This window comes from Nocardia sp. NPDC058114 (assembly GCF_042884695.1).
GTDB lineage: Bacteria > Actinomycetota > Actinomycetes > Mycobacteriales > Mycobacteriaceae > Nocardia.
On the sequence record NZ_JBHVTK010000001.1, the window covers coordinates 1,087,046 to 1,202,388 of the forward strand.

At 69.1% G+C, this 115,343-nt stretch carries 104 protein-coding genes (2 of these 104 running past the window's edge); 63 read left to right on the forward strand and 41 right to left on the reverse strand.

The window, feature by feature from the left end; all coding sequences use genetic code 11:
• Positions 1–436, reverse strand: the start of a protein-coding gene (locus ACFVVI_RS04925; protein WP_378988156.1) for a RecB family exonuclease. It extends 464 nt beyond the left edge of the window; 436 of the gene's 900 nt are visible here — the first part of the coding sequence; its start codon is at positions 434–436; its stop codon lies off the left edge, out of view.
• A gap of 123 nt (positions 437–559) precedes the next feature.
• Here ACFVVI_RS04925 and ACFVVI_RS04930 point away from each other — a divergent pair, with 123 nt between their 5' ends.
• The gene (locus tag ACFVVI_RS04930) at positions 560–1,393 is read left to right on the forward strand and encodes a tRNA (adenine-N1)-methyltransferase (protein WP_358121145.1); all 834 of its coding nucleotides are present in this window, start codon (positions 560–562) and stop codon (positions 1,391–1,393) included.
• On the opposite strand, the gene ACFVVI_RS04935 is transcribed toward ACFVVI_RS04930, so the two are convergent.
• Positions 1,394–2,674 (reverse strand): acyltransferase, encoded by a 1,281-nt coding sequence (locus ACFVVI_RS04935; RefSeq protein WP_387443269.1) that lies wholly within the window; start codon positions 2,672–2,674, stop codon positions 1,394–1,396.
• Positions 2,675–2,868: 194 nt separating this feature from the next.
• The gene (locus ACFVVI_RS04940; RefSeq protein ID WP_387443271.1) at positions 2,869–3,399 is read right to left on the reverse strand and encodes a hypothetical protein; all 531 of its coding nucleotides are present in this window, start codon (positions 3,397–3,399) and stop codon (positions 2,869–2,871) included.
• Between the two features lie 187 nt (positions 3,400–3,586).
• Here ACFVVI_RS04940 and arc point away from each other — a divergent pair, with 187 nt between their 5' ends.
• Complete coding sequence (arc, locus tag ACFVVI_RS04945) at positions 3,587–5,347, forward strand: proteasome ATPase (RefSeq protein ID WP_056809924.1); 1,761 nt, start codon at positions 3,587–3,589, stop codon at positions 5,345–5,347.
• 297 nt (positions 5,348–5,644) lie between these two features.
• Here arc and ACFVVI_RS04950 read toward each other — a convergent pair whose 3' ends face one another.
• A complete protein-coding gene (locus tag ACFVVI_RS04950; RefSeq protein ID WP_387443273.1) occupies positions 5,645–6,325 on the reverse strand; it encodes a peptidylprolyl isomerase in 681 nt (226 codons plus the stop codon).
• 136 nt (positions 6,326–6,461) lie between these two features.
• A complete protein-coding gene (locus tag ACFVVI_RS04955; RefSeq protein ID WP_387443275.1) occupies positions 6,462–7,583 on the reverse strand; it encodes a methyltransferase in 1,122 nt (373 codons plus the stop codon).
• A 228-nt stretch (positions 7,584–7,811) separates the two neighbouring features.
• Here ACFVVI_RS04955 and ACFVVI_RS04960 point away from each other — a divergent pair, with 228 nt between their 5' ends.
• Positions 7,812–8,447 carry a TetR/AcrR family transcriptional regulator gene (locus ACFVVI_RS04960; RefSeq protein WP_387443278.1) on the forward strand — a complete coding sequence of 212 codons (636 nt, stop codon included), beginning with the start codon at positions 7,812–7,814 and terminating at the stop codon, positions 8,445–8,447.
• Positions 8,444–9,949, forward strand: coding sequence for an ArnT family glycosyltransferase (locus ACFVVI_RS04965; protein ID WP_387443280.1), 1,506 nt, complete (start codon positions 8,444–8,446; stop codon positions 9,947–9,949). Before ACFVVI_RS04960 ends, ACFVVI_RS04965 begins: the two co-directional genes overlap by 4 nt.
• Positions 9,950–10,073: 124 nt before the next feature.
• On the opposite strand, the gene ACFVVI_RS04970 is transcribed toward ACFVVI_RS04965, so the two are convergent.
• On the reverse strand, positions 10,074–11,468 hold the full coding sequence (locus ACFVVI_RS04970) for a PLP-dependent aminotransferase family protein (RefSeq protein WP_387443282.1): 1,395 nt from the start codon (positions 11,466–11,468) through the stop codon (positions 10,074–10,076).
• A gap of 122 nt (positions 11,469–11,590) precedes the next feature.
• Between ACFVVI_RS04970 and ACFVVI_RS04975 the strand changes: the two genes are divergently transcribed.
• From ACFVVI_RS04975 to ACFVVI_RS05005, 7 genes are read left to right on the forward strand one after another with little or no spacing between them, the layout of a single operon-like run.
• Positions 11,591–12,430: a nitrilase-related carbon-nitrogen hydrolase gene (locus ACFVVI_RS04975; protein WP_378988135.1), complete on the forward strand. Its 840-nt coding sequence runs from the start codon at positions 11,591–11,593 to the stop codon at positions 12,428–12,430.
• On the forward strand, positions 12,430–13,848 hold the full coding sequence (hydA, locus tag ACFVVI_RS04980) for a dihydropyrimidinase (RefSeq protein WP_387443285.1): 1,419 nt from the start codon (positions 12,430–12,432) through the stop codon (positions 13,846–13,848). The genes ACFVVI_RS04975 and hydA overlap by 1 nt, the downstream gene beginning before the upstream one ends.
• A gap of 28 nt (positions 13,849–13,876) precedes the next feature.
• On the forward strand, positions 13,877–14,920 hold the full coding sequence (locus ACFVVI_RS04985; protein WP_387443288.1) for a TIGR03842 family LLM class F420-dependent oxidoreductase: 1,044 nt from the start codon (positions 13,877–13,879) through the stop codon (positions 14,918–14,920).
• 31 nt (positions 14,921–14,951) lie between these two features.
• Positions 14,952–15,893, forward strand: a complete 942-nt coding sequence (locus ACFVVI_RS04990) for an ABC transporter permease (RefSeq protein WP_387443290.1) — start codon at positions 14,952–14,954, stop codon at positions 15,891–15,893.
• Between the two features lie 50 nt (positions 15,894–15,943).
• Positions 15,944–16,777 (forward strand): ABC transporter ATP-binding protein, encoded by an 834-nt coding sequence (locus ACFVVI_RS04995; protein ID WP_387443292.1) that lies wholly within the window; start codon positions 15,944–15,946, stop codon positions 16,775–16,777.
• Positions 16,774–17,538, forward strand: a complete 765-nt coding sequence (locus ACFVVI_RS05000; protein ID WP_378988120.1) for an ABC transporter permease — start codon at positions 16,774–16,776, stop codon at positions 17,536–17,538. The genes ACFVVI_RS04995 and ACFVVI_RS05000 overlap by 4 nt, the downstream gene beginning before the upstream one ends.
• Before the next feature lie 13 nt (positions 17,539–17,551).
• Entirely contained in the window at positions 17,552–18,694 is a 1,143-nt protein-coding gene (locus tag ACFVVI_RS05005; protein WP_378988117.1) for an ABC transporter substrate-binding protein, read from the forward strand.
• Positions 18,695–18,746: 52 nt separating this feature from the next.
• Here the strand turns inward: ACFVVI_RS05005 and ACFVVI_RS05010 are convergent, their stop codons facing one another.
• Positions 18,747–19,250, reverse strand: coding sequence for a nitroreductase/quinone reductase family protein (locus tag ACFVVI_RS05010; protein ID WP_378988114.1), 504 nt, complete (start codon positions 19,248–19,250; stop codon positions 18,747–18,749).
• Between the two features lie 58 nt (positions 19,251–19,308).
• On the opposite strand from ACFVVI_RS05010, the gene ACFVVI_RS05015 reads away from it, so the two are divergent.
• Complete coding sequence (locus tag ACFVVI_RS05015; RefSeq protein WP_387443295.1) at positions 19,309–19,677, forward strand: arsenate reductase family protein; 369 nt, start codon at positions 19,309–19,311, stop codon at positions 19,675–19,677.
• Position 19,678: 1 nt separating this feature from the next.
• Here ACFVVI_RS05015 and ACFVVI_RS05020 read toward each other — a convergent pair whose 3' ends face one another.
• The 5 genes from ACFVVI_RS05020 to ACFVVI_RS05040 form a co-directional block, all read right to left on the reverse strand.
• The gene (locus ACFVVI_RS05020) at positions 19,679–20,230 is read right to left on the reverse strand and encodes an NUDIX domain-containing protein (protein WP_378988108.1); all 552 of its coding nucleotides are present in this window, start codon (positions 20,228–20,230) and stop codon (positions 19,679–19,681) included.
• Positions 20,231–20,321: 91 nt separating this feature from the next.
• Positions 20,322–21,206: a membrane protein insertase YidC gene (gene yidC / locus ACFVVI_RS05025; protein WP_387443299.1), complete on the reverse strand. Its 885-nt coding sequence runs from the start codon at positions 21,204–21,206 to the stop codon at positions 20,322–20,324.
• A 94-nt stretch (positions 21,207–21,300) separates the two neighbouring features.
• On the reverse strand, positions 21,301–21,663 hold the full coding sequence (locus ACFVVI_RS05030; protein ID WP_387443301.1) for a DUF6412 domain-containing protein: 363 nt from the start codon (positions 21,661–21,663) through the stop codon (positions 21,301–21,303).
• Between the two features lie 59 nt (positions 21,664–21,722).
• Entirely contained in the window at positions 21,723–22,736 is a 1,014-nt protein-coding gene (locus ACFVVI_RS05035) for a DUF4873 domain-containing protein (RefSeq protein WP_387443303.1), read from the reverse strand.
• Entirely contained in the window at positions 22,733–23,626 is an 894-nt protein-coding gene (locus ACFVVI_RS05040; protein WP_387443306.1) for a diiron oxygenase, read from the reverse strand. Before ACFVVI_RS05040 ends, ACFVVI_RS05035 begins: the two co-directional genes overlap by 4 nt.
• 110 nt (positions 23,627–23,736) lie before the next feature.
• Here ACFVVI_RS05040 and ACFVVI_RS05045 point away from each other — a divergent pair, with 110 nt between their 5' ends.
• Entirely contained in the window at positions 23,737–24,462 is a 726-nt protein-coding gene (locus tag ACFVVI_RS05045) for a TetR/AcrR family transcriptional regulator (RefSeq protein ID WP_378988093.1), read from the forward strand.
• Position 24,463: 1 nt separating this feature from the next.
• Here the strand turns inward: ACFVVI_RS05045 and ACFVVI_RS05050 are convergent, their stop codons facing one another.
• Entirely contained in the window at positions 24,464–25,645 is a 1,182-nt protein-coding gene (locus tag ACFVVI_RS05050) for a DUF418 domain-containing protein (RefSeq protein ID WP_387443309.1), read from the reverse strand.
• Positions 25,646–25,793: 148 nt separating this feature from the next.
• Here ACFVVI_RS05050 and dop point away from each other — a divergent pair, with 148 nt between their 5' ends.
• From dop to pafA, 5 genes are all read left to right on the forward strand, one after another.
• Complete coding sequence (gene dop / locus ACFVVI_RS05055; protein WP_378988087.1) at positions 25,794–27,293, forward strand: depupylase/deamidase Dop; 1,500 nt, start codon at positions 25,794–25,796, stop codon at positions 27,291–27,293.
• 119 nt (positions 27,294–27,412) lie between these two features.
• Positions 27,413–27,607 carry a ubiquitin-like protein Pup gene (locus ACFVVI_RS05060; RefSeq protein ID WP_019047503.1) on the forward strand — a complete coding sequence of 65 codons (195 nt, stop codon included), beginning with the start codon at positions 27,413–27,415 and terminating at the stop codon, positions 27,605–27,607.
• On the forward strand, positions 27,604–28,449 hold the full coding sequence (prcB, locus tag ACFVVI_RS05065; RefSeq protein ID WP_378988084.1) for a proteasome subunit beta: 846 nt from the start codon (positions 27,604–27,606) through the stop codon (positions 28,447–28,449). The genes ACFVVI_RS05060 and prcB overlap by 4 nt, the downstream gene beginning before the upstream one ends.
• Positions 28,446–29,219, forward strand: a complete 774-nt coding sequence (gene prcA / locus ACFVVI_RS05070; protein ID WP_301901013.1) for a proteasome subunit alpha — start codon at positions 28,446–28,448, stop codon at positions 29,217–29,219. Before prcB ends, prcA begins: the two co-directional genes overlap by 4 nt.
• A gap of 165 nt (positions 29,220–29,384) precedes the next feature.
• Complete coding sequence (pafA, locus tag ACFVVI_RS05075; RefSeq protein ID WP_194824832.1) at positions 29,385–30,743, forward strand: Pup--protein ligase; 1,359 nt, start codon at positions 29,385–29,387, stop codon at positions 30,741–30,743.
• 93 nt (positions 30,744–30,836) lie between these two features.
• On the opposite strand, the gene ACFVVI_RS05080 is transcribed toward pafA, so the two are convergent.
• Positions 30,837–31,472: a TetR/AcrR family transcriptional regulator gene (locus tag ACFVVI_RS05080; RefSeq protein WP_378988079.1), complete on the reverse strand. Its 636-nt coding sequence runs from the start codon at positions 31,470–31,472 to the stop codon at positions 30,837–30,839.
• A gap of 128 nt (positions 31,473–31,600) precedes the next feature.
• Between ACFVVI_RS05080 and ACFVVI_RS05085 the strand changes: the two genes are divergently transcribed.
• From ACFVVI_RS05085 to ACFVVI_RS05110, 6 genes are read left to right on the forward strand one after another with little or no spacing between them, the layout of a single operon-like run.
• Positions 31,601–32,752: an acyl-CoA dehydrogenase family protein gene (locus ACFVVI_RS05085; protein ID WP_387443316.1), complete on the forward strand. Its 1,152-nt coding sequence runs from the start codon at positions 31,601–31,603 to the stop codon at positions 32,750–32,752.
• A gap of 16 nt (positions 32,753–32,768) precedes the next feature.
• Positions 32,769–33,521 carry a 3-oxoacyl-ACP reductase FabG gene (fabG, locus tag ACFVVI_RS05090; protein WP_378988073.1) on the forward strand — a complete coding sequence of 251 codons (753 nt, stop codon included), beginning with the start codon at positions 32,769–32,771 and terminating at the stop codon, positions 33,519–33,521.
• 16 nt (positions 33,522–33,537) lie between these two features.
• Positions 33,538–34,695, forward strand: a complete 1,158-nt coding sequence (locus ACFVVI_RS05095) for an acyl-CoA dehydrogenase family protein (protein ID WP_379314982.1) — start codon at positions 33,538–33,540, stop codon at positions 34,693–34,695.
• Positions 34,692–34,970 carry a hypothetical protein gene (locus ACFVVI_RS05100; protein ID WP_387443319.1) on the forward strand — a complete coding sequence of 93 codons (279 nt, stop codon included), beginning with the start codon at positions 34,692–34,694 and terminating at the stop codon, positions 34,968–34,970. Before ACFVVI_RS05095 ends, ACFVVI_RS05100 begins: the two co-directional genes overlap by 4 nt.
• 9 nt (positions 34,971–34,979) lie before the next feature.
• A complete protein-coding gene (locus tag ACFVVI_RS05105; protein WP_387443321.1) occupies positions 34,980–36,473 on the forward strand; it encodes a long-chain fatty acid--CoA ligase in 1,494 nt (497 codons plus the stop codon).
• Positions 36,470–36,925 (forward strand): MaoC family dehydratase, encoded by a 456-nt coding sequence (locus ACFVVI_RS05110; RefSeq protein WP_387443324.1) that lies wholly within the window; start codon positions 36,470–36,472, stop codon positions 36,923–36,925. The genes ACFVVI_RS05105 and ACFVVI_RS05110 overlap by 4 nt, the downstream gene beginning before the upstream one ends.
• A 49-nt stretch (positions 36,926–36,974) precedes the next feature.
• On the opposite strand, the gene ACFVVI_RS05115 is transcribed toward ACFVVI_RS05110, so the two are convergent.
• Genes ACFVVI_RS05115 through ACFVVI_RS05125 form a run of 3 tightly spaced genes read right to left on the reverse strand, consistent with a single transcriptional unit; the run spans position 36,975 to position 38,505 of the window.
• Entirely contained in the window at positions 36,975–37,358 is a 384-nt protein-coding gene (locus ACFVVI_RS05115; RefSeq protein WP_387443326.1) for a VOC family protein, read from the reverse strand.
• Positions 37,355–38,170 (reverse strand): helix-turn-helix domain-containing protein, encoded by an 816-nt coding sequence (locus tag ACFVVI_RS05120; protein WP_387443328.1) that lies wholly within the window; start codon positions 38,168–38,170, stop codon positions 37,355–37,357. The genes ACFVVI_RS05115 and ACFVVI_RS05120 overlap by 4 nt, the downstream gene beginning before the upstream one ends.
• Before the next feature lie 29 nt (positions 38,171–38,199).
• On the reverse strand, positions 38,200–38,505 hold the full coding sequence (locus tag ACFVVI_RS05125; RefSeq protein ID WP_378627478.1) for an MTH1187 family thiamine-binding protein: 306 nt from the start codon (positions 38,503–38,505) through the stop codon (positions 38,200–38,202).
• A 98-nt stretch (positions 38,506–38,603) separates the two neighbouring features.
• Between ACFVVI_RS05125 and ACFVVI_RS05130 the strand changes: the two genes are divergently transcribed.
• The 7 genes from ACFVVI_RS05130 to ACFVVI_RS05160 all read left to right on the forward strand — a co-directional run bounded on the left by ACFVVI_RS05130 (position 38,604) and on the right by ACFVVI_RS05160 (position 46,579).
• Positions 38,604–39,599 (forward strand): helix-turn-helix transcriptional regulator, encoded by a 996-nt coding sequence (locus tag ACFVVI_RS05130; RefSeq protein ID WP_387443330.1) that lies wholly within the window; start codon positions 38,604–38,606, stop codon positions 39,597–39,599.
• Positions 39,596–40,579 carry a helix-turn-helix transcriptional regulator gene (locus ACFVVI_RS05135; RefSeq protein WP_378988048.1) on the forward strand — a complete coding sequence of 328 codons (984 nt, stop codon included), beginning with the start codon at positions 39,596–39,598 and terminating at the stop codon, positions 40,577–40,579. Before ACFVVI_RS05130 ends, ACFVVI_RS05135 begins: the two co-directional genes overlap by 4 nt.
• Positions 40,576–41,604 (forward strand): 2-dehydropantoate 2-reductase, encoded by a 1,029-nt coding sequence (locus ACFVVI_RS05140; RefSeq protein ID WP_378988045.1) that lies wholly within the window; start codon positions 40,576–40,578, stop codon positions 41,602–41,604. Before ACFVVI_RS05135 ends, ACFVVI_RS05140 begins: the two co-directional genes overlap by 4 nt.
• Before the next feature lie 92 nt (positions 41,605–41,696).
• Complete coding sequence (gene tatA, locus ACFVVI_RS05145; protein WP_378627484.1) at positions 41,697–41,969, forward strand: Sec-independent protein translocase subunit TatA; 273 nt, start codon at positions 41,697–41,699, stop codon at positions 41,967–41,969.
• A gap of 110 nt (positions 41,970–42,079) precedes the next feature.
• Positions 42,080–43,033, forward strand: coding sequence for a twin-arginine translocase subunit TatC (gene tatC, locus ACFVVI_RS05150; RefSeq protein ID WP_378627485.1), 954 nt, complete (start codon positions 42,080–42,082; stop codon positions 43,031–43,033).
• Between the two features lie 3 nt (positions 43,034–43,036).
• Complete coding sequence (locus ACFVVI_RS05155) at positions 43,037–45,736, forward strand: DEAD/DEAH box helicase (protein WP_387443333.1); 2,700 nt, start codon at positions 43,037–43,039, stop codon at positions 45,734–45,736.
• Positions 45,737–45,856: 120 nt separating this feature from the next.
• Entirely contained in the window at positions 45,857–46,579 is a 723-nt protein-coding gene (locus ACFVVI_RS05160; protein WP_387443335.1) for a DUF4333 domain-containing protein, read from the forward strand.
• A 113-nt stretch (positions 46,580–46,692) separates the two neighbouring features.
• Here the strand turns inward: ACFVVI_RS05160 and ACFVVI_RS05165 are convergent, their stop codons facing one another.
• Positions 46,693–47,667 (reverse strand): 5'-3' exonuclease H3TH domain-containing protein, encoded by a 975-nt coding sequence (locus ACFVVI_RS05165; protein ID WP_387443337.1) that lies wholly within the window; start codon positions 47,665–47,667, stop codon positions 46,693–46,695.
• 97 nt (positions 47,668–47,764) lie between these two features.
• Between ACFVVI_RS05165 and ACFVVI_RS05170 the strand changes: the two genes are divergently transcribed.
• Positions 47,765–48,892: a M24 family metallopeptidase gene (locus tag ACFVVI_RS05170; protein WP_378988032.1), complete on the forward strand. Its 1,128-nt coding sequence runs from the start codon at positions 47,765–47,767 to the stop codon at positions 48,890–48,892.
• A 56-nt stretch (positions 48,893–48,948) separates the two neighbouring features.
• Here the strand turns inward: ACFVVI_RS05170 and ACFVVI_RS05175 are convergent, their stop codons facing one another.
• Complete coding sequence (locus ACFVVI_RS05175) at positions 48,949–49,347, reverse strand: TIGR03618 family F420-dependent PPOX class oxidoreductase (RefSeq protein ID WP_387443339.1); 399 nt, start codon at positions 49,345–49,347, stop codon at positions 48,949–48,951.
• 110 nt (positions 49,348–49,457) lie between these two features.
• On the opposite strand from ACFVVI_RS05175, the gene ACFVVI_RS05180 reads away from it, so the two are divergent.
• The 3 genes from ACFVVI_RS05180 to ACFVVI_RS05190 all read left to right on the forward strand — a co-directional run bounded on the left by ACFVVI_RS05180 (position 49,458) and on the right by ACFVVI_RS05190 (position 52,448).
• A complete protein-coding gene (locus ACFVVI_RS05180; protein ID WP_378988026.1) occupies positions 49,458–50,210 on the forward strand; it encodes an SDR family NAD(P)-dependent oxidoreductase in 753 nt (250 codons plus the stop codon).
• Positions 50,207–51,475 carry a precorrin-6y C5,15-methyltransferase (decarboxylating) subunit CbiE gene (gene cbiE, locus ACFVVI_RS05185; RefSeq protein ID WP_387443342.1) on the forward strand — a complete coding sequence of 423 codons (1,269 nt, stop codon included), beginning with the start codon at positions 50,207–50,209 and terminating at the stop codon, positions 51,473–51,475. Before ACFVVI_RS05180 ends, cbiE begins: the two co-directional genes overlap by 4 nt.
• A gap of 220 nt (positions 51,476–51,695) precedes the next feature.
• On the forward strand, positions 51,696–52,448 hold the full coding sequence (locus tag ACFVVI_RS05190) for a cobalt-precorrin-6A reductase (RefSeq protein WP_378988470.1): 753 nt from the start codon (positions 51,696–51,698) through the stop codon (positions 52,446–52,448).
• 24 nt (positions 52,449–52,472) lie between these two features.
• Here ACFVVI_RS05190 and ACFVVI_RS05195 read toward each other — a convergent pair whose 3' ends face one another.
• The 5 genes from ACFVVI_RS05195 to ACFVVI_RS05215 all read right to left on the reverse strand — a co-directional run bounded on the left by ACFVVI_RS05195 (position 52,473) and on the right by ACFVVI_RS05215 (position 56,677).
• Complete coding sequence (locus tag ACFVVI_RS05195) at positions 52,473–53,015, reverse strand: PadR family transcriptional regulator (RefSeq protein WP_378988022.1); 543 nt, start codon at positions 53,013–53,015, stop codon at positions 52,473–52,475.
• A gap of 157 nt (positions 53,016–53,172) precedes the next feature.
• Entirely contained in the window at positions 53,173–53,676 is a 504-nt protein-coding gene (locus tag ACFVVI_RS05200; protein WP_378988019.1) for a ubiquitin-like domain-containing protein, read from the reverse strand.
• 277 nt (positions 53,677–53,953) lie between these two features.
• Entirely contained in the window at positions 53,954–55,555 is a 1,602-nt protein-coding gene (gene cobJ, locus ACFVVI_RS05205; RefSeq protein ID WP_387444461.1) for a precorrin-3B C(17)-methyltransferase, read from the reverse strand.
• Between the two features lie 5 nt (positions 55,556–55,560).
• A complete protein-coding gene (locus ACFVVI_RS05210; RefSeq protein ID WP_387443344.1) occupies positions 55,561–56,196 on the reverse strand; it encodes a precorrin-8X methylmutase in 636 nt (211 codons plus the stop codon).
• Positions 56,197–56,239: 43 nt separating this feature from the next.
• Positions 56,240–56,677 (reverse strand): Lrp/AsnC family transcriptional regulator, encoded by a 438-nt coding sequence (locus ACFVVI_RS05215; RefSeq protein ID WP_378988015.1) that lies wholly within the window; start codon positions 56,675–56,677, stop codon positions 56,240–56,242.
• 129 nt (positions 56,678–56,806) lie between these two features.
• Here ACFVVI_RS05215 and ddaH point away from each other — a divergent pair, with 129 nt between their 5' ends.
• Positions 56,807–57,670 (forward strand): dimethylargininase, encoded by an 864-nt coding sequence (ddaH, locus tag ACFVVI_RS05220; protein ID WP_387443346.1) that lies wholly within the window; start codon positions 56,807–56,809, stop codon positions 57,668–57,670.
• A gap of 35 nt (positions 57,671–57,705) precedes the next feature.
• Complete coding sequence (locus tag ACFVVI_RS05225; protein ID WP_387443347.1) at positions 57,706–58,914, forward strand: low temperature requirement protein A; 1,209 nt, start codon at positions 57,706–57,708, stop codon at positions 58,912–58,914.
• A 97-nt stretch (positions 58,915–59,011) separates the two neighbouring features.
• Here ACFVVI_RS05225 and ACFVVI_RS05230 read toward each other — a convergent pair whose 3' ends face one another.
• Both ACFVVI_RS05230 and cobG read right to left on the reverse strand, forming a co-directional pair.
• Positions 59,012–60,103: an RNA ligase (ATP) gene (locus ACFVVI_RS05230; protein ID WP_387443350.1), complete on the reverse strand. Its 1,092-nt coding sequence runs from the start codon at positions 60,101–60,103 to the stop codon at positions 59,012–59,014.
• A gap of 81 nt (positions 60,104–60,184) precedes the next feature.
• Positions 60,185–61,474 (reverse strand): precorrin-3B synthase, encoded by a 1,290-nt coding sequence (cobG, locus tag ACFVVI_RS05235; protein WP_387443352.1) that lies wholly within the window; start codon positions 61,472–61,474, stop codon positions 60,185–60,187.
• A gap of 204 nt (positions 61,475–61,678) precedes the next feature.
• Between cobG and ACFVVI_RS05240 the strand changes: the two genes are divergently transcribed.
• From ACFVVI_RS05240 to ACFVVI_RS05260, 5 genes are all read left to right on the forward strand, one after another.
• Positions 61,679–62,353 carry a hypothetical protein gene (locus ACFVVI_RS05240; protein ID WP_387443353.1) on the forward strand — a complete coding sequence of 225 codons (675 nt, stop codon included), beginning with the start codon at positions 61,679–61,681 and terminating at the stop codon, positions 62,351–62,353.
• Positions 62,354–62,386: 33 nt separating this feature from the next.
• Complete coding sequence (locus ACFVVI_RS05245) at positions 62,387–63,766, forward strand: MerR family transcriptional regulator (RefSeq protein WP_387443355.1); 1,380 nt, start codon at positions 62,387–62,389, stop codon at positions 63,764–63,766.
• Positions 63,763–64,245 carry a hypothetical protein gene (locus ACFVVI_RS05250; protein WP_387443356.1) on the forward strand — a complete coding sequence of 161 codons (483 nt, stop codon included), beginning with the start codon at positions 63,763–63,765 and terminating at the stop codon, positions 64,243–64,245. Before ACFVVI_RS05245 ends, ACFVVI_RS05250 begins: the two co-directional genes overlap by 4 nt.
• Positions 64,246–64,517: 272 nt before the next feature.
• The gene (cobN, locus tag ACFVVI_RS05255) at positions 64,518–68,180 is read left to right on the forward strand and encodes a cobaltochelatase subunit CobN (protein WP_387443359.1); all 3,663 of its coding nucleotides are present in this window, start codon (positions 64,518–64,520) and stop codon (positions 68,178–68,180) included.
• Between the two features lie 91 nt (positions 68,181–68,271).
• On the forward strand, positions 68,272–69,126 hold the full coding sequence (locus tag ACFVVI_RS05260; protein WP_387443362.1) for an acyl-CoA thioesterase domain-containing protein: 855 nt from the start codon (positions 68,272–68,274) through the stop codon (positions 69,124–69,126).
• 166 nt (positions 69,127–69,292) lie between these two features.
• Here the strand turns inward: ACFVVI_RS05260 and ACFVVI_RS05265 are convergent, their stop codons facing one another.
• Complete coding sequence (locus ACFVVI_RS05265) at positions 69,293–69,868, reverse strand: TetR/AcrR family transcriptional regulator (protein WP_378987991.1); 576 nt, start codon at positions 69,866–69,868, stop codon at positions 69,293–69,295.
• 92 nt (positions 69,869–69,960) lie between these two features.
• Between ACFVVI_RS05265 and ACFVVI_RS05270 the strand changes: the two genes are divergently transcribed.
• On the forward strand, positions 69,961–70,779 hold the full coding sequence (locus ACFVVI_RS05270) for an SGNH/GDSL hydrolase family protein (RefSeq protein ID WP_387443364.1): 819 nt from the start codon (positions 69,961–69,963) through the stop codon (positions 70,777–70,779).
• Position 70,780: 1 nt separating this feature from the next.
• Here ACFVVI_RS05270 and ACFVVI_RS05275 read toward each other — a convergent pair whose 3' ends face one another.
• Complete coding sequence (locus tag ACFVVI_RS05275; protein ID WP_378627515.1) at positions 70,781–71,236, reverse strand: hypothetical protein; 456 nt, start codon at positions 71,234–71,236, stop codon at positions 70,781–70,783.
• 133 nt (positions 71,237–71,369) lie between these two features.
• Here ACFVVI_RS05275 and ACFVVI_RS05280 point away from each other — a divergent pair, with 133 nt between their 5' ends.
• Both ACFVVI_RS05280 and ACFVVI_RS05285 read left to right on the forward strand, forming a co-directional pair.
• The gene (locus ACFVVI_RS05280; RefSeq protein ID WP_387443366.1) at positions 71,370–72,212 is read left to right on the forward strand and encodes an NAD-dependent protein deacetylase; all 843 of its coding nucleotides are present in this window, start codon (positions 71,370–71,372) and stop codon (positions 72,210–72,212) included.
• Between the two features lie 237 nt (positions 72,213–72,449).
• Positions 72,450–74,858: an MFS transporter gene (locus tag ACFVVI_RS05285; protein WP_387443369.1), complete on the forward strand. Its 2,409-nt coding sequence runs from the start codon at positions 72,450–72,452 to the stop codon at positions 74,856–74,858.
• A gap of 42 nt (positions 74,859–74,900) precedes the next feature.
• Here ACFVVI_RS05285 and ACFVVI_RS05290 read toward each other — a convergent pair whose 3' ends face one another.
• Positions 74,901–75,164 carry a helix-turn-helix domain-containing protein gene (locus tag ACFVVI_RS05290; RefSeq protein ID WP_378627518.1) on the reverse strand — a complete coding sequence of 88 codons (264 nt, stop codon included), beginning with the start codon at positions 75,162–75,164 and terminating at the stop codon, positions 74,901–74,903.
• A 119-nt stretch (positions 75,165–75,283) separates the two neighbouring features.
• Here ACFVVI_RS05290 and ACFVVI_RS05295 point away from each other — a divergent pair, with 119 nt between their 5' ends.
• Both ACFVVI_RS05295 and map read left to right on the forward strand, forming a co-directional pair.
• The gene (locus ACFVVI_RS05295) at positions 75,284–76,099 is read left to right on the forward strand and encodes a mycofactocin-coupled SDR family oxidoreductase (RefSeq protein ID WP_379314872.1); all 816 of its coding nucleotides are present in this window, start codon (positions 75,284–75,286) and stop codon (positions 76,097–76,099) included.
• A 60-nt stretch (positions 76,100–76,159) separates the two neighbouring features.
• Positions 76,160–76,927 (forward strand): type I methionyl aminopeptidase, encoded by a 768-nt coding sequence (gene map, locus ACFVVI_RS05300; RefSeq protein ID WP_379314873.1) that lies wholly within the window; start codon positions 76,160–76,162, stop codon positions 76,925–76,927.
• 29 nt (positions 76,928–76,956) lie between these two features.
• Here the strand turns inward: map and ACFVVI_RS05305 are convergent, their stop codons facing one another.
• The gene (locus ACFVVI_RS05305; RefSeq protein ID WP_387443370.1) at positions 76,957–77,721 is read right to left on the reverse strand and encodes a 2-phosphosulfolactate phosphatase; all 765 of its coding nucleotides are present in this window, start codon (positions 77,719–77,721) and stop codon (positions 76,957–76,959) included.
• A 90-nt stretch (positions 77,722–77,811) separates the two neighbouring features.
• Positions 77,812–78,600, reverse strand: coding sequence for an AraC family transcriptional regulator (locus ACFVVI_RS05310; RefSeq protein WP_387443372.1), 789 nt, complete (start codon positions 78,598–78,600; stop codon positions 77,812–77,814).
• A 55-nt stretch (positions 78,601–78,655) separates the two neighbouring features.
• Between ACFVVI_RS05310 and ACFVVI_RS05315 the strand changes: the two genes are divergently transcribed.
• Positions 78,656–79,225 (forward strand): class I SAM-dependent methyltransferase, encoded by a 570-nt coding sequence (locus ACFVVI_RS05315; protein WP_387443374.1) that lies wholly within the window; start codon positions 78,656–78,658, stop codon positions 79,223–79,225.
• Between the two features lie 25 nt (positions 79,226–79,250).
• On the opposite strand, the gene ACFVVI_RS05320 is transcribed toward ACFVVI_RS05315, so the two are convergent.
• Positions 79,251–80,249, reverse strand: a complete 999-nt coding sequence (locus tag ACFVVI_RS05320; protein WP_387443376.1) for an SMP-30/gluconolactonase/LRE family protein — start codon at positions 80,247–80,249, stop codon at positions 79,251–79,253.
• A gap of 38 nt (positions 80,250–80,287) precedes the next feature.
• On the reverse strand, positions 80,288–81,001 hold the full coding sequence (locus ACFVVI_RS05325; RefSeq protein WP_387443378.1) for a glyoxalase: 714 nt from the start codon (positions 80,999–81,001) through the stop codon (positions 80,288–80,290).
• 116 nt (positions 81,002–81,117) lie between these two features.
• Here ACFVVI_RS05325 and ACFVVI_RS05330 point away from each other — a divergent pair, with 116 nt between their 5' ends.
• Entirely contained in the window at positions 81,118–81,498 is a 381-nt protein-coding gene (locus ACFVVI_RS05330; RefSeq protein WP_379317943.1) for a PPOX class F420-dependent oxidoreductase, read from the forward strand.
• 76 nt (positions 81,499–81,574) lie between these two features.
• The gene (locus ACFVVI_RS05335) at positions 81,575–82,864 is read left to right on the forward strand and encodes an acetyl-CoA C-acyltransferase (RefSeq protein ID WP_378987955.1); all 1,290 of its coding nucleotides are present in this window, start codon (positions 81,575–81,577) and stop codon (positions 82,862–82,864) included.
• 2 nt (positions 82,865–82,866) lie between these two features.
• On the opposite strand, the gene ACFVVI_RS05340 is transcribed toward ACFVVI_RS05335, so the two are convergent.
• Positions 82,867–83,601, reverse strand: coding sequence for a TioE family transcriptional regulator (locus tag ACFVVI_RS05340; RefSeq protein WP_387443381.1), 735 nt, complete (start codon positions 83,599–83,601; stop codon positions 82,867–82,869).
• A gap of 81 nt (positions 83,602–83,682) precedes the next feature.
• Here ACFVVI_RS05340 and ACFVVI_RS05345 point away from each other — a divergent pair, with 81 nt between their 5' ends.
• Entirely contained in the window at positions 83,683–84,834 is a 1,152-nt protein-coding gene (locus ACFVVI_RS05345; RefSeq protein WP_387443383.1) for an erythromycin esterase family protein, read from the forward strand.
• Here the strand turns inward: ACFVVI_RS05345 and ACFVVI_RS05350 are convergent.
• The 3 genes from ACFVVI_RS05350 to ACFVVI_RS05360 are packed head-to-tail and all read right to left on the reverse strand — an operon-like array spanning position 84,827 to position 88,635.
• Positions 84,827–85,663: an HAD family hydrolase gene (locus tag ACFVVI_RS05350; RefSeq protein WP_387443385.1), complete on the reverse strand. Its 837-nt coding sequence runs from the start codon at positions 85,661–85,663 to the stop codon at positions 84,827–84,829. The genes ACFVVI_RS05345 and ACFVVI_RS05350 overlap by 8 nt on opposite strands.
• Before the next feature lie 51 nt (positions 85,664–85,714).
• Positions 85,715–87,094, reverse strand: coding sequence for a metallopeptidase TldD-related protein (locus ACFVVI_RS05355; RefSeq protein WP_378988466.1), 1,380 nt, complete (start codon positions 87,092–87,094; stop codon positions 85,715–85,717).
• 8 nt (positions 87,095–87,102) lie between these two features.
• On the reverse strand, positions 87,103–88,635 hold the full coding sequence (locus ACFVVI_RS05360; protein WP_378987943.1) for a TldD/PmbA family protein: 1,533 nt from the start codon (positions 88,633–88,635) through the stop codon (positions 87,103–87,105).
• Between the two features lie 137 nt (positions 88,636–88,772).
• Between ACFVVI_RS05360 and ACFVVI_RS05365 the strand changes: the two genes are divergently transcribed.
• The gene (locus ACFVVI_RS05365; protein WP_387443387.1) at positions 88,773–89,423 is read left to right on the forward strand and encodes a helix-turn-helix domain-containing protein; all 651 of its coding nucleotides are present in this window, start codon (positions 88,773–88,775) and stop codon (positions 89,421–89,423) included.
• A 13-nt stretch (positions 89,424–89,436) separates the two neighbouring features.
• Here the strand turns inward: ACFVVI_RS05365 and ACFVVI_RS05370 are convergent, their stop codons facing one another.
• Positions 89,437–90,204 carry a sulfite exporter TauE/SafE family protein gene (locus ACFVVI_RS05370; RefSeq protein WP_378627548.1) on the reverse strand — a complete coding sequence of 256 codons (768 nt, stop codon included), beginning with the start codon at positions 90,202–90,204 and terminating at the stop codon, positions 89,437–89,439.
• Between the two features lie 55 nt (positions 90,205–90,259).
• On the opposite strand from ACFVVI_RS05370, the gene ACFVVI_RS05375 reads away from it, so the two are divergent.
• From ACFVVI_RS05375 to ACFVVI_RS05415, 9 genes are all read left to right on the forward strand, one after another.
• Positions 90,260–91,435, forward strand: a complete 1,176-nt coding sequence (locus ACFVVI_RS05375; RefSeq protein WP_378987937.1) for a sensor histidine kinase — start codon at positions 90,260–90,262, stop codon at positions 91,433–91,435.
• 73 nt (positions 91,436–91,508) lie between these two features.
• Complete coding sequence (locus ACFVVI_RS05380) at positions 91,509–92,168, forward strand: response regulator (protein ID WP_378627551.1); 660 nt, start codon at positions 91,509–91,511, stop codon at positions 92,166–92,168.
• Between the two features lie 72 nt (positions 92,169–92,240).
• Complete coding sequence (locus ACFVVI_RS05385; protein ID WP_378987934.1) at positions 92,241–92,732, forward strand: FxsA family protein; 492 nt, start codon at positions 92,241–92,243, stop codon at positions 92,730–92,732.
• 59 nt (positions 92,733–92,791) lie between these two features.
• Entirely contained in the window at positions 92,792–92,995 is a 204-nt protein-coding gene (locus tag ACFVVI_RS05390) for a hypothetical protein (protein ID WP_378987931.1), read from the forward strand.
• A 70-nt stretch (positions 92,996–93,065) separates the two neighbouring features.
• Complete coding sequence (locus ACFVVI_RS05395; RefSeq protein WP_387443391.1) at positions 93,066–94,658, forward strand: amidohydrolase; 1,593 nt, start codon at positions 93,066–93,068, stop codon at positions 94,656–94,658.
• Positions 94,659–94,693: 35 nt separating this feature from the next.
• Positions 94,694–96,370, forward strand: a complete 1,677-nt coding sequence (gene lnt, locus ACFVVI_RS05400) for an apolipoprotein N-acyltransferase (RefSeq protein WP_387443393.1) — start codon at positions 94,694–94,696, stop codon at positions 96,368–96,370.
• A 203-nt stretch (positions 96,371–96,573) separates the two neighbouring features.
• Positions 96,574–110,241, forward strand: a complete 13,668-nt coding sequence (locus ACFVVI_RS05405) for an amino acid adenylation domain-containing protein (protein WP_387443394.1) — start codon at positions 96,574–96,576, stop codon at positions 110,239–110,241.
• Positions 110,238–111,227: an ATP-binding cassette domain-containing protein gene (locus tag ACFVVI_RS05410; RefSeq protein ID WP_387443396.1), complete on the forward strand. Its 990-nt coding sequence runs from the start codon at positions 110,238–110,240 to the stop codon at positions 111,225–111,227. The genes ACFVVI_RS05405 and ACFVVI_RS05410 overlap by 4 nt, the downstream gene beginning before the upstream one ends.
• Positions 111,228–111,313: 86 nt before the next feature.
• The gene (locus ACFVVI_RS05415; protein ID WP_358110415.1) at positions 111,314–112,114 is read left to right on the forward strand and encodes an ABC transporter permease; all 801 of its coding nucleotides are present in this window, start codon (positions 111,314–111,316) and stop codon (positions 112,112–112,114) included.
• Between the two features lie 70 nt (positions 112,115–112,184).
• Here ACFVVI_RS05415 and ACFVVI_RS05420 read toward each other — a convergent pair whose 3' ends face one another.
• A complete protein-coding gene (locus ACFVVI_RS05420; RefSeq protein WP_067453486.1) occupies positions 112,185–112,520 on the reverse strand; it encodes an RNA polymerase-binding protein RbpA in 336 nt (111 codons plus the stop codon).
• A gap of 206 nt (positions 112,521–112,726) precedes the next feature.
• On the opposite strand from ACFVVI_RS05420, the gene ACFVVI_RS05425 reads away from it, so the two are divergent.
• Complete coding sequence (locus tag ACFVVI_RS05425; protein WP_378627566.1) at positions 112,727–113,053, forward strand: hypothetical protein; 327 nt, start codon at positions 112,727–112,729, stop codon at positions 113,051–113,053.
• Positions 113,054–113,126: 73 nt separating this feature from the next.
• Here ACFVVI_RS05425 and ACFVVI_RS05430 read toward each other — a convergent pair whose 3' ends face one another.
• Together ACFVVI_RS05430 and ACFVVI_RS05435 are read right to left on the reverse strand one after the other, a co-directional pair.
• Positions 113,127–114,137: a hypothetical protein gene (locus ACFVVI_RS05430; RefSeq protein ID WP_378987916.1), complete on the reverse strand. Its 1,011-nt coding sequence runs from the start codon at positions 114,135–114,137 to the stop codon at positions 113,127–113,129.
• A 104-nt stretch (positions 114,138–114,241) separates the two neighbouring features.
• Positions 114,242–115,093, reverse strand: coding sequence for an SDR family oxidoreductase (locus ACFVVI_RS05435; protein ID WP_379314749.1), 852 nt, complete (start codon positions 115,091–115,093; stop codon positions 114,242–114,244).
• A 114-nt stretch (positions 115,094–115,207) separates the two neighbouring features.
• Here ACFVVI_RS05435 and ACFVVI_RS05440 point away from each other — a divergent pair, with 114 nt between their 5' ends.
• Positions 115,208–115,343, forward strand: the beginning of a protein-coding gene (locus tag ACFVVI_RS05440) for a TetR/AcrR family transcriptional regulator (RefSeq protein WP_379314750.1). 467 nt of this gene lie beyond the right edge of the window; only the first 136 of its 603 coding nucleotides appear in the window; it begins with the start codon at positions 115,208–115,210; the stop codon falls past the right edge of the window.

Here is a 115,343-nt window from a genome sequence, read left to right on the forward strand (position 1 = left end):
CGAGGTCGACCTCGACCCGTTCCTCGAGCGCGTGCGGCTCGAATCGGCGCGGGTCCTCGAGCTCGTAATAGCTCGCGACCAGCGTGCGCACTTCGTCGAACAGCGCCTGCGGACCACCCTCGGCGACGAGCTCGTCCACCCCGTCGCGCTCCGCGCGCACACGCTCCCACGCCCCCGGCACCAACTCGGCCGCCCGTGCCGGCTGACGCTCGGCCGCGGGCAACCCGAACAGATCTTCCAGTACCGCGTGCACCACGGTCCCGCGCACTGCCGCTCGCGACGGCGGTTCCGGCACCCGATCGATCGCCCGCAACCGGTACTTCAGCGGACACTGCTTGAAATCGCTTGCCCGCGAAGGCGACAACGCCGGACGCGACCGATGCACCGGCGCGTCGGCGGTGTCGTCGGTCAGGGGCACGGACAAGGGCGCTGACATGTTTCGCAGGTTAACCGCACACACCGACACGATCGCGCGTCCGCCGCGAAATAGCTGACCCGTCGATCGCGCAAACCGCGGCGCCTGGCAGGCTGACAGGTCCATTCGAAGAACGGGAGATCAATGACGGCCAGACGAACCGGTCCATTCGCTATCGGGGACCGCGTGCAGCTGACCGACGGTAAGGGACGCCTCTTCACCGTGGTGCTCGAGGAGGGTAAGGAATTCCATACCCATCGCGGCGGCATCAAGCACGACGACCTCATCGGCAACGACGAGGGCACCGTGGTGAAGTCGGTCAACGGCACCCCGTATCTGGCCCTTCGCCCGCTGCTCACCGACTACGTGCTGTCGATGCCGCGCGGCGCCGCGGTGATCTACCCCAAGGACGCCGCCCAGATCGTGCACGAGGGCGATGTGTTCCCGGGCGCGCGGGTGCTGGAAGCCGGCGCCGGCTCGGGTGCGCTGACCTGCTCGCTGCTGCGCGCGGTCGGCCCCGAGGGTGAGGTGATCTCCTACGAGATCCGCGACGACCACGCCGAGCACGCCGTCCGCAACGTGGAGACCTTCTTCGGCGAGCGGCCGGCGAACTGGTCGATCACGATCGCCGACGTGGCGCAGTACGAGGGCCCGCAGGTCGATCGCGTCGTGCTCGACATGCTGGCGCCGTGGGACGCGTTGCCCGCGGTGTCGAAGGCGCTGGTTCCCGGTGGGGTGCTGGTGGTGTACGTCGCCACCGTCACCCAGCTGTCCAAGGTGGTCGAGGCGCTGCGTGAGCAGGAATGCTGGACCGAACCTCGCTCGTGGGAGTCGATGGTGCGTGGCTGGCACGTCGTCGGCCTGGCCGTGCGCCCGGAGCATCGCATGCAGGGCCATACCGCGTTCCTGGTGAGCGCGCGGCGGCTGGCCGAGGGCACTGTCACGCCCAAGCCGCAGCGGCGTCCGTCCAAGGGCTGATCACGCGCGGGTGAGCAGGCGGGCGGCGAGCAATGCGGCCGCCGCGCCTGCGAACCAGAGCCCACCGTCTGCGGTGAGGCCCCATCGGGTGGCTTGCAGGATCGCGATCCCGGCGGCGATCACGGTCAGCACGGTGGCGGCCGAGCGGACGCCCCGCACTGCCGCGACCGGACCGTCCCACCAGCGCAGCGGTGTGTTCTCGAGGCCACGCAGGCCGAGGAACAGCGCGCCGGTGAGTGCGGCGGTCGCGGTGAGCTGCACTGCCGTGAGCAGCCAGAATCCGGATTCGGTGGGTGCGGCGCGGTCGGCGCCCGCCAGGTGGCTGAGTACGAGCACGGTGAGCAGGGCGGGCATGTGCCACAGGTACAGCGTCATGGCCCCGGTGTTGCCGATGACGGTCGACCACCAGACGCGCGGGCGGGCGGCGAGACGGCGCAGCCAGGGCGCCACGGCGACGGCGGCGCAGCACAGCATCACCGCGTGCCCGGCCAGCAGCAGCGAGGGCGGCGCCAGATTCGACAGCCGTTGGCCCGGCACGGTGACCATGCTCACCTCGTACGGGCCGACCAGGACCAAGAGCACGTCGACGACCAGAACCGCCGCGGCCAGCACCGCTGCGGTCCGCCGGCGCAGCAGGCCACGCAGATACCCGATCCCGAGCACCGCGGGCACCAGCCAGACGACCATGTTGAGGTAGCCGAGCTCGCTCGGCCCGCCGGTGAGCCGCACCGCGTCGACGATCGCCGTGCCTGTCACGATCACCGCGACCGCGGCGAACATCCGGCCACCGCTGGTGATCAGCGCCGCGAGCGACGGCACGATCGCCAGCACCGCCAGGTACGTGCCGAGAAACCACAGCAGCTGCACGCTCGTCACCGCGAGCGGACGATGCCACCCCGGCGCGAGCACCAGATCGGCCACCACCAGCAGCGCCACCGAGGCGGCCACGAAGTAGCCGAGCGGCCGGACCAGCCGCTGGGTGCGCCGGAAAAGCCAAGCGCCCCATGATGTCCCCGGCCCGATGCCGCGCGCACCCGCGGCCACGCCCGCGAAGAAGAACAGCGGAAGCACCTGCAGAACCCAGGTGAGCGGGCGCAGCATCGGCAGATCGGCGAGCACATTGCCGAAACGCACCTCGGTGCCCGACACCGTCACGGTCAGCATCAGGCAGTGACCGGCGACGACCACCACCAGCGACGAGATCCGCAGCAGATCCAGGAACCGGTCCCGATCGGCCGGGGTGTTCGCGGCCACCACCGCGACACTGGGAACAACGCTCATGCCAGAGACCATCGCAGAATTCGCGCCACGGACACAGCGCGGAACTACCCCGGTCGCTGAGTGGAACTACGCGGGCGTGGACCGCAGGTCGGTGGCAATCGATCCAGCCCGGGTGATCTTGCGGCCTGCGTGCGGTGCACAGCGACGGTACGGCCGGGGCGGTACTCGCGGGCCGTCCGGGCCGTGCCGATCGGTCAGGCGGGCGTGCAGGGAGCCTGGGCGAAGCCGAGCAGCAGGCAGCCGCTGGCGTCGGAGAGCTTCCACGTGCCGCCCTCCTGCTGCCAGGTGACCGGGAACGCGGGCGCCGTGCCGTGCGGAGAGGTGATCGTCACATCGGCGGTGGCGGTGTCACCACTGGTCGCGACGTTGTCGACGGCGAAGGTCAGGGTGTAGCCGGCGAGCATGCCGTTCATCTGATCGATGTTGGACTTGTGCGCGTCGCCGTTGACGATCAGTTTCGCCTTGTCGTCGGTGGATACTCCGGGATCGGCGAACTTGATCAGCGTCGCCTTCAGGGAATCGGCGGTGGGTGCCGCGGCGTTGTCACCCGAAGGTGCCGGAGTTGCCGAAACGCTGGACGGAGCGGCCGCGATACTGGTACTGCTCGTGGTGGCATTCGTCGTGGAATCGTCGGAATCGCCGCAACCGGTCAGTCCGACGGTGACGGCGAGCGCCGCAGCGGCGGCGGCGACGGTGACACGGATCGTGCGGGGAGGAAGGAGCATGGACAGCAACCTTTCGACTCGTTGGGCGAGTGCCCCGTACGGGGTGTTAGGGGAGCCTAACAGGTGCAAATGTGTGGTTGATGTCGTACCGACCGTACAAGATGTGATCACGACGAAACCATGTCGGAAAGCGAGAACGGACCGCGCCCGGTAGCGTTGATAGACCGGGACTGGGAGGAGCAGCATCATGAGCCCCAACGAGAATTCGGATTCGGCGGCCTGGCGAGAGCTCGAGGCGGTACGCGCCGAGTCGGCTGCTCTTCGCAGGCAACTCGCCGATTCGCCGGATCGCGCACGCGAATTGGAAGCCAGGATCGATTCGCTGACCATCCGCAACGGCAAGTTGATGGACACGCTCAAAGAAGCGCGCCAGCAGCTGATCGCGTTGCGCGAGGAAGTCGATCGTCTCGGCCAGCCGCCGAGCGGATACGGCATCGTCATCCACGCCTACGAGGATCAGACGGTCGACGTCTTCACCTCCGGGCGCAAGATGCGCCTCACCTGCTCGCCCAACATCGACGCCGACGCACTGGAATACGGCCAGACCGTGCGCCTCAACGAGGCACTCACCGTCGTCGAGGCCGGAAATTTCGACGCCATCGGCGAAATCGGCACGCTGCGTGAGATTCTCGACGACGGCAGGCGCGCCCTCGTGGTCGGCCACGCCGACGAAGAGCGGGTGGTGTGGCTGTCGGGTCCGCTGTCCAAGATCGCCGAATACGACGACATGGCCGACCCCGATTCGCCGATTCGCAAACTGCGCCCGGGTGATTCGCTGCTGGTCGACACCAAGGCGGGCTTCGCGTTCGAGCGCGTTCCCAAGGCCGAGGTCGAAGACCTTGTGCTGGAAGAGGTTCCCGACGTCGACTACACCGACATCGGTGGCCTGGGCCGCCAGATCGAGCAGATCCGCGACGCGGTGGAACTGCCGTTCCTGCACAAGGATCTGTTCCGCGAGTACGCGCTTCGCCCGCCCAAGGGTGTGCTGCTCTACGGTCCGCCCGGCTGCGGTAAGACGCTGATCGCCAAGGCGGTGGCCAACTCCCTCGCCAAGAAGATCGCCGAATCGCGTGGTCAGGATGCCAAGGAAGCCAAGTCGTTCTTCCTCAACATCAAGGGCCCCGAGCTGCTCAACAAGTTCGTCGGCGAGACCGAGCGCCACATCCGCATCATCTTCCAGCGGGCACGCGAGAAGGCCTCCGAGGGCACCCCGGTGATCGTGTTCTTCGACGAGATGGACTCGATCTTCCGCACCCGCGGTTCCGGTGTCTCCTCCGATGTGGAGACCACCGTTGTGCCGCAGCTGCTTTCGGAGATCGACGGTGTGGAGGGTCTCGAGAACGTCATCGTGATCGGCGCGTCCAACCGCGAGGACATGATCGACCCCGCGATCCTGCGGCCGGGCCGTCTCGATGTGAAGATCAAGATCGAGCGTCCCGACGCGGAATCGGCGCAGGACATCTTCTCGAAGTACCTCACCGAGACGCTGCCGCTGCACGAGAGCGATCTGCGCGAGTTCGACGGCGACAAGCAGGCGTGCGTCGAGGCGATGATCGAGAAGGTCGTCGAGCGGATGTACGCCGAGAGCGACGACAACCGGTTCCTGGAGGTCACCTACGCCAACGGTGACAAGGAGGTCCTGTACTTCAAGGACTTCAACTCCGGCGCGATGATCCAGAACATCGTGGACCGGGCGAAGAAGTACGCGATCAAGTCGGTGCTCGACACGGGTAACCCGGGTCTGCGGATCCAGCACCTGTTCGACTCGATCGTCGACGAGTTCGCCGAGAACGAGGACCTGCCCAACACCACCAATCCCGATGACTGGGCCCGGATCTCGGGCAAGAAGGGTGAGCGGATCGTCTACATCCGCACGCTCGTCACGGGCAAGAACGCCTCGGCCAGCCGGGCGATCGACACCGAGTCCAACACCGGTCAGTACCTGTAGTCACGAGCCGCGAAGGCCGCGTCCCGGTGGGGCGCGGCCTTCGCGTTTCTGTGCACTTTTTTTCACCGAAACGCTGCGCGGCGGCAAGTGAATAGGGCACGCTTCACTTGTTCGTTTCACCTGATGAGGACTTACGAGGAGCGTTGTCATGGCCGGTTCCGCCGCTGAATTGCTGACCGAGATCATCCTGCAGACCATCCAGAACCTGTTCAGTTCGATCAGCGCCGGCTGATCGAACCAGCCTGCTGCGACGAGGGCCGCGTCTCCCGATTCGGGAGGCGCGGCCCTCGTCGCGGATCAGCCCTGTGTGGTGGTCACGGCGTTGAAGACCACATCGGCCACCGGGGTGCCGTCGGCGCCGCCACCCGCGACACCGGCGTTGGCGACGTTGGTCAGCGCGTCCAGGCCCTCGGTGATGGTGCCGAAGGGGGTGTAGTTCGGCGGCAGCTGGGTGTCGCGGTAGACCAGGAAGAACTGGCTGCCGTTGGTACCGGGGCCCGCGTTGGCCATCGCGACGGTGCCCGCCGGGTAGACCGCGCCCGCGAGGTTCTCGTCGGTGAACTTGTAGCCGGGGCCGCCCATGCCGGTGGCGGTGGGATCGCCGCACTGGAGCACGAAGATGCCCTGGGTGGTGAGCCGGTGGCAGCGGGTGTGGTCGAAGTAGCCCTCGCTCGCGAGGAAGGCGAACGAGTTCACCGTGCGCGGGGCAGCAGCGGCATCGAGCGCGATCGTGACTGCGCCGCAGGTGGTGTCGAGGGTGGCGGTGTGGCTCGCCGCGGTGTCGATGGTGAGTGCCGGTTCGGTGGGCCACTGCTTGCCGTTGGGCTGACCCGCCGCGGCGGGTGCGCAGCCGGGGATCACTGCCTGCCGCATCGGTGCGGTCTGCGCGGCGGGGGCGAGTGCCACCAGGGCGGCCGCGGCGATGCCGACGCCGACGAGCGCGCGAATGAAGGGTCGGTCCTGCGAAATGCTGGTCACCTTGGCGGGATCTCCTCGAGAGCGGTGCTGCCGGACGATGTACCGCGCATCCTGCCAGTCGCAGCGGCTCGCGTGGGGACAGACCACCGGATCCGGTCCGCTCGTCGTGTGATCGACACAGAATCCTGTGCTTTCGCTAGCGAGTCCGCAACCGCCACAGCGTGGTCGTCTCGGCGGTGCGGGCCGCGGCGAGGGGGTCGTCGCGATCGGTCGCGCGCGGATGGCGCGGCCGCGTGGTGAGCTTGCCGAGCACGGACAGGCCCGCGTCGTCGAGCAGGCGGGGGATGTGGTCGGGCGGGCGCAGGCCGAGCAGTTCGGCGAGGTCGGACAGCACCAGCCAGCCCTCGCCGTGGGGGGTGAGGTGCGCGCGCAGGTCGCGGACGAATTCGGTGAGCATCGACTGATCCTGGTCGTAGACACCGCGTTCCAGGTCCGACGTCGGTACGCCGGGCAGCCAGGGCGGATTGCACACCACGAGATCGGCGCGGCCGGGCGGGTACAGGGTGGGTCCGGTCACGGCGATCGTCCGGCCGAAGCCGAACCGTTCGGCGTTGTCCTTCGCGCACCGCAACGCCCGCGGGTTGATGTCGGTGGCGACGATCTCGGGGACGCCGCGGGTGGCGAGCAGCGCGGCCAGCACGCCCGTGCCGGTACCGAGATCGAACGCGGTGCGGATCTCGGGATCCAGTGGCGCGTCGGCGACGAGATCGACGTATTCGCTTCGGGTGGGCGAGAACACGCCGTATCCGGGGTACACCCGCGCTCCGAGCGCGGGGACTTCGACACCCTGCTGCTGCCACCGGTAGGCGCTCACCACACCGAGGAGCTCGGTGAAGGCGACCACGCGTTCGGCGTCCGCCGGACCGTACGCCGCCTCGCACGCCGCCGCCACGTCGGGAGCCCGGCGCAGATCGAGCTCGTAGCCCTTGCTCAGCCGGATCAGGAGACTGCCGAGAATGCCCGCCCGGGTGCGCCTTCGGATTCGCTCGTGTTCGTAGAGCGCGCCGAGATCACCGCCTGCGGGCTTCTTCGCCGGCTTGCGATCGGCGCGCCGGCCCAGCGCTTGTAACAGTTGGCGACCATTGTTGTAATCGCCCTGCCACAGCAGTGCCTCACCGGCCCTGATGCGGCGATACGCGTGATCGGCCGAGAGCCGGTCGTCGGCGGTGGTGACGGTGCGCGGCGCGGGTGCGCCGTTCTCCGAATGCCAGACGGCGGTGTGCTGACTGTGCTCTTCGGTCCATGCGATGGTGGACACGGGCTCTCCCGGTGATCGACGGTGCTGGTGACTCGGGTGCATCGACGCGATGCCCGACGCCGAGGTCGGTCGCTAGCGCGCCGGGATGCGACCGATTGCGTCGTCGAGGGCCGTGTCGAGCGTCACCACTGCTGCCTTTCCGCGGGAGGGATTCCTCATTCTGCCGCATCGGCCCAGGCTGACGTCATCTAGGGCGCTTTTTCAGGTCGTTCGTGCTAAATTCTGACCATGCGGCCAGAAAACAAGCCGGATGGGCAACAGCGCTCGTTCATCGAGGAGGCGCGACGGCGGCAGATCATCGCCGCCACCGTCGAGGTCGTATCGGAACTCGGGTACGCCAACGCCTCTCTGGCCCGGATCGCCGAGCGTGCCGGGATCTCCAAGGGGGTGATCTCCTACCATTTCGACGGCAAAGACGAGCTGATGTCGCAAGTCGTCACCCAGCTCTACGTCTCGGGATCGGAGTTCATGGCGCCGATTCTCACCGCGGCGATCGCCGACGGCTACCGGGCGGCTCTGCACGCCTACCTGTCGTCGAATCTGCAATTCATCGACGACAACAAGAGTTACGTGGCCGCCGTCGGCGATATCGTGCTCAACGTGCGCGGCCCGGACGGCACGCTGCGATTCGACACCGCCGACGGTGAGCGGGAGATCATCGCCCCGCTGGCCGCGGCGCTGGCCGAGGGGCAGCGCACCGGTGAGTTCGGTGACTTCGATCCGAGCGTGCTCGCGCGGCTGATCCGCGATTCGATCGACGGCGTCGCCGTCCGGGCGGTGCGAGATCCCGATTTCGATGTGCGCCGGTATCGCACGCACCTCATCCGGATGTACGACGCGGTGACCAGGAAGGACGACCGATGACGACTACTGCGGTATCCACGGAACCCGATGTGGCGCGGGAGGTTCCGTCGTTCGCCACGCTCGGCGTCGGTGCGATCGCACTGGTGGCCTCGATCGGTTTGTTCGCGGTGCTCGGGCAGTACGGATTCTTCGGCGACGAGTTGTACTTCCTCGCGGCGGGCGGCCATCACCTGGCGGTCAGCTACGCCGACCAGGGCCCGCTGGTGCCGCTGATCGCCCGGTCGATGGATTGGCTCGCACCGGGTTCGCTGGTGGCACTGCGACTTCCGGCTCTGGTGGTCACCGTGGCCGGCATCGTGCTCGCCGCGGCGATCGCACGGGAGCTCGGGGGCGGGCGGGGCGCGCAGCTGATCAGCGCGGCCGCCTACGCGACGTCACCGTTCCTGTTCGTGCAGGGCAGTCAGCTCTCGACCAACGCGATCGACGGGCCGCTGTGGGTGCTCATCACCTGGCTGCTCGTGCGCTGGGTGCGGACTCGCGCCGATGCGTTGCTGATCTGGGCCGGCATCGTCACCGCGATCGACATGCAGGTCAAATGGCTCATCCCGTTCTTCTGGATCTGCGTCGGAATCAGCGTGCTCGTCTACGGGCCCCGTGAGCTGGTGCGCAGGCCCGCGCTGTGGATCGGCGCCGCGATCACCGCGGTCGCGATGGTGCCCAGCCTGCTGTGGCAGGCGGCGAACGGATGGCCACAGCTCGCGATGGGCGGCGTGGTCAGTGCCGAGCAGGAGATGATCGGCGGGCGGTTGATCTTCGTGCCGGTCGCACTGCTCGCGGCCGGACTGCTCGGCGCGATCCTGCTGGTCTACGGCACGATCCGGTTGTTCCGTGCGGAATCGCTTCGCCCCTACCGGTTCTTCGGGCTGGTGGTCGTGCTGCTCGTGGTCGCGTTCGTGGCGACCGGCGGGCGGCCCTACTACGCCGTCGGCATCTATCCGATCGCGATGGCGGCCGGGGCGGTCGGGCTGGTCGAGGCGAGGGCCACGTGGCAGCGGATCGCCGCGGTTCCGGTGATTGGGCTCTCGGTCGCGCTCGCCGCGTGGTCGCTGCCCTGGCAGCCGGAGTCCTCGATCCCGCCGAGCACCGGTGGCGCGGACCTGCTGCTGCACGGCAAGTTCGGCTGGTCCGACCTGGCCGCGTCCACCGACCTCGCGTACCGGACACTGTCACCGGCCGAGCGCGCGCACGCGGTGATCGTCGCCGAATCCTATTGGCAAGCAGGGGCACTCGAGACCTATCGGCAGCAGTACGGCTGGCCCGCGGTGTACAGCCCGAGTCGTGGGTACGGCTATCTCGGCACTCCACCGGATTCGGCGTCCACGGTGGTCTATGTCGGCGCGCAGCACGAGGAGTTGCGCGCGCACTTCGGATCGGTGACGCCGATCGGCCGGGCCGACGCCCGGCTCGGCTATGCGGGTGCCACCCGTGATGTGACGATCTGGCGCTGCGAACTGCCGGTGCGACCGTGGTCGCAACTGTGGACCGACCTGCGTGAGATGTAGCGCCACAACGTGACCGCGCACGGCCGCCCGTCGGAAGCGGTGGACGGAGTGGGCCGACGCTCGCCGGCCGGCGGGCCCAGCCCCGCCCCCACCAGGCCGTCGCCGCGCCAGGCGTGATCAGCGTTCAGGATCTGCGGATGCGGCGGTAGGTCGGGGTGGCGGTCGCCGCGGCGGCGAGCTCGGCGGCGAGCCAGGCGATGTCGGTGTCGCCGAGTGCGCCCAGCGTCAGGCGCAGATGGTCGCCGGCAGGCTGCTCGCCCGCTTCGAACGGGCCGCCCGGCGCGGCCTTGATGCCCGCGGCGGCGAGGCTGATCATCGCGGCGTTCTCGTCGGAGACCGGGAGCCAGACATTGATGCCGTCGCCCGCGGCCACGACGACATCGTGGCGGGCCAGCGCGCGGCGCAGAACGGTGGCGCGCCTGCGGTATTCGAGGCGCGCGCCCGCGACGGCGGCGCGCGCCCCGGCATCGTGGAGCATCGTCAACAGCACGCGCTGTAGTAGCCGGCTGGACCACCCGGGCCCGAGCATCCGGCGTTCGACCACCGGATCCAGCAGTGCCGCGGGCCCACCCGCGACGGCCAGCCGCAGATCGGCGCCGTGGGACTTGGAATAAGAGCGGATGTAGACCCCGCGATCGGGGAATCGCGCGGCCAGGGAGCGCAGCGGGGTGGTCGCGATGCCCGCGGAGTGGTCGTCCTCGATGATCAGCGCGGGGTACGAGCGCAGTATCGCCGCCAGTTCGCGGACTCTGGCCGCGCCGAGGGAGGCGCCGGTCGGGTTGTGGGCGCGCGGTTGCAGGATCACCGCGCGCGGCGCCGGTCCGTCGAACGCGCGCGCGAATTCCTCGGGCCGGAAGCCGGATTCGTCGAGGCGGACGGCGATCGGGCGCGCGCCGAGGCGGGCGAGCAAATCGAGAAACGGCGGGAAGCACGGATCCTCGACGATCACCGGGTCACCGAAGCGCACGTGCGCGGCGAGGAGCCGGTCCACCGCGTCGAGGGCGCCGTCGAGGACGGTCAGCCGTTCGCACGGCCACGGCCAGTCGGCACGCAGCGCCTCGGCGAGTGCGGGCAGCACCGCCTCGCCGAGATAGTGCGCCGAGAGATCGCCCGGCGCGGTATCGCGCGAGAGCGCGTGCAGGGCGGCGGCCAGGTCGGGCAGCAGCGCCGGATCGGGGGTGCCGTGCGACAGGTCGACGCGAAAGGCGTTGTCGGAGTGCGAGTGCAGGCGCTGATACCGTCCGATCGGCGTCTGCAGTCTCTCGCCGACGAACGTGCCCGCCCGCCCGCGCGCGGTGATCGCGCCGGTCGCGGCCAGCGCGCGCCAGGCCTGGCTGACGGTGGCGGGGGACACCCGGAGTTCGCGGGCCACCTCGCGCACGGTGGGCAGCCGGGTACCGGGAGCGAGTGCGCCCGAGCGGATGCGGCGACCGATCGCGGCGGCGATCCCGGCGGCGGTTCGTTCGTCGAGGTCCCCGGCGAAGTCCGCGGGCAGTGCGGTCGGCGAGGCTTCGGTCATGGACTCATTCTGCGGGGTAGTGCGCGGCCGATCCGTGGTGCACGCCAACGTTTACGGCACCGAAACTGTTTCCGCGCTCTTGTAACACAACAGAATCAGTTGTAGGTGCAGTATAACAAAGCATGGGAATCGTCAGAGCGGCGCTCGTCCAGACCACCTGGACCGGTGACAAAGAATCAATGACCACGGCGCACGAGGACTACGCACGGGAGGCGGCGGCGCAGGGTGCGCAGGTGATCTGCTTCCAGGAGTTGTTCTACGGCCCGTATTTCTGCCAGCTGCAGGACACCAAGTTCTACGAGTACGCCGAATCGGTACCGGGCCCGACGACCGAACGGTTCGCGGCTCTGGCCGCCGAGCTGAACATGGTGATGGTGTTGCCGGTGTACGAGCGCGAGATGGACGGGCTGCTCTACAACACGGCGGCTGTGATCGACGCCGACGGCTCCTACCTCGGTAAATACCGTAAGCACCACATCCCGCAGGTGACCGGATTCTGGGAGAAGTTCTACTTCCGGCCGGGCAATCTCGGCTGGCCGGTATTCGACACCGCGGTCGGCAGAGTGGGCGTCTATATCTGTTACGACCGCCATTTCCCCGAGGGCTGGCGAGCGCTCGGCCTCGCGGGCGCCGAAATCGTGTTCAATCCCTCGGCGACGTCGAGGGGGCTTTCCAGCTATTTGTGGAAACTCGAGCAGCCGGCCTCGGCGGTGGCCAACGAATATTACGTCGGTGCGATCAACCGGGTCGGCATCGAGAGCGAATACGGCGACGACGACTTCTACGGCACGAGCTATTTCGTCGACCCCGAGGGGCAGTTCGTCGGTGAGGTCGCCTCCGATACTTCGCCGGAATTGGTTGTCCGGGATCTCGATATGGATCTGATCAAGATCGTTCGCGAGAGATGGGCGTTCTATCGCGACCGTCGCCCGGAGGCCTACGGACCGTTGGTGAACCCCTGATGCGCACCTTCATCCACGGCGGGACGGTGGTGAGCGCCACCGGTTCCCAGCTCCTCGACGTGCTGATCGACGACGAGACGATTGTCGCTGTCCTGCAACCGGGTTCGACCGCGCTCGGCGCTGATCTCGCGGCCGACGCGGACACGGTGATCGACGCGACCGGCAAGTACGTGATCCCCGGCGGTGTCGACGGGCACACGCACATGCAGCTGCCGTTCGGCGGCACCGAGGCCAGCGACACCTTCGAAACCGGGACCAGGGCAGCGGCCTGGGGCGGCACCACCACGATCGTCGACTTCGCGGTGCAGAAACCGGGCCAGCGGGTGCAGGACACCCTCGCGGAATGGCACGGCAAGGCCGCGGGGCAGTGCGCGATCGACTACGGATTCCATCAGATCATCGGCGACGTCAACGACGAATCCCTCAAGGGGATGAGCGAACTCGTCAGCGAAGGCGTCACCAGCTTCAAGCTGTTCATGGCCTATCCGGGGGTCTTCTACTCCGACGACGGCCAGATCCTGCGCGCCATGCAGTCCGCGGGCGACCTCGGTGCGCTGATGATGATGCACGCGGAGAACGGCATCGCCATCGACGTTCTCGTCGAACAGGCCCTCGCGCGCGGCGACACCTCGCCCTACTTCCACGGCACCAGCCGTCCGTGGCAGATGGAAGAAGAAGCAACCCATCGCGCGATCATGCTGGCGCAGTTGACCGGTGCCCCGCTGTATGTGGTGCACGTCTCGGCGAAACAGGCGATGCAGCAGATCGTGACCGCGCGTGACAACGGCCAGAACGTGTTCGCCGAGACCTGTCCGCAGTACCTGTACCTCTCACTCGAAGAACAGCTGGGCGCACCGGGTTTCGAGGGTGCCAAGTGGGTCTGCTCGACACCGCTGCGCTCGCGCGCCGAGGGGCATCAGGACGAGCTGTGGCGGTTCATCCGCACCGGCGACGTCACCGCGGTGAGCACCGACCACTGCCCGTTCTGCATGAAGGACCAGAAAGAGCTCGGTGTGGGCGATTTCAGCAAGATCCCGAACGGGATCGGCGGGGTCGAGCACCGGATGGATCTGCTGTTCCAGGGCGTCAAGGACGGGCGGATCTCGCTCGAACGATGGGTGGAGGTCTGCTGCACCACCCCGGCCCGGATGTTCGGCATGTACCCGCGCAAGGGCGTGATCAGCCCGGGTGCCGACGCCGACGTCGTGATCTACGACCCCAACGGGCACACCAGCATCGGCCTCGGCAAGACCCACCACATGAACATGGACCACTCGGCGTGGGAGGGCTTCGAGATCGACGGACATGTCGACACCGTCCTGTCGCGCGGCCGGGTGATCGTCGACGGCGGCGCCTACCACGGCCGCGCCGGGCACGGCCGGTTCCTCCGGCGCGGCCTGTCCCAGAACCTGCTGTAGAAACCAACTGCCGAAACGGAGAGTGCCGATGGACATCGGAGTCGTCCTGCAGTGCACACCACCCTCGTCGCGGGTGATCGAACTGGCCAGAGTGGCCGAAACCCACGGGTTCTCGCACGTGTGGACCTTCGACTCGCACCTGCTCTGGCAGGAGCCCTATGTGATCTACAGCCAGATCCTGGCCGCCACCCGGAAGGTGACCGTGGGGCCCATGGTCACCAACCCGGCCACCCGGGACCAGACGGTGACCGCGTCCGTGTTCGCCACGCTCAACGAGATGTTCGGTAACCGCACGATCTGCGGCATCGGGCGTGGTGACTCGGCGGTCCGCACCGTCGGGAACAAGCCGACGACGTTGGCCACCCTGCGCGAATCGGTGGAGGTGATCAGGGAACTGGGCAACGGTCGCAGCGCCCGCGTCGGTGACGTCGAGGTGCGATTCCCGTGGGCCGCCGATTCGCGGCTCGAGGTGTGGGTGGCCGGATACGGGCCCAAGGCCCTCGAGCTCACCGGGCAGGTCGCCGACGGGTTCATCCTGCAACTCGCCGACCCCGACATCACCGCATGGACCATCGGCAGGGTGCGTGCGGCGGCAGCGGCGGCAGGCCGAGATCCGCTGTCGGTGAAGATCTGTGTCGCCGCGCCCGCCTACGTCACCGACGGATCGCAGGCCGCCCTGGAACACGCCCGTGACCAGTGTCGCTGGTTCGGCGGCATGGTCGGCAACCACGTCGCCGACATCGTCGCGAAATATGGTACGGGCGGCGATGTTCCAGCGGCGCTGACCGACTACATCGCCGGCAGGCAGGGCTACGACTACAACGAGCACGGGCGGGCGGGCAACACGCATGCCGATTTCGTGCCCGACGAGATCGTGGACCGGTTCTGCCTGATCGGGACCCCCGACGAGCAGCTCGCCCGGCTGTGGGAGCTCGAGCAGTTCGGCGTCGGCCAGTTCGCGGTATATCTGCAGCACGATGCCAAGACGGCCACGCTCGAGGCCTATGGCGAGCAGGTGCTGCCGCGGCTGAATCGGCAGGTCACCGCGATCCGAGCGGCCGGTCTGTCATGATCGCCGGGCAATTGCCGGTGGGAGTGCGCCGGTGACCACCGGGACCATCGATCCGGCGACAGCTGTGGTGCCGCAGAAGATCCGAGCCTCCACGCCCGGTCGGACCCGGTTGCTGCGCGCGGTCTACGGGGTGAGCGCGTTCGTGCTCGTGGCGGTGATCTGGGAGCTGGTGAAGATGCTGGTGCCCGCCGACGGCGTGAGCATCGCGGGCACCCGAGTACTCCCTCGCACCAGCGACGGCGCGCTCCCGCACGTCTGGGCGGTGTTCACCGTGCTCGGCGACGCGGACGGTCAAGGCACCGTCGGCGCGACACTGCTGCGCACGGCGATGTTCACGTTGGGTCTGTCGTTGCTCGCGTTGTTGCTGGGCGCGGTGGTCGGCGTGGCGCTGGCGGTCGCGATGCAACGGTTCGGCTGGCTCGAACGCGGCCTGCTGCCGTATGTGGTGCTGTCACAGACGGTTCCGCTGATCGCGCTAGCCCCGCTGGTGGCGGCCTGGGGCGGCAAACTGTCCATCGGTGGTGAGCCGTGGCGGCCGTGGATGAGCATCGTGGTGATCGCGGCCTATCTCGCCTTCTTCCCGATCGCCATCGGGATGCTGCGCGGGCTACAGGCGCCGTCGGCGGCCTCGGTCGAATTGATGCGGAGCTGTTCGGCCGGGTGGTGGGCGACGTTGACGCGCTTGCGGTTTCCCGCCGCTGTTCCCTCGTTGATTCCGGCGCTGCGCCTGGCCGCGGCGGCCGCGGTGATCGGCGCGGTCGTCGCCGAGATCTCCACCGGCACCGCGGGCGGGATCGGGCGCCAGATCATCGTGTTCTCCCAGCAGGCCACCGGCGATGCGGCCCGGCTGTACGCCGCCGTGCTCGCCGCCGCGTTGCTCGGCGTCGTCCTCACCGCGCTGGTCGGTCTGGTGGAGCTGGCGCTACGCCGCTACAGCCACCCGCCGGGCACCGACACGGTGAGCGAGGACTGATGAGCGCCGCCGAAACACTCTCCACGACAACGTTTCAGGAAGAAGTACCCATGACCACCTCAGTCGCCGAACCCGGCAGCCCGGGGTCACCGGCCGCGGTCGAGCTGAGCCATCTCGGCAAGACCTTCGCCGCCGGTGCGGTGACGGCGCTGTCCGATGTCTCGCTCACCGTCGCGGCGGGCGAATTCGTCTCGCTCATCGGACCTTCCGGCTGCGGCAAGTCCACCCTGTTGCGGATCGTCGCCGATCTCGAGACGCCCAGCAGCGGCAGTGTCACCGTGCACGGCAAGCCGGCGCGGCAGGCACGGATCGATCAGGACTACGGCATCGCGTTCCAGCAGGCCGGTCTGCTCGACTGGCGCACGGTCGCGGCCAATGTCGAACTGCCCCTGGAATTGCACAAGGTGCCGAAGGCGCAGCGCAAGGCGCGCAGTGCCGAACTGCTCGCCATGGCCGGGCTCAGTGAGTTCGCCGACCGGTATCCGGCCGAACTGTCCGGCGGCATGCAACAGCGCGTCGCGATCGCCCGCGCGCTGGCCCGCACACCGTCGCTGCTGCTGATGGACGAACCGTTCGGTGCGCTCGACGAGATGACCAGGGAACGCATGCAGGGCGAGTTGCTGCGCATCGCGGGGGAGACCGGCGCCGCCGTCGTGTTCGTCACCCACTCGATTCCCGAGGCGGTGTACCTGTCGGACCGGGTGGTGGTGCTGTCCGCACGACCGGGCCGGATCAGTGACATCGTGGCGACCGGCGGCTGGGATCGCGAGGCGGGCACCGATGTCCGGGCGTCCGCGCAGTTCTTCGCAGCCGTCGCCGCGGTGCGCGCGGCCCTGCGCGGCGAGCACGACGACACCGCCGTGGCCGGACGGGATCTGCGATGAGGACTTGGTTGCCGCCGGTCCTGGTCGGCATCGTCGTCCTCGCGCTGTGGCAGGTGCTCACCGTGGTGGCGGGCGTGCCCTCGTTCCTGCTTCCCGCGCCCAGCGCTATCGCCGCTCAGTTCGTCGAGAACGCGGGCCGGATCCTGGACGCCTCGCTTGCCACCGGCACGAACGCGCTGATCGGGTTCGTCGCCGGGACGGTGCTCGGCCTGGCCGCCGCCGTTCTCGCGGTGCGATTCGGCGTGATCGACGGGCTGCTGACGCCGCTGGCCGCCGCCGCTGCCACGGTGCCGATCGTGGCGCTGGCACCACTGCTGAACTCGATGTACTCCACCACCACCGAGACGCCGCGACGGCTCGTGGTCACCATCGTCGTGTTCTTCCCGGTGTTCGTCAGCACCGCTCGCGGACTGCGGCAGGTGCCGAAGGTGCAAGCCGACCTGATGACCTCCTACGCCGCGTCGGGATGGCAGATCACCCGCACCGTGCGCCTGCCCGCCGCGCTGCCGCACCTGTTCACCGGACTGCGGATCGCGGCCCCCGGCGCGGTCATCGCGGCCATCATCGCCGAATACTTCGGCGGCCTGCAGAACGGACTCGGCAGCCGGATCACCTCCGCCGCGGCCAACACCGCCTATCCGCGGGCCTGGGCCTACGTCGTCGGTGCGATGTGCGTGGGCCTGGTGTTCCTGGCCGCCGTCCTGCTGCTCGAACAACTCACCCGTCGACCCCGAACCCCACTGCTGTCCACGATCCGATGAGGGAGATCAATCCATGACCGAGACCGCACTCCGGTTGCGCACCGCGCTGGCGCTGGCCGCCGTGGCCGCCGCCGCGCTGACCGGCTGTAGTACCACCGACAGTGGCTCCGAGACCACCGCCGACGGCCTCACCAAGGTGACCCTGCAGCTGCAATGGTTCAAACAGGGGCAGTTCGCGGGCTACCTGGCCGCAGTGGACCAGGGCTTCTACAAGGAACAGGGCCTGTCGGTGGAGATCCTCGACGGCGGCACCGACATCGTCCCCCAGACGGTGCTCGCCCAGGGCCAGGCCGACTACGCGGTGGCCTGGGTACCCAAGGCCCTCGCGTCGCGGGAGGCGGGCGCCGGGATCACCGAGATCGCTCAGATCTTCCAGAAATCGGGCACCAAGCAGGTCTCGTTCAAGTCCGAGAACATCGCCGGGCCCGCCGCACTGCGGGGCAAGACCGTCGGAAACTGGGGCTACGGCAACGAATTCGAGCTCTTCGCCGGGATGACCAAGGCGGGCATCGACCCGGCCAAGGACGTGAAACTGGTCCAGCAGCAGTTCGACATGAACGCCTTCCTCGCCAAGGACATCGCCGCCGCCCAGGCCATGTCCTACAACGAGTACGCTCAGCTGCTCGAAACCAAGAATCCGGCCACCGGAAAGCTCTACACCGCAGACGATTTCACCACCATCGACTGGAACGACGAAGGTGTGGCCATGCTGCAGGACGCGCTGTGGGCCAACACCGAGAAGCTGAAGGACAGCGAGTACCAGGATCAGACAGTGAAGTTCCTGACCGCCTCGCTCCAGGGCTGGGCGTTCTGCCGCGACAACCTCGACAAATGCCGCGACATCACCGTCGCCGCGGGCGCCACGCTCGGCGCCGGGCACCAGCAGTGGCAGATCAACGAGGTGAACAAGCTGATCTGGCCCTCACCCGCGGGCATCGGCACCCTCGACAAGACCGCATGGGATCGCACGGTCTCGATCGCCAGGAACACCAAGAACGCCGAGGGCGCAACGGTTCTCACCAAGAACCCCGATGCCGACGCCTACACCACCGAGTACGTCACCAAGGCGCTGGACCGATTGAAGGCCGCGGGGGTGGACGTGACGGGCGCGAGCTACCAGCCCGCGCAGGTCACCCCGACCGAGGGCGGTAAGTAGTTCACCCACGCGCGACGGTCCATCGCACGGCCGATGGACCGTCGCCGTGCGTTCAGCGCGGAGTCAGGCCGATGACCACACCGCCCTGCTGCCAGGTCTGGTAGATGTCGGCCTTGGACGGTTCGCCGTCGGGGAGGTAGCCGATGCCGTTGAACTTCGCGTTCTGCTCGTTGTCGCGCGCGATCACCGCGAACAGCTCCAGAACGTGCTGTTCGTCGGTGTACACGGTGGCGGTGAAGGTTTCGGGTGCCCCGCCACGCGACAGGCGCACCTGCGCGCCGCCCTGGAGATTCTTCACCCACGGCCGCAGCGCCGTGCCGATCAGCAAGTCGCCGCCGTGCACGGTGTAGGCCACCGGGACGTCGTAGACGGTGCCGGATCTGCGGCCGACCACATGCAGGGTGGCCAGCCGTTTGCCGACGATGCCGGACAGCACCGGCACCTTCAGCAGGCCGCGGATGAGGGTATTGAGCTGGGACTGAAAGGAGCGGATCGGCTCGGGGCCGGTGGTCGTCGGTGTGCCGTAAGGGTTTTCGGGAGACGCGGAATCGCTCATGGTCCCAGTATCGCCACGTGCGAGCGTGCCCGCAGTACAGGTGACCTACGCTGCGACGATGACATCTGGGCAGACCGAGATCTGGCACAACCCGCGCTGCACGAAGAGCCGCAACGCCACCGCGCACCTCGACGCGGCCGGCGTGGAATACACCGTGCGCCGCTACCTCGATGATCCCCCGACCGTCGAGGAACTGCGGGCGGTGCTCACGCGGCTGGGTGCGCAGCCCTGGGATATCACCCGCACCGGCGAGCAGATCGCCAAGGATCTCGGAATGGCGGAATGGGGGCGCACCGAGGCCGACCGGGACCGGTGGCTGAACGCGTTGGCACAGCATCCGAAACTGATCCAGCGGCCCATCGTGCTCACCGCCGACGGCGGCGCGGTGGTGGCGCGCGACGAGGAATCGCTGCGCGCGCTCGACTGAGTCAGGGCCGCGCGCCGTCGTCTCCGATGAGCAGACCGTCCAGGACCGCCCGTGTGTCGGGAACGAACGGCCACGCCGGATCACGCAGGTGCGCACGCAGTTCGGCATCGGTCCACCACCAGCCGTCCGCGATCTCGGACGGCTGGTGGACGAACGGACCGTCGCAGCGGTACTCGTAACCGAACAGGTGGCAACGCAGCGCGCGACCCGCCCAGTCGCCGTCCCAGGACGCGGTGGCGCGCAACGGAAGTACCGTGCCGGCGGGGACGGCGATGCCCAGCTCCTCGCGAAGTTCGCGGATCGCGGTGTCGGACGGGTTCTCACCGGCGTCGACCACCCCGCCCGCGAGGCAGTCGTGCATGCCCGCGAAGACGAGTTTGGTGTCGGTGCGCCGGTGGACGTACACGCGGGTTCCGTCGGACGATCGCACGAGAACGCCCGCGCTCGCGTGCCACAGGCCGTCGCGGTAGACGGTGCCTCGATCGGCCTCGCCGATCACCAGCCCCTCGGCGTCGTAGACGGCGAGCAGTTCGTCTTCCGGATTCGCTGACACCGCCCGAGGGTAACCGCCGGAAGCGCTGACCGGCGCGCGGTCGATCGGCCGCGAGTGCGGGGAGTTATATCCCCGCATCTCGGCCCGTGATTCATCGTTTCCGGCGCTGGGGCTTCACCCCCGGTCGCGGAGCGGCGGCTCGGGCCGCCGAGACGACCAGCGCCTTCTTCGCGGATTCCTCGGCGGCGAGAGTGCGCCGGATCAGATACTGCTGGCCGCAGGTCCACAGCGCGTTGGTGGCGAAATAGGTGAGCACGACGACAGGCAGGACGGCGCCGCTGATGAGCGCGCCCGCCGGGAACACCCACAGCGACAAGGTGCGCATGATCGCGGCCGTGCTGTTGTCCGCGACCGCCGGGGTGAGCCGGGCCGTGAAGTGCGTGGCGAGCGCGGCGATCAGCACCAGCGGGATGGCGAGCGCCGCGACCGCGACGACAACCTCACCCGCGCCGGACAGGGTCGCCGACAGCGGTGCGCCGAACAATCTGGCGTCGAGGAACGCACGGACCTCGGGCGCGCCGAACAGGTAGTTGGCGGTGGCGTTGTTCACCTCGACCGATAGCGGGCTGTCCGTCGAGGTGAACGGGCCGACCGCGTAGGCGCCGGTCCGGTCGAACGAGCGCAACACGTGGAACAGGCCGAGGAAGACCAGCCCCTGCGCGATCAGCGGTACGAACCCGGCGAACATGCTGACGTTGTGCTCGCGCTGGAGCAGCCGGATCTTCTCGGCCTGGGCGCGCGGATCGTCGCGGTGGGTGCGGCGAATGGCGTCCATCTGCGGTTGCAGCGAACGCAGAACTTGCTGGGAGCGGGCTTGCCGGAGCGCGGTGCGCACGAGCAACGCGCGGACGGTGACGACCAGCGCGACGACGGCGAGAAGCCAGGCGAGACCACTGGCCGCGCCGAGCGGGATGGCGAAGAGCTGGTGCCAGCACCACAGGACCGCGGACACGGGAAAATAGACGAAATCGAGCATGACGGGACGACCTGTCCGTGCAGCGTGCGCGAACGCACGAAGGGGGGAGTGGGATCACGAGATCCGACAGGCGGCGCCGACGGCGCGGCACCTGTCAGAGGTGATCGATCCCCGGAGCTCGTGGACGTGGACGACCGGCGGCATCCGGATTGCTCTGTCGCAGAAAGGAACCGCGCAGGCGGCGCTGTGCCGACCGCGGCGGACCCACACTCGCGACCCGGACCGGCAGGTGACTGCGACCGGTGACCGCGACCAGCGCACACACCATCGCGGCGGCGACCGCACCGAACGCGAGCATGCGGGTGGCCTCGCCGCCCGGTGTGGAGATGAGCACGAAGGCGGGCAGCACGCACGCGAGAACCGCGTACGCCATCACCATCGCCCGTGCCTGCATGTCACCGAGCATACCGACGGTGGAGGGCGGCGGTGCCCGCACGCCGAGTGGGGGGCCGTTCACCGCCCGGCAATGCACACCGGGTCGAGGTCGGTGGCTGTCTCGACGGAGGAGGGTCGCGGCTATGCCTCGAGCGCGAAGGGCGGGGTGCCGATGCCGGTAACGCGGAGATTGCCCCACGGGTCGCGTTCGGTGAGGTTCGCCGCCGCGGGTGCGCGACCGGGCACGACGAGCAGGGCGGAGGCGCGCGTCGGTTCGGGGAGCGCGGTGGACTCGGCGGGGTCGAGGCGGCCGTACCAGTGGTAGCGGCCGTCGATCGGGTCGATGTGGCCGGTGAGGGTGGCGATGACGGGATATTCGGCGCCGGGTAGATCCAGGACGGCAGGCCCGGCGTAGTCGTGATCCGAGTGCCGGTCGGCGGCGACGGTGATGTCGAAATGGTGGGGTCTCGGGCGGCCCGGGCGACGCGTGCTCGAGGTCGGATCGAGCCGACGGTGGTATTCGTGCTGGGTGCTGGCGCGCACTTCGATCCGGGTGCCTGATTGCCGCTGCAGAGCGCGGACCCAGGTGGCGATGAGATCGACTCGGGCCGACTGGGCGACCCGCGGTTCCTCGACGGCGGGTTCGGTACTGCCGACGAAGAACAGGTTCGGGAAGCCATGGGTCGCGATCCCGCGAAAGGTGACCGGAGCGTGCGACCATGCCGCGTCGAGCGTGCGGGCCGCACGTCCCGTGACCGGTAGTCGGACGCCGGACGGTGTCTCGGGCAGGGCGCCGACGGGACGGTGTGCGGATTCCGATGCGGCGCCGGCCCGGAGGCGCCGGGTGGTGTCGGCGGCCAGAATCACCACCCTCGCCTGGGCGGGCTCGTTCCCGGCCGAGTGGATCAGCCAGTGGTCCCCCTTCTCGTCGAAAACGAGTTCGCTGATATCGACCAGCCGCCGGGGGACCGGCCGATCATCGCGAGACAGCCATCTGCGCGATGCCGTCCATGGTGTCCGGCGCTGTCTGCCGACCGGAGATCGGGACGCCTCGCCCGCTGAAACCGGTTCGTAGACACTTACTTCGGCGATTCCGGCCGCTCGCAGCCGCCGCACGATCGCCCGGGATTCGGTCCCGATGACAGCGACGCTCACAGCAGGCCCACCGCCCGCCACCGCCTGCGTCCGGCCGATCCGATCAGTCCGTGCTGACCCAGGAACGTCACCAGTTCCGCCGCTCCGGTCGCCCTGGATTCCTGCGCGACCGGATTGCGAAGTGCCGCACCACGTGCCTGTCGACCGTCGAGTCCGGCGCGAATGTAGATGTGCCGGTTGGTGATCAGTGACACGAACAGCGGTCCGGCCACTGCCACACACAGGCGGATATAGGCCCGCTCGCCCGCCGACATCGCGGGCACGCGCCGGGCCAGCGCGTCCCTGGCGAAGCCGATGTGGCGTGCCTCCTCGGTGACGTGGATGCGCATGGCGCGCGCGACGATCGGCTGCAACTGCGGATCGTCGAGCATTCGTCGCTGCAGGGCGTCGAAGATCTCCTCACCGACCAGGGCCGCCACCCACACCATCGGGCCGCGCAGCACGGCGGGTAGCGCGGTGATCGCGAGCCGCGCCGCCGGACGCGGCCAGTAGGGGCGGGCCTCGATGCGCTCGATGAGTTTGCCGAACATCATCATGTGCCTGCACTCGTCGGCCATCTCGGTGAGCGTGTAGTGCGAGGTCGCGGACGTGGGATCGCCGCGCAGCAGCTCACGCAGCAGCAGCCGGTTGAGCAGGTTCTCGAACCAGATGCCGACCGAGAGCACATTGGCCAGTTCCTGGCGCGAGAGTTCCCGCTGCTGGTCGAACGTCATCGCCGCCCACAGGTCGGTCCCGTAGAGCGAGATGACGCGCGGTGGCAGGAACAGCTTCGCCGGGTCGAGGGGTTGCTCCCAGGCGATGTCCACCACCGGGTCGTAGGTTCTTCGCAGCGAGCCGATCAGCAGGCGCTGGGCGAAGGAATCGCGCGGGGAGGCGGTAACGTTGCGCATCGCGGGCTCACTCTCGGCGGAACGTGCCACGCTTGGTGTTACAGCGTGTATCACCAAGGTTAGTGGAACGCGGTGTCACGGTCAACGTCGGCACGGGTATCGTTAGCACTGTGACTGCCCCATCCGCGCACGCCGATCAGACCGCCGCCGACGGTCGCGCCACCCGCTGGCACGGGCACAAAGAGCGCCGTCGCGCGGAGATGATCGACGCCGCCATCGAGGTGATCGAGCAACACGGTCTCGAGATCTCGGTGCAGCTGATCGCCGAGCATCTGGCACTGCCACGACCGGTGGTCTACCGCCATGTCGGTGGCCGGGCCGAACTCGACGCACTCGCGCGGCAGCGGATCCTGGAGTTGCTGCTCGCGGAGTTGCTACCCGCGCTGCAGTCCGACGGCGCACTCAAAGACGCCGTGCGCGGCGCCATCGGCACCTATCTCGGCTGGATCGAGCGCCATCCGAATCTGCATCGCTTTCTCGGCGATGCGGCACCGCAGGGCGCGCCGAGTCTCAGCGGCGCGGGCCGTGCGGTGGGTGGACAGCTCGCCGACATCTTCGCGGCCACCCTGGCCCGCTTCGGCATCGACCCGGCGCGCGGGCGGCCGATGGCGTTCGGCATGGTCGGCCTCGTCGACGGAGTGGTGGCGAGTTGGCGTGCGGACCCGGAGCCGGTGCTCACCACCGAGCAGGTGCAGGGCATTCTGACCGAGTCGGTGCTGTCGCTGTTCGAGGGCAATGCCCGCAGTCTCGGAGTTCCGCTGCAACGGGATTCGCTGATCGCCGACCTGCTCATCGCGCCGGACGCGGCCCCGCCGCCCGACGAGCGGCTGCGCTGACTCAACCGGCCAGCGCGCGATAGGTTCGATTCCACAGCCACTCCACCGGACCGCGCTCGAAACGACGCAACCACAGGTGCGCGAAGAGGATGATCGCGACGGCCACGACCAGGTAGATCGCCACCGTGAACGGCACCTTGGCCGAATCCGGTACCCGCGCCGCCAGCCCGAGACCCCAGCCGTAGCAGAGGAAACCGGCGATCAGATTCTGCAGGATGTAGCAGCTGAGCGCGGTGCGGCCGACTTCGCTCAGCCGGGTGCCCGCGAACCCGAGGCGTGGTTTGCGCAGGTAGAACTCGGCGACCGCGGCCAAGATTCCGAGGGCGACGAACGGTGCCGTCGCGTACCGCGCGACGAAGATGAAGTCGCCGCCGCCCGCGAGGCCGAGCGTCAGATCCAGCGGGGCGGCGATCGCGAACCCGACCACCATGAGCCGCCGTCGAATGCGTGCGCCCTCGGGCCGGAAGACGCCCGCCCGGAACAGTCGCGCGCCGAGCAGGAACAGCGCGATCGACATCGGGAACACGAAGATCGCCTCGAGCCGGAAGATCAGCGCGTGGTCGAGGCGGAACAGCACCAGATCCCAGAAGGAGCCGTCCGCGTAGGGATTGGGATCCAGCGGTGCCGACGCGGCGCTGTCCTGCTGTGGCGCGAAGGCCAACGCGGCGGCTATCGACGTCAACATCGTCACGTGGACCGAGGCGGCGATGATCAGCCAACGGCGTTGCGCTCGTTCGGTTGTCGCGAGGATGTAGGCGACGACGAGGCCGGTCATCGCGTAACCCATCAGGACATCGAACTCCGCGACGAGCAGAAAGTTCAGCAGGCCGTCGAGGAACAGCAGTCCCGCGCGGTACGGATATCTGCCGGGCCACGGCCGACCCGCCCGCTGGGCCGAACCCTGCTGGATGGCCAGGCCGATCCCGAACATCACCGTCAGCAGGCCCAGGAACTTGCCTTGGGCGAGCTGCTGCAGCACCCGCTCGGACCACATCCAGGCGTTCTCGGGGGCCGCGGCGAGCTCGTCCAAGTAGCCGACCATGCCCGCCGAATTGGTGAAGATCCAGATATTGGTGCCGAGGGTGCCCAGGATCGCGATGCCGCGCAGCACATCCAGCGCGATCAGGCGAGCGGGCCGGGGCGCGACGGGCGCTTTGGTGGGGGGTGCGACGGCATCGGTCATGCACCGAGTATCGGCGCGTGAGCGGCCCGGCGGATCGCTCACGAGAACGATTCCGGGGTCCCCCTCTTGGGGGAGGTGACCGGCCTCCAGCAGCCCCGCTGGGCCGAGATGCGGGTGCGGGTACAGCACGTCGCCTAGGCTCGACGGTATGCAGCGCATCATCGGAATCGAGGTCGAATACGGCATCTCGACCCCTACGGAGCCGACGGCCAACCCGATCCTCACCTCCACGCAGGCCGTTCTCGCCTATGCCGCCGCCGCGGGAGTGCCGCGAGCCAAGCGCACCCGCTGGGACTACGAGGTGGAATCCCCGCTGCGTGACGCGCGTGGTTTCGACCTCAGCCGGATGAGCGGGCCCGCCCCGGTCATCGACGCCGACGAGGTCGGCGCGGCCAACATGATCCTCACCAACGGCGCCCGGCTCTACGTCGACCACGCCCACCCGGAGTACTCCGCCCCCGAGGTCGTCGACCCGCTCGACGCGGTGATCTGGGACAAAGCGGGCGAGCGGGTGATGGAGGCGGCCGCCCGGCACGCCTCCAGCGTGCCGGGGGCGCCCCGGCTGCAGCTGTACAAGAACAATGTCGACGGCAAGGGCGCGTCCTACGGCACCCACGAGAACTACCTGATGAGCCGCGACACCCCCTTCAGCCACATCATCGCCGGACTGACCCCGTTCTTCGTCTCCCGTCAGGTGATCTGTGGCGCGGGCCGGGTCGGCATCGGGCAATCGGGTGACCACGCCGGTTTCCAGCTGTCCCAGCGTGCCGACTACATCGAGGTCGAGGTCGGCCTGGAGACCACGCTCAAACGCGGCATCATCAACACCCGCGACGAGCCACACGCCGACGCCGACAAGTACCGGCGGCTGCACGTGATCATCGGTGACGCCAACCTCGCCGAGATGTCGACCTACCTCAAGGTCGGCACCACCGCGCTGGTGCTCGACATGATCGAGGCGGGCGAGGACCTCTCGGAGTTCCAGCTGGCCCGCCCGGTCACCGCCGTGCACCAGATCAGCCACGACCCGACGCTGCGCGCCACCGTCGCGCTGGCCGACGGGCGCGAGCTGACCGGCCTTGCGCTGCAACGGCTCTACCACGAGCGCGTGGCCAAGTTCGTCCAGCGCGAAGCCAACGAAGACCCGCGCGTGCTCGACATCATCGACAAGTGGGCGATGGTCCTTGACCTGCTCGAGCGCGATCCGATGGACGCCGCGCACCTGCTCGACTGGCCGGCCAAACTGCGACTGCTCGAGGGCATGCGCACCAGGGAAGGCCTGGGCTGGGCCGCGCCCAAACTGCACCTGATGGACCTGCAGTACTCCGATGTTCGCCTGGACAAGGGGCTCTACAACCGCCTGGTCGCCCGCGGGTCGATGCAGCGGCTCGTCAGCGAACAGCAGGTGCTCGACGCGATGACCAACCCGCCCACCGACACCCGCGCCTACTTCCGCGGTGAGTGCCTGCGACGCTTCGGCGCCGATATCGCCGCCGCCAGTTGGGATTCGGTGATCTTCGATCTCGGTGGTGATTCGCTGGTCCGGATTCCGACGCTGGAACCGCGCCGGGGCACGAAAGCGCACGTCGGCAGGCTGCTCGATGCCTCGCGCACGGCCGCGGAGCTGGTCGAGCAGCTCACCCACTGACGCGATCGAGGGGTCGACTGCGCGACAATCCGATCGCTATCGACCACCTTGTCGGATCCGCTCGGTAGGGTTGTGGGACACACACGATCATCGTGATGAGGAAGAGGAGGTCGGCTGCCATGGCACAAGAGCAGACCAAGCGCGCCGGGGGTGGCGACGAGGACGAGGGCCCCGAGGGCGTAGACGCGGCAGGGCAGGAACGCCGCGAGAAGCTGGCGGAGGAAACCGACGACTTGCTCGATGAGATCGATGACGTGCTCGAAGAGAACGCCGAAGACTTCGTGCGGGCATATGTGCAGAAGGGCGGCCAGTGACCCCAGGTGACCCCTTGCGCCTCCACGCGGGGCGGGCTCTCTCCTCGTTCACCGAACATCTCCGCATGCACGCTCCGGACCTGTTGCCCGCCAACAGGTTCCCGATCTCGGATCTGACCGCGACGAAGGATCTGGCGCCGCACGGCACCACCATCGTCGCGGTCACCTACCGTGGCGGCGTGCTGATCGCGGGCGACCGCAGGGCCACCATGGGCAACCTGCTCGCCAGCCGCGACACCGAGAAGGTGTACATCACCGACACCTTCTCGGCCGCGGGTATCGCCGGTACCGCGGGCATCGCGATCGAGATGGTGCGGCTGTTCGCCGTGGAGCTGGAGTACTACGAGAAGATCGAAGGCGTGCCGCTCACCTTCGACGGTAAAGCCAACAAGCTGTCGAAAATGGTTCGCGACAACCTGCCTGCCGCCATGCAGGGCCTGGCAGCGATCCCGCTGCTGGTCGGTTTCGACGACCAGATCCTCGACCCCGACCGGTCCGGCCGCATCGTGTCCTACGACGTGGTCGGCGGGCGTAGCGAGGAGCGGTTCGGCTACACCGCCGTCGGCTCCGGTTCGACGTTCGCGAAGTCGTCGCTGAAGAAGCTCTACCAGCGCGGCATCGACCAGGACCGGGCGCTGCGGATCGCGGTGGAATCACTGTTCGACGCCGCCGACGACGACACCGCCACCGGTGGTCCCGACATGCTGCGCGGGATCTACCCGACAGCGGTGGTGATCGACGCCGACGGTGCGGACGAGATCGGTGAGGATCGTCTCGCCGAGATCGCCCGCGGTGTGATCGCCGATCGGGAAGCCGCGGAAGAAGGGGGCGCCGTCCTATGACGCTGCCGTATTACGCCTCGGCCGAGCAGATCATGCGCGACAAGACCGAGCTCGCCCGTAAGGGCATCGGTCGCGGTCGCAGCGTGATCGTGCTGGTCTACGCCGACGGCGTGCTGTTCGTCGCCGAGAACCCCTCGGCGACGTTGCACAAGGTCAGCGAGCTCTACGACCGCGTCGGATTCTCCGCGGTCGGCAAGTACAACGAGTTCGAGGCTCTGCGCCGCGGCGGCATCTTGCAGGCCGACCTCAAGGGTTACCAGTACGACCGGCGCGATGTCACCGGGCGTGGACTGGCCAACCTGTACGCGCAGACCCTCGGGTCGATCTTCACCGATCAGCTCAAGCCCTACGAGGTGGAGATCTGCGTCGCCGAGGTGGGTTATCCCGAACAGTCACCGACCTCGGTGCTGTACCGGATCACCTTCGACGGGTCCATCGTCGACGAACGCGAGTACGTCGTCATGGGCGGCACCACCGAGCCGATCCTGACCCAGCTCAAAGCCACCTACAAGCCGGGTCTGTCCCTGGACGACGCGTTGAAGGTGGCGATCGGCGCACTGCTGGCCGGTCAGCCCGAAGCCGACAAGGACAAGCGTTCGCTCGGTGAGGCCTCGCTCGAGGTGGCCACGCTCGAGCAGCAGCGGCCGCGCCGGGCGTTCCGCAGGCTGCAGGGCCCCGCCCTGGAGTCGGCGCTGGCCGCGTCGAAGTCCAAGCCCAAGCCGGTCAAAGAGGCGAAGCTGCCAGAACCCGACGACGACGCGGGGAAATAACCCACCGTCACGATCATGATCGGGCCTGCGAATCGCACCGGTTCGCAGGCCCGATCTCGTCGTGTGCGCGGAGGTCGTTCGCTGTCCGAATCGTTGTGAACACGTATGCGAATGGGATGTCAGGAGCGCCGCGCGGGCACTGGTCATGGCTGTACTGTCGATAGTGTGCAGCGACGAATCATGGGGATCGAGACCGAGTTCGGTGTGACATGCACCTTCCACGGTCACCGTCGGCTGTCCCCCGACGAGGTAGCCCGGTACTTGTTCCGCCGGGTGGTGTCCTGGGGCCGTAGCTCCAATGTCTTCCTTCGCAACGGTGCCAGGTTGTACCTCGACGTCGGATCGCATCCCGAGTACGCCACCGCCGAATGCGACAGCCTGGTCCAGTTGGTCACCCACGACCGGGCCGGCGAGCGGGTGCTGGAGGACCTGCTCATAGACGCCGAACAGCGCCTCGCTGAAGAAGGCATCGGCGGCGACATCTACCTGTTCAAGAACAACACCGACTCCGCGGGCAACTCCTACGGCTGCCACGAGAACTTCCTCGTGGTCCGGGCGGGCGAGTTCTCCCGGATCTCGGATGTGCTGCTCCCGTTCCTGGTCACCCGCCAGCTCATCTGTGGCGCGGGCAAGGTGCTGCAGACGCCGAAGGCGGCCACGTTCTGCCTGTCACAGCGCGCCGAGCACATCTGGGAGGGCGTCTCCTCGGCGACCACCCGCTCGCGCCCGATCATCAACACCCGCGACGAGCCGCACGCCGACGCCGAGAAGTACCGGCGCCTGCACGTGATCGTCGGTGACTCCAACATGGCCGAACCGACCACCATGCTCAAGGTCGGTACCGCGTCGCTGGTGCTGGAGATGATCGAGGCGGGGGTGTCGTTCCGCGATTTCGCGCTCGACAACCCGATACGGGCCATTCGCGAGGTGAGCCACGATCTCACCGGTCGCCGTCCCGTCCGCCTGGCCGGCGGTCGCCAGGCCAGCGCCCTGGAGATCCAGCGCGAGTACTACGCCCGTGCCGTCGAGCACCTGCGTAACCGCGATCGCGATCCGCAGGTCGACGCGGTGGTGGACCTGTGGGGTCGCACGCTCGACGCGGTCGAGGCGCAGGACTTCGCCAAGGTCGACACCGAGATCGACTGGGTGATCAAGCGCAAGCTGTTCCAGCGCTACCAGGACCGCTACAGCATGGAGATGTCGGATCCCAAGATCGCCCAGCTGGATCTGGCCTACCACGACATCAAGCGTGGTCGCGGGGTCTTCGACCTGCTCCAGCGCAAGGGTCTGGCCAAGCGGATCACCGAGGACGACGCCGTCGATGCCGCCGTGGACACCCCGCCGCAGACGACGCGAGCCAAGCTGCGTGGTGACTTCATCACCGCCGCGCAGGAAGCCGGCCGCGACTTCACCGTCGACTGGGTGCACCTCAAGCTGAACGATCAGGCGCAGCGCACGGTGCTGTGCAAGGATCCGTTCCGATCGGTCGACGAACGCGTCGACCGGCTGATCGCCTCGATGTAGGCGAACCCCTCAGACGGGGGGACCGACAACAGAACCGGTGGCGCATGGGAGCGATCGCGTAGGCGCCACCGGTTCTGTTGTGTGTGGGCAGGCTCAGTCCGCGGTGACGACGGTCGCGTAGGTGGCGGTGAGGCCGGCGATGAACGCGGTGAGCGCCAATTCGAAACTGTCGTCATCGATTTCGTCGGCGATCGCCCGCAGCAGGTGTGCCTGATTCAGGTGCGGGTAGCGGTCGCGGTAGACCTGCACGTCGTCGGCGAAGCCGCCGGCGAACGAGCCCACCGTCGAACCCATGACCAGGTAGCGGGTGGCCGCGCCGATCATGGTGGCGTAGCGCGGTGGCCAGCCCGCACCGACCAGACCGCCGTGTACGGCGTCGGCGGCGCGCAGGTTCTCGGCTCGGCGGCCAGGGCCGGTGGCCAGGTACGGCACGAAGTTCGGGTGGGTGGCCAGCGCGCCGCGATAGCTGCGCGCCCAGTCCGCGAGTGCGCGATCCCAGCTCATGGAGTCGAAGGCCGAGGTGTCGACGTGGCTCATGATGCCGGTGGCGATGTCGTCGAACAGGTCGTCCTTGTTCGGGTAGTGGCCGTAGAGCGAGGCGGCCTGCACGCCGAGTTCGGCACCCAATTTGCGCATGGAGACTTCGGCGAGCCCGTCGCGGTCGATCAGGACCAGCGCGGCGTCGCGAATGCGCTCGCGGCTCAACAGCGGAACGCGCGGCCTCGCCATGCGGTACTTCCTCTCTCGTCGGGAATCGAACGGTATCACCGATGCCGAAAATGGCTCTTGATTAACCGAACAGCGTTAGGATACGGTGCCCGAGTAAACCTAACGCCGTTTGGTTCAGGAGTGGTTCCGTGGATTTCCAGCTCACCCCCGCGCAGTCCGACCTGCGTGAACTCGCCCGAACGTGGGTGGACAAGGAAGTCGTGCCGTATGCCGCGCAGTGGGATCGCGACGAATCGGTGGACCCGGCGATCGTCGGCAAACTCGGCGCTCTCGGTTTCCTGGGCATCGGGATCGCCGAGCAATACGGTGGCTCCGGCGGCGACACCTTCGACTACTGCCTGCTGCTCGAGGAGCTCGGCCGCGGTGACAGCGCGGTGCGCGGCATCGTGTCGGTCTCGCTCGGGCTGTTCGGCAAGTCGATCGCCGCCTACGGCACCGAGGAGCAGAAGCAGCGATTCCTGCCCGGGATCTGCGCGGGTGAACAGCTCGGCTGTTTCGCGCTGACCGAACCCGGCACCGGCTCCGACGCGGCGAATCTGGACGCCCGCGCCGTCCGCGACGGGTCGGACTGGGTTCTGTCCGGCACCAAGATCTTCATCACCAACGGGACCTGGGCCGATCACGCGCTGGTGTTCGCGCGGACCGGCGGGCCCGGCCCCAAGGGGGTTACCGCGTTCGTGGTGCCGACGGACGCGGCGGGCTTCGGCCGGACCGAGATCAAGGGCAAGCTCGGGCTGCGTGGCCAGGCCACCGCCGAATTCGTCCTCGATCGCGTCCGGGTGCCCGACGCGCTGCGCCTCGGCGAGGAGGGGCAGGGCTTCCGGATCGCGATGTCCGCGCTCGACAAGGGCCGCATCGGGGTCGCGTCCGGGTGCGTCGGCGTGGCCCGGGCCTGCCTCGAAGCCGCGGTGCGCTATGCCGGTGAGCGCGAACAGTTCGGCAAGCCGATCGCCGGTTACCAGCTGGTCCAGGAGCTGCTGTCCGATATCGCCGTCGCGACCGACGCCGCCCGGCTGCTCGCCTGGCGCGCGGCCGATCTCGCCGACCGCGGGCAAGCCTTCGGCACCGCCGCGTCGATGGCGAAGCTGTTCGCCTCCGAAGCCGCGGTCTCGGCTGCCAACAACGCGATCCAGGTGTTCGGCGGCTACGGCTACATCGACGAATACCCCGTCGCCAAGTATCTGCGTGACGCGCGCGTACTGACTCTCTACGAGGGCACCACCCAGATCCAGAAACTGCTCATCGGGCGCGCCCTCACCGGCGTGAACGCCATTGTCTGACACAGGAGTACGACCCATGACCCACAGAACAGCCTTCGTCACCGGGGCGGCTCGCGGCATCGGCGCGGCGACCGCCGCCCGACTGGCCGACGACGGATTCGCCGTGGCCGTCGTCGATCTCGACACCGACGCTGCCGTGCTGGCCGCCGGGAAGATCAACGCGGCAGGCGGCACCGCGATCGGCCTCGGTTGCGACGTCGCCGACGAGGCGCAGGTGGCCGACGCCGTCGCGCGTACCGTGGCCGATCTCGGCTCGCTCGACGTGCTGGTGAACAACGCGGGCGTGCTGCGCGACAACCTGCTGTTCAAGATGTCGGTCGAGGACTGGGACACCGTCATGGCGGTGCACCTGCGCGGCGCGTTCCTGTGCAGCAAGGCCGCGCAGAAGCACATGGTGGACAACGGTGGCGGCGCCATCGTCAACACCTCGAGCGTCTCGGCGCTCGGCAATCGCGGCCAGGCCAACTACGCGGCGGCCAAAGCGGGCATCCAGGGCCTGACCCGCACCCTCGCCATGGAACTCGGCCCGTTCGGGATTCGCGTCAACGCGGTCGCCCCCGGCTTCATCGCCACCGAGATGACCGCGGCCACCGCGGCGCGGATGGGCGTGAGTGCCGAGGATTTGCAGGCGAAGACCGCCGAGATCACCCCGCTGCGACGGGTCGGCGTGCCCGCCGACATCGCGAACGTGGTGGCGTTCCTCGCCTCCGACGACGCCGGTTTCGTCACCGGACAGACCGTGTACGTCGACGGCGGACGCCGTCTCTAGATTGCGGAGAAACCCCATGCAGAGAACAGTTTTCACCGACGAGCACGCAGCATTCCGCAAGACCGTGCGGGCGTTCATCGAATCGAAGGTCTCGCCGGTCTACGACCAGTGGTACGAGGCGGGCATCGTGCCGCGCGAGTTCTACGCCGAGCTGGCCGGCCTCGGGGTGTTCGGGATCGAGGTGCCCGAGCAGTACGGAGGCGCCGGCATCGAATCGTTCAAGTTCCAGGCGATCCTGCTGGAGGAAACCACCCGCGCCGGTGTGTCTTTCGGCGGCTCCGGCGTGCACGTGGGCCTGTGTCTGCCATATCTGAAGAACCTCGCGACCGACGAACAGAAGCAGCGCTGGCTGCCGGGATTCGTCTCGGGCGAGATCATGTTCGCGATCGCGATGACCGAGCCCGGCACCGGATCCGACCTCGCCGGAATGCGCACCACCGCACAGCTGTCCGAGGACGGCACGCACTATGTGCTCAACGGGTCGAAGACCTTCATCACCGGCGGTGTGCACGCCGACCGGGTGATCGTCTGCGCACGGACCGCTCCGCCGTCGGAAACGGATCGCCGCCACGGGATCTCGCTGCTCGTGGTCGATACGAAGTCGCCGGGGTACGCGGTGGGACGCAAGCTGGACAAGCTGGGTCTGAAGGTTTCCGACACCGCCGAGCTGTCCTTCACCGACGTGCGGGTTCCGGTGTCGGACCTGCTGGGGGAGGCGAACAAGGGGTTCAGCTACCTGGGCCGGAATCTGCCGCAGGAACGGCTCTCGATCGCCCTCGGCGCCTATGCCCAGGCCAAGGCGGCGATCCGGTTCACTCTCGAGTACACCAGGGGCCGTGACGTTTTCGGCAGGCCGGTCGCGCAGTTCCAGAACACCAAGTTCGAACTGGCCGCTTGCCAGGCCGAGGTCGATGCCGCCGAGGCGGTCGTCGACCGGGCGCTGGAGGCCCTCGACCGCGAGGAACTCACCGCCGCCGACGCGGCCTCGGCCAAACTGTTCTGCTCCGAGGTGGCCTCGCGAGTGATCGACCGCTGCCTGCAACTGCACGGCGGCTACGGCTACATCAACGAGTACCCGGTGGCCCGCCTGTACGCCGACAACCGGGTCAACCGGATCTACGGGGGCACCAGCGAGGTGATGAAGATGATCATCGCCAAGGACATGGGCTTGTGACCGGCACCGCGTATCTGGTCGACGGCGTGCGGACGCCGTTCGGCCGGTACGGGGGCGCGCCGGCCGAGGTTCAACCCGATGACCTTGCCGCACAAGCGATCACGGCCCTGGTGCAGCGGCTGCCGAGCATGGATTTCGGTGCAGTCGACGATGTGGCGCGGTTGTCGTCGATCGTGACGAGCATCCGTGACCGGTGCGGTGTTCGCCCCCGGTTGCCATCGCATCCAGCCCCGCCTTGTGCGGTGGCCACTGCTTTCCGCCAACGTTGTCGTTAGGAACCACCCGTGAACGCCACACTTTCCCTGGCGAGCATCCTCGCCGAACCCGCCCGCCGCCGCCCGCGTCACCTCGCGCTGATCGAGGGTGAGCACCGCATCACCTTCGCCGATCTGTGGCGCGAAGCCCGCGAACAGGCCGGCGCCCTGATCGCGCACGGTGTGCAACCCGGCGACCGGGTAGCGCTGCTGTGTCCCAATACCGTCGACTTCCCGCGCGCCTATTTCGCCATCCTCGCCGCGGGCGCGACGGTGGTGCCCGTCCATCTGCTGCTCACCGCGCCGGAGATGGAATACGTGCTGCGTGACAGCGGTGCCTCGCTGCTGATCTGTCATCCGATGGTCGCGGCGACCGGGAGCGAAGCGGCGAGGAACGTGGGCATCGATGTGGTGGCGCCCGAAGAGCTTGCCGGCACGGCGATCTCGAACTTCGTCTCGCGTGGCCCGCTCGATACGGCGGTCGTCTTCTACACCAGCGGCACCACCGGTACACCCAAGGGCGCCGAGCTCAGCCATCTCAACATGGTGATGTGCGCGACGGTGAACACCTTCGACGCCAACGAGATCCACCGCGACGACATCGCCCTCGGCGCGCTGCCGCTGTTCCACGTGTTCGGGCAGACGGTATCGATGAATTCGCAGTGGCGGGTGGGCGGCACCCTGGTGCTGATGCCGAGATTCGACGCGGCCGCGGCGGTGTCGCTGATGGCGGCCGAGCGGGTCAACCTGTTCCACGGCGTGCCCACCATGTATCTGTCGTTGATCGAAGCGGCGGGTTCGGCGCCGGTACTGCCCGAGCTGAAACTCTGTATCAGCGGTGGCGCAGCGCTGCCCGTCGCCGTGCTCGAGGAATTCGAGCGGAACTTCCACGCGCCGGTACTCGAGGGCTATGGCCTGTCGGAGACCTCGCCGACCGCCGCGGTGAACCAGCCGTGCTTCGGTACCGAGGCCGGCACCGTCGGACATCCGGTGTGGGGCGTCGACGTGGAGATCGCCGATCCCGCGATCGCCGACCGCATCGAACTGCTGCCGGTCGGCGACGTGGGCGAGGTGGTGGTGCGCGGGCACAACGTGTTCAGCGGCTACACCGGCAGGCCGGAAGCCACCGCCGCGGTCGTGGTCGACGGCTGGTTCCGGACCGGTGACCTCGGCACGAGGGACGACACCGGTCGGGTGCGCATCGTCGACCGGATCAAGGAGATGATCCTGCGCGGCGGATTCAATGTGTATCCGACCGAGGTCGAAGCGGCCCTAATACGGCACCCGCGGATCGCGCAGGTGGCGGTGATCGGTGTGCCCGACCCCCATTACGGTGAGGAGGTCGTGGCGGTCGTCGTGCCCGAGGGCGCGCTGACCGAGCGGGAAGTGATCGACTTCGCCAAGCAGCAGGTCGCGAAGTACAAGTACCCGCGCCGCGTCGAATTCATGACCGAGCTACCCCTCGGCCCCACCCATAAAGTTCTCAAACGCGCACTGCGCCAACGTTTCGGAGGAACGGCATGACCACGGATTTCGCTGATGTCGACGCGCTGCGGGCGGCGGTCGGCACCGAACTCGGCCCCAGCGACTGGATCACCGTCGACCAGCGTCGCATCGACCTGTTCGCCGAGGCCACCGACGATCACCAGTGGATCCACGTCGACGCCGAGCGCGCCGCCGCGGGCCCCTACGGAACCACCATCGCCCACGGCTTCCTCACCCTGTCGCTGGTCGTGCCGATGACCCAGCAGATCATGACCGTCAGCGCGGCGAAGGCAGGCATCAACTACGGCCTCGACCGAGTCCGCTTCCTCACTCCCGTCCCGGTCGACAGCCGTATTCGCGCCCACCTCACGCTCACCGAGGTCACCGAGGTCACCGGCGGCGTCCAAGTCCACCGCCATGTCACCGTCGAGCTCGAAAACGCCGACCGCCCAGCGTGTGTGGCCGACTCGATCGCCCGCTGCATGCTGTGAGATCCGGCTGTGGCGAGGGCACCCGCACTCGCCACAGCGGCCCGGTGGCCTATCGCAGTTCGCCGCTGAGGACCCAGAGGTGCCCGAAGGGGTCCTTCACCCTGCCCTGTCGCTTGCCGTAGGGACGGTTGTCGACGGGGATCACGACCTCGGCTCCGTGCTGGGCCATCCGCTGCGCTGTCGCGTCGGGATCGGCGACAGTGAGCACGAGCAGTACCGGCGAGCCACCCACCGATTCCGGGTCGGCCCACCCCCACTCCTCGGCACTGTGTGCCAGCGCGAACACGACGGAGCCGAGCGTGAGTTCGGCGTGGTGCACCACCGCGTCCTCGGCGACGCGCAGACTCACCTCGGCTCCGAGCGCCCGGGTGTAGAAGGTGATCGCGGCGTCCGCGTCGGAGACCAGCAGCTTCGGGACCAGTTGGCTGTTCATGTTTCCCATGGTCGTGGAGCAGGGCGTTGCCTGCCTTGTAGATTTCGGCCCTCTTCCGCGAGCCAGTCGGTCGGCGTGGTGTTCATGAGGTCGCGGAACTCGCGCACGAGGTGGCTCTGATCGTGGTAGCCCGACTCGGCCGCCACCTGGGCCCAGGACGTTGCGCCCGTGCCTGCGCGGTGGACCGCGCACTCGAGGCGGGCCACGCGGGAGGCGAATTTCGGGGTGACCCCCAGCGAGCGTCGCATCACCTCGCGCAGACGCCGGGCGCTCAGGTGTACGTGGTCGGCGAGATCGTCGACCGACGCCGTTCCACCACCGGCTCTGATCAGATCCAGCGCGCGCAGGGCGTGGTCGGCGGTGGTGTCGTACCCGGCCCGGTTCAGCTGGTCGAGCAGCCGAATGCGCAGAACAGCCTCGCGTCGAGCGGCCGGGTGCTCCACCAACTCCTCGCACATCGAACGCACCCACGGCAGTACGGCGTCGGCGATCACACCGCCCGCGTCCACTTCACTGAGCGGCATGCCGATCAGGCGGCGCAGGGCCGACGCCGACAACTCGACATAAGCTGTCGGCTGCCGCGGCAGCAGGGTGGTGACCGGCGTCGCGAGCCCCGGCCGCATCAAGCCGGCCACGACAGCCTGCGTGCGCAAGGTCTGTCCGCCGTAGTCGACCTCGAGCGGAGCCCCGAGACCGACAACGAGTCGAGCCGACAAGGTGGGGACGGCCCGATGTGCCCGAGCGGGGCCGACGTGCTCGCTGATCGACACCACGCCGATGCCCGCGGCACGGCATGCCGGACGGAGGTTCACCCTCGCATTCTCGCACCCGTGGGCGTCGGCTACCCGTCGGCGAGATAGCGCTCGACCGTGTCGACCTTGCTGTGCAGCGCGTCGGTGACCCCGGGTCGGATATCGGCCTTGAGGACCAGGCTGCAGCGGGGTGCGGTGACCAGGATGGCGTCGGTGGCGGCTTTGATCACTGCCATCACCTCGTCCCATTCGCCCTCGAGGGTGGTGAACATCGCGTCGGTGCGGTTCGGCAGGCCGGAAGCGCGGACCACCCGGACGGCCGCGGCGACCGCTTCGCCGACCGAGCCGTCGTGGTGGGCGGAACCGCTGGGCGCAACGGAGAAGGCGACGAGCATCGTGATCCTTTCGGCGGGTGGGTCCCATGGTCGCGGGACCGTGGCCCAAGTGTGCGCCGACGCGCGGGGGAGCGGGCGCGACCATTACCCTCTATCGAGTGGCGATATCCAAGGTCGAGCGGCTGATGAATCTGGTCATCGCGCTGCTGTCGACCAGGCAGTTCCTGAGCGCGGAACGTATTCGCGCCAGCGTGGCCGGTTACGAGGACTCCGCGACCGACGAGGCGTTCAGCCGGATGTTCGAGCGCGACAAGAACGAACTGCGCGATCTGGGCATCCCGTTGGAAGTCGGTCCGGTGGGACGGTTCTCGACACTCGAGGGGTACCGGATCAACCGGGACGCCTACGAGTTGCCCGATATCGACCTGTCCAGCGAGGAAGCCGCGGCGGTCGCCGTCGCGGTGCAGATGTGGGCCTCACCGGAATTGGCGGGCGCGGCCGAGGGCGCGCTGCTGAAGCTGCGTGCGGCCGGGGTCACCGTCGAGACCGACAACGTCGGGGTGTCGGTGCCCGCGGTGCCCGCCCGCACCCGAGGGTCGGAGCCGGTGTTGCGGGAACTCCTCGCGGCGATCGACGCGGGGCAGGCGGTGCGGTTCGGCCACCACAGCGCCGTCACCGATCCGTTCGTGACCCGCGATGTCGAACCGTGGGGGGTGGTCACCCGGCACGGGCGCTGGTATCTGGTCGGCCACGACCGCGAACGTGATGCCGTTCGCACGTTCCGGCTCTCGCGGATCGGTGGACAGGTGCGGCCGTACGGTCCGGCCGACGCGGTCCACAAGCCCGCGCACACCGATCTGCGCGCGATCGTCGACCGGGTCACCGGCGACGCTCCCGTCACCGGGTCGGCCACCGTATGGGTCGCCAAGGGTCGCGGTCGCGAATTGCGCCGCATCGGCACCGAAGTCGACACCCGTGACCTGGGCGGACGTCCCGGCTCGGTGCTCGCGGTACCGGTCCGATCCCGCGACTGGGTGGCCCGGCTGATCACCGGCCTCGGTCCCGATGTTCTCGTTCTGGAACCACCGGAACTGCGCGCCGACGTGATGAACCGGCTACGGTCGGTACTCGACCACACGGAGGTCACGTCGTGAGTTCGCGTCTGTCCCTACGCCTTTCGCGCCTGCTGAACATGGTGCCGTACCTGCTCGCGCACCCGGGTATCAGCGCGGCCGAGGCCGCCGCCGAACTGGGTGTCACCACCAAACAGCTGATGAGCGACCTCAATCAGCTGTGGATGTGCGGATTGCCGGGCTACGGTCCCGGCGATCTGATCGACCTGTCGTTCTCCGAGGAGAGCATCGAGGTCACCTTCTCGGCCGGGATCGAACGGCCGCTACGGCTGACCTCCACCGAGGCCACCGCGCTGCTGGTGGCGCTGCGCTCGATCGTGGAGATGCCGGGCATGGTCGATCCGACCGCCGCGCACGCCGCCATCGCCAAGATCGAATCGGCGATCGCCAGCACCGACGCCGTCGTCACCGGCAAACCGGTCGATGTCCCCGTCGAGAAGCCGGTGGTCGCGACCGTGCGCGCCGCGCTCGCCGACGCGCGGGCCCTGCGCCTGGTCTACTACTCCGCCAGCCGCGACGAGGTGTCCGAACGTATCGTCGACCCGATTCGCGTGGTGCTGGTCGACAACAACAGCTACCTGCAGGCCTGGTGCAGGCAGGCCGAAGGCGTTCGCCTGTTCCGGTTCGATCGGATCGAGGACGCCACCGAACTCGACGAACCCGCTCGCGCGCCGAGTCACGCCGCCAACGACGCCGCGGCACTCGACCTGTTCCAGGACGACCCCGACGTGCCGCTGGCCCGGCTCCGGATCCGCGCCGACTACGCCTGGGTGCTCGACCAGTACCCCATGCACCGCATCGAATCGCGCGCCGACGGCAGCATCGAGGCGGGCATGCGCTTCGCGTCACCGGATTGGATGGCTCGGCTGCTGCTCGGCTTCGGCACCGGCGTCACCGTGCTCGGGCCACCCGAACTGGTGGCGGCGGTGCGCCTGCGCGCCGACGCCGCCCTGGCCGCCTACGCGGCCGCCGGACTGGTGGGGGAGACCGAACCCGCGTGAGTCAGCGAGTACTGGTCCTCGGCGCGGGCAGCGTCGGGGTTTTCATCGGCGGTCACCTGGCCGCCGCGGGTATGGAAGTGATCTTCGTCGGCCGTCAGCGGATCCTCGACGACATCGCCGAACACGGCCTGCGCCTCACCGATCTGGACGGCGGTTCGACCGAGGTGACGCCCGACCGGTTCGGCCTCGCGCTCGAGCCCGACGAACCCGAGCTGGCCGACCTGGTCCTGGTGACGGTGAAATCGGCCGACACCGCCGCCGCGGTCCGTGCCGTCGCGGGCCGATTACGCCCCGGCACGCCGGTCGTGAGCCTGCAGAACGGCATCGGCAACGCCAGTGTGATCAGAGAGATTCTGCCGACCAGCATCGCCCTGGCCGGGATGGTGATGTTCAATGTGGTGCACAGCGGTCGCGGGTGTTTCCACCGCGCCAGCGACGGCGACCTCGCGATCCAGGACGACCCGGTCGTCGACCGCTTCGCCGACCGTTTCCGGGCGGCCGGTCTGCCGCTGCGCCGCCACCGCGATCTGCGTCCGGTGCAATGGGCGAAACTGCTGCTCAATCTGAACAACCCGATCAACGCGCTGTCGGGCAAGCCGCTGCGTGAGGAACTCGCCGAGCGTGACTACCGCCGCTGCCTCGCGCTGACCCAGTCCGAAGCCCTCGCCGTGATGAACACTGCGCGAATTCGGCCCGCGCAGCTCACCCCCGTTCCACCCGAGTTGATGGTGCATTTGCTGCGCGTTCCCGACGCGGTCTTCCGGCGGGTGTTCGGGCGCGTGCTCGCCATCGATCCGCTCGCCCGTTCGTCGATGGCCGATGACCTCGCGCTCGGTCGGCGGACCGAAATCGCGTGGTTGTGCGGGGAAATCGTGCGCCTCGGCGACATGGTCGGGCACCCGACGCCGGTCAACCGGCGGTTGACGGAGCTGATCAGGATCGCCGAGTCCGGCGACACCGCCCGGTTCACCGGGAGCCGGTTGTTCGCCGAGCTGACCGGGGCGGCGGCCGCTGTCGCGGGTTGAACGCGTGGCGAACACCGCTGCGGCTCGGCGTCCACCACGCTCCGAACCCAGGTAGCATCGGTAATCACCACAGTCTTTGGAGGTATCTGATAATGGGCACGTTCAGCTGGACGCACCTGCTGATCATCGCGTTGCTGTTCGTTCTGCTCTTCGGCGCGAAGCGGCTTCCCGACGCGGCACGCGGTCTCGGCCGCTCGCTGCGGATCTTCAAGAGCGAGGTCGGGCAGATGCAGGCGGAGTCGTCGGCATCCGACGCACCGGCGGCCACCCCGGCCACCCCCGCGCCGCAGCAGCAGCTGTCCGCGTCGGCGCCGCAGGCACAGACCCCGATCGTCGAACCGCAGCAGGGCCACAAAACCCTCTGACCTCGGCCATCACCCCGGAGCGGTAGTCATCGCTCCGGGGCGAAGTGCTGTCTCGTCAGAAGTTGCCGCCGAGCATCCGCCGAACCGAGGGTTAGAGGCCACCACCCACCATGCGCATTCCGTTCGATCCCCGGCGCACCAAGCGCAGGACGAATCCCGACGGCACCATGTCGTTGGTCGAGCACCTGCAGGAACTGCGCACCCGGCTGCTGCTGGCACTGGCCGCCATCGCGGTGACCACCCTGATCGGCTTCTTCTGGTACGCGCACACCCTCTTCGGGATGGAGAGCCTGGGTGAGATCCTGCGCGGCCCCTACTGTGCGCTGCCCGAATCGGCGCGCGCCAGCCTGACCCCCGACGGCGCCTGCCGACTGCTCGCCACGGGCCCCTTCGACCAGTTCATGCTCCGGTTGAAGGTCGGATTCACCGCCGGTGTGGTGATCGCGACCCCGTTCTGGCTGTACCAGCTGTGGGCGTTCATCACCCCGGGGCTGTACGCGAAGGAACGCAAGCTCGCGGTCGGGTTCGTGGTGACCGGTTCGGTGCTGTTCGTGACGGGTGCCGTGCTCGCCTACGTGGTGGTCTCGCACGCGTTGTCGTTCCTGATGACCATCGGCGACAACGTCCAGATCACCGCGCTCAGCGGTAATCAGTACTTCGGTTTCATCATCCAGCTGCTGATCATCTTCGGCGTCAGTTTCGAGACGCCGTTGATCATCATCGGGCTGAACCTGGTCGGCGTGCTGCCCTACACCAAGCTCAAGGCGTGGCGGCGCGGGATGATCTTCGGTCTGTTCGTCTTCGCCGCGATCGTCACACCGCAGGACCCGTTCTCGATGCTGGCGCTGGCGATCGCGCTGACCGTGCTGTTCGAGTTCGCCGTGCAGTTCGCGCGGTTCAGTGACGCGCGCAAGGCCCGCCGGGAAGAGAAGGAGGGCTGGGGCACGCTCGACGACGAACAGGCCTCTCCGCTCGAGACCCCCGAGCCGGTGGCGTCCGCCGATCCGGTGAGCGAGCCGGAGAAAACCGCGCGCCCGGTGTCGGACTACTCCGATACGCTCTGAGGGGTGACCGACACTCCGGGGCTGCCCAGCGAACTGGCGAAATTCGCCGGTGAAATCTCGTTCGATCTGGACCCCTTCCAGAGCACCGCGTGCGCGGCGCTGGAAGACGGGCACAGCGTGCTCGTGTGCGCCCCGACCGGAGCGGGCAAGACGATCGTCGGTGAGTTCGCCGTGCACATGGCGCTGGCCTCGGGCGGAAAGTGCTTCTACACCACGCCGATCAAGGCGCTGTCGAATCAGAAGTTCGCCGATCTCACCGCCCGCCACGGCCGCGACAGTGTCGGCCTGCTCACCGGTGACCAGTCGATCAACCCCGGCGCGCCGGTGGTCGTGATGACCACCGAGGTGCTGCGCAACATGCTCTACGCGTCCTCGGACTCGCTGCACGGTCTGTCCTACGTGGTGATGGACGAGGTGCACTACCTGGCCGACCGGTTCCGGGGCGCGGTGTGGGAGGAAGTGATCCTGCACCTGCCACCGGATGTGCGGCTGGTGAGCCTGTCGGCGACGGTATCCAACGCCGAGGAGTTCGGCGCCTGGATGGAAACCGTGCGCGGCGACACCGCGGTGGTGGTCGACGAGACCAGGCCGGTGCCGCTGTGGCAGCACGTGATGGTCGGCCGGCGGATGTTCGACCTGTTCGACACCAAGTCCAGCGACCACAAGGTCGTGGTCGACGAAGACCTCGTGCGGTTCATCCGCCAGCGTGAGAGCGCCGACCGGATGCACGGCTACGGCGGTCCGCGCGGACGGGGTGGACGCGGCGGCAATTTCCGCCCGTTGCCGCGACCGGATGTCCTGGCGCGCCTCGACGAGGAAAACCTGCTGCCCGCGATCACCTTCATCTTCAGCCGCGCGGGCTGCGACGGCGCGCTGGCCCAGTGCCTGCGCGCCCGCCTCGATCTGAGCCGTCCCGGCGAGGCCGCACAGATCGACGAGATCATCGAGAAGCACACCGGTGACCTGCCCAAGGGCGATCTGGAGGTCCTCGGCTACTGGGAGTGGCGCGAGGCGCTGCAGCGCGGCCTGGCCGCCCACCACGCCGGCATGCTGCCCGCGTTCCGGCACACCGTCGAGGAACTGTTCGTCAAGGGTCTGGTGCGCGCGGTGTTCGCCACCGAGACGCTGGCACTGGGCATCAACATGCCCGCCCGCACGGTGGTGCTCGAGCGGCTGGTGAAATTCAACGGCGAAACCCATGCCGAGCTCACCCCCGGCGAGTACACCCAGCTCACTGGTCGTGCGGGGAGGCGCGGTATCGACGTCGAGGGTCACGCGGTGGTGCTGTGGCAGCCCGAGGTCGACACCAGTGCGGTGGCAGGCCTCGCCTCCACCCGCACCTATCCGCTGCGCAGCTCGTTCCGGCCCGGCTACAACATGTCGATCAACCTGATCGACCGGATGGGTGCCCAGGAAGCCCGAACGCTGCTCGAACGGTCGTTCGCCCAGTTCCAGGCCGACCGGTCGGTCGTGGGGCTCGTCCGCGGGATCGAACGCAACGAGGGCGCGCTGCGCAAGCTGGAGAGTCAGCTCGGCGGCGTCGACGGCGACTTCATGGAGTATCTGTCGCTGCGCGACCGGATCAAGCAGCGTGAACGCGATATCCAGCAGCAGGGGCGGGCCGACCGGCGCGGTGCCGCGGTGAAAGCGCTGATCGGGTTGCGTCGCGGCGACGTGGTGTCCATCCCCGTGGGCAAGCGTTCCGGGCTCGCGGTGATCCTCGAACCCGACCAGACGCCCGGCGATCCGCGTCCACTGGTATTGACCGAGGACCACTGGGCCGGTCGGGTGTCCGCGGCCGATTTCCCGGAGCCCGCCGAAGCGCTCGGGCGCATGGATCTGCCGCGCCGGGTCGATCATCGGACCGCGCGCATCCGCCGCGACCTGGCCTCGGCGTTGCGCGGCACCGGAATCTCGGCCCCGCGCCGTGGCAAGCGCAACGATCGTGTTCGCGGCGGCGAAGATCGTCAGCTCTCGACGCTGCGGCGCAGTCTGCGGTCCCATCCCGCGCACAATCGTCCCGATCGGGAGCAGCTGAGCCGCACCGGCGAGCGGTATTCGCGGCTCGCCCGTGAGACCGAGACGATGCGCCAGAAAGTTGCCGCCACCACGAATTCGCTGGCGCGCACGTTCGATCGGATCGTCGGGCTGCTCGAGGAACGCGGCTTCGTCGCCCACGGTGAGGTGACCGCCGACGGCAGGCGCCTGGCCCGAATCTATGCCGAGAGCGATCTCGTGGTCGCCGAGGCCCTGCGCCAGGGTCTGTGGCGCGGACTCGGCCCGGCCGAACTCGCGGCGGTGGTGTCGGCACTGGTCTACGAATCGCGCCAGGAAACCGGCCTGCTGACGCCGGCGGGACCGACCGATCCGATCCGCCGTGCGGTCGCGGCCACCATCGAAGTGTGGTCGGATCTGCGCTCCGACGAGGTGCGACACAAACTTCCGCCCACCCGCGAACCCGATCTGGGGTTCGTCACCGGGGTCTACAAGTGGGCGCGCGGTGATGCGTTGGCCGAGGCGTTGCTGGCCAGCGGCGACCAGGGTACGACGATGTCGGCGGGCGATTTCGTGCGGTGGTGCAGGCAGGTGATCGACCTGCTCGATCAGATCCACAACACCGCCGACGACCCCGAGATCGCGTCCACCGCCGCCAAGGCGGTGCGTGCGGTACGGCGGGGTGTCGTCGCGGTGGACGCCGCGTAGTCGGCACGTCTGTGATTTGATTTCTTCGCGTACCGACCGTGAGGCGGATGTCGTGCGAATGCGGCAGGCCCGGCGCGGGGGGCTACCGTATGGACTAATGATGCGAGTGGAGGCGAGTGGATGAGCGGCCCTTACGGACCGAACAACCCCGGGGAGGGGAACAACGATCCCACCCAGCACTGGGGGGGTCAGCAGGGGGCCGGTGGCGCCGGTCCCACCCAGCACTGGGGTGGCGCGCAGCAGCCGCCACAACAGGGCGCCCAGCCCACCCAGCAGTGGAATGACCCGAACGCGCAGCAGCCACAGCAGCAGTGGGGACAACAGCCCCAGCAGCCGCAGCAGCCGTGGGGCCAGCAGCCGCAGCAGCCGACCGGGCCGCAGCAGCAGTGGGGCCAGACCCAGCCGCCGCCGCAGGACTGGAACAACCAGGCCGCCAACGCACAGCAGCAGTGGGGTCAGCCCGCGCCGCAGCAGCAGTGGGGCCAGCAGCCCGCCCCGCAACAGCAGTGGGGCCAGCAGCCGTCCTCCGGTGGCAAGAGCAAGGGCCTGATCGTCGGGCTCATCGCCGCGGGTGTGCTCGTGGTCGCCGCCGTGATCGGTCTGATCCTGGTCGTGTTCTCCTCGGACGAACTCGACAACGCGGCCGTGCAGGACGGTGTCTCGCGCGTGCTGAAGGACTCCTACGGCATCGCCGACGTCTCCGATGTCAGCTGCCCCTCCGGCCAGGCGGTGGAGGTCGACGCGACCTTCACCTGTGAGCTGAAGGTCAGTGGCGAGGCGAAGAAGGTCACCGTCAAGATCACCAAGGAAGACGGCACCTACGAGGTCGGCCGCCCCAACTAGGCGCTCGCACTGTGTTTTCCGGGCCGTCCGCGACTACGCGGGCGGCCCGGTGTCGTTTCCGGCGGCGCAGATACGACGGGCGGTGGCGCCGTCGCGAACTCGTCGCGGGCGGATCAGCCGGTGTGTGCCGCGGTCAGTGCGGTGACCAGGCGGGTGATCGGGCTCTCGGCGTTGTACTCGGCGGCCAGCGCGAGCAGCCGGTCGGGGTCAGCGGGGGTGGTGGGCAGGACGTCCGGACGCGACAGGATCACGTCGGCGTCGCGGACCACCCGCACGACCGGAGCGGCGACCTTCAGATAGTCCTGTGCGGCAACGAGTTTCGCGCGCACACCCTTGGCGATATCGGAATCGGGAGCGGCGACGGCGTCCATGAGCGCGTCGAGCGAGCCGAACCTCGTGATCAGCTGGGCGGCGGATTTGTCGCCGATGCCCGCCACGCCGGGCAGGCCGTCGGAGGCGTCGCCGCGCAGGGTCGCCATGTCGGCGTAGGCCGGTCCCGCGTTCTGTTCGGGCACACCGTATTTCGCCGAGAGTTCCGCGGGGCCGAACAGTTCCGCTTTGGCCAGACCGCGACCGACGTAGAGCACGCGGACCGGTGGGGCGGGCTCGTCGCGCACCAGCTGCAGCAGGTCGCGGTCGCCGCTGACGACGACAACCGGGTCGGTGCGCTCCCGGCTGGCGAGGGTGCCGAGCACGTCGTCGGCCTCGAGGCCTTCCGCGCCGCCGGTGGCGATGCCCGCCGCCTCGAGTACTTCGAGGATCATCTCGACCTGCGGGGTGAGCGTGTCGGGCACTTCCTCCGCGCCGGGCGCCGCGCTGGTGCTGGTGTCGAGTCGGTGCGCCTTGTAGGAGGGCACCAGGGCCACCCGGAACGGGGGCCGCCAATCGAGGTCGAGCCCGACCACGAGCCTGCTCGGCCGATGCTTGGTGACCAGCGAGGCCACCATGTCGGTGAAGCCGCGCAGCGCGTTCACCGAGCGGCCGTCCGCGCCCCTGAGCTTGTCGGGGATCGCGTAATAGGCGCGGAACCAGAGGCTGGCGCCGTCGAGGATCAACAGGGGTCCACGGGTGCTCTCGTCAGCGGTCACCCGGTGATTGTGCCCCGAACCACCGACACCGTGGCCGTGGCCGTGCCGATGGGCTTCGGTGGCTGCCCTCGGTGCGGGGCGGGTAACGTCGGATCCTATGAGCGCGCACACGGATGCCAGGTTCGCGGCGAAGGTCTACGGTCAGCGGCTGGAGCGGGCGGTCGAGTTGATGCGCGCGGCGCATCTGGACGCCTTGCTGATCACTCCGGGCCCCGACCTGCGGTACCTGATCGGTTCGGCCGCGGAATCCTTCGAGCGGCTCACCTGCCTGGTGATCCCGGCCGACGGATCCACGCCCTCGGTGATCATCCCGAAACTCGAGCTGGCCTCGCTCGCCGATTCCGCGGCGGGCGAACTCGGCCTGCAGGTGCTCGACTGGGTCGACGGCGTCGATCCGTACCAGCTGGTCCGCTCGATCCTGCACGCCGGTTCCCGCATCGCGGTCGCCGATGCCATGCCCGCGCTGCACCTGATCCCGCTCGCCGAATCGACCACCGGTCTGCCCGCCTCGGCGACGCCGGTGCTGCGCGAGTCGCGAATGATCAAGGACGAGGCCGAGATCGACGCGCTGCGCCGGGCGGGCGCGGCCATCGACCGCGTGCACGCGCGGATGGGCGAGTTCCTGCGGGCCGGTCGCACCGAGGCCGAGGTGAGCGCCGATATCACCGCCGCGATCGTCGAGGAAGGCCATACCGAGGCGGCGTTCGTCATCGTGGGCAGTGGACCGCACGGCGCCGACCCGCACCACGAGGTCTCCGATCGCGTCATCGAGCAGGGCGATGTCGTGGTCATCGACATCGGTGGCCCCGTCGAACCCGGCTACTACTCGGACTCGACCCGCACCTATGTTCTCGGCACCCCGCGCCCGGAGATCGTCGAACAGGTGGCGGTCCTGGAGGCCGCCCAGGCCGCCGCGGTCGCGGCGGTGCGGCCGGGGGTGAGCGCGGAATCCATCGACGCCGCCGCCCGCAGCGTGCTCGCCGACGCGGGCCTCGGCGACGCCTTCATCCACCGCACGGGCCACGGCATCGGCCTGTCGGTGCACGAGGAGCCCTACATCGTGGCGGGCAACGACCTGGTGCTCGAGCCGGGCATGGCGTTCAGCATCGAGCCGGGAATCTACTTCCGCGGCGAATGGGGCGCGCGGATCGAGGACATCGTGGTCGTCACAGACGACGGTGTGGAGTCGATGAACAATCGGCCGCACGGCCTGACGGTGCTGTAAGCGGCCGAGTCCGTAGCGACAAGCGCCCGCACGGGCGCTGAGCGGGGTTTCGGAGGCTATTTCAACGTGCCCGACGACAACACCCGGCGCACCTGGATCGCGACGACCACCCGTGTCGGGTTCTCGCGGGGCACCCGGTAGCGCTCGGTGTAGCGACGCACGGCTTCGGCGACGTCGGCGCTGTCGCGGAGTACCGTCGCCGGTCCTTCGAGGGTCAGCCAGCGCGGCCCATCGACCTGGCTCACCGCCGCGTAGCCGCCTCGTCCGGCATTGCGTGCCTTCACCGACGCGCCGTCGGTGATCACGCGAGCGATCCCGCTCTCCGGATCCCAGGTGAAGCCCACGGCGACCACGTGCGGGGTGCCGTCGGCGCGCAGCGTGGTGAGCGTGGCCAGATGCCGCTCGGTGACGAACGCGAGGGCAGCGGGGGACAGCTGTGTGGTGGCGGTCGGCATGCCGGAAACGGTAGCCGGGCCGACCGGCGCGTCGCTGCGCGGGTTCGCGCCGTGCACACAACAGAGGCAGGCCGGCACCGGCCGGACGGGCCGGATGACAGACTGGCGCTATGGGAATGCAGCAGAACGATGGGCCGGTGCTCGTCCTGGGCGGGCGCAGTGAGATCGGCCTCGAAGTGGCGCGCAGGCTGGCGCCCGGACGGGTGGTGATCCTGGCCGCTCGCCGTGCCGGCGCGTTGGCGGCCGAGGTCGAGCAGGTGCGCGCGGCGGGCGCGACCGCTGTGCACACCGTGGAATTCGACGCCGACGAGACCGCCACCCACGCGCCCCTGCTGGACAAACTGGCCGCCGAGCACGGTGGCATCGCGACAGCGGTGCTCGCCTTCGGCGTCCTCGGCGATCAGGATCGTGCCGAACACGACCCGGCGCACGCGGTGGCGGTCGTGCACACCGACTTCGTCGCCCAGGTCAGTGTCCTCACGACCCTGGCGACCGTGATGCGTGCGCAGGGATCCGGCCAGATCGTCGTCTTCAGCTCGATCGCGGGCGTGCGCGTGCGGCGGGCGAACTATGTCTACGGTTCGGCCAAAGCGGGCCTGGACGGCTTCGCCAGCGGCCTCGGCGACGCCCTGCACGGCACGGGCGTGCAGCTGTTGCTGGTGCGTTCGGGCTTCGTGATCGGGCGCATGACCACCGGCATGGCACCCGCGCCCCTGGCCATCACTCCCGACCAGGTCGCCGACGCCGTGGTCCGCAGTCTCGGCAAGGGCGCCACCCGGGTCGCGGTGCCCGGCCGACTTGCCATCGCCTTCTTCGTGATGCGCCTGCTCCCGCAATCGGTCTGGCGTCGGATGCCACGGTGACCGCGTCCGGCGACGCGGCGGCGGACTGGACCGGCCACCCGATCGTGGTGGCCGGCATCGGGGCCGACGGTTGGGCGGGTCTGGGGGAGAACGTCCGCCGGGAAATCGGGGACTGTGACGTGGTGTTCGGCTCCTCGCGTCAACTGGCGCTGCTCCCGGCCGGCGATATCGAGCGGGTGCCGTGGCCGACGCCGCTGCTGCCCGCCCTGCCGGAGTTGTTCGGGCGCAATGCCGGTCGCCGCATCGGCGTGCTGGCCAGCGGTGATCCGATGTTCTACGGCATCGGTGTCACCCTGGCGCGCCGGTTCGGCCCGGCGGCGCTGCGGGTGTTCCCACAGCCCTCGTCGGCGTCGCTGGCCTGCGCGCGGCTCGGGTGGCCGCTGGCCGAAACCCCGGTGGTGAGTGTGGTTGCCCGGCCATTGCCCACCGTCGTGCCCGAATTGTCCGATGGTCGGCGGATTCTCGTCCTCAGCGAAGACGAAACGACGCCGAGCAGAATCGCGGAAATGCTGTGCGACAAGGGATTCGGCGCTTCATCGCTGACGGTTCTCGAGCAACTCGGCGGCCCCGCCGAACACTGCCACACCGGCTCCGCGGCTACCTGGTCACACCCGCCCGGCGACCCGCTCAACATTGTCGCCATCGACTGCCGCGCCGATCCCGATACGCGTCGCGACACCCGATTGCCCGGTCTGGCCGACGCTGCCTTCGCCGGTGACGGCCAGCTCACCAAAGCCGAGGTTCGCGCCCTCACCGTCACCGCTCTCGCCCCCGCACCGGGGGAAATGCTGTGGGATATCGGCGGCGGGTCGGGCAGTATCGCCATCGAATGGTGCCGTACCCATCCGCTGTGCCGCGCCGTCACGTTCGAGCGGCTGCCTGCTCGCCGGGAACAAATCGCGACCAATATCACCGCCCTCGGGGTGCCGGGAATAACGATCCGCGGTGAGGTGCGCTCAGAGTTAGCCGAGGAAAATATCTCGGCTCCGGACGCCGTATTTCTCGGTGGTGGTCTCACCCAGGACGGCATGTTCGAGCAGTGCTGGCAGCGGCTGCGCCCCGGCGGCCGCCTGGTCGCCAACGCGGTCACCGCGGAATCGGAAGCGCTGCTGCTCGACTGGTCGGCGCGGTTCGGTGGAACCCTGCGCAAATTTCAGATCTATCGGGGTGAACCGCTCGGCGGGTTCACGGCCTGGCGACCGCACTTGCCGGTCGCTCAGTGGATTGTCCGAAAACCCGCTGGTCGCCGGAGTGTGGACGCTTAGCACCGATCACGGTCAGATCACGCGCAGATCACGGTGAATCCGTTCCCGCAGGGTCCGCGCGCCGTAAAAGTTTCGGACCGAACGTGTAGAACCCACGGCTCGGGGGTAGGGTCGTTGCCGTTCCGGGTAATCCCCCCGGTTCGTTTTCCACGATGGAGAGTTACATGGAGTACTCGAAGTTCGATGGTGATGCCGGCGCTGATGATTTCGGAGGGCTGTCCTGAGAGTTTTGATCCTCGGTGGCACCGGCGAAGCCAGGGAGTTGGCGCGCAGAGCGTCCGGTGAGCGTGGACTCGACATCGTGTCCTCCCTCGCTGGTCGAGTCGCCAATCCGCGGCTGCCGGTCGGTGCGGTCCGCGTGGGTGGGTTCGGTGGTGTCGAGGGCCTCCGAACCTGGCTACGCGAGAACGCGATCGACGCTGTCGTGGACGCGACCCATCCCTTCGCCGCGCAGGTGAGCGCGCACGCCGCCACCGCCGCGGCCGAGCTGGATATCCCGGCGTTGCATCTGCGCCGCCCCGAGTGGGTGCAGCGGCGCGGTGACCTGTGGACGCGCGTGCCCGATCTCGCCGCGGCGGCCGCGGCACTGACCGCGCGCGACGAACAGGTCCTGCTGACCATCGGCCGCCAGGGCGTCGGCGCGTTCGTCGGCTGCACGGGCCACGGTTTCGTCATCCGCTCCATCGATGCCCCTGAGGTCCCGCTGCCGCCGCGCGCCAAACTGTTGCTGGCGCGTGGGCCGTTCACGTTCGACGAGGAACTCGTGCTGATGTCGCGGCATCGCATCGATGTGCTGGTCACGAAGAACAGTGGCGGCGAGCAGACCGAGGCGAAGATCTTCGCTGCCCGCACCGCGGGGCTGCCGGTGATCATGATCGATCGGCCACCGCTGCCCGCGGGCGCCGTCACCGTGGCCGAGGTCGGCGACGCGGTCGAGTGGTTGCGTGAGTCCGCATCGCACCGGGTGCGCTGAACCGGGCGGCGGGGCCGAACTCCGTCAGCGCGGGTTCGGCGGCGTGAAGATGGTCGGCAGCTGGTCGAACCAGTGCAGGACCGCGCGCTCGTAGGCGATGCCGAATTCGAGGGTCGCGCGCTGGTGCGGAGCCAGGGCGGTCTCGTCTTCGTCGAGGTAGCGGTCGAGGCGATCTTGATGAATGTTCTTGTTGGCGGCGATGATCCGATCGCGATGCGCGGGATCCAGGTGCTCGCCGAAGGACAGCGTGAGCAGCAGTGGCACGCGGATGGTCTCGGCGCCGGGATCGCGCCCGATCCACTCGGCGAAGGCCTCGCGCCCGATATCGGTGATCCGGTACGGCGTGCGCTCTCTGGCGCCGCGTTCGCCTTTGGTCACCAGGCCCGCGGCGTCCATCGTGGACAGTTCGCGATAGACCTGGCTCTGGGTGATGGTCCAGAAGTCGCCGATGCGTTGCTGGGCCTGCGTGGCGAGATCCCAGCCCGACTTCGGGCCCTCGTGCAGGAACCCGAGTAGCGAGGCCGCGGTGGAGTTCAGTGGGCGGCGTCGAGTCGCGGTGTCGGTCAACGGTCAACTCCCTTCGAACTACATTCCTAAGTGGAATGTTACGCCTGGGTGCGCAGTCCACCAATAGTGCCGGTGTTGCGGCGCGTTCGCCGGACCGGGGTGCGGCGGTGGTGCTCGCGCGCTGAGCACCACCGCCGCGGTGATCGACTCGTCAGGCTCAGGCCAGCGCGAGGTTCACGATGTCACCGTCGGCCAGTTCGTAGGACGCCAGAGTGTTGGCGTCCTCGAGCTTGACCTCGCTCTCGGTGATGAGCTGCTGATCGGCCGCCGGAACGCCGGTCTGCTCCTGGATGAGGGCCTTGAGGTCCTTGACGGTCGCCGTGGTGTCGATATCGACCGCGATGGGCTCGCCGTCCAAGCCGTTGACCGTCAAGGTGATGCTGGAGGCACCCTCGGCGAGAGGCGCTCCGGGCAAGCCGGGCAATGCAGGCAGCCCGGGCGCTGCGGGTGCTGCGGGAGCCGCGGGTGCGACGGGGTCCGCCTGCGTCTGCGCTTCGGGAGCCGGCGCAGCCGGCGCTGAGGGCGCAGGCGGGGCCGGGGGAGCGGGCGCCTGGGCGGCCGCGGTGACCGGAACCGCCATGGCGGCGGCTATCAGGCCGACCGTCACACCGCGCCGTAATCGGGTACCGAGCGTGTTCTGTGCGTGGTGCTGAACTCTCATCGTGGTGAATCCTTTCATCGTCCTCGTGGGACGCGTTGGGGAATCGAACCAGGAAACGAGCTGTCAGACTGGTGTGCATGCGGGCATGCCCGCGGAACAAGTGTGCCATCGCACGGGCGTGTCGCCGGGCCTCGCGGGCGACGGGGGTTGCCGAGGATCGCGGAAGTCTCGGTCGGTCGCGGGGTCGCCGGGGTCGTCCGCGGTGCTGATTCGGCGGCCGTTCGGCCCGGGTGACGCGGGGTAGCGACCGTGCGGTTCGTGGACTGTCCGGCGCGGACTACCGGCTCGGTACCGACCCGTACCTACGCGAAGTAAAAACGCGGGTGCCTTCCGGCGTGTCGAACATGGTGGTGGTCGATGATCCGATGATCAGCAGGGTGCGCATGTCGACCTCGTCGGGATCGAGCTCACCGAGAGTGGTCACCCGGACGGATTCGGTGGGCCCGCCGACATCGCGGCCCAGCACCACCGGCGTGTGCGGCGGGCGGTGTTCGAGCAGGACCTCGCGCATGGCGCCGACCTGCCAGCGGCGCTGGGACGAGGCCGGGTTGTAGATCGCGATGGCCATATCGGCCGCCGCGACCGCCGAAAGTCGTTGTGCGACGACCTCCCACGGCTTGAGCCGATCCGACAGCGAGATCATCGCGTAGTCGTGCCCGAGCGGTGCGCCGACCCGGCTGGCCACCGCGTTGGCGGCCGTCAGGCCGGGCAGCACCCGCACCGGGACATCCTGGAACTGCGGTTCGGCCGACACCTCGAGAACGGCGGCCGCCATCGCGAAAACGCCGGGATCGCCCGAGGACACCACCGCGACGCGCGCGCCCCGCTTGGCCAGGTCCAGTGCCATCGCGGCGCGTTCGGATTCGACCTTGTTGTCGCTGGCGTGCCGTCGCTGACCCGCCCGCTCGGGGACGCGATTGATGTAGGTGGTGTACCCGACGAGGTCCGTCGCCTCCGCCAACGCGGCAGTGACCTGCGGCGTCGTCCAGTCCGCGTCGCCGGGCCCCAGACCGACGACGACGACTTCGCCCGGCGCATCCGCTGATTCATCCGGCGAGATGTCCGGACGGCCAGGCGCCGCAGCCACGGTGCCTGTGCGGTCGTCGGCGGCGGCGGTGGGCTGACGGACGGAAGCGCCGCGCGCGGGGATCACGGTGGTCGGCGTCGGACCCGGGACCAGGGTGATCGAGAAGTACGGCACGTCGGCCTCGTCGACGTCGGCCGCGGCGAGCACTCGCTGACGAGTGCTGCTCGCGCGTTCGACGTAGTACGCGTCGGCCAACCGGCCGGAATCCGAGAGTGCCTGGCGTACTCCGGGAAACGTGCGACCCAGCTTCATGATCGCGGCGGCGTCGGTCTCGCGCAGCCGCTCGGTCAGCTCCTCGACGGGCATGGTGCCGGGCAGCACCGTCAGCACTTGCTCACCCTCCACCAGTGGAGTTCCCAGCGCCGCGGAGGCCGCGCTCACCGAGGTGATGCCGGGGATGATCTCGGCCTCGAATCGATCGGCCAGCCGCCGGTGCATGTGCATGTAGGAGGAGTAGAACAGCGGATCACCGGCGGCGAGCAACGCGACGGTACGCCCCGCGGCCAGATGGGTGGCCAGCCGCGCGGCCGCCTGCTCGTAGAATTCGTCGATCGCGCCCTGGTATCCGCCGGGATGGTCGGTGGTCTCCACGGTCACCGGGTAGACCAGGTGCTCCTCGATCTGCCCGGCGCGCAGATACGGCTCCGCGATGGCGCGGGAGATGCTGCGGCCGTGCTTGGCGCTGTGGAACGCGACCACATCGGCTTCGGCGATGAGCCGGGCGGCCTTCACCGTCACCAGTTCCGGATCGCCGGGACCGAGGCCGATACCCCACAGTTTGCCGGTGCTGATCTCACTCACTCCTGTTCGCTCGCAATCGCATTCAGTGCCGACGCGGTGATCGCGCTGCCGCCGCGCCTGCCACGGACGGTCAGATACTCGATCCCGCCGAAGTCGATCAGCGCCTGCTTGGATTCGGCGGCACCGATGAACCCGACCGGGATGCCGATGATCGCCGCGGGTCGCGGCGCACCGGAGTCGAGCATGTCGAGCAGGTGGAACAGCGCGGTCGGTGCGTTGCCGATGGCCACCACCGCGCCGTCGAGCTGGTCGTGCAGCAGCTCCAGCGCCGCCACCGAGCGTGTATTGCCCAGTCGCGCGGCGAGTTCGGGCACGCGCGGGTCGGTGAGGTTGCACAGCACCGCGTTGTCGGCGGGCAGTCGCTTGCGGGTCACCCCCGAGGCGACCATATTGGCATCGCAGATGATCGGCTTTCCTGCGTGCAGCGCGGCGCGCGCGGCGGCGACCACACCGGGGGAGAAGGCGATGTCGGGGGCCAGGTCGACCTGCCCGCAGCCGTGGATCATCCGCACCGCCACCCGTTCCACATCGGCGGGAAAACCGGCGAGATCCGCCTCGGCGCGGATCGTCGCGAACGAGCGCCGATAGATCTCGGCCCCGTCGGTGAGGTAGCTGGCACGCACGTCGGACATGGCGACAACCCTAGAACCTGGGTCTGACGTGGTGTCCGGCGGCTCAGGTACGGGGGCGTTCGAGAATGCGCGACATCACCAGCGAGCTGCGGGTGCGCCCGACGCGCGCGTTCTCCCTGATCCGCTCGACCGTCACCTCGATCTCGGCCATGTCGGTGGCCATCACGTGCACGAGCGCGTCGGCCTCGCCCGCGATGGTCCACACTCCGACGACCTGTGGAATCGGTTCGAGGGTGCGGCGCAGCTCGGCCGGGGAGATGTTGTCGCGGTAGTAGACCTCGACGTAGGCCTCGGTTTTCCAGCCCAGCGCGGCCGGGTTGACCTGCGCGGTGAACCTGGTGATCTGTCCGCTCGCGACCATCTTGTCCACCCGCCGCTTCACCGCGGGCGCGGACAACCCGACCACCGAACCGATCTCCTGGAACGAGGCGCGGGCGTGGACGAGCAGCTCCGCGAGAATGCGCCGATCGATATCGTCCACGTCGCTCCTTCGTCGGCACGCAATGATTCCCCATTCTTACATCGAAATGCACAACGAATCGGTGTTCCGGGCGCAATGGGACGGCGATTACGGTCGGTGAAACCGTCCGCGCTGCCACCAGGAGTCCTGATGACCGCCGCCAGCCCCCTTCGTGTCTCAGCACCCGCGCGGACCGCCTCCCCGCGCCGTTATGTGCTGTGCCGCCCCGACCATTTCGAGGTCACCTACGCGATCAATCCGTGGATGGATCCGGCCGCTCCGGTCGATCGGGCGCGCGCGCTCGCCCAGTGGGAGATCTTGCGCGCGACCCTGGAAGCACACGGGCACACCGTGGAAACGGTGCCCGGCGAACCCGGTCTGCCGGATATGGTCTTCGCCGCGAACAGCGGCATCGTGATCGGTGGACACGCGCTCTCGGCCCGGTTCGCCCACCCCGAACGCGCCGCCGAGGGACCCGCCTTCCATCGGTGGTTCGCGGCCCGGGAACTGCGTGAGCTGGCCGCCGCGGCCGAAACCAACGAGGGGGAGGGCGATTTCGCGTTCGCCGGGCGGCGGATTCTGGCCGGTGTCGGGTTCCGCTGTTCGCTGTCGGCGCACGCGGAGGTGGAACGGTACTTCGACGTGCCGGTGGTGTCGCTCGAGCTGGTCGACCCGCGCTTCTATCACCTCGACACCGCGCTGATGGTCCTCGATGACACCACCGTGGCCTACTACCCGGCCGCGTTCAGCCCGGCCGCTCGCGAGGTGCTGACCGCCCTCTACCCCGACGCGCTCCTCGCCGACGACAACGACGCGCTCTGCTTCGGCTTGAACGGGCTCAGCGACGGCGAACACGTCTTCCTCGACCCCGGCGCCACCGGTCTCATCGCGCAGCTGCGGGCGCGGGGATTCGTCCCCGTGGCGCTGGATCTGTCCGAACTGCGCAAGGGCGGCGGCGGCGTGAAGTGCTGCGTGCTCGAGCTGCACACCCGCCGCGACACGGCCGTGGGCTAGCCGGACCCCACCGCCACCGCCCACATACTGGGCCGATGGCACACCCCGAGCACAGCACCGAGGAACGGCGCGCGAGCTGGACCGAGCTGTTCTTCGACCTGGTCGCCGTGGCGGGTATCGGCCAGCTCACCCACCTGTTGCACCGCGGCCCCTCGCTGGGTGAATTCGGGCTGTATGTGGTGCTGTATCTGGCCTTCTGGGTGGTGTGGGCCTGTGTCACCGTGTACAGCAACGTCGCGGGCGAGCAGGCGCGCACCACGATGGTGTTCGGGTGCATGTTCGGTCTGTGCGTGATGATGGCCGCGGTCGACGGTGCCCCCGACGAGCACATGAACGTCTTCGCCGCGATCTATGTGCTGGTGCGGGTGGCGTCGTCGTCGGCGTGGCAGCGTGGCCAGATCGTGGTGGACTGGCCGATCGCGCAGATCGGCGCGGGCACCGTGCCCTGGCTGGTGTCGCTGTGGGTGCCCGCACCGTGGAAGTTCGTGCTGTGGGCGGTGGGGCTCGCGATCGACCTGTGGATCATGTTCGCCATCGACTCGGAACGGCTGATGGTCGATGCCGAACGGCGGGTGCGGGCCCGGTTGCGCCGCGGCGACGGAGGGCCGCCACGCGGCGGGCCGGGTCGACGCTCGCGCGAGACGACGCCACCGAAACTGCAAGCGCTGCACGCCGATGCGCCGCACCTGGGGGAACGGCTCGGCCAGTATCTGATCATCGTGCTGGGTGAAGGGGTGATCTCGGTGATCGCGGCGGTGTCGGCGGAGGAGTGGACCATCGCGGTATGCGTCATCGGGGCGGGATCGTTCCTGTGCCTGATCGCGATGTGGGCGCTGACCTTGCGCTACGGGTTCGTGCCGCGCCTGATGGGGCAGTCGCCGGGCGCTGTCGGTATGCCCTATCAGCGGGTGATGGCGGTTCACTGCGCGATCAGTGGTGCGATCGCGACCGTCGCCGCGGGGCTGGGTCTGGTCGCGGCGCACCCGTCGGGTCATCTGCCCGCCGGGCTCGGCTGGGTGCTCGGTGGTGGTGCCGCCGCCTTCTTCCTGGTGTGCGGCCTCGGTGGGGTGCGCAGCGCCGGGGCACGGTGGTTGCTGCGGTGGCCGGTGCCGTGCCTGGTGGTCGCGCTCGCGCTCGGTGGGGCGGCGCCGCACATCGGCGGGGTGTGGTTGGTGCTCGGCGTGATGGGCACCCTCGCCGCGGCGGTGGTCTCGGAGACGGTGCGCTCAGCGCGTCCCGGGTAGCGACCTGGATCTGCTGAATGCCGTGCTACGCGTGCACTTTCCCGTGATCGATGCGACATCGGATCGGAGACAGGCAGTGCACGCGTAGCGCGGTGGTTCACTCGTACTCGGTACCGCCATCGCGCAGCACGTACGCGGCGGAGACGATCTTGCCGATCGCCCGGCCACCGAGAATCGGGGACTGGCGTTCGGTGGCAGGTCGCACCACCAAGCCCTCGCGGATGTTGGTTCCCGCGCCGCTGACGGTTTCGGTGCCCTCGGCCAGCTCCATGAGCAACTCCGCGTCGTAGGCGCCCTCGTAGAGGACCGGCACGCGCGAGACGGTGAGGCCGAGATCGTCGAGCAGGGCGCTGATCTCGTGATGGTCGAGCCAGCGGACCGGCGCCGCGCCGGTGTCCACCGCGATGTCGAACAGTCCGAAGCCGAGCGACTCGTCGTGCGCGGCGGACGCGCCGTAGTGCAGGTCCTGCACGCCCGCGCCGTACACCTCGCCGAACAGTCCGATGCGGTCGGCGTCGAGCGCGGCGGCGAGTTTGCGAGCGGTCTCGTCGAGCCCGTGGGCGCGGATCGCGCGCCAGTACAGGTTGCCGTCGGCCTCGGTCAGCGACAGCGACCGGCCACCGACCCCCTTGGACGACACCAGAATTCGGTCACCGTCACGCACATGGGTGAGCAGGCAGGCGGTGCCGTGGATCTTCTCGGTCGCCACCACCGGTTCCCCCGGCGCGAAGATGCCGGGAAACCGCTTGATGTTCTCGACGTCGACCCACCGCAGCAGATCCGGCGCCGGCTCGACCTGACCCGACATCGAGACCGGTACCGGCGGAACCCATTTCACGATCCCGAGCGACTCGGCGAAGTCGGTCCGTGCGAGCGCGGCCGCCGCGAGATCCACCCCGTCCAGCGCGGCCGGGGTGCACACGATGCCCTGCGACACCTCGCCGCGCAGCCGCACCGCCTTCACCCGATTACGCAGCGAGCCCGCGAGTTTCCCGGTCAGGCCCAGCTCGGCGATCAGCTCGCCGGGCAGCACCGACTGTTCCGGAATGTAGATCGCGTGATCACCCGTCGTGAACTGACCCTTGGCGACCACGGCCCGGTACAGCCCTACCTGGGCCAGTTCGAGCCGATCGGCATTCGGATGTGGTACGACGACGAGCCGCTCGGCTGTCACCCGCAGTGTGGACATGGGAACCCCCTCGTAGTGAGAAGGCAAGGGTACGAAACGATCCCGCGAGCGTCGATCGAGTTTCGCTCGGCCGTCGTGAGGTCAGGGCGTGGTGGTCGCGTCGTCGGTGTCGACGCGATAGCCGTGATCGGTGGCGACGACATCGGTCACGGGACCGCGTGGGCGACCGCAGCGCCGATCGCACCCCGACCAGTGCTGGCGACCCGCGACGGTGACGGATTCGGGCGCGACGAGTTCCATCGTGGGCCTGCGCTGCTCGAAAGCCGCAGTCGCGGTACCGTTCTCGGGATCGGCCGAGGTGGCGGTGCGCTCGGTCGGCTGGTCGAGTCCGGCCGCCTCGGGCAGGACACGATCGGATTCGACGGCGGCGGCCAGGTCGGCGCGAACATCGGTGCGCGATTTCGCGCACCCGGGGCGTCCGGCACACGCGCTGACCTGCAACCACGGCGAATTCGCATCGAAGATCAGGCCCATCGGCGCCAGTACCCGCACCACGGTTTCAGCGGGTCCCTCGTCGAGGTCGGTGATCACCAGGCTGCGCCAGGGGGTGACGAAGACGGGCCGTTCGACAGCGGCGAGGAATTCGGTCGTCCTGGCCGACAACGTGCCGAGCGGCACCCCGGCGCCGAGCGTGACGAGGCCGTCCTCCTGATCGAGCCAGCCGATCGGAACAGCGTGTGTCGCACCGAGTTCGAGCGGTTCGCCGACGGGCGAGCGGTCGAGCGTCTCGACCACCGATTCGACCCCGCCCGCAATCTCGTGCAACCGCCACTGCCCCGACTCGCTGGTCCCCCGCAGATCGAGAAAGCCGCGCGCCGCGTCGAGCATCACGTCGACCGCGTCGCCCGCGGTGACCCGAAGCCCGGTGTCGGCGCCCGCCAGCAGCAGTGCGAACTCGTCGGCGCCCACCGCCTGAACGCCGATGTCACCGCGCAGCGTGCTCACATCACCGCGTCCGTCGTCGAGGGTGAACAGCACGCGTCCCGGCAGCTGCGCCAGCTGCGGATCGCCGCGCAATCCGGCGTCGAGGTCGATCGCGAGCCCGTGCACGTCCGCGAACCCGCCGACTCGCCCGGACAGCGGTGAGGCCACGATATTGCGCACCCGCTCATGGGTCTCGCTGGGCAGCAGACCCGCCGCACCCAGCCGTTGCGCGAGTTCGGAGGCGTCCCTGACCTGCCGCAGCTGAATGTTTCCCCGCGAGGTCAGCTCGAGGTTCCCGTTGCCCAGGTCACGCGCCGCGTCGGCCAACGCCTGCAGCTGCGCCGATGTCAACCGCCCGCCCGGCACGCGGATCCGCGCCAACGGCCCGTCGGCAGCGTGATGCAACCGCAGAACCCCTGGGCAAGAATCGGGCGCGCTCCTGGTCATGATGCTCAAGCCTACGACGCACCCGCTACGGCCCGTACCGCACCGTGCGGGGCCGCCGCCCGCTCCGCCCAGCGGCGAGGTCGCCCGCCCGCGCGGTCCGGCGGATGTGACGGGGCCCTCTCGCGTGACGGGGCGATTCGCGGGTAGTCGCTAGGGTGAGTGGCGGATCCTTCGCCGGCCGAGTACTGACAGGAGAGTCGCCGCATGCTGCGTGAATTCGTGGACAAGCGTGTCGTTCCCGCGCTCGACAGGGTCGCGCAGGCCCAGGCGCCGGTGGTGCACCGCTACGTCGACTGGCTGGGCCGCAGGCACCCGCAGGACGCGCCGGTGGAGATCGTGCAGCGGCTCTCGCGCCAGTACCTGGTGGTCGTCACCGCCAGCGGCGTCACAGTGGGGCTCACCGCCGCGGTGCCCGGGGTGGGCACGGTGCTCGGTCTGGCCGCGACCGGAGTGGACACCCTCGTGTTCCTCGAGGCGTCGTCGGTGCTGTCCGTCGGCGCCGCCGCGGCGTACGGCCTCGAACCCGACGACTCGCGGCAAGCGCACCTGGTGTCGAAGGTCGTGCTCGGCGACGCGGGCACCAAGGTGCTCGACGAGACCGCGGGCCACAAGACGGGCCAGTGGCTCTCGGTCGTCACCGACCACATCGCCGGTCTGGCGAGCATGCCCGATTCCCCGGCCAAACGGTTCATCGTCAACTACCTGGTCAAACGCACACTGCTGCTGTTCGGCACCCTGATTCCGGCGGGAATCGGTGCGGTGATCGGTGGCGTGGGCAACAACGCTCTCGGTCAGCTGGTGGTCGCGAACGTGTACCGCAATCTCGGCACGGGTTCCCCGGAGATGGTCGCCGCGGGCACCGGCCGACCGACGACTTGACCTTCGACTCACTCGAACCCCGATCATGAACCGGTGCCCGACACCGAGCTGATCACCATCGGAGCCTTCGCCCGCGCCTGCGGCCTGAGCGCCAGTGCCCTGCGCTTCTACGCGGACGCCGGCATCCTCGCCCCCGCCGTCGTCGACGGGGTTACCGGCTACCGCTACTACGCCCCGGAACAGTCCGCTCCCGCCCGCCTGCTGCGTCACCTGCGCGCGATGGACATGCCACTGCCCGCGGTGACCGCCCTGCTCGCCGAACCCGATCCCGCCCGTGCGCTCGTCCTCCTCGACGCGCACCTCGCCGACCTGGACCGGCACCAGGGCGAGGTCCGCGCCGCTGCCGCGGCCGCCCTCGGCGCCCTCCTGGCCACCCACGGATCGGCGTCCGGAGTCGGTGGGAGCGGGCATCGCGACCAAGTCTCGGTGCCGACCGGTGATCGAGGCAGTGCTCGATCGCCGCTCGTGCGAAACCCGGAGTCGGAGCGAGGTCTGCCGGGAACGCGCGACGACGTGTGGGTGCGCGGACCGGTGCTGGCGGCGGCGATAGACCAGGTCGCGACGGCCACGGTCGCCGATCCGGATCTGGCGGTACTCGACACGATGCTGTTCGAGTCCGACGGGCACCAGCTGATCCTCACCGCGACGGATCGCTACCGCCTGGCGACCCGCACCGTCCGCCCCACCCGCGCCGGTGCCGCGGTCTGGAACGCGACGGTGGCCGCCGACGACCTCCGTGCGGCCGCGTCCTGGTTGCGTCGCCGGCACGTGGTCGCGATCCGACCCCATCGCGACAGCATCGAATTCCGCATGGCCACCACGGATTCAGTCGACCGAGACCGCACGGGCGGAGGCGGTGAGCCGACGACGCGCCACGCCGCCCAGCCCGATGGCACCCGCTGCCGCTGCCGCCGATCGACCCACGACTTCCCCGACTACCGAGCGATGCTGGCCGCGCTCGCCCCCGTGCGGACCCGAGTCGTGCTCACTCGTACGGCGCTGCTCGACGCCATGGAACACGCCGACTCGCCCACGGTGGTCCTGCACACGACCGACTCCGGCTCCGTATCCGTGACGGTCGCCGGCTCGTGGACGGCGCACGCCTCACCGACAGGCTCGGCCTCGACGGGCGACCCGGTCGAGCAGAAGAGTTCGAGCGCCGCGGCCGCCGCGTGCGCGGAACCGGGTGCGGCGCGGCACATCCCACAGGCGACAGTCACCGGCCCTGCCATGACGATCCATTTCGCCGTCACCACCCTCTACCCGGCCGTCGCCACCGCCGTCGGACCCGACGTGATGCTCGATCTCATCGCCCCCGACCAGCCTGTTCTGATCCGCTCCGCCGACGACGGCGACCTGTCGACCCTGGCCATGCCGTGCAGACCCGAACCCACCGAGGAGACCTCCCGATGACCACCGCTGACCCGATCATGAACCGAATCACCCAGGGAGTCACCGACTTCCGCACCGGCGACGCCGAAGGTGCCCGCACGACGCTGCTCGAGGTCTGGGCCGAGGTAGGCCCCGCCGGTGACCCGCTGCACCGCTGCACCCTCGCTCACTACCTGGCCGACGTCTACGACGACCCGGCCGAAGCCCTGGTCTGGGACGTTCGCGCCCTCGACGCCGCCGACGCCCTCACCGACACCCGCCTGAACGACCACCACGCGGGCCTGCGGGTCGCCGGCTTCTACCCCTCGCTGCACCTCAATCTCGCCGACAACTTCCGCCGCCTCGGCGCGTTCCCCGCCGCCACCCGCCACCTCGACGCCGCCCGCGAACGCCTCGACATCCTCCCGGACGACGACTACGGCGCTTTGATCCGCGACGTCGTCGCCGAGCTCGCCGTGTCCATCGCGGCCGAAGACACCACCCGGCGGCCCACCCATTGACGACAGCGACCGGCTGAGCACCGCCTCGCGGATCGAGATCATCAGGCAGTGGCGCGGAGTCCTCGCGCCATCGCCTGCTGATCGATTGTCCAGCGGCGGGGAGCGGGCTGGAAAGTTGCGGGCGGGACTGGCCCAGTAGCATCGTCTTGCTCGGCGGGCGTCGAGGAAACCGGTGGAAATCCGGTGCGGTCGCGCCACTGTGAACAGCCAGACCCTCCCCGGCGAGCACCGCATACCCCGATGGGCGCGTAACCCGAGGAAGGTCTCACCCTGTGATCCTGCTGCTGTCCACCTCCGACACCGACCTGCTGAGCGCCCGCGCGAGCGGCGCCGAGTACCGCTGGGGCAATCCCGCGCGGCTGCTCGTGGAGGATCTGCCGGAACTGCTCGACGGCGCTGATCTGGTGATCGTGCGAATCCTCGGTGGCAAGCGCGCCTGGGAAGAGGGCCTCGACGCGATCCGGGCGAGCGGCGTGCCGATGGTGGCGCTGGGTGGCGAGATCGCACCCGACGCCGAGCTGATGGAATGCTCGACGGTGCCGGTCGGTGTCGCGGCCGACGCGCACAACTACCTCGCCGCGGGCGGCGCCGAGAACCTGCTGCAGCTGCACAACTTCCTGTCCGACACGGTGTTGCTGACCGGGCACGGTTTCGAACCGCCCGCGCAGCTGCCCACCTGGGGCGAGCTCGACCGGTCCTCGCGGATCCTCGAACCGCACGCCCCGACGGTCGCCGTGGTCTACTACCGCGCCCAGCATCTCGCGGGCAACACCGCCTACATCGAGGCGCTGTGCAAGGCGATCGAGGCCAAGGGCGCTCGCCCGCTCCCGGTCTACGCGGCCTCGCTGCGCACCGCCGAATCCGAACTCCTCACTCTGCTCGGTCGCGCCGACGCCCTCGTGGTGACCGTCCTCGCGGCGGGTGGCAGCAAGCCCGCGACCGCCTCGGCCGGCGGTGACGACGAAGCCTGGGATGTGGCCGCGCTCGCCGCGCTGGACGTGCCGATCCTGCAGGGCCTGTGCCTGACCAGCGGGCGCGCGCAATGGGAAGCCAACGACGACGGCCTGTCGCCGCTCGATGTCGCGACCCAGGTCGCGGTGCCCGAATTCGACGGCCGCATCATCACGGTGCCGTTCTCCTTCAAGGAGTTCGACGCCGATGGTCTGTCCGCCTATGTTCCCGACGCCGAACGGTGTGCCCGCGTGGCGGGGATCGCCGTACGGCACGCCCGCCTGCGTCACATCCCGGCCGCGGACAAGCGGATCGCGATCATGCTCTCGGCGTATCCGACCAAGCACGCCCGCATCGGCAATGCCGTCGGTCTCGACACCCCGGCCAGCGCGATCCGCCTGCTCACCGAACTGCGTTCCGCCGGTTATGATCTCGGCGATATCGACGAGATCCCCGGCTTGGTGGAACGGGACGGCGACGCGCTGATCCACGCCCTGATCGCCGCGGGTGGTCAGGACCCGGAGTGGTTGAGCGCGGAACAACTGGAGGGCAACCCGATTCGCATCGGCGCCGCCACCTACACCCGCTGGTTCGAGTCGCTGCCCGAGGACCTGCGCGAGGCCGTCGTCGAGGCGTGGGGGCCGCCGCCCGGCGAACTCTACGTCGACCGGTCGGCCGATCCCCAGGGCGAGATCGTCATCGCCGCACTGCGTTTCGGCAATGTGGTGCTGATGGTGCAGCCGCCTCGCGGGTTCGGGGAGAACCCCGTCGCGATCTACCACGATCCCGATCTGGCGCCGAGTCACCACTATCTCGCCGCCTACCGCTGGCTGTCCGCGCCCGACGGTTTCGGCGCCGACGCGATGGTGCACCTGGGCAAGCACGGCAACCTGGAGTGGCTGCCCGGCAAGACCCTCGGCATGTCCGCCTCCTGCGGTACCGACGCGGCGCTGGGTGATCTGCCGCTGATCTACCCGTTCCTGGTCAACGACCCCGGCGAGGGCACCCAGGCCAAGCGTCGTGCGCACGCCACCCTCGTCGACCATCTGATCCCGCCGATGGCGCGCGCCGAAACCTATGGCGACATCTCCCGTCTGGAGCAGCTGCTCGACGAGCACGCCAACATCTCCGCCCTGGATCCGGCCAAACTGCCCGCCATCCGTCAGCAGATCTGGACGCTGATGCGCGCGGCGAAGATGGACCACGACCTCGGCCTCGCCGAACGCCCCGAAGAGGACGTCTTCGACGACATGCTGCTGCACGTCGACGGCTGGCTGTGCGAGATCAAGGACGTCCAGATCCGCGACGGCCTGCACATCCTGAGCCAGGCTCCCGAGGGGGAGATGGAACTCGACCTGGTGCTGGCCATGCTGCGTGCCCGTCAGCTGTGGGGCGGCGAGCAGAATGTGCCGGGCCTGCGAGAGGCGCTGGGGCTCAGTGAATCCGGCGACGAGGACCGTGTTCGCGTGGATGTGGTCGAGGCCCGTGCTCGCGAACTGCTCGGTGCGTTGCAGGCGACGGACTGGTCGGTCGACGCGGTCGAGCAGCTGGTCGCGGACTTCGAGACCGCGATCCTGGACGGGCACCGCGCCGCAGCGTCGAGCACGAACCTCGCCGTGGTGGTCGCCGACGCCGAGCGGCTGGACCAGGTCGCCACCATCTTGCGGTTCGCCGCCACCGAGGTCGTGCCGCGCCTGCGTGAGACCAGCATCGAGATCCCGCGTGTGCTGCATGCACTCAACGGCGGGTTCGTTCCGGCGGGCCCCAGCGGTTCCCCGCTGCGTGGTCTGATCAACGTGCTGCCGACCGGTCGCAACTTCTACTCGGTCGACCCCAAGGCTGTCCCGTCGCGGTTGGCCTGGGAAACCGGTCAGGCGATGGCGGAATCGCTGCTGGCCCGCTACCTTGCCGACCACGGCGAGTACCCGAAGTCGGTCGGGCTGTCGGTGTGGGGCACCTCGGCCATGCGCACCTCCGGCGACGACATCGCCGAAGTGTTCGCGCTGCTCGGTGTCCGGCCGGTGTGGGACGAGGCGAGCCGCCGCGTCACCTCGCTCGCGGTGATCGAACTCGAAGAACTCGGGCGCCCGCGCGTCGACGTCACGGTTCGCATCTCCGGGTTCTTCCGCGACGCCTTCCCGCACGTGCTGGCACTGCTCGACGACGCGGTCCGCCTCGTCGCCGATCTCGACGAGCCCGCCGAGTCGAATTACATTCGCGCACACGCGCAATCGGACCTCGCCGAGCACGGTGACACCCGGCGCGCCACCACGCGTATCTTCGGGTCCAAGCCCGGCACCTACGGCGCGGGCCTGCTCCAGCTCATCGATTCCAAGAGCTGGCGCACCGACGACGACCTCGCGCAGGTCTACACCACCTGGGGTGGTTACGCCTACGGCCGCGACCTCGACGGCGCCCCCGCCGCCGACGACATGCGCACCGCCTACAAGCGCATCGCGGTCGCCGCCAAGAACACCGACACCCGCGAACACGACATCGCCGACTCCGACGACTACTTCCAGTACCACGGCGGCATGGTCGCGACCGTGCGCGCGCTGACCGGCAAGAATCCCGAGGCTTACATCGGCGACTCGACCCGCCCCGATGCCGTGCGCACCCGCACGCTCTCGGAGGAGACCGCTCGCGTGTTCCGTGCCCGCGTGGTGAACCCGCGCTGGCTCGAGGCGATGCGCAGGCACGGGTACAAGGGCGCCTTCGAAATGGCGGCCACCGTCGACTACCTGTTCGGCTACGACGCCACCACCAACGTCGTCGCCGACTGGATGTACGAGAAGCTCTCCGAGAGTTATGTGTTCGACGACGTGAACCGCAAGTTCATGGAGCAGTCCAACCCGTGGGCCCTGCACGGTATCGCCGAACGGCTCCTGGAGGCCGCCGAGCGCAAGCTGTGGGAGCACCCCGAGCAGGAGACCCTGGACAAACTGCGGCAGGTCTACCTGGAAACCGAGGGTGAGCTGGAGTGACCGCACTTGCCGCAAAACTGCAACACGTTCTAGTGTGAGGCATGGTGCGCCGTGGCGATCCCGCCCGGCGCCCGCGGAGGAAAGGGGCACGATGAGTAGCTCCCCTGGCTATTTCACGCACGCGGACGGCGTCTACACGCCGATGCGGTACTCGCTGAGCCTGTGGGCGCCCAGCACGCTGTCCGGGCCGCCGGTGTGCGGGTTGATGGCGCGCGAGGTGGAGGCGGGGTACTGCACCGGCGGGTTCGCCCCGGCGCGACTGACCGTCGACCTGCACCGTCCGGTGCCCGCCGTGCCGCTGACCATCGCCAGCGAACTGGTCCGCGACGGCAACCGGGTCCGCTCGGTGAGCATCGTCGTGCGTGCCGACGGCGAGATCGTCGCCCGTGGCAGCGCGCTCCTGCTGAAGCGTTCGACCCAGCCGCCGGGCGAGGTGTGGCGCCCGGACCGGGATCGGCCGCTGCCGCCTCCGAGTGCGCTGGCCACCATCGACCAGACGATGCACCTGTTCGGCAGTGACGGGCAGGGGTGGTCGATGAATATGACCGAACATCAGAACGACGCCCGCAAACGCAAGTGGGTGCGCAATATTCCGGTCGTCGCGGGGGAGCCGTCGTCGCCGTTCTGCTACGCGGCGATGACCGGCGAGCAGACCAGTCTGGTCACCAACTGGGGCACCGAGGGCATCGGTTTTATCAACACCGATGTATCTATCACGTTCTCGCGCATGCCCGTCGGTGACGAAATGGGCCTCGAGGCGGAGAGCCACCTCAGCGACGACGGGATCGCGGCGGGCGCGGCGGTGCTCTACGACGAGCGCGGCGCGTTCGGCATCTGCACGACGACCGCGCTGGCCAACGAACGCAGGCAGATCCGCGGCGATGTCATCGACGAGCTGTCGGAGTCGTTCGCGGCGGACGCGCTCGGGCAGCCGCAAGTCCGGTGAACGCCGTCGCGCACAGGATCGTGCCGGTCGTCGTGGTGGCGAGCAGGTAGCCCTGCGTGATCGACCGGGCGACGGGAACCGGCGACAGCGCCGCGGCCAACCGTCAATGCCCCGCTGAGCCGAGCCTCACGCTTTCGGTGCCGCGAACGTGGGCGGAGGGCGGGTGTCACCGCAGTGACGTGGACACCGACCGGACAAGCGCCTCGGCATACGGACGTGGTGCGGGCTCGGCATCGGGGCCGGTGGCGTAGTAGCGCAAGAACGCCTCGTGGAAGCAGGCGCCGTTCAACAGTGCCGCAGCGGTGTGGGGATCGGCCGTCGCGGCGATCCGGCCAAGTTCCTGTTCGGCCCGCAGATATCCGGCGATCGACTCGACCGCCCGATCGGGCCCCGCACCATGGCGGCTCATCGCGTCGCGATGCGCTGCCATGCGCTGCGGGTCGGCCAACAGTGCGCCCAGCATCGGAATGGATCGCTGGTAGAACGTGAGCGTCGCGGCGGCGAGTTCGGTGAGATTGCCTTCGACCGTTCCCGCGCCTGCGGCGATGGTCACGCGTGACGGCCCGGGCACTCGTTCCTGGAGGACGGCCAATAGCAGGCGCTCTTTGTCCCCGAAGTACTTGTACAGCGTGGGTTCCGAGACGCCGCTCGCGTGCGCGATCTCCTTGGTGGTCGCCTGCGCGACACCGCGCGTCCGCAGAATCTCGGCCGCGGCGTCGAGGATCCGATCCCGTGTGCTCACCCGTGATCCTTCCGGCACTGGACAGTTAGTGAATACTAGCCCACACTGTGGTTAGTAATCACTAACCCTGTTCGACCTGGAGGTACGCGATCGTGTCGCGAAAGATTCCGAAGAAGCCGATCGCCGTTGCCGCGGTCATGGTCTTGATCGGCGTGCTGGGTGCGGTCGGCGCCGTTGTCTACCTCACCTTTCTGCGGTCGGCAGAGAACTCGCCGTCCCTGGCCTGTGATGAGGGAAGGCCGTCCGGCTCCGGGCCGGTAGTGGTCGCGGCGGGAGCGAGCATGACCCAGGGCACACTCGGCGCGAATTGGGTCGGCGCGCTGCGCGATCGGCCCGAATTCGCCGGCTACACGTTCGTCAACGCCGGGGTGAACGGCAATACCGCCGCCGATCTACTCGGCCGGGTCGACACCGATGTGGTGCGCTGCCGTCCGGACGCGGTCGTTCTGCTGGTGGGGACCAACGACGTGCGCGCCGACGTGTCTGTCGATCGGTATCGCGCCGATCTCGGCGCACTTGTGGGTCGCATCGGATCCCGGACGTCCGCGCGGATCGCACTGCTCTCGTTGCCGCCCCTGGGGGAGGATCTCGATGCCCCGATCAATCACCGTCTCGCCGACTTCAATGCCGCGATCGAGAACGTCGCGACCACGGCCGGTATCGGCTATCTTCCCGTCAACGAGCAGTTCGCGGACCGCTTACGCCGATCTGCCAGTGCTACAACGACATTCGATTTCGGCTTTTCGCTCGCCTTCCGCGCCGCGGCGAAGCACTACCTACTCGGCCGAACGTGGGACGAAGTCGCCCACAGTCATCATCTCGAACTCTTGGTGGACCACATCCACCTCAGTGACCAGGGTGGGGCCATTGTCACCGAGCTGGTCGGCAGATGGCTGGCAGCCGCGTCGTGAGCTACGCGGAGATCAGGGTCACGATGAGTTCGTCGGCGATCGACTCGGCCTTCACCATGCCGGTGCCCAGGTAGAGGGTCGCCGCGCGGGGGCGGCCGTCGGCCAGTGGTACGACCGAGACCGCGTCGACGCGGCGGCCCGCGAGCTCGTCGTAGGGTGACTCGTCGGTGACGTCGAAGGCGGTGTACTTGCCGGAGTTGGCGACGTATTCGATGTTCACCGGGTCGACCAGCGGCTCGAACGGGTCGCGCCACGGTGCGCCGCCGATGCGCAGTTCCGCACCGTCGACGCCGGCGTCGAAGAGCAGGGTCGAACCGTTGTGGAAGGTGAATTCGATCGGGCCCTCGGTGCGGTCGATCTCGTCGCCCAGGACATAGAACATCCGGCGGACGGCGACGATGGTCCCGTCGACCGCGGCATTGAGCGCGGTGCGGCCGTGCTCATCGGTGTCGGACATAGGTTTTCCTCTGCAGCGGTCGATGCCGGGCGGATGAAACATCATGTCGCCGCGCGGCCACCACACGCAACTCGGCCCCGGCGTGTTCGTCCCGCGCACGACGCGCCGCCGCCCCGCTCGTAGAGTGGAACCCATGGTGGACCACGACACCACCGACGCGGTGGCGCGCGCGGCCGAGCTGCTGCGCGGGCGCCGCACCGTGGTGATCTCCGGCGCCGGGCTGAGCACCGACAGCGGGATTCCCGATTACCGCGGTCCCGGCTCGCCGCCGCGCACGCCGATGACCTATCAGCAGTTCGTCGGTGACCCGGTGTTCCGGCAGCGGTATTGGGCGCGTAACCACATCGGCTGGCGGCGGATGGACGCTGCCCGGCCCAACCCCGGTCATCGCGCTGTCGCCCAGCTGGAGCGGGCGGGTGCGGTATCGGGAGTGATCACCCAGAACGTGGACCTGCTGCATATGAAGGCGGGGGCGCGTCAGGTGATCGATCTGCACGGAACGTACGCGCGAGTGCGTTGTCTGCGGTGCGAGAATCTGATATCCCGAATGACCCTCGCGCAACACCTCGAAGCGGCCAATCCCGGTTTCGCGGACAATGTTTCGGCGGGCGCCACCGGTATCGAAGTGGCACCCGACGCCGATGCCGTGGTGACCGATACCGACCGATTCCGGATGGTCGATTGCCTGTCGTGCGGCGGAATGCTCAAACCCGACATCGTGTATTTCGGTGAGAATGTGCCGCCGGACCGGGTGGCAGCCGCTTTCGGCCTGGTCGAACGAGCACAGGCGATCCTGGTGGCCGGTTCCTCGTTAACGGTGATGTCGGGCCTGCGATTCGTGCGCAGAGCCGCGAAAAATGGTGTGCCAGTGGTGATCGTGAATCGTGGACGTACCCGCGGCGACGACCTCGCCACCCTCCGGATCGACGCGGGCTGCTCGGAAACTCTGTGCGCGCTGGCCGAACTCGGCCGCTGAATTCCCGCGCGCCGAACTGACAGTTCACAGCCCCGCGGCCTATCGTTTCCGGGTGAAACGAACGGTAACTTGATCCCTCGGTGAAGGCGGCGAATCCGACGTGGGTAAGCTCTGCGCACCAGTGCATGAAGAGTTCCACCCGCGGCGCAATGTTTTCCTCGCAGCGGGGTTGTCGGCCCTCGTGTGGGCCGAATGATCGACCCCCACTTGCCAGCCGATCAGAACCAGGGCTTTTCCATGACCGATACCGTCGTTGCCGAATCACGCCTCACGCACCGCCAGACACTCACCATCCTGTCCGGGCTGCTACTGGGGGTGTTCCTCGCCGCGCTCGATCAGAACATCGTCAGCGTCGCCATCGTCCGGATCGCGAACAGTCTCGACGGGTTCGACGAACAGGCATGGGCGACAACGGCATACCTGATCACGGCCACCGTCACCACGCCGCTCTACGGCAAGCTCGCCGACATCTACGGGCGCAAACCGTTCTATCTGCTGGCGATCGCTCTGTTCGTGATCGGCTCGGCCGCCTGCTGCGTCGCGACCACCATGTATCAGCTGGCCGGGTGCAGGGCCTTCCAGGGGCTGGGCGCGGGCGGGTTGATGTCGCTGGCGTTCACCATCGTCGGTGACATCGTGCCGCCGCGCGAACGGGTCCGCTACCAGGGATATTTCCTCATGGTGTTCGGCATCGCGACAGTGCTCGGCCCGGTGGTCGGTGGCTTCCTGTCCGATTACGAGAGCCTCGGTGGCATCGAGGGCTGGCGCTGGGTGTTCCTGGTGAACGTGCCCGTCGGGGTGCTGGCGTTCCTCGTGGTCGCGAAGGTGCTGAACGTGGGGCACACCCGCCAACGCAGCCGGATCGACTGGTTCGGCGCGATCACCCTCATCGTGGGTGTGGTGCCGCTGCTGATCGTGGCCGAGCAGGGTCGGATCTGGGGGTGGACCGCGCCGAAATCGCTGCTCTGCTACAGCATCTGCGCGGGCGGGCTGCTGCTGTTCGTCCTGGTCGAATTCCTCATGAAGGACTCGGCGCTGATCCCGCTGCGGCTGTTCCGCAGCTCCACGTTCAGCATCGCGATCCTCGGCGGGTTCCTCGTGGGCGTCGCGATGTTCGGCGCGATCACGATGGTTCCGCAGTATCTGCAGGTCGTGCGTGGTTTCTCACCGACCGAGGCGGGGCTGCTGATGTTGCCGCTGGTCCTCGGGATCATGGTGGGCGCGCAGATCTCGGGGCTGATCACGAAAGCCACCGGCCGCTACAAGGTGCTGCCGGTGCTCGGTGCGCTGATCCTGGCGATCGGGTGCGCGCTGTTCGCCAGGATCACCTATGACGGTCCGCTGTGGCAGCCGCTGGCCTTCAGCGCGATCATGGGTTTCGGGCTCGGCGGCTGCATGCAGACGCTGGTCATCGCCGCGCAGAACGCGGTCGGGCGCACCGAGATGGGTGTGTCGACCGCGGCGGCGACGTTCTTCCGTCAGCTCGGCGGGACCCTCGGGGTCGCGGTGTTCCTGACCGTGCTGTTCGACGGGCTGCCCGCGTCGATCCTGGAAGCCTTCGGTGGGAGTCTGCCGCCCGGTTTCGACGGCGCGCGCCTCGACGGCCTGCTGAGCGATACCAGCGGCATCGCCACGCTGCCCGACGAGTTGCGGATCCCGATCCTCGAGGGATTCACCGACTCGATGCACAGCGTGTTCCTGCTCGCCGCCGACCTCGCCGTGGTGGCCTGCCTGGTGCTGGTCTTCATGAAAGAGATTCCGCTGCAGGAGGATCCGGCGCCGGACGATCAGTCCGATGCCACCGCGCTGCGCGATGTGAGCCTGCACGACGCGCACGAGATGGCGGGCGAACTGCACCCCGTCGCCACCGGTCGGGTGATCGCGGGGCTGTTGCGACGCGACGACGCGCGCCCGGTACCCGCCGCGACGCTCACCCTGATCGATCAGCACGGGCATCAGGTGGCCCGTGGCAACGGCGACGCCGACGGTGCGTACGTGATCGAGGCGCCCCGGCCGGGCAACTATGTACTCATCGCCGCGGCGGCCGGGCATCAGCCCGAAGCGGTGAGCGTGTCGATCGGGGAGCGCGCCCAGCACGTCGACCTGATGCTCACCGGCGCGGGTGAACTCACCGGGATCGTGCGATCGGCGCGGCGCGGCGAACCGCTCTGGGGTGCCACGATCACGCTGACCGATCCCGAGGGCGAGGTGGTGGGCGCGGCGATCACCGGCGAAGACGGCACCTACGTGTGCCGCGACGTCGTGAGTGGTACCTACACCCTGGTCGCGGTCGCCGATCACATGCGGCCGGCGGCAGTCGCGCTGACCGTGCCGGAGACGGGCTCGCTGCATCGCGACATCGACCTCGAACCGATGGCCATCCTCCTGGGCTCGGCCTGGGTGGACGGCGACCGCCCCGTCGCCGATGTGCAGATCACGGTCCTGGACTCGGGCGGCGATCCGGCAGCGACGGCGCGCACCGACGAGAAGGGGCGGTACCTGGTACCGGACCTGCCGGAGGGGGAGTACACGGTGGTCGCCCGCGGCTACCCGCCCGTCGCGAGTCAGGTATCGGTGACCCGCGGCGAGATCACCCATGATGTGACGCTGGGATACGAGAACGAGGAGTCGATGAACCGCCGGTAGGCGGGTCGAGCGCAGCATCGGGCAGGGTGCGCGGCGTGCCGATCAGGCGGACTCGGCGACCTGTTCGTCGCGGTAGGACTCGGCCAGCTCGGTCAGGGGAATCGAGAGGGCCTCGGCCAGGCCGACGACCGTGCCGAAGGCCGGTGAGGGCAGCCGTCCCGACTCGATCTTGCGCAGCGTTTCCGGGGAAATACCCGCTCGCAGGGCCACCTCGGCGAGGTCGCGGTCGCCGCGAGCGGTGCGAAGGCGGCGGCCGAGACGGCGGCCTGCTTCGACCTGCGCGGGGCTGAGCGGGAGTCGGACCATGCGACCGATGGTATGTCCTCGCGAACGCGATGGCCAAGCTGAGTAGGGATCTCCGTTTTCGCCTCGCCCGGGCGGTGGCGGTGGTAGGTGTCAGGGGAGGACATCGAAGTTCGAAAGGTATGGGTATGACACGACGGTTCGAGGGCAAGGTCGTTTTCGTGACGGGAGCGGCGCGTGGGCAGGGCAGGGCCGAGGCGGTGCGCTTCGCCGAGGAGGGTGCCGACGTGATCGCGATCGACGCGTGCGCGGAGTTCGCCAGCACCAGCTACGCGGGCGCGACCGAGGCGGATCTGGCCGAGACCGTGAAGCTCGTCGAAGCGACGGGCGCCGAGATCGTCGCGAGCAAGGTCGATGTGCGCGATTTCGACGGGCTGTCCGCGGCGCTGGCGGCGGGCATCGAGCAGCTGGGCAGACTCGATGTGGTGGTGGCCAACGCGGGCATCTGTTCGGCGGCGATGTCGTGGGAGATCACCGCTGAGCAGTGGCAGGAGACCATCGACGTCAACCTGACGGGCGTCTTCCACACCGCGAAAGCTGCTGTGCCCCATTTGATCGCGCAGGGCGAGGGTGGCGCGATGGTGTTCATCAGTTCGGTGGCGGGTCTGAAGGGCACGCCGTTCACCGGCCACTATGTCGCGACCAAGCACGCGATCACGGGTCTGGCCAAGACGATGGCGAACGAGCTCGGCGCGCACCGGATCCGGGTGAACACCGTCCATCCCGCGGGCGTGGCGAGCGGCATGCAGATCAACGAGATGGGCCCGCTGTTCGAGGAGTACGGTGCCACTCTCGCGCCCATCTTCATGAACGCCCTGCCCAGCCACATCTGTCAGCCCGAGGAGATCGCGGCGACCGTGGCCTGGTTGTGCTCGTACGAGGCGAGCCAGATCACCGGTGCGCAGATTCCGGTGGACATGGGCAACCTGAACCGCTGATTTTGGTATTTTTATACCGGCGCGGCTAGTGTCGGTATGAAAATACCAAGTGGAGGCGTGATGGTGGAGCTGAAATCACCCGCGGAGATCGAGCGCATGCGGGTGACCGGCCGGTTCGTCGCCGACGTGCTGGCCGGGGTGCGCGACCGTGCGGCGGTCGGGGTGAACCTGCTCGAACTGGAAGCGTATGTGCGGGAACGGATTCGCGAGCGCGGGGCGGTGTCGTGCTACTGGGACTACTCGCCGTCGTTCGGGCGCGGGCCGTTCCGCAATACGGTGTGTCTGGCCGTGAACGATGCTGTGCTGCACGGGCTTCCGCACGACTACGTCTTGCGCGACGGCGACCTGCTGACGGCTGATCTGGCCGTGTCGATCGACGGCTGGGTCGCTGACTCGGCGATCTCGTTCATCGTCGGTACCCCCGCACCCGCGGACGAGCGACTGGTCAGGGCCACGGAAGAGGCCCTGACCGCCGGGATCGCGGCCGCGCAACCCGACAACCGGATCGGCGATATCTCCGCCGCGATCGCGAACGTCGCTCGCGGGTACGGATACCCGGTCAATACCGAGTTCGGCGGGCACGGGCTCGGGCGGACGATGCACGAGGATCCCCATATCGCCAACGACGGCAGGGCCGGGCGCGGGTTCCGGCTGCGGCCCGGTCTCACGGTGGCCATCGAGCCGTGGTTCGCGGCGAGCACGGCGAAGGTCTACACCGACGCCGACGGATGGACCATCCGCTCGGCCGACGGCTCCCGCTGCGCGCACAGCGAGCACACCATCGCCGTCACCGCCGACGGCCCACGGATCCTCACCTCCCACGACTGATCGATCGGCTCCGGACGTGCCGACGCTTGCTAGCGGGGTCGGCGGTCGACGAAGGCGTTGCCGGTGAGAACCGGGACGGTGGCGTCGGCGTCGCGTTCGATCGCGATGGCCACATCCTCGGCGAAGCCGATCGCGGCGAGTTCGCGGCCGGACGCGCACTCCGTGATCAGCGCGCCCACGTCGGCTGCCGCCTCGAATGCTGCCGCAGCCATGTGTGTTTCGGGGGACGGAGTAGTGATGCCGCGATCGATCAGCGCGGCGGCGAGCGCACCGGCACCGAGCCAGTCCTCGAGCGCGGGCCGCACGGTGTCGGTGCCCGGCCAGTGCTCGCCCGCCGCGATGATCGCGATCGGTCGATCGGGAGTGCCCCAGTGCTGGGCGACGAGCCAGTCGGCGACCGCGCTGACATTGCGCAGGCAGGCGGCGACGACCGGCGTTTCCTCGACAGCGGCGGCGATGGTGGAACCGTTGGGCGAGGGCAGCACCAGGCGTGGCGTGAACGGCGCGCGCCGGATCGCCGCCGGCGACAGCGACCACGGACCGGCCTCCCGCCGTCCGACGGCCAGTTCGGCGGCATTCTCCGCGGCGAAGTCCCGCGCCGACTCGTCTCGCCACCGATACGGGAAGACCGCGGTGCCGGCGGCGGTAGCGACGGACACCGACGTCGTGAACGACAACACGTCGATCACCACCAGGCACCCGGCCCCCGGCCCGAGTGTCGCCGCGCCGGTTCGCCCCCACTCCACCCGGATCCCGAATCCGTCCTGCCGTGCCCACTGCGGTGCCGATCGCACGCTGACCTCCCGATAGCCGAATCCGCCAGTCCACCACGGCAACCGACGATGCGCCACCGCTGGCCTCACCACGCGTGAAACCCCGACCGGTCAGGACGACCGATTGCCTACGGGGCCGGCGAAGTACTGTCCCGGCGACGTGCCGACGGCCCGCCGGAACGCGGCCACATACGCGCTCGGGCTGTGATAGCCGACCCGGGCGGCGATGCGGGTCACCGGCACACCGTCGGCCAGTGGGGTCAGCGAGGCCGCCAGGCGGATCTGGGTCCGCCATTGCGCGAAGGTCAGGCCGGTCTCGGCGCGAAACGCGCGAGCCAGGGTGCGCGAGCTGGCCGCGGCGTGCCTGCCCAGTTCGGCGAGGGTGCGGTCGTCGGCGGGATTGTCGAGCAGGACCTCGGCGACGACGCGTGCACGGGGGTCGGTCGGCAGTGGCGCGCCGATCGGAACGACCTCGACCGGCTCGAGCAGATCGAACACCATCGCTTCGGCCCGCGTCCGTCCGTCGTCTGTCAATCGCCGTGATGTCATGTGGTCGAACAGTTCTCGCAGCAGCGGGGAGACGCTCAGCAGCGTCGGTCCGGGAAACAGTGCCGGGCACCGGTCGGGTTCGACGAAGATGCCGCGCATATCGGCCCCGGCCGTCGTTCCGGTGCGATGTGCGAGGCCGCCGGGTATCCACAAGGCTCTGGTCGGCGGTAGCACCCAGTGGTGGGCGCCGATGTCGATCCCGATGACTCCTCTACCCGCCCAGGCGATCTGATGCTGGGGGTGGCGGTGCTCGTCGAACCAGTATCCGGCGGGCAGGATTCCCGCGCCGAGCACCATGGCCGTCGGACCGGTGTCCGCGGCCAGCAGCAGGTCATGTCCGTTCTGCGACATAGTCTGTCAGCGTAGTGTCTGTCGGCCACGGCCCCAGGCTCCTACCGTCGTAGCTATGGCGATGAATTACTGGCACAGGCTGTTGTGCAGGTCCACGGCGTGGGAATGGGTGACGGCGACGAAGATCGTGCCGTGGGTGATGCGCGACATCGACCTCGGGGCGTCCGCGTTGGAGATCGGCCCGGGTTTCGGCGCGAACGTGGCGCCACTGCGGGACCGGGCGGCCTCGCTCACCGGCCTGGAAATCGACCCCGTGCTGGCCGCGCGTCTGCGCACCCGGTTCGCGCGGGAGCTGCGGGTGGTCGACGGTGACGCGACCGCGATGCCGTTGCCGGACAAGGAGTTCGACTCGGTGGTCTGCTTCACGATGCTGCACCACGTCCCCTCACCCGCACAGCAGGACGACCTGTTCGCCGAAGCGCTGCGGGTGTTGCGACCCGGCGGGGTGTTCGCCGGCTCGGACGGACTCGACAGTCCGCTGTTCCGGCTCCAGCATGTGGGTGACACGTGCGTGCCGGTCCCGGCGGATACGCTCGCCGACCGGCTGGCGGTCGCGGGGTTCACGGGCATCGACGTGGAAACCGGTCTCGGAATGTTCCGGTTCCGGGCCGAGCGGCCCCGCTGACTCTTCGCTCGGAGCGTGCTCGTACTCAGCGCAGGAAGGAGGGAGTGAGGTCGATACCGGGTGGTGGCCGCAGACGGCGGAGTGTGCCGTCGATGCTGGTGACGTAGAGCGACCACGCCCCGGTGGTGAGGTCGGGGGCCAGGCGGGCCGAGGTGGGCCCGATCGGCGGTGGGCTGGGGAGCGAGCCCCGGGGAGTGGTCCAGCCGGTGGCGAGCGTGCACCAGGCGCCGGTGGCCGGGTCGACCTGGTAGACGCTGCCGGAGTAGTCGCCGGTGACGAAGGCGAGGCCCGCGGCGGTGACATCGAGGTCGTCCAGTCCGGGCAGGAGACCGTCGTTCACGGTGGCGAGGGGAGTGGGCCGGTCGGGGGCGTCGAAGGGAACCCGCACGAGCTGCGAGGTGAGGACGTCCTCGGTGATGACCGCTCGGTGGTCGGGGGCGAGAGCGAGGCCGTTGGGGCGGGGGACAGGGGACCAGGCGAGGGTGAATTCGCCGGTGGCGGGGCGGTAGCGGCTGATGCCCACCGGCGGCCAGGGGACGGAGAGCTGGGAGATGAGCAGGTCGCCGTCGGGGAGCAGCAGTAATCCGTTGGGCTGCACCAGGTTCGGGAGCACAACGGTGACCTCGCCGGTGGCCGTATCGAGTCGGCTCAGGGTGCCGCCGCCGTTCGGTGTGGTGCCGTCACCGGTGACGAAGTAGAGATCGCCGCCGATCAGCCGCAGTCCGGCGGGGTTGTCGAGGCCGGTGCGGATCGTGGTGACCTGGCCGTCGGCGCCGACGTGCAGGATCTCTCCGCGAACGATGCCGCTGACGTAGAAGCCGCCGCGGCCGTCGTACTCGAGGTTCTCCAGGCCACCCAGGTCGGCCGCCAGAACGTCGACGTGCCAACCGTCGGCGCACGACGGCGCACCAGCCTGCGCCGGACCGGCCGGGCCCACCCCGAGGGCGGCGGCAACCGTGACTGCTGTTGCCACACAACGGATCAGCCGCCCACGGGTGGTGCGTTCGTGCCATCGACCTCGCATAGCCGAAGCCTACTGGCCGATCGCCCCGATGACCCGGTTCAGTCGGTCGCGGTGAGCAAAGCGGTGAGGAGATCGGAGGCACCGGCGGTGATCGCCGTGCGCTCCTCGGCGGTCAACTCGACCGAGTCGAGTTCGGATTTCCAGTGTGCGGCCCGGTCGGTGTCCGCGGCGACGACAGCGAGTTCGGCGAGGGCGGCGTAGGCGCGGGCCCGCTCGAAGGCGCTCGCGGCGGCCCCGAAACGGCGCAAGCCTGCCTCGAGCGCGCGGGTCGCCGCGCGGTCGTCGTTCTTGAAATCGCGCAGGATGCGGGCATTGTCGAGCACCCGGGCCAGCCCTTCCAGCTCGCGCGAGCCACCGTACTCGAGTTCGCTGGGCTCGTCGCGCTGGATCACCAGGACGGTGTTGCCGACCGGGTCGACCAGGGAGAACCGGGACTGGCCCGGACGGAATCGGGTGATCCGCGGACAGCCCTTGCTCGGGATCTTGCCGTAGTGCGTGCGCAGAGCGGCGGTGTACTGGGCATGGCGTGCGGCGACGTCGTCGACCATCAGCAGCGCGCCCGCATGCTCCACCGGCAGCTCGATGCCCGGCGGCGCGGGCGCGAAATGCAGGGCGCAGCCGTGTTGTTCGATCGCGCCGTAGACGTAGGGGCGGGTTTGCTCATGGGTGACGGTGTAGCCGAGCGCCCGGTAGAACTCGAGGGTGCTCGGCAGGTCGCCGCTCCAGAGCAGGGGCACCGCGGTATCGGTCATCGTCGGCCTTTCGCCAGAGAGTCGATTCGCCCCAGAGGTTACGAACAGTTTCGCGAAAGCGCCCGTACTCTTTTTGCCGCTCGGCCGCGGATCGCCGCGCCCACTAGGCTGTGGGCATGACGAACCGCCTCGGCGAACTGGCGACCGCGAATTACGTACTGCTCACCACCTTCCGCAAGGACGGCACGCCCGTGGGGACGCCCGTCTGGGCGGTGGCCCGCGACGACAAGCTGTTCGTCTGGACGGTCACCGACAGCTGGAAGGTCAAGCGCGTCCGGCGCAACCCCGAGGTGACGGTGCAACCCTGCACCGTGCGCGGGGATGCGCACGGTGACATCGTGACCGGCACCGCCCGGCTGCTGGACGCGGCCGAGACCGACGAACTCCGTTCGTTGCTGCGCAAGAAGTACTGGCTGACCGGCCCGCTCGTGATTCTCGGCAGCAATCTGCGCCGGGGCAAGGCGGGCACGATCGGCATCGAGATCACGCCCTCCTGATTTGCGTCGATCCGATATGTAGAACCGCCGGTATCGGATACTGTGAGTCTTCGGCAGCACTTCCGAAGGGACTCACATGGCCGACAAACGCAACCGAGCCGTCGTCGTCGGGGGCGCGCGGACGCCGTTCGTACGCGCGTTCACCGACTTCACCCGCCTCGACAGCATCGCCCTGGCCGGCGCGGCCGTGCGCGGGCTGATCGAGCGGACCGGGATCGCGCCCGGCGAGATCCAGTCCATCGTCTGGGGCGGCGTCGTGCTGCCCAGTCACGCGCCCAATATCGCGCGGGAGATCGCCCTCGACCTGAACTTGGACTTCGGGTGCGAGGGGTACACGGTCACCCGCGCGTGCGCGTCCGGATTGCAGGCGGTGACCTCGGCGGCCGCGGCGATCGAACGCGGCGAGTACGACATCATGATCGCCGGTGGCAGCGATTCCACCAGTAATGCCGAGATCAAGCTGCCGCAGAAGGTCGTGCACGCGGTCGCGCCGGTCGCGCTGGGCAAGCCCAAGGCGACGGATTACCTCGATGTGGTCCGTCAGCTCGCGCCGTTCACCGACATCCTGCCGCGCCAGCCCAAGATCGCCGAGCGCACCACCGGCGAGGTGATGGGTGAGTCCGCGGAGAAGATGGCCCGCATCAACGGGATCTCGCGCGCCGATCAAGACGCGTTCGCCGCCCGCTCGCACCAGCGGGCGGCGGCCGCCATCGCCTCGGGACGTTTCGACGACGAAGTCGTACCGGTCAGCACGCCGTCGGGCACGCTGATCGACGTCGACGGACTCGTTCGCGCGAATACCAGCGTCGAGAAACTCGCCACCCTGAAACCGGTGTTCGAGAAGAACGGCACGGTCACCGCGGGTAACGCCAGCCCGCTCACCGACGGCGCGTCGGCGGTGCTGCTGATGAGCGAGGAGAAGGCGCGCGCTCTCGGGTTCACCCCGCAAGCCGCCTTCCGTTCCTGGAGTTTCGTCAGCGTCGACCCTGCCGACCAGGTACTCATCGGCCCGGCGATCTCGATGCCGCGCGCCCTCGACAAGGCGGGCATGACGCTGGCCGATATCGACCTCGTCGACATCCACGAAGCCTTCGCCGCGCAAACACTGTCGGTGCTGCGCATGCTGGAGAGCACCGAGTGGGCCAAGGCCCGTCTCGACCGCGACGAGCCGGTGGGCACCGTCGACATCGAAAGATTGAACGTGCACGGCGGCTCGATCTCGCTGGGCCATCCGTTCGGCGCCACCGGCGCCCGCATGGTCACGACCATGGCCAACGAGCTGGCCCGGACCGGGAAAGAGACCGCGCTGCTGGGGATCTGCGCGGCGGGCGGCATCGGCGCGTCGGCGGTACTCGAACGCGTCTGAGGTCAGGCGGGCGCACCGGGGCGGGGACGGTGCGCCCGGATATCCACGGTGTATCGGCTCAGTGCGGCGGCAGCGTCGAGCATGCGGACGCCACGGGCGGTGATGGTGGCCTGCCAGTCGGTGAGGGCCTTCGCCAGCGCCTCGGTGCTGCCCGCGGCGCGAATCTGCTCGATGACGGTGGCGATGTGGTCGAGGCGGTAGTGACCTCGGCGCAGGATGTGGGCGAGTTCGGCGTCGCGGAGGTCGGTGGGGCCGTAGCGGCGGTAGCCGGTGGCCGGGTCCCGATCGGGAGACAGGATGTCGGCCGCTTCCCACGCCCGCAGGGTGGCCGGGGTGACTCGCAGGTGATGGGCGAGCTCGCCGATGGTTCTTGTCGTGGCCGAACCCGGTGTGGCAGAGCTCGATTCGGTGATCAGGTGGTCGACGGCCCGGCGGACCGTGGCGAGAGTCTCACGGTCTCGCAGGAGCTGGCTGTGCCCGCGGTCGATGACCGTGAGAGCCCTGTCGAGGTCGTCCGCGTGCAGCGCGCGCATGAGGTCGCCCGCCTGCGCGTGGCCGTAGGCGGGGATCAGGGTGAGGTAGGTGCGCAGCGCGGCCACGTGCAGGTCGGTGTAGATCCGGTAGCCGGCGGGGGTGCGTTCGGCCGGCGGAAGGCATCCGTCCTGCTCGTAGTTGCGGACCGCCTGGGTCGAAATCGCGTGCTCGCGGGCCAGGTCGGACGGTCGTAGGGTTTTCACTGATTTGAGACTTTACGACATGTATCCCGAATCGATGCTGCTCGAGTCTCAACCGTTCTTTCAACGATACGGTTGATAGGTATGAGCCAGAAAATCAGCGACTTCGTCCGTTTGTCCTGTGAACTGCTTGCGCTCGGGGAACCGACGCACAAAGAACCCGGCTTCGCGTCGGTCCGCAATGAGCTGTTCGCCGAGTTGGTGGCGAGTGGGTTCCGGTCGATCGCTCTCGAAACAGATCGGGTTGCCGCGCTCGCCGTGGACGATTACGTTCGCGGCGGCCACGGCGCCTTCGACGAGGTGATGCGGACCGGCTTCTCGCACGAGTTCGGCGAACTCGATGGCAACCGGCACCTGGTCGCCTGGCTGCGCGACTACAACGCGGGCAGGCCGGTCGAGGATCAGGTCCGCTTCCACGGATTCGACGCCGCGATGGAGACGATGAGTGCGCCGAGCCCGCGGTCCTACCTCGAATTCGCCCGCGACTACCTCGAACTCGACTTCGACATCAGCGGGCCCGCCGGCAGCGACGAGCGCTGGAGCCGCACCGAAGCGGTCCTGGACGCCGGCGTCTCGCCCGGTGCCACCCCCGACGCCGAGCGGTTGCGGGTGATGGCCGACGACATGCTCGCCCTGCTCTACACCCGTGCACCGGAACGGATCGCTGCCACGTCACTCGCCGAGTGGCGAAGGGCGGCAATTCATCTCACCGCCGGACTCGGCCTGCTCCGGTACCACCGGCAGGCGGCCCAGCCGACCGAGGACGGCGTGCGATGGAACAGCCTGGCCGCCGCCCGTGACGCGCTGATGGCCCAGAACCTGCTCGACATCCGGTCCACCGAAGCACGCCGTGGTCCGACCCTGGTGTACTCGCACAACCTGCACCTGCGGCGCAACACCAGCGTCATGCGGATGGGGCCGATGGAGCTCGTCTGGTCCGGCGCGGGGGCGATCGTCGGATCGCTGCTGGGGGAGCACTACGGGGTGATACTCGGCAGTCTGGGACGCAGTGACGGCCTCGAACTCGCCGAACCCGGGCCGGGCACCTTCGAACACACGCTGCAGAACCGCATCGGCACCTGGGGTTTGATCCCGGCGGCAGAGCTCGGACCCGGACACACCCGCACCGATGTCACCCAGGAGCAGGGGTACTTCCCGCTGGACGCGGACACCGTGCGCGTGACCGATACGATCCTGCACCTCAGCGTGGGCCGGGCGCCGACATCGGTCAGCTAGCCGAGTCGCGCTGTGCCGAGCCGGTCAATTCCTCCAGGTAGGAGGCGACACCGTCCTCGTCGTTGGCCGGGAGCACCCGGTCGGCGAGTGCGATGACCTCGGGTGCCGCGTTGGCCGGAACCAGCGCGGTACCCGCCCAGGTCAGCATGGCGACATCGTTGAGCGCATCGCCGGCGGCCGCGACCTCCGACAGGTGGATGCCATCGAGCGCGCACAATCGGGCCAGCGCGCTGGCCTTCGACACACCTTCCGCGGCCATCTCCATGTACGCGGCGCCGGAGTGGGTCAGTTCCACGCCGGTGATCCCGACCGCCACCGCCTTGCGGTAGAGCTGGGCGCCCGGCAACTCGGGATGACGGGCGACGATCTTCACCATCGCGTCGACGCCCGTCGGCAAGATATCGGACAGTTCCATCTCGTGCGGGTTGCGGTGGTGATCGGCGAAGGTGCACAGCGCGGCATAGGCGGGCTCGGCGACGAACCGGGTGGCGCCGACATTGGCGAACACCACACCGGGAATCAGATCGCGGATCTGCGCCATCACCGCACCCGCCGCGCCGGTGTCGATCGAGACCGTGTCGATGATCTCCGGGGTGCCGTCGGCCAGGTCGAGCAGCACCGCGCCGTTGGCACACACCGCTTTGCCGCGAAAACCGCACGACTGCGCCAGCTCGTGGACCGAATGGCGGGCCCGGGCCGTCGCCCACACCACCTCGATGCCCGCGGCTTGCGCGCCGGCCATCGCTTCGGCGGTACGCGGCGAGATCGTGCGATCGGAACGCAGCAAGGTGCCGTCGAGGTCGGTGGCGAACATCCGGATACCAGTCACCCGATCATGCTTTCACGCTCGGGGCCGTCCAACGGAGGGGGTTCACCCCGGTCAGGTGGCCTGGCTCACCGACGACATGTGGAAGTCGGGGATGCGCAGCGGGGGCATGGCGGTCCGGGTGAACCAGTCCTTCCATTCGCGGGGCAGGGTGATCTCGGTGGCACCCGCTTCCGACACCCGCCGCAACAGATCGAGGGGGCTTTCGTTGAAACGGAAGTTGTTGACCGCGCCGGTGACCTTGCCGTCCTCGACCAGGTAAACGCCGTCGCGGGTGAGACCGGTGAGCAGCAGGGTAGCGGGGTCGACCTCGCGGATGTACCACAGGCAGGTGAGGAGCAGACCGCGTTCGGTGCGGGCGATCATGTCGTCCAGCGATGCCTCACCGCCGCCGGTGAGCAGCAGGTTCTCACCGGGAACCGTGGCGGGGGCGGCGAATTCGGCCGCCGTCGCGCGCGGATAGACCAGCGATTCGATGACGCCACGGCCGATCCAGTCGACCCGCCGCGCGGACAGACCGTTGTCGAACACCGACAGCGACTCCGACGACGACGGCGTCGCCACGAACGGCCGGTATTCCAGACCGCTCGCGTTCGGGTCGGAGTACAGGGTCAGCGGAATGTCGCTGAGGCGCTCACCGATTCGCGTGCCACCGGCGCGGGAGAACGCGGTGTGGCCTTCGTGCGCGCCACGGCCCTCCATGCTCCACGCCAGATAGATCATCAGATCGGCCACCGACGACGGCGGCAACAGGGTCTCGTAGCGGCCGGCGGGCAGCTCGACGCGGCGCGCGGACCAGCCCAGGCGCCGCGACAACTCGGCGAGCAGGCCCGGGGTGTCGACGTCGGTGAAATCGGCGGTGCCGACGCCCACCCACGCGCTCGCCAGATCCTTGCCCTCGCCGCGCTTGCCGTTGATCTCCACCGAACCCGTCGGCTGACTGAACCTGCGGCGAACACCGGTCGAGGTGCCCAGCCAGGTGGTGTGCACCTGGTGGTGGGCGAAACCGTAGAGCCGGTCGGTGCCGTCGAAACCGGTGGACAGGTCGCGCGCCAGCCCGGCGAACACGTCGATCTCGGTGGCGCCGGGCGCCTGATCCCACGCGGCGGTGTCGTCGTCGGTGGGTTCGAGCAGCGGCATCGCGTCGCGGGCCGGGGCGGCCGTGCGCGCGGCTTCCTCGCTGGCGCGCACCACGGCCTCGATCTCGGTGGGATCGACGCTGGTGGAGCTGATGGAACCGACCCGCGCGGTGTTCGGGCCGTCACGGAACACCGAGATCACCGCCCACTCCCGCGAAATCGACGAGCCGTTGGTGGTCATCGAGTTGCCCGCCCACCGCAGCGACGCCTCGTGCGCGTCGGTGACGATCACGATCGCCTCGTCGGCCTTCGACGCCGCCAGCGCACGCTCGACCACCGTGCCCGCCGGGAACAGACCCTCGTTCACTGACCGCCCTCCGTTCGGGTATTGAGAATGTTGACCCCGCGCACCAGCACCGACGGGCAGCCGTGGCTCACTGCTGCCACCTGACCGGGCTGTGCCTTACCGCAGTTGAAGGCGCCGCCGAGCTGCCAGGTGCTCGGCCCGCCGACCGCTTCCATCGACCCCCAGAAATCGGTGGTCGTCGCCTGGTAGGCGACATCGCGCAGTTGCCCGTCCAGCTCGCCGTTGCGAATCCGGAAGAACCGCTGACCGGTGAACTGGAAGTTGTAGCGCTGCATATCGATCGACCAGCTCTTGTCGCCCATGATGTAGATGCCGTCCTCGACACGGGAGATCAGCTCGGCAGTGGTCGTGTCACGCGAGGGATCCGGCTGCAACGACACGTTCGCCATCCGCTGGATCGGAACATGGTGCGGCGAATCGGCATACGAGCATCCGTTGGAGCGATCGAGCCCGAGACGCGGGGCGAACACGCGGTCGAGCTGATAGCCGACCAGGATGCCGTCGCGCACCAGGTCCCACCGCTGGCCCGCCACGCCCTCGTCGTCGTACCCGACGGTGCTCAACCCGTTGACCTGGGTACGGTCACCGGTGACGTGCATGATCGGTGTGCCGTACCGCAGCGTGCCGAGCTGATCGGGCGTCGCGAACGAGGTTCCCGCGTAGGCGGATTCGTAGCCGATCGCGCGGTCGTATTCGGTGGCGTGACCGATGGATTCGTGGATCGTCAGCCACAGGTTGGTCGGGTCGATCACCAGATCGGTGGGGCCCGCGACCACGCTGGGCGCCTTCACCTTCTCGGCCAGCCAGCCGGGGATCTGTGCGAGTTCGCCCGTCCAGTCCCATGTTCCGTCGGCGCCGGTGACGTACTCCCAGCCGCGGCCCGCGGGCGCGGCGAGCGTGCGCATCGTCTCGAACACCCCCGACGCGGAATCGACGGTGACAGCCTCCAACTGGGGGTGCAACCGCACCCGCTGCTGGGTGATCGACGAACCCGCGGTGTCGGCGTAGAACGTCTGCTCTTTGACCTGCAGGACCGAGGCGGTGACGTGGTCGACACCGTCGGCCGCGGACAGCCGTTCCGAATAGTCCTGCAGCAGCGCCACTTTGTCGGCTGCCGGCACCGTGAACGGGTCGAGGTCGTAGGCCGAGACCCACGAGACGTCGTCATAGCGTGGTTCGTCGGCCAGTTCGACGCGCTCCCGGTTCAGCGCGCGCAGCGCCTTTGCCACGGTCACCGCCCGGCGCGCCACCTCGGCGGCGATCTCGGGCGTGAGTGCGGCGTGGGAGGCGAAACCCCAGGTGCCGTCGACGATCACGCGCACCGCCAATCCCAGCTCGGTCGCGTCGGTGACCGCTTCGACGCGACCATCGCGTAACCGGATCGACTGGGTCACCAACCGTTGCACGCGCAGGTCGGCATGCTCGGCGCCGGCCGCGCGGGCCGCCGACAGCGCGGCCTCGGCGAGGGTGGCGAGCCCGAGCGCGCGGAACTCCTCGTCCACATCTCTGGAAGTCGTGGTATCGCTCACCGCACCTACGCTAACCGGTGCCACCGACACATGTGCGCCGGAACCGCTTCCGGCGCACCGTCATGTCTGTTGCCGCCGTGACGCGCGGACTCCGGTCATCCCGCGAGCGGTGCCGAAAATGCCGTAGGGTGCCCGCCGTGCCGCCATCTGCCCTGCGCGATCGAAAAAGGGAACGAACCCGACGTGCGATCCTCGTGGCCGCCGTCGAATTGTTCGAGGCCAGAGGCTATGAGGAGACAACCGTCGCCGACATCGCGGCCGAGGCCGAGGTCGGCACCCGGACCTTCTTCAACTACTTCGCGAGCAAAGAAGAACTGCTCTTCCCCGAACCCGACGAACGGGTGCGCGCGGCGGTCGCCGCCATCGCCACCCGTCGGCCCGGCGAGCGACCGGTGGAGGTGTTGCTGCGGGCCTTGCGCGCGGCGGGCGACAACCCCGGCGAACACCTCGTCGACGACGTCGGTTCGCGGGTGGCCGCCCTGCGGGCGCGGGTCTCGCGGACCGTCCCCTCGGTGAGCGGTCGCGCCGCGCACGCGCAATTGGTCGCGCAGCGCGAGATCGCCCACCAGTTGCACATCGCATTCCCGCACGAACTCGACGAGGTCGGCGCCGCGGCGCTGGTCGGCGCCGTGGTCGGCGCGGTGTCGGGCGCGCTGACGGTGCTGTTCCAGCAGCCACAGCACGGCATCGACGACGGTGAACGCCTCCACCGCAAGATCCACGAGACCACCTCGCGGGTCCTGCAACCGTGGCTCGCCGCCTCCGCGGCCGCCGAACCGGTGCGCTGATCGAATCGCCGCCCTAACCGAACTGCTGCCACCCCAACCGGATCACCATCACCACCACGACGACGAGCAACACGATCCGGACGAACCCCGCGCCCCTGGCCAGCGCCATCCGCGAACCGATCAGCGCGCCGAGAACGTTCGCCACCGCCATGCCCGCGCCGAGACCCCACAGGATGTGGCCGGTCGAGCCGAGGAACAGCAGCGCACCCACGTTCGACCCGCAGTTGATCACCTTGGCCATCGCGGCCGCCCGCACGAACTCGGTGCCGAGCAGGGTCGCGAAGGTGATGATCAGGAAGGTGCCGGTGCCCGGCCCGAGCAGCCCGTCGTAGAGGCCGATCAGACCGGACGCGAGGCCGACCACCAGGATCACCTTGCGCCGGGTCGGCGGATGGGTGGCCATCGTCAGGCCGACCGAGGGGCGCACGGTCACGAACACCGCCACCCCGACGAGCACCACCATCACCAGCGGGATGAACAGGTCGCGGTCGATCAGCGACACCGCCGCCGCGCCGCACGCGGCCGTGATCGCGGCGATCACCGCGCCGGGCAGCAGTACCTTCCACTGCATCGGCACCTTGCGCGCGAAGGTCGCCACCGCGGTCGCGGTGCCTGCCAGGGCGGCGAGCTTGTTGGTGCCCAGCGCGGTCTGCGGTGCGATGCCGGGAACGACGAGGAACAGAGTCGGCAGAATGATCAGCCCGCCGCCGCCGACCACGGCGTCGACCCAGCCCGCCGCCGCGGCGGCCACCAGCAGGACCGTCCAGTCTCCGAGTTGCACGCGTCCAGGCAATCAAGATCACGGCCGGAAAGCCAGCCGGGGCTACGCTGGGCCCGTGCGCCGGTTCAGCCTGTGGCTACGCGGACGACCCATCGTCGCCGACTCGATTCTCGCGGGATTGCTGCTGTTCCTCGATGCCCTCGGGGTGGGCGACGAACACAACAAGGTCGTCTACCTGATCTTCTCGGTGATCGTGCCGCTGCCGCTGATCCTGCGGCGGGTGTATCCGCGGGCGGTGGCGGCGGCGATGCTGGTGCTGTCGTTGCTGAACACTCTCATCGGCTACCTGATCGATGGACAGGTAGCCGACCATGTCGCCCTGATCGGGCTCGGGGTGATGCTCTACACGCTCGTCGCCTACGTCGGCCGGCGTGACGGGCTCATCTTCCTCGCCTTCCTCGCGCTCGACATGGTGGCGTCGGTCCTGCTGCTCGACGAGCCGCGCGGCGGTGATCTGGCGATGGTCGCGCTCATCTACGCGCTGTGCTGGACACTGGCCGAGTTCAACGGTGCCCGGCACGCGTACGACTCCGAGGTGGCGGCGCGGCTGGCCGTCGCCGATTACGACAAGGAACGGCGCGCCCACGACGCGGTCGCCGCCGAACGCACCCGCATCGCCCGCGAACTCCACGATGTGGTCGCGCACGCCGTCAGCGTCATCATCGTGCAGGCCGACGGCGCCAAGTACGCCCTGCGTCAGGACCCCGACACCGCCGAACGCGCGCTCGCCACCATCGCGGGTACCGGTCGCGACGCGCTGCGCGAACTGCGCCGCACCGTCGCCCTGCTGCGCACCGAACACGCACCGGAACTGCTGCCCCAGCACGGGAGCGCGGGCATCGCGAAGCTGGCCCAGATGATGCGCGAGGCGGGCCTGGCCGTCGACCTCGAGCTGACCGGCGAACTCGACGACATCGCCCCCGAGGTGAGCCTCGGCGTGCACCGCATCGTGCAGGAATCGCTCACCAACACCCTGCGCCACGCGGGAGCGGAGCCGAAGGCGGTGGTCCGGGTGTATCGGCGCGAGGAGGACATCCGCGTCGAAGTCGTCGACAGCGGCGGTGTTCCCGCACAGGTGAGTCCGGGCGCCGAGATTCCCGGCGCGGGGATGGGTCTGGTCGGCATGCGCGAACGGGTCGCGGTCCTGGGCGGCACTCTGTCCGCGGGCAGACTCGACGACGGCCGCTGGCAGGTACGCGCCGACCTTCCACTGCGGACCGAAACGGACTGAACCCCGCTCGCCCCGCGGTCGTGCGGGAAAACACGGGGGAATGCTGCGCGGCGGTGACGATTAGGGTGGGGCAATGCCGATCAGCGTGCTCGTGGTGGACGATCAGGAACTCATGCGGATGGGCCTGAAAATGGTGCTCGGCGCGCACCCCGACATCGACGTGATCGGTGAAGCGGGCAACGGCGACGAAGCCGTGCGGCGCGCGAGCGAACTGCGACCCGATGTGGTGCTGATGGACGTGCGGATGCCGGTTGTCGACGGAGTGACGGCCACCGCGCAGATCGTGGCCGCGGGGGAGGGCGTGCGGGTGCTCGTGATGACCACCTTCGACCTCGACGAACACGCGCTCGGCGCCCTGCGTGCGGGCGCCAGCGGATTCCTGCTCAAGGACACCCCGCCCGAGGATCTCGTCTCGGCCATCCGCAGCGTCGCCGCCGGTGACGCGGTGGTCTCGCCCAAGGTCACCAAGCGGCTGCTGGACCGGCTCGTGGCCGAGGACCCGACGAGCCTGCGCGACCCGAAGATCCTCGACGTCCTCACCGCGCGCGAACGCGAGGTACTCGAACAGATCGCGGTCGGCCGCTCCAACGCCGAGATCGCCGCGGCGCTGTTCCTGTCGGAGGCGACGGTGAAAACACACGTCGGCCGGGTGCTCACCAAACTCGGTCTGCGCGACCGGGTGCAGGCCGTGGTGCTGGCCTACGAGACCGGGCTCGTGCGACCGGGCGGCTGAATTCGCCGGCTCGCTCGGGAGAAAAATCGGGCGCTCGTGCGTTGAAGGGGTAGATCGTCCGAAAGGATCGCCATGACCGCCGTGCTGTTCGTCCTCTACCTCGTCGTCGAGATCGCCGCCCTCGTCGGTCTCGCCCAGTTGATCGGCATCGGCTGGGCGCTGATCGTGCTCGTCGCCGTCTCGGGCGTGGGATTGGTGCTGCTCGGACGGCAGGGCAGGCGGGTGTTCGACCGATTCCGGCGGGCCTCGCGCGGTGAGGTGACCGCCGAGAGCGCGGTCGCCGACGGGGTGATCGTCGCCACCGGCTCGGTGCTGCTGTTCGTGCCCGGTCTGGTCACCGGACTCGTCGGCCTGCTCGCGCTGTTCCCGCCGACCAGGGCGCTGCTGCGACCGGCGCTGGAGAAGCTCGGCACCCGGCGCTTCGGCCCGCTGCCCTCGTTCGCGCCCTCGCCGTATCGCGGGATGGTCGTCGACGCGGACGGCGACGTGGTCGACGGCACCGTGGTCGGGCAGTGGTACGACGATGGTCACACCGCGGGTCCGCGCGCGCTCGGCCCCGCCTGATCCGACAAGGCCTCGACCGACACGCCCGCGCGCGGCGGCGAAGGGTCTACAGTACCGACATGGCCACCGAGCAGATCACCGTCACGGTGAGCGAGGAACTGGCCGACGCGGTGCGCAGAGCGAGCGCCGCTGCCGGACAGTCGATGTCGGACTTCACCACCGCCGCATGGCGGCTGGAACTGATCGCCGTGGAGGCGGGCGGGCATTGTCTCGCCGGGTTCGGCGACGCCGAAGTGCGCGCCGCACTGTCGCTGCCGACCTGACGCTCGCGACGCCGACCGGAGCCTGTCCCTGCCGAGGTGCCGATCCGGCGATACGGCAGACTGGGGCATCGTGAGTACCCAGTTGCTGATCGGCGGTCGTTTCTACAGTTCGAGCTCCCCGGACGCGGCCGCGATGGCGGTCACCGACGGCACCGTGGTGTGGCTGGGCGCCGAGGCGCCCGGGCGCGCGATGCACCCCGATGCGGAGATCATCGACCTCGACGGTGCGTTCGTGGCACCCGCGTTCGTCGACCCCCATGTCCACGTCACCGCGCTGGGACTCCAGCTGACCGGGCTCGACGTGCGTGGCGCCGGATCCCTGTCCGACCTGCTCGAGACGGTGCGTGCGCACGCCGCGAGCCAGCCGGACGGGGTGATCATCGGCGAGGGCTGGGACGACACCGGCTGGCCCGAGCAGCGTCCGCCGACGGTCGCCGAACTCGACGAGGCCGCCGGTTCGGGCAGGCTGGTCTACCTGGCCCGGGTCGACGCCCATTCGGCCGTCGCCTCCTCGGCGCTGCTCGACGCGGCCGGTGACCTCGGCGAGGGGTATCAGCGTGGCGAACTGCTGCGCGCCGACGCCCACCACCGGGTGCGCACCATCGCGCTCGCGGAACTCACTCGTGCCCAGCGTGATTCGGCTCGCCGGGCGGCCCTCGACGCGGCGGCCGCCCACGGCATCGTCGCGGTCCACGAATGCGCGGGCCCGGAGATCTCCGGCCGCGACGACATCCGCGAACTGCTCGCTTTCGACCACGGTGTGGCCGTGCGGGCCTACTGGGGTCAGGCCGTGCGCACCGCGGAGCACGCGCGCGCCCTGCTCGACGAGCTCGGCGTGCACGCGCTCGGTGGCGACCTGTTCGTCGACGGCTCGCTCGGCTCGCACACGGCGCTGCTGCGCGCGCCCTACGCCGACGCGGCGGGCTGCGGCAAGAGCTTCCTCGACGAGGACACGATCACCGCGCATATTCGCGCGTGCACCGAGGCCGGGATCCAGGCCGGTTTCCACGCCATCGGCGACGCCGCCATGGATACCGTCGTCGCCGGATTCGCCCGTGTCGCCGCCGAACTCGGTGGTCCGGCGATCGCCTCACGTGGGCACCGGGTGGAACACGCGGAGATGACCGACGCCGCTGCGATCGCACAACTGGCCGAGCTCGGCGTGATCGCGTCCGTGCAGCCCGGCTTCGACGCCGCGTGGGGCGGACCCGACGGGATGTACGCGACCCGCCTCGGCGCCGAGCGCGCCGCGGGCCTCAACCCGTTCTCGGCGATGGCGGCGGCGGGCATCTCCCTCGCCATCGGGTCCGACGCGCCCGTCACCGTCATGAACCCGTGGGAACAGGTGCGCGCGGCCGTCCACCACCGCACCCCCGGCCACGGCTTGTCCCCGCGTGCCGCCTTCGCCGCTGCCACGCGCGGCGCCTGGCGCGCGGGCGGCGTGCGCGACGGGATGGCGGGCACGCTGGTTCCCGGCGCACCCGCCTCCTACGCCGTGTGGGACGCGGGCGAGCTCGTCGTCGCGGCGGCCGCCGACACCGTGCAGCGCTGGTCCACCGACCCCCGCTCCCGCGTACCCGCCCTCCCGCGCCTCGATCCGGGCGTCGACCTGCCGACCTGCCTGCGCACCGTGCGCGACGGCATCACGATCTACGCTGCCTGACCCGCCGCCAGCAACGAATCACGGAGCGACACACCATGATCGATCCCGCGACGGGTAACCACCCCGACTCCGCAGCCGAGCCGGCATCAGCAGCGGGCGAGGTGGATCCCGGTGCGAGCCGATCCGCCGCCGCTTCGCACCCGGCGGTGTTGCGGCTGCTCGCGGCCGTCGTGGGCGGGCTGCTGCTGTTCGGCAGCTTTCCGCCCCGCCCGTTCTGGTTCCTCGCCCCCGTGGCCATCGCGTTGCTCACCCTCGCGGTGCGCGGGCCGGGCAGGCTGCGCGGCGGTTTCGGGTACGGGCTGCTCGGCGGGCTGGCGTTCTTCGTGCCATTGCTGCCGTGGACCGGGATCTACGTGGGTCCGGTGCCGTGGTTGGCGCTGTCCACGGTGTGCGCGTTGTACTTCGGCCTCTGGGGTGTGCTCGCTCGAGGGTTGAGCGCGCTGCCGGGCTGGCCGATCTGGCTCGCCCTGGCGTGGACCGCGAGCGAATGGGTGCGGTCGAGCGTCCCGTTCGGCGGATTCCCGTGGGGACGTGTCGCTTTCGGTCAAGCCGATGGGTGGTATCTGCCGCTGGCCGCCTACGGTGGTGCGCCGCTGGTCGGCTTCGCGGTCGCGCTGACCGGCACCGCGCTCGTCGCGCTCGCCCTGCGCGTCGTCACCTGGGCCTGCACGCCCGCGCCACGCCCGAACACTCGCGCCGTGCGCACCGGATTTGCCACCGCGGTGGTGGCCGTGGCTACCATGCCCCTGGCCGGAGTGATCCTGCGGCCGACACTGCCCGCCCCGGACGCAGGTATCAGAACGATCACGGTCGCGGCGATCCAGGGCAGTGTGCCGCGGCTCGGGCTCGACTTCAACGCCCAGCGCCGCGCCGTGCTGGACAACCACGTCCGGCGCACCGAGGAGTTGGCCGACGCCGTCACCCGCGGACAGGCCGCGCGGCCCGACATCGTGATCTGGCCCGAGAACTCCTCCGATATCGACCCACTGCGCAATGCCGACGCCGCCGCCGAGATCACCGAAGCCTCGGTACGGATCGGCGCCCCGATCCTGGTCGGCGCAGTCCTGGTGAACGGTGACCGCACGACCACCAACTCGGTGATCGTGTGGAACGGCACGGCGGGCCCGGGGGAGCGCCACGACAAGAAGATCATCCAGCCGTTCGGCGAATACCTGCCGATGCGCGGTTTCTTCCGTTTGTTCTCCTCCTATGCCGACCGCGCGGGCTATTTCGTGCCGGGTAACGGTGACGGAACGGTGACGGCCGCCGGTGTGCCGGTCGGCGTGGCGACCTGCTACGAAGTCGCGTTCGATCGGGCATTTCGGGATTCCCTCGCCGCGGGCGCCCAATTGCTGACGGTGCCCACCAACAACGCCACCTTCGGCGAAAGCGAGATGACCTACCAGCAACTGGCGATGTCGCGGGTACGCGCGGTCGAGCACGGGCGTGCGCTCGTGGTCTCAGCAACCACGGGTGTCAGCGGGATCATCACCGCTGACGGCGTGCTCAGACAGCACACCGAGCAAGTCGTCCCCGCCGCCTTGGTGGCCCAGCTACCGTTGCGCGACACAACAACAGTCGCTACCCGAATCGGTGGGTGGCCGGAACTCGCGTCCGTTATCCTGACCGCGATCGGTGTCGGATTGCTATTACTTCGACGCCGCCGCGCGAATCCGACGCATCTTGCGCGAAGTTCGGACAATTCTGAATAAGCGGTTTGTTTCAACCGGGGGGAAGCGGCACAAAGTTGCTGCTTCAGGGGCGTAATTCGTTGAGCTCGAAATAAATTCACATTCGTAGCCATCCGGCTGCCGTAGTACTCCGAATCATGGGCGTGGAAAAGCCACGCCCTGGGCCGTCGTGTGCCCGGGCGCTGCTCGGGGAGTTGTGACACAAGGCAGAAACGGAGTGCTTGATGAGTTCTTTGGCCACCGACCACGTCAGCTCGAGCATCACCGACGAGGACCCGGGCCAACCGTTCGCCCTCTCGCCCGGTCAGACAGCACTGTGGTACGCGCAACGGATCCGGCCCGATATTCCGCTCACCATCGCTCACTACGTCGAACTGCACGGTGATCTCGACGTCGGCCGGTTGCTGTACGCGGTCGAGCGCTTCGGCGCGGAATCCCAGGTGGGACACGTCCGCCTACTCGAGATCGACGGCGTGCCCCACCAGCGAGTGGACCCCACGTGGCGGCCCGGCTGGGGCCGGATCGACCTCCGCGGCGAATCCGACCCCCGGGCCGCCGCGCTGGCCTGGATGAACGCCCACGCCAGCACCCCGATCGACATGGAGCACGAGCCCCTCACCATCAATGTGGTGTTGCGGATCGGTGACCGGGATTGGTTCTGGTACGAACGCGGCCACCACATCGTCATCGACGGTTATGGTGCGATGAACGCGCTCTCGCGCACCGCCGAGATCTACTCCGCGGTCGGCGAGCAGCGTGAGCCGTCCGTTTCCCGCGCCGCCGCGCTCGTCGACCTCTACGCCGACGAATCCCGCTATCGCGAGTCCAGCCGGTTCCGTGCCGACCGCGAGTACTGGACGGAACAGCTCGCCGGCGTGGGCGAACCGATGACGCTGTCATCGGTCACCGCCGCGGGCGACACCCACGACGCGGGGCGCCACCGTGCCACCGCGGTACTCGACGCCGACCTCGACACGCTGCTCACCGACGCGATCACCACACACAGTTCGGCCAACTCCGCGCTGATCGTCGCCGCGCTCGCCGCCTACGTCCGTTCGGTCACCGGTGACCCGGATGTCGTACTGAGCCTTCCGGTTTCGGCACGCACCACCGTCGCGCTGCGCCGGTCGGCGGGTGTGGTGTCGAACGTGGTGCCGCTGCGCCTGCGGTTCGACGAGCACACCACCGTCGCCGACGTCGTGCGCCAGACCGAACTCCAGATCACCGGCGCCCTGCGCCACCAGCGCTACCGCTCCGACGACATCCGGCGAGACTGCGGGTACTCCCGCGACGCGCGCGGCTTCTTCGGGCCGATGGTCAACATCATGCTGTTCCACGACGAGCTGAAGTTCGACGACATCGCCGGTCAGCTCCATGTGCTCGCCACCGGACCCGTCGAAGACCTCTCGATCAACATCTACAACGGCGACGGCGGCCGCATCCAGCTCGACTTCGAGGCCAATCCGAAGCTCTACGGCGAGTCCGAGAACGCCGCCCACCACGCGCGCTACCTCGACTTCCTCGCGCGCTTCCTGGCCGCCGAGCCGACCACCCCCACCTACACGCTCACCGCGATCACCACCGCCGAGAACGAGCGGGTGCTGCGCGAGTGGAACGCCACCGAGATGCCGATGCAGGCCGCGACGCTGGTCTCGCTGTTCGAGGACCAGGTGTCGCGCAGCCCGCACGCCATCGGTCTCGAATTCGGCGACCGCACACTCGGATACACCGAACTCGGTGACCGGGTGAACCAGCTGGCACGCGAACTCATCGCCCGCGGCGCGGGCCCGGAGACCACCGTCGGTGTGTGCCTGCATCGCAGTGTCGATCTGGTCGTCGGGATCTACGCGGTACTCGCGACCGGCGCGGCCTACCTGCCGCTGGATCCCGGGCATCCGGTCGATCGCATCGAAGCGGTGCTGACACAGGCACATCCGGTGTGTGTACTCACCGCGGATCGCGACGGGGTCCGGCTGCCAGAGGGCGCCGTCCGGGTCGATCTGGACACGCTCGACGTGAGCGGCAACGACGTCGCGCCGATCACCGACGCCGACCGCACCGCGCCGCTGCGCCCCGATCATCTCGCCTACGTCATCTTCACCTCGGGCTCCACGGGTAAACCCAAGGGCGTGGGTGTCACGCATGCCGCGATCGTGAACCGGTTGCGCTGGATGCAGGCCGAGTACCCGCTCGACCACACCGACGCGGTCCTGCAGAAGACGCCGGCCACCTTCGACGTGTCGGTCTGGGAGTTCTTCTGGCCGCTGCAGGTCGGTGCGCGCCTGGTCGTCGCCGCTCCCGAAGGGCATCGCGACCCGGCCTACCTCGCCCGGATCATCACCGAAAGGTCCATCACCACAGCTCATTTCGTGCCGTCGATGCTGTCGCTGTTCGTCACCGACCCGCGCGTGCGGGGCGGGGCGGGGCTGCGCCGGGTGTTCTGCAGTGGTGAGGCGCTGCCCGGCGCGACGGTCGCCGACTTCCACGCCGCGCTGCACGGCCCCGACGGCGGACCGGAGCTGCACAATCTCTACGGGCCCACCGAGGCCGCGGTCGACGTCACCTACTGGCCGTGCCCGGCCGAGGCCACCACGGTGCCGATCGGCTCGCCGGTGTGGAACACCCAGACCTATGTGCTCGACCCGCATCTGCGCCCGGTGCCGCCCGGTGTCGTCGGCGAGCTGTACCTGGCGGGCGCGCAACTGGCCCGTGGCTACCTGGGCCGTCCCGACCTGAGCGCCGACCGGTTCGTCGCCAACCCCTTCACCTCGGGGCAGCGGATGTATCGCACCGGTGACCTGGCGCGCTGGCAGATCGCCGGCGGCGTCCTGGAATACCTGGGCCGCACCGACTTCCAGGTGAAGATTCGCGGACTGCGCATCGAACTCGGCGAGATCGAATCCGCGTTGCTCGCGCAGGACGATATCGCCCGCGCGGTCTGCGTGGCCCGCACCGGCCGCATCGGTGAGGACGAACTCGTCGCCTACGTGGTCGCCGTGCCCGGCGCGTCGGCGCCCGATCCCACCGTCCTGCTCGCGGCACTGCGCCGCGGCCTGCCGTCCTACATGGTGCCCTCGGCGCTGGTGGTGCTCGACGAACTGCCGTTGAGCGCCAACGGCAAGGTCGATCGCACAGCACTGCCCGCACCGGAGGTGGGTGTGCGGGTCACCACCGGCGCCGCCGCACCGCAGACCGAGCTGGAATGCGCGCTCGCGGAGATCTTCACCGAGGTTCTCGCCCTGGACGGCACCACGATCGGGATCGAGGACAGCTTCTTCGATCTCGGCGGCAATTCCCTGGTCGCGGCCCGCGCGGTCGCCCGGATCAACACCACCCTCGATGCGAACCTCAGCATCCGGGAGATGTTCGAGTCGCCGACCATCGCCGCGCTGGCCGGCTACATCAGCACCCACCGGCCCGAGACCTCGACACCGAAACTGGTTCCGGCACGCAGACCGGAACGGGTGCCGCTGTCGCTGGCCCAGCAGCGGCTGTGGATCCTCAACCGGTTCGCCGAACACGCCGCCGCCTACAACATGCCCTTGGCCCTGCGGCTCACCGGGCATCTCGACCTCGAGGCGTTGCGTGCGGGTCTGCGCGACGTGCTCGACCGCCACGAGAGCCTGCGCACCAGTTTTCCCGAAGGCCCCGAGGGCCCGTACCAGCGCATCCACGCCGCGGCCGGGGTGGAACCCGAGCTGACGCCGATAGAGGTGGCCGCCGCCGAGATTCCCGCGCTGGCCGCGCAGGTGGCGGGGCGCGGTTTCGACCTGCGGACCGAGACACCGCTGCGGGTCGCGCTCTACCGGGTGGGCGCCGAGGATCACCTGCTGCTCGTGGTGCTGCACCACATCAGCGGTGACGGCTGGTCGGTCGCACCGCTGGCCCGGGATCTGATGGTCGCGGTGTCGGCGCGCGCGGGTGGCGCCGCGCCTCAGTGGGCACCGCTGCCGGTGCAGTACGCCGATTTCGCGATGTGGCAGCGGGAACTGCTCGGTGAGGAAACCGACCCCGAGGCACCCATCGCGCGCCAGCTCGGGCACTGGCGCGGTGCGCTGGCCGGGCTGCCCGATCAGCTCGACCTGCCCCTCGACCGGCCACGGCCGCAACAGCGTGGCACCGGCGGGGACACCGTCGAATTCGTCATCGACGCCGAAACCCGGCGCGCGGCAGCCGAACTCGCCACCGGTCGCGGCGTGAGCATGTTCATGGTGCTGCACGCCGCCCTGGCCACCCTGCTGGCCCGGCTGTGCGCGAGCACCGACGTCACCATCGGCACGCCCATCGCGGGCCGCTCCGATCCGGCGCTGGACGAACTGGTCGGCATGTTCGTCAACACCCTGGTGTTGCGCACCGAGGTGGACCTCGGCGCCGGGTTCGAGCGCATGCTCGACCTGGTCCGCGAGACCGACCTGGATGCCTTCGCCAACCCCGACGTGCCGTTCGAACGGCTGGTGGAACTGGTCAATCCCGATCGCTCGACCACCCGGCATCCGCTGTTCCAGGTGATGCTGTCCTACGACCGCACCCCGGAACTGCGGGTCGAATTGCCCGGTGTCACCGCGGAACTGGTGCCGATCGAAATCGGCGTCGCCAAGTTCGACCTGCAGCTCGAGGTTCGCGACACTCACGACGACGGACCGCTGCACGCCGAATTCGGTTTCGCCACCGATGTTTTCGATCGCGCCACGGTGCAGGCCATCGCCCGGCGGTTCACCACGCTGCTGGCCGCCGCTGTCGCCACCCCCACCACGGCGATCGGCGACCTCGACGTGCTCGACCGTCGCGAGATCGCCCGCCTGGTCCCCGTGGCCGGCGCGCCCGCCGAACCGGCGGGCACCCTGGCCCGGCTGCTCGGCGACACCGCACAACACCTGCCCGACTCGGTGGCGGTGCGCTACCTCGGTTTCGACACCACATACCGCGAACTCGACGAACGCTCGAACCGGTTGGCGCGCAGTCTCATCGCGCACGGCGCCGCACCCGAAACGGTGGTCGCCGTGGCGCTGCCGCGCAGCCTCGAGTCGATCATCGCCATCTGGGCGGTCGCCAAGACCGGCGCCGCGTACGTGCCCGTCGACCCCGCCTACCCGGCCGATCGCATCGCGCACATGATCGGTGACTCCGGGGCCACGCTCGGGCTCACCCTGCCCGAGCATCTCGCCGCGCTGCCCACCGCCACCGGCAAGCACCGGTCGGCACCGGAGTGGATGGTCTTCGGAACGGCCGATTTCGAGGCCGACTGCGCGGTCCGCTCGGGCAGCCCCCTGTCCGATGCCGACCGCAGGCATCCGATGCGAGCCGGGCAGCCCGCCTACCTCATCTACACCTCGGGCTCGACCGGCACACCCAAGGCCGTCGTGGTCACCCATGCGGGCATCGCCTCGCTGGCCAGTGAGCAGACCCAGCTGTACAAGGTGACCGACCACGCGCGGACCATGCACTTCTCCTCACCCAGCTTCGACGCCTCGGTGCTGGAACTGCTGCTCGGGTTCGCCGCGGGTGCCACGATCGTGGTGGCCCCCGCCGACCTGTACGGCGGTGCGGAGCTGGCCGGTTTCCTGCGCTCGGAACGCATCACCCACGCGTTCATCACCCCGGCCGCGCTGGCCACGGTGCCCGCGGGTGAGTTCCCGGCACTCAACACGGTGATCGTCGGCGGCGAGGCGTGCTCGGACGAACTCGTCGAAGCCTGGGCCACGAAGTACCGGATGCACAACATGTACGGCCCGTCCGAGGCCACCGTCGCGGTCACCGCGAGCGCGGCGATGGTTCCGGGCGAGCCTGTCCCGCTGGGCACCCCCGTGCGCGGCATGCGGCTGTTCGTGCTCGACGGCCGGATGAACCCGGTGCCGCCGGGAACACCGGGCGAGCTCTACGTCTCGGGGCCCGGCCTGGCCCGCGGGTACCTCGGCAAGCAGGCACTCACCGCGCAGCGGTTCGTCGCCAACCCACACGGCCGCGTCGGCGAAAGGATGTATCGCACCGGCGATCTCGTCGTCGCCGACATGACCGGCCTGCTGCGTTTCCTCGGCCGCGCCGACGATCAGATCAAGATCCGTGGGTTCCGGATCGAACTGCGCGAAATCGACCATGTGCTGCGCGAACACCCGGGCGTTCGGTCCGCGCTGACCGTCGTCCACGTCGACGAGCAGGGGCAGCAGCGGCTCGCGTCCTACGTCACCGCCGACGGCCCGATCGACCCGGCCGCCGTGCTCGATACCGCCCGCAGCAGGTTGCCCGGCTACATGGTGCCCGCCGCATTGGCGGTGCTCGACGCGATGCCGGTCACCCCGGCGGGCAAACTCGACCGAAAGGCCCTGCCCACACCCGAATTCGTGGTCAGTGGTGGGTCGCGTGCGCCACGCACGCACCTCGAGATGCGGGTGGCCGCGGTGTTCACCGAGATTCTCGGCCGCCCGATCCCCGGCGCGGAGGACAGCTTCTTCGACATCGGCGGCAACTCGCTGCTGGCCACCCGGCTCGCCGCCGCGCTACACGCCGAATTCGAGGTGGACCTGCCGGTCCGGCAGATTTTCGAGGCACCGACCGTGGCGGGCATCGCCCGGCTGATCACGGAAGCGCCCCGGACGCAGCGGGTGGCGCTGGCGGTACACACCCCGCGCCCGGGACGCATACCACTGTCGTTGCCGCAGCAACGGCTGTGGTTCCTGAACCGATTGTCCCCCGAATCGAGCGCCTACAACATCGCATTCGTCTTGCGAATCGGCGGAGATCTGGACGTCGAGGCGTTGCGGGGCGCTCTCGGCGACCTGGTGGAGCGCCACGAGGTACTGCGCACGGTCTTCCCCGAAGACCTCTCCGGCGCCCAGCAGGTGATCCTGCCGCGCGAGCAGGCGATGCCGGTGATCGACGCCGTCGACACCGCACCCGATCAGGCGAACGCGGCGCTGACCGCGCTGGCCCGCCAGGGCTTCGACCTCACCCGGCAGACGCCGCTGCGAGTGTCGTTGCTGCGCACCGCATCCGACGAACACCTGCTCGGCGTCGTCGTCCACCACATCGCCGCCGACGGCTGGTCGCTCGGCCCGCTGACGCGTGATCTCGCACTGGCCTACGTGGCTCGCACCGGGGGCGCCGTCCCCGAACGCGCACCGCTGCCGGTGCAGTACGCCGACTTCAGCCTGTGGCAGCGGGCGGTGCTCGGCAGCGAGGACGACCCGGACAGCATCACCGCCACCCAGCTCGCGTTCTGGCGCGAGACGTTGTCCGAACTGCCCGACGAGCTGCCGCTGCCGTTCGACCGGCCACGCCCCGCCGAACCCACTGGGTCCGCGGGCACCGTGACCTGCGCGGTCTCGGCACCGCTGCAGCACGCGCTCGACGAGCTGGCCGGCCACACCGGTGTCAGCCTGTTCATGGTCGTGCGCTCGGCGCTGTCGGTGCTGCTGCGCAGCGTCACCGGCGGCCGCGACATCCCCATCGGTACCCCGGTCGCCGGGCGCACCGACATCCAGCTCGACGATCTCGTCGGCATGTTCGTCAACACCCTGGTCCTGCGCTCCGATGTCGATCCCGGCCGCAGCTTCACCGAGCTGCTGCACGCCGATCGCGATGGCGAGCTCGCCGCCCTCGCCCACGCCGATGTGCCGTTCGAGCGCGTCGTCGACGCGCTGGGCCGCGAGAGCAGGGCGAGCAACCGCCACCCGCTGTTCCAGGTCGCGCTGAGCATGCAGGACAACCGCACACCCGCGCTGGAACTGCCCGGACTGCGGCTGGCCGCGGAAGAGCTCGACATCGCCCTGGCCAAGTTCGACCTGGAACTGCGGGTCGCGCCCGCCGAGGACAGCGGGTTGCGGTTCGACTTCGTCTACGCCACCGAACTGTTCGACGCCGCCACCATTCAGACCCTCGCCGACCGGTTCGTGCAGATCCTCACCCAGGTGACCGCCGACCCACGGCAATTGGTGTGCGATCTGGACCCGCTCACCGTGCTCGAGCACCGTGAGCACGTCCCCGCACAGGGACCCGCCGCGGTCACGCCGGTCATCCTGGCCGACATCCTCGACGGTGCCGCCACGAAGTATCCGCAGCGGCCGGCGCTGCGCTGGTTCGCCGACGGCAGCGTCGCCGGGGACGTGGGCGAGCTCGACTACGCCGAGGTCGCGAGCCGGGCGCACCGGCTGGGCCGGGCGCTGATCGCGCGCGGCATCGGCACCGGCGACCGGGTGGCCGTCGGGCTCACCCGCTCACTGGACTGCGCCCTCGCCATCTTCGGCGTCGCGGCCAGCGGCGCCGCGTTCGTGCCCGTCGACCCGCGCTACCCGGCCGACCGGGTGCGGCACATGCTCACCGACTCCGGTGCCAGCGCGGTACTCACCGCGCGCGCCGACGCGGACTCGTTGCGCGAGGCCGCGGGCCCGATCGATACCCAGTGGTTGCTGATGGACGGCGACGAGCTGAACGCCGAACTGGCCGGCTACGACGGGGTCCGGATCAGCAACACCGAGCGGGTCCGGCCGGTGCGCACCGCCGACCTGGCCTATCAGATCTACACGTCCGGTTCGACCGGCCTGCCCAAGGGCGTCACCGTCACCCACGGCGGTCTCACGAGTCTCGCGCTCGACCTGCGTGAACGGATGGGCCTCGACCGGTTCTCCCGCACGTTCTTCTTCTCCACACCCAGTTTCGACGTCTCGGTGCTCGACATGCTCCTCGCCGTCTACTCGGGCGCCGAGATGGTGATCGGCCCGATCGACATCTACGGCGGTGACGAACTCGGGACCCTGCTGGAACGCGAGCAGATCACCCACACCTTCCTGACGCCCGCGGTGCTGGGCTCGATCGACCCCACCCGCCACCCGCTGCCGATGCTGCGCGGTCTGATGGCCGGTGGCGAGGCGGTGCCGCCGGACCTGGTGGAGAACTGGGCGCCGGGCAGGCGGTTCGTCAACGCCTACGGGCCCACCGAGTTCACTGTCATCGCCGCGATGTCGGAGCTGCGGGTGGGTGTTCCGGTCGCCATCGGCACGCCGGTGCGCGGCTCACGGGCCCTCGTGCTCGACGAGCGGCTGCGACCGGTCGTCGGCAGGGTGCCGGGCGAGCTCTACATCGGCGGCGCCGGCATCGCCCAGGGCTATCACGAGCGCTACGGCCTGACCGCGGGACGCTTCATCGCCGACCCGTTCGGCCCGGCGGGCAGCCGGATGTACCGCACCGGCGACGTGGTGCGCTGGACGGCGAACGGTGAGATCGACTACCTGGGTCGCAGCGACCATCAGGTGAAGGTGCGCGGTTTCCGGATCGAACTCGGCGAGATCAGCGCCGTCCTCGGCAGTCATCCCGAGGTCCGCTTCGCACACACCGAGGTCCGCCGGATCGCGGGCGACGACCGGATCGTCGCCTGGATCCAGCTGAACGAGGGTGTCGACCCGGCCGAGGTGGCCGGGGTGAAGCGGCACGCGATGGTCCGGCTGGCCGGGCACATGGTGCCCGCGTCGCTGAACCTGATCGACCAAGTGCCGCTCACCCCGGTCGGCAAGCTCGATCGCACGGCGTTGCCGGAACCGCAGTTCACCGCCGCCGCGGGCCGGGCACCACAGACCGATGCCGAGCGGACGGTCGCGCGAGTGTTCGAGGAGCTGGTCGGGGCGAGCGAGGTCCGCGCCACCGACAGCTTCTTCGACATCGGCGGCAACTCGCTGCTGGCCACCCAGCTGGTGGCCCGGCTGGCCGCGGCCAGCAATGTGCGCCTGGAAGTGCGCACCGTGTTCGCGGCGCCGACCGTCGCCGAACTCGCCGCGCTCATCGAATCCGGACCGTCCGGCGACGAACACCGGCCGGACCTGGTGCCCCAGCCACGCCCGGAGCGGATTCCGCTGTCGGCGGCGCAGCGCAGGCTGTGGTTCCTCAACCGCTTCAACGCGGGTGCCGGCGGTGACAGTCAGTCCTCGGGCGCCTACAACGTCCCGGTCGTACTGCGCCTGCACGGCACGGTCGACCTCGATGCGCTCATTGCCGCTTTGCACACGGTGCAACGTCGGCACGAGACGCTGCGCACGGTGTTCCCGGAGACCGCCGGCGAGCCAGAGCAGTTGGTGCTCGACCCGGCGATCGCCGCCGTCACGCTGTTCCACGCGACGGCCACCGCGAGCGAGGTCGACACCGCCGTGACCCGTTTCGTCACCCCGGGATTCGACCTGTCGGCCTCGGTGCCCATGCGGGCGGCGCTGATCAGCGTCGACCACACCGGGCAGTCGGCACCGGCCAAGGCCAAGTTCGCGGTCGCGCGCTCGACCGAGCATGTGCTGGTGCTGGTCGTGCACCACATCGCGATGGACGGCTGGTCGCTGGAACCGCTCGCCGCCGAAGTGGCCGCCGCCTACCGTGGCATCCAGATCGGTGAACCGTTCGGCGAACAGATCCCGCCGGTCCAGTACGCCGACTACACCCTGTGGCAGCAGGAACTCCTCGGTACCGAGGACGACCCGGACTCGCTGATCAGCAAGCAGCTCGACCACTGGCGCGGTGTGCTCGACGGCCTGCCGGAGCTGCTCACCGTCCCGGCCGACCGCTCGCGCCCGCCGGTGCCCTCCTACCAGGGCGGCACCGTCGACTGCACGGTCGACGCGGCGACCCACCGGGCGCTGCGCGGCATCGCCACGGCGAACAACGTCAGTATGTTCATGGTGTTGCACGCGGCGCTGGCGGTCCTGCTGCACCGGGTCACCGGCACCGAGGACATCGCCGTCGGCACTGCCAGCGCGGGCCGTGGACATCCAGCACTCGACGCGATGATCGGCATGTTCGTCAACACCCTGGTGCTGCGCACCGAGGTTTCCGACGAGCGCGCGTTCGTCGACCTGCTGCGCACCGTCCGCGACGGGGACCTCGACGCGTTCGCGAACGCCGACCTGCCCTTCGAACGGCTCGTCGAGGTCGTCAACCCGGCGCGCTCCCAGGCACACCACCCGCTGTTCCAGGTGATGCTGTCGGTGCGCAACACCCCGGTGCGGATGCTGGAACTGCCCGGCCTGCGGATCGAAGCTATCGACGCCGACGCCGGTATCGCCAAGTTCGACCTGCAGTTCACCTTCACCGAGACCCAGACCGCCGACCGGGTGGGCGACGGCATCAGCCTGTCGGTGAACTTCGCGGCGGACCTGTTCGACGAGGTCACCGCGCGCAGGCTCGGCGACCGCCTGGTCCGGCTGCTCACCGCCGTGGCCGCCGACCCGAACACCGCGGTCGGCGACCTGGCCCTGCTCGACGCGGTCGAGTGGACCGCGCTGGCACCGGTGCACGGCGCCCGCGCCGAGCAGGCGGTGACGCTGCCCGCGGTCTTCGGTGCCGCCGTGGCTCGTTCCCGCGAGGGCGTCGCGCTGTGCGCCGGGGACACCGTGGTCACCTACGACGCGCTCGACCGGTGGACCAACCGGCTCGCCCGTGTCCTGATCGGACAGGGTGTGGGGCCGGAAACCCTGGTGGCCCTGGGTATTCCGCGTTCGGTGGAGTCGGTGGCGACCATGCTCGCCGTCGCGAAGGCGGGCGCCGCGTTCGTGCCGGTCGACCCGAACTACCCGCCGCAGCGGATCAGTCACATGCTCACCGATTCCGCTGCGGCACTGGGTCTGACGCTGCTCGAGCACCGCGATCGACTGCCCGCCGATACCCGCTGGCTGGTCCTGGACGACCCGCAGACCAGGGCCACCGTGCTGGGGACCGACGACTCGCCGGTTACCGACGCCGAACGGATTCGCCCCCTGCGCCTGCACAATCCGGCGTACGTGATCTACACGTCGGGCTCCACCGGGACCCCGAAGGGCGTCGTGGTCACCCACGGCGGTCTGTCGAACTTCGCCGCCGAGACCGCCGACCGGTTCGATGTGCGTCCCGGCAGCCGGGTGCTGCACTTCGCGACTCCGAGCTTCGACGCCGCCATGCTCGACATCCTGTTCGCGCTCGGTGGCGCGGCGACGCTGGTGATCTCCCCGGCCGGGGTGGTCGGCGGCGAGGACCTGCGGCAGGTGTTCATCCGGGAACGGATCACCCACGCGTTCATCACCACCGCCGCGCTGGGCACCGTCGACCCGGCGGGCGTGAACTCGCTGGCCCATGTGCTCACCGGTGGCGAGGCGCTGCCGCCGGAACTGCTCGCCCGCTGGGCGCCGGGGCGCAACTTCTACAACGTGTACGGCCCCACCGAGACGACCATCGTCACGTTGATGCCGCAGCCGATGAGCCCGCGGGGCCCGATCACCATCGGTGGGCCGATCCGCGGCGTCGCGGCCACCGTGCTCGACCGGCGGCTGCACCCGACCCCGATCGGTGTCACCGGCGAGCTGCAGCTGGCGGGCTCGGCTCTGGCGCGCGGCTACCTCAACCGGCCGGGACTCACGGCCCAGCGGTTCGTGGCCGATCCCTACGGCGCGCCGGGCGAACGGATGTACCGGACCGGCGACCTGGTGCGCTGGCGTGACGGCGCCAAGTCGGCGCTGGACGTGGAGTACGTCGGCCGCACCGACCATCAGGTGAAGGTCCGCGGATTCCGGATCGAACTCGGCGAGATCGACGTCGCGTTCGCCCGGCACGCCGATGTCGAGCTCGCGCTCACCATCGGTCACACCACGCAGGCCGGGGTCACCGCGCTGGTCTCGTATGTGAAGGCACGCAACGGGAGCGCGCCGAGCGTGCCCGAACTGCTCGAGCACGTCGCGGGTCACGTGCCGAACTACATGGTCCCGCAGGCGATCATGCTGCTCGACGAGGTGCCGCTGAGTCCGGTCGGCAAGCTCGATCGAGCCCGGCTGCCCGAGCCGGTGTTCACCGCGTCCGGCGGGTACCGCGCGCCGGCGACCGTCGCCGAGATGGCGCTGTGCGCGGTGTTCACCGAGGTCCTCGGGGTCGAGCGGGTCGGCGTGGACGACGGGTTCTTCGAACTCGGCGGCAACTCCCTGCTGGCCACCAAAGTTGTCGCGGCACTGCGTGAGCAGGGCTACGACATGCCCGTCCAGATGATGTTCGGCGACGCCACCCCCGCGGGAATCGCGGCCAAGCTCGACGACCTCGACCCGGACGCGGTGATCGAGGCGGCCACCAGCCCGGTGCTGGCCATCCGCCCGTCCACCAGCCCGCACGACACCCCGCTGTTCTGCGTGCACCCGGCGATCGGACTGGCCTGGTGCTACGCAGGACTGCTCGCTCATCTCGCCCCGCAGCGCCCGGTGTACGGCCTGCAGGCCCCGCACGTGTCCGGCGACGACAGCTTCATCTCGATCCCCGAAGCCGCCGGACACTATGTCGCCCATATCAAGTCGATCCAGCCGCACGGTCCCTATCACCTACTCGGCTGGTCGCTCGGCGGCCTGATCGCGCAGGAGATCGCCGTGCAGCTGCAGGACGCGGGCGAAGACGTGGCGCTGCTGGCGATGATGGACAGCTACCAGCTCGGTGACCGCTGGCTCGACACCTCGATGCCCAGTGTCGCCGACATCCTCGGCGAGTTCGGCGCCGACCTGGTCGACGGCGAACCGTTGCCCGCCGACCTCGACCTGAACGAAGCGGCGGATCTGCTGCGGGCCCAGGCAGGTCCGTTCGCCGCGCTCTCGGTGGAACATCTGCAACGCCTCTACACCGGGTACGCCGACGGCACCGTCATGGCCAACCGGTTCCGGCCGCGCACCTTCGACGGCGACCTCGTGTTCTTCACCGCCACGGCGGACGAGATCAACGCCGCCGATCCGAGCCGCTGTGCCGACGCCTGGCAGCCGTTCGTCACCGGCAACATCCACAACCACGACCTGCCCTGCAGGCACGCGGCGATGACCACACCGGAATCGCTGGCGGCGATCGGCCCCGTGCTGCATCGCCACCTCGACGCCGTCCCAGACATCACCGTGTGCGGCAGTGGCCAGAAGGAGATGCGACCGTGAGTCTCGCGGTAGAAGTGCGCGGCCTGGCGAAGAGTTACGGCAAGGTGCGCGTACTGAAGGAGATCGACCTGGAGATCCCGGCGGGGACCGTGCTCGGCCTGCTGGGCCCCAACGGTGCGGGCAAGACCACCACGGTGCGGATCGTCACCACGCTGTTGCGACCCGATGCCGGTTCGGTGCGGGTCGCCGGTATCGACGTGCTGGCCGACCCGGCCACCGCGCGCACCAGGATCGGGTTGTCCGGCCAGTACGCGGCCGTCGACGCGAACCTGACCGGCTACGAGAACCTGCGCATGGTGGCGCGCCTGTACGGCATGGGACGCAAGCAGTCCGTCGTGCGCGTGGAGGAACTGCTCACCGCGTTCGGACTCGACCACGCGGCGGGTCGGCGGGCAGGCACCTATTCCGGTGGTATGGCCCGTCGCCTCGACCTGGCCGGTGCGCTGGTGGCGCGGCCGCCGGTGGTGGTGCTCGACGAACCGACCACCGGCCTCGACCCGCGCGGCCGCCTGGACATGTGGCAGGTGATCGGTGATCTCGTCGACGACGGCACCACCGTCCTGCTCACCACCCAGTACCTCGAGGAGGCCGACCTGCTCGCCGACCGGATCACCGTCATCGACAAGGGCACGGTCATCGCCCGCGGTTCGGCCGACGAACTCAAGACCTCCATCGGCGGCGACCGGCTCACGGTCACCCTCGCCGCGGGGCAGAGCCCGTGGCCCGCGGTGCAGGTCCTGCAGCAGGTGGGGGTCGGCGAGCCCGTTCACGAGCCCGGCAGCGACGAGGTGTCGGTGGTGGTGGGCAACGGGTCACGCACGATGGTCGAAGCGCTGCGCCGCCTCGACGACGCCGGTGTCTGCGTGCTCGACGCGAACGTCGTGCGTCCCACTCTCGACGATGTGTTCCTTTCCCTCACCGGCACCCCGGCCGACACCGTCCCCGAACCCGAAACCGACGACGTGCAAGAGGAGGTCCTGTCGTGAGTGCCCCCGACGTCACGGTGGACGAGTACGAGACCCGCGATCTGCCCATCCAGCCGGCCACCCCGCGGCCTGCCGCAGGCGAGGAGATGGAACCGAAGGCCCGGTTCGTGCGCGACAGCGCGATCGTGGCCTACCGCAACCTGCTGACCATTCTGCGGGTACCGACGCTGCTGGTCACCGCCACCATCCAGCCGCTGATGTTCGTGTTCCTGTTCGCCTACATCTTCGGTGCCTCGCTCGGCGGCGACCAGTACCGGGAGTTCCTGCTGGCCGGCATCTTCACCCAGACCGTGGCGTTCAATGCCGCGTTCACCACCGTCGGCCTGGCCGGTGACCTGCAGAAGGGCATCATCGACCGGATGCGGACGCTGCCGATGTCGCGGCTGGCGGTCCTGATGGGGCGCACGCTGTCCGACCTGGTCGTCAACATCGTGAGCCTGGGTGTGATGTCGATCTGCGGGTACATCGTCGGCTGGCGCATCCACGGCAGCTTCGGCGATGCCGTGATCGCGTTCGCGATCATCTTGCTGTTCGCGTTCGCGATGTCGTGGGTCGGCGCCCTGACCGGTCTGGTCTCCCCGACGGTGGAGGTGGCGCAGAGCGCGGGTCTGATCTGGCTGTTCCCGCTGACGTTCATCTCCTCGGCGTTCATCTCCGCCGAAACCCTGCCCGGCCCCCTGCGCGCGATCGCCGAATGGAATCCGATCACCGCGGTGTCGGCGGCGGGTCGCAAGCTCTTCGAGAACGACTCGCCCCCGACCTTCGTCCCCGCCACAGGCTGGGCCGCGGAGAACTGCATCCTCTACGCGATCATCTGCTCGCTGGTCATCCTCGCCATCGCGATGCCCGCGGCACTACTGCAGTACCGCAAGGTCGCCAGCCACTGAGTACGGCCACACAACGCCGAAGGCCGCCTTCCCGCGGGGGAGGCGGCCTTCGGCGTTCACATCTTCTGTGTTATCCGCGGCGACGGGTCTTCAGGAGGTCGAGGCGCTCCTTGAGCAGCTCCTCGAGCTCCTCCTTGCTGCGACGTTCCAGCAGCATGTCCCAGTGGGTGCGCGGCGGCTTGACCTTCTTGGTCTCCACGGAGGTGCCCTCCATGAGCTGACCCTCCTGGCCGTTGCGGCACAGCCAGGTGGGCGGGATCTCCGCGTCGTCGGCGAACGGGACGTCGAATTCCTCACCGTTGTCGGTGCGGTAGCGGGCGATCCGGCGCGGGGCCAGGTCGTGGTCGCGATCGGTCTCGTAGCTCACCGCTCCGAGCCGGCTGCCCCGGAGTACGCGATCTGCCATGTGTGCTCCTGTAATTTCGGCGGCTGGTGCCGCAACTCGTACTACCTCAACGCACGGGAAGTCTGAACTGTTCCATTGTAGTCGCCCGGCCACTTCAGCCGAGCGACCCCCGAATCGGCGTCGACGGTAGGTCGGTATCGGGAGGGTGCCCGCTCAGCGAGACCTGAACCGGCGAAGTGTGTCGCGGGCCGATAGGGTTTCCGATCATGTCGCGCAGTCGCCTGCTGTCCTGCCTGTGGTGCGGGCGGGAGATCGTGGATTCGGAGTCGGGTCGGCGTCGCCGCTATTGCCGCCAGTCGTGTCGCCAACGTGCCTATGAGCACCGGAGCAGCCTCAAGGGGACCGGAATTCCCGAGGACGCGGTGGTGCTGACCGCGCAGGAGGCCGCCGATCTCGCCGATCGGTGGTTCGCCGCGCGGTGTGCGGCCGAGGACGTGGCGACGGCCGTGGGGGAGGGAGCTTCTCCGGCGGAGCTGGCAGAGCTGAGTGCGACGTTGCTTCAGCTGGCCCGGGAAGCGGAACGACTCCGCTGACGATGCGAAAACCCGTGTACCCCAACGTAAGCCGATGGGGTACACGCAGCGGCACCGATGGGCGACTACCGCGCTAGCTCGGCAGTGACTCCCGGGCACGCAGGTACACGGCGGTGATGCCCCCCGCGACGAACAGCGCGAGGGCCGCGGCGGCACCGGCTGTCGCGAGGTCGGGACTGGTGAGCGACTGTCCGCGCAGCGCCTGCCAGACCACCAGCGTGAGCAGTCCGAAGTAGCCGAGGACTGCGACCACGAGCAGCGCCGCACGGGTCGTTTCGGTGCGCAACCAGCGGTAGCGAGGCGCGAGTGCTACCAGGGCGAAGGCGATCAGCAGCAGCACCTGGATGCCGTGCAGCCCGACGAAGTGCGGGATGCGCAGGTCGCCGCCGATGGTGCTCCAGTGGGTGATCGGCATGCCCGCGGCAGCGTCACGTGCTGTATCGCCGGGCCGCACTGTGTGCCCGGCCATCAACCCCACGACGGTGCCGTCGGCCGTGCGGACGAGCTGCGGCCCGGTGAACCCCATCAGATACCCGAGCGCCATCCCGGTCACCGCCAGCCACAGCCCGGCCTTCAACGCGATCCTGGTCGGCCGGTCGGCCAGTTTCTGCCAGGAGATGATCACCGCCAGGACGAGATTCGCGAGGAACAACCCGGGAACGCCGGATGCGAACACCTGCTGCCCGATCTCGTTGACCGGGTCGGTGGCGTCGTTGAAGTGGCTGAACGTCCCGCGTGCCGCCTGGACCGCGATGAATCCCACATCGGCGACCCCGGTGATCGCGAAGACAGTGCCCAGCCACCAGGTGGCACGCCGTCCGCGATGCGGCAGCCGCAGTATCCAGGCCAGGGTCACGCCGTAGAGGGCGAAGGCGAGCCCGAACTTGGCCGGTTTGAGCCACACCGACTCGCCGAGCAGCAGTCGGTCGTCGACCACCATCCCGACCATCGACACCACCACCAGTGCGGTCATGAGCGCGGAATTCACCAGCAGCGGGCCGTGCCAGGGGGCGCGGTCGGTGCCGTCGCGCGCGGTGGGGGATGTGATGCGGGACAGCGTGTGGGTGAGGTCGATCGTCGCCATGTACCGAAGGTAGAAATCCGGTGCGCCACACCACGTCCCGCTGTGGAACGGTTCGGCTCCGATACCCGGGTACGGGTCGGGCTACGCGAGTTCTAGGGGTTGTCTCAGATTCCCATCCGCCAGATCGCGGCGTCGACCGCGCGGGGTGAGACGAGCGCGAGGGCCTGGAGTACGCGAGTGTAGGTCGGGTACAGCTCGACCGGGCGGGTCCGGATCGCGGTGGTGATCCAGTCGGCGGCTTCCTCGGCCGACAGTGCCGCCGCGTCGGCGTACTTGCCGGTGGGCGCGATCATCTCGGTGCGCACCAGCGGATATCCGATGGTGGTGACGTGCACGCCACGGCGCCGGGTCTCCGCGCCGAGACTGCGCCCGAACGCGCCGAGCGCCGCCTTCGACGCGTGGTAAGCGGTGAACAGCGGCATCGATCCCGCGGCCACACCCCAGGTCGCGACATTGACGACGTGGCCGGTGCCCGCGTCGAGCATCGACGGCAGCAGTCCCATCGTGAGCCGGGTCGCTCCGAAGTAGTTCAGCGCCATGGTGCGTTCGTAGTCGTGGAACCGGTCGGTGGTGTCGGCGGCGCCGCGGCGGATCGAACGGCCCGCGTTGTTCACCAGCACGTCGACCGTCCCGAACTGCTCGAGCAGGGTCTTCGCCAGCGCGTCGGTCTGCTCGGCGTCGGCGAGGTCGCAGGTGATCATCTCGGCATCCCCGCCCTCGGCGCGAACCGCGTCGCGCACCTCGGCCAGCGGCTCGGCATTCCTGGCGACGAGCACCACCCGCGCCCCTTCCCGGCCGAGCGCGTGTGCCGCGGCTTTGCCGACGCCCGACGAGGCGCCCGTCAGCACGACCGTCTTCCCGGCAATCTCGTGCTGCTCACCACGAACCAGCCGCGCGAGCACGCGGGGGAGTGCGGGCGGGTTGAGCAGTACCGATTGTGCGACTTCGGCGAACACGGGGACTCCTGTCGAGGCGTACAGCGGGGGCGAACAGGTAATTTACTTAATGGTAAATTACAAAGGGACCAATTGGGTGTCAACCGGCACGGAGGTCGATGGTTGGATGGAACGGTGAGCACAGCCGGTACCAAAGGTGTCCCCCGCCCCGAGCGCGAACAGCAGATCCTCGACGCCGCCGTCGCCGAAATCGGTCGTGTGGGTTACGCGGGGCTGTCCCTGGCCGATGTCGCGCAGCGCGCGGGCGTGT

Bases quoted from the DNA above. Each gene is read 5' to 3' on its own strand.
- ACFVVI_RS04930 (WP_358121145.1), top strand. From the start codon at position 560: ATGACGGCCAGACGAACCGGTCCATTCGCTATCGGGGACCGCGTGCAG.
- ACFVVI_RS04935 (WP_387443269.1), bottom strand. From the start codon at position 2,674: ATGAGCGTTGTTCCCAGTGTCGCGGTGGTGGCCGCGAACACCCCGGCC.
- ACFVVI_RS04940 (WP_387443271.1), bottom strand. From the start codon at position 3,399: ATGCTCCTTCCTCCCCGCACGATCCGTGTCACCGTCGCCGCCGCCGCT.
- arc (WP_056809924.1), top strand. From the start codon at position 3,587: ATGAGCCCCAACGAGAATTCGGATTCGGCGGCCTGGCGAGAGCTCGAG.
- ACFVVI_RS04960 (WP_387443278.1), top strand. From the start codon at position 7,812: ATGCGGCCAGAAAACAAGCCGGATGGGCAACAGCGCTCGTTCATCGAG.
- ACFVVI_RS04965 (WP_387443280.1), top strand. From the start codon at position 8,444: ATGACGACTACTGCGGTATCCACGGAACCCGATGTGGCGCGGGAGGTT.
- ACFVVI_RS04970 (WP_387443282.1), bottom strand. From the start codon at position 11,468: ATGACCGAAGCCTCGCCGACCGCACTGCCCGCGGACTTCGCCGGGGAC.
- ACFVVI_RS04975 (WP_378988135.1), top strand. From the start codon at position 11,591: ATGGGAATCGTCAGAGCGGCGCTCGTCCAGACCACCTGGACCGGTGAC.
- hydA (WP_387443285.1), top strand. From the start codon at position 12,430: ATGCGCACCTTCATCCACGGCGGGACGGTGGTGAGCGCCACCGGTTCC.
- ACFVVI_RS04985 (WP_387443288.1), top strand. From the start codon at position 13,877: ATGGACATCGGAGTCGTCCTGCAGTGCACACCACCCTCGTCGCGGGTG.
- ACFVVI_RS04995 (WP_387443292.1), top strand. From the start codon at position 15,944: ATGACCACCTCAGTCGCCGAACCCGGCAGCCCGGGGTCACCGGCCGCG.
- ACFVVI_RS05000 (WP_378988120.1), top strand. From the start codon at position 16,774: ATGAGGACTTGGTTGCCGCCGGTCCTGGTCGGCATCGTCGTCCTCGCG.
- ACFVVI_RS05005 (WP_378988117.1), top strand. From the start codon at position 17,552: ATGACCGAGACCGCACTCCGGTTGCGCACCGCGCTGGCGCTGGCCGCC.
- ACFVVI_RS05010 (WP_378988114.1), bottom strand. From the start codon at position 19,250: ATGAGCGATTCCGCGTCTCCCGAAAACCCTTACGGCACACCGACGACC.
- ACFVVI_RS05015 (WP_387443295.1), top strand. From the start codon at position 19,309: ATGACATCTGGGCAGACCGAGATCTGGCACAACCCGCGCTGCACGAAG.
- yidC (WP_387443299.1), bottom strand. From the start codon at position 21,206: ATGCTCGATTTCGTCTATTTTCCCGTGTCCGCGGTCCTGTGGTGCTGG.
- ACFVVI_RS05040 (WP_387443306.1), bottom strand. From the start codon at position 23,626: ATGCGCAACGTTACCGCCTCCCCGCGCGATTCCTTCGCCCAGCGCCTG.
- ACFVVI_RS05050 (WP_387443309.1), bottom strand. From the start codon at position 25,645: ATGACCGATGCCGTCGCACCCCCCACCAAAGCGCCCGTCGCGCCCCGG.
- dop (WP_378988087.1), top strand. From the start codon at position 25,794: ATGCAGCGCATCATCGGAATCGAGGTCGAATACGGCATCTCGACCCCT.
- ACFVVI_RS05060 (WP_019047503.1), top strand. From the start codon at position 27,413: ATGGCACAAGAGCAGACCAAGCGCGCCGGGGGTGGCGACGAGGACGAG.
- prcA (WP_301901013.1), top strand. From the start codon at position 28,446: ATGACGCTGCCGTATTACGCCTCGGCCGAGCAGATCATGCGCGACAAG.
- ACFVVI_RS05080 (WP_378988079.1), bottom strand. From the start codon at position 31,472: ATGGCGAGGCCGCGCGTTCCGCTGTTGAGCCGCGAGCGCATTCGCGAC.
- fabG (WP_378988073.1), top strand. From the start codon at position 32,769: ATGACCCACAGAACAGCCTTCGTCACCGGGGCGGCTCGCGGCATCGGC.
- ACFVVI_RS05095 (WP_379314982.1), top strand. From the start codon at position 33,538: ATGCAGAGAACAGTTTTCACCGACGAGCACGCAGCATTCCGCAAGACC.
- ACFVVI_RS05110 (WP_387443324.1), top strand. From the start codon at position 36,470: ATGACCACGGATTTCGCTGATGTCGACGCGCTGCGGGCGGCGGTCGGC.
- ACFVVI_RS05115 (WP_387443326.1), bottom strand. From the start codon at position 37,358: ATGAACAGCCAACTGGTCCCGAAGCTGCTGGTCTCCGACGCGGACGCC.
- ACFVVI_RS05125 (WP_378627478.1), bottom strand. From the start codon at position 38,505: ATGCTCGTCGCCTTCTCCGTTGCGCCCAGCGGTTCCGCCCACCACGAC.
- tatA (WP_378627484.1), top strand. From the start codon at position 41,697: ATGGGCACGTTCAGCTGGACGCACCTGCTGATCATCGCGTTGCTGTTC.
- tatC (WP_378627485.1), top strand. From the start codon at position 42,080: ATGCGCATTCCGTTCGATCCCCGGCGCACCAAGCGCAGGACGAATCCC.
- ACFVVI_RS05160 (WP_387443335.1), top strand. From the start codon at position 45,857: ATGAGCGGCCCTTACGGACCGAACAACCCCGGGGAGGGGAACAACGAT.
- ACFVVI_RS05170 (WP_378988032.1), top strand. From the start codon at position 47,765: ATGAGCGCGCACACGGATGCCAGGTTCGCGGCGAAGGTCTACGGTCAG.
- ACFVVI_RS05175 (WP_387443339.1), bottom strand. From the start codon at position 49,347: ATGCCGACCGCCACCACACAGCTGTCCCCCGCTGCCCTCGCGTTCGTC.
- ACFVVI_RS05180 (WP_378988026.1), top strand. From the start codon at position 49,458: ATGGGAATGCAGCAGAACGATGGGCCGGTGCTCGTCCTGGGCGGGCGC.
- ACFVVI_RS05200 (WP_378988019.1), bottom strand. From the start codon at position 53,676: ATGAGAGTTCAGCACCACGCACAGAACACGCTCGGTACCCGATTACGG.
- ACFVVI_RS05210 (WP_387443344.1), bottom strand. From the start codon at position 56,196: ATGTCCGACGTGCGTGCCAGCTACCTCACCGACGGGGCCGAGATCTAT.
- ddaH (WP_387443346.1), top strand. From the start codon at position 56,807: ATGACCGCCGCCAGCCCCCTTCGTGTCTCAGCACCCGCGCGGACCGCC.
- ACFVVI_RS05225 (WP_387443347.1), top strand. From the start codon at position 57,706: ATGGCACACCCCGAGCACAGCACCGAGGAACGGCGCGCGAGCTGGACC.
- ACFVVI_RS05230 (WP_387443350.1), bottom strand. From the start codon at position 60,103: ATGTCCACACTGCGGGTGACAGCCGAGCGGCTCGTCGTCGTACCACAT.
- cobG (WP_387443352.1), bottom strand. From the start codon at position 61,474: ATGACCAGGAGCGCGCCCGATTCTTGCCCAGGGGTTCTGCGGTTGCAT.
- ACFVVI_RS05240 (WP_387443353.1), top strand. From the start codon at position 61,679: ATGCTGCGTGAATTCGTGGACAAGCGTGTCGTTCCCGCGCTCGACAGG.
- ACFVVI_RS05250 (WP_387443356.1), top strand. From the start codon at position 63,763: ATGACCACCGCTGACCCGATCATGAACCGAATCACCCAGGGAGTCACC.
- ACFVVI_RS05260 (WP_387443362.1), top strand. From the start codon at position 68,272: ATGAGTAGCTCCCCTGGCTATTTCACGCACGCGGACGGCGTCTACACG.
- ACFVVI_RS05275 (WP_378627515.1), bottom strand. From the start codon at position 71,236: ATGTCCGACACCGATGAGCACGGCCGCACCGCGCTCAATGCCGCGGTC.
- ACFVVI_RS05280 (WP_387443366.1), top strand. From the start codon at position 71,370: ATGGTGGACCACGACACCACCGACGCGGTGGCGCGCGCGGCCGAGCTG.
- ACFVVI_RS05285 (WP_387443369.1), top strand. From the start codon at position 72,450: ATGACCGATACCGTCGTTGCCGAATCACGCCTCACGCACCGCCAGACA.
- ACFVVI_RS05290 (WP_378627518.1), bottom strand. From the start codon at position 75,164: ATGGTCCGACTCCCGCTCAGCCCCGCGCAGGTCGAAGCAGGCCGCCGT.
- ACFVVI_RS05295 (WP_379314872.1), top strand. From the start codon at position 75,284: ATGGGTATGACACGACGGTTCGAGGGCAAGGTCGTTTTCGTGACGGGA.
- map (WP_379314873.1), top strand. From the start codon at position 76,160: ATGGTGGAGCTGAAATCACCCGCGGAGATCGAGCGCATGCGGGTGACC.
- ACFVVI_RS05310 (WP_387443372.1), bottom strand. From the start codon at position 78,600: ATGTCGCAGAACGGACATGACCTGCTGCTGGCCGCGGACACCGGTCCG.
- ACFVVI_RS05315 (WP_387443374.1), top strand. From the start codon at position 78,656: ATGGCGATGAATTACTGGCACAGGCTGTTGTGCAGGTCCACGGCGTGG.
- ACFVVI_RS05320 (WP_387443376.1), bottom strand. From the start codon at position 80,249: ATGCGAGGTCGATGGCACGAACGCACCACCCGTGGGCGGCTGATCCGT.
- ACFVVI_RS05325 (WP_387443378.1), bottom strand. From the start codon at position 81,001: ATGACCGATACCGCGGTGCCCCTGCTCTGGAGCGGCGACCTGCCGAGC.
- ACFVVI_RS05330 (WP_379317943.1), top strand. From the start codon at position 81,118: ATGACGAACCGCCTCGGCGAACTGGCGACCGCGAATTACGTACTGCTC.
- ACFVVI_RS05335 (WP_378987955.1), top strand. From the start codon at position 81,575: ATGGCCGACAAACGCAACCGAGCCGTCGTCGTCGGGGGCGCGCGGACG.
- ACFVVI_RS05345 (WP_387443383.1), top strand. From the start codon at position 83,683: ATGAGCCAGAAAATCAGCGACTTCGTCCGTTTGTCCTGTGAACTGCTT.
- ACFVVI_RS05380 (WP_378627551.1), top strand. From the start codon at position 91,509: ATGCCGATCAGCGTGCTCGTGGTGGACGATCAGGAACTCATGCGGATG.
- ACFVVI_RS05385 (WP_378987934.1), top strand. From the start codon at position 92,241: ATGACCGCCGTGCTGTTCGTCCTCTACCTCGTCGTCGAGATCGCCGCC.
- ACFVVI_RS05390 (WP_378987931.1), top strand. From the start codon at position 92,792: ATGGCCACCGAGCAGATCACCGTCACGGTGAGCGAGGAACTGGCCGAC.
- lnt (WP_387443393.1), top strand. From the start codon at position 94,694: ATGATCGATCCCGCGACGGGTAACCACCCCGACTCCGCAGCCGAGCCG.
- ACFVVI_RS05405 (WP_387443394.1), top strand. From the start codon at position 96,574: ATGAGTTCTTTGGCCACCGACCACGTCAGCTCGAGCATCACCGACGAG.
- ACFVVI_RS05415 (WP_358110415.1), top strand. From the start codon at position 111,314: ATGGAACCGAAGGCCCGGTTCGTGCGCGACAGCGCGATCGTGGCCTAC.
- ACFVVI_RS05420 (WP_067453486.1), bottom strand. From the start codon at position 112,520: ATGGCAGATCGCGTACTCCGGGGCAGCCGGCTCGGAGCGGTGAGCTAC.
- ACFVVI_RS05425 (WP_378627566.1), top strand. From the start codon at position 112,727: ATGTCGCGCAGTCGCCTGCTGTCCTGCCTGTGGTGCGGGCGGGAGATC.
- ACFVVI_RS05430 (WP_378987916.1), bottom strand. From the start codon at position 114,137: ATGGCGACGATCGACCTCACCCACACGCTGTCCCGCATCACATCCCCC.